Below are 114244 nucleotides of genomic sequence, written 5' to 3'. Positions count from 1 at the left end.
TGGCGGCGTCGGGCACGGAAGCCTCGAGCTGTTCCTTCAGGACATCGAGCGTCTTTCCCGCGTCGCGCTGTTCCTTCGTCTCGCCGATGCAGACGATGGCCGTGAGCCCCTCGGCCTGGGCCGCTTCGGCCTTCTTCCTGACAACGGCGCTGCTTTCGCCGTGGTCGGTCCGGCGTTCGGAATGGCCGACAATGACGTGGGACGCATTGGCGTTGCGCAGCATGGCCGCCGAAATGTCTCCCGTGTGGGCGCCCGAGGCGGCCCAGTGGCAATCCTGTCCGCCGATACCCAGTCCGGTGTCTTGGACGGCCGCCGCCGCCAGATAGACCAATGTTGACGGGGGACAGATCAGCGCGTCGATCTTATCGCGCAACGCTGCATCGATCCCGCCTGCAATAGCGGTGATTTCGCGCAGGGAATCCCGATCGCCGTTCATTTTCCAGTTGCCCGCAACAAGTGGTCTGATGCCAGGTGTCATGAAACTTCCCCTCGACGTCCATCGGTCAAACAAAAGGGACGTACCAAATCCGCCAGATAAATCAATCGCGCGAAGAAGGCGCACTTCAAAAAGAGTTGCGTGGCGGTCGGTAACGGTCTCTGCCATTCAGCCTTGCGGCGTCCGCATTCGATGCGTAAAACACGGACAAACATAGGATTTGTTCGAACGGACCCGCTGGCGGGTTCCAGGGAGACTTCATGCTCGACGCTCTTCGTAACAGTGCAAGATCCTGGGTCGTAAAGATCTTTCTTATGATCCTGGTCCTGTCTTTCGGTGTCTGGGGGATCAGCGGAACGATTTTTCAAGGGGTCGGCAGTTCCGTTGTTACCGTTGGCGACACGACCGTGACGCCCGGCGACTTCCGCCTCGCCTATGACCGGCAGATCGCGACGCTCTCGCGCCAGTTCGGGCAACGGCTGACCCGCGAGCAGGCGCGCGCCATGGGCATCGAGAACCAGGTGCTGGTGCAGGTTGCGATGAACGCCGCGCTCGACGAGCAGTCGCGGCGGATGAATCTCGGCCTGTCGGAGGACCGGCTCGCATCGCTTATCGCCGAGGACCCCGCGTTCCAGGGTGTGGGCGGTGGTTTCGACCGCACGACATTCGCGGCACTGCTGCGCAACGCCAACATGACGGAGGAAGATTATATCCTCAGTCAGCAGAACGCCGCCATACGCACGCAGATCGTCGAAGCGATCTCCGATGGCTACGAGGCGCCGGCCGCGCTCCTGAAGGCCGTCTACCAGTTCGACAACGAGGCCCGAACCGTGGACTACATCGTTCTCGACCGGGACATTATCGATCCAGTTGCCGATCCCTCGGACGAGGTGCTGAGGGCTTATTTCGACGAGCGTAAATCATCCTACAGGGCGCCGGAATACCGCAAGATCGCATACGTCACGCTGAGCGCCACCGACATCATGGACCCCTCCACGATCGCTGACGATGCGGTCCGTGCGGATTACGAGGCACGCATCGACCGCTACCGGACGCCCGAATCAAGGACCATCGAACAGCTGAGTTTCTCAGATGAAGCCGCCGCCAATGCCGCGGCCGACAAGCTGGCGGGCGGCGCGACATTCGACGAGATCGTGGCGTCCGAGGGAAAGACGCTGAACGACGTGGCGCTGGGCACCTTCGAACACGATTCCATGCCCGATCCGTCGATTGCGGACGCAGCTTTTGCAATTAGCGAGGAAGGGGGAACGAGCGGCGTCGTTGAGGGCGCATTCGGTCCGGTTATCCTTCGCGCCGCGAAAATCAGCCCGGAAACCACGGCGAGCTTCGAGGAAGTCAGCGACGAAATCCGTGACGAACTGGCACTGGCCGAGGCGGAGGCGATTCTGTTCGATGTCCACGACGCCTATGAGGACGCCCGCGCCGGCGGCGACACGCTCGAGGAAGCCGCCCGGAAACAGCGGCTGAACCCGGTCACCATCGACGCCGTCGACCGGTCCGCGCGTACGCCGGACGGCACGATCCTGCGCACCCTTCCCGAATCGCGGGATCTTTTGGCCGAGGCGTTCGACACCGATATTGCCGTCGAATCCGCGCCGCTGCATCTCGGCGGCGAAGGTTTCCTGTGGTTCGAGGTCAAGGACATCACGCCGGCGCGCGATCGGAGTTTTGACGAGGTTCGCGAGCGCGTGCTCGAGGACTGGAGGCGCCAGGAGGAATCCGAGGCGCTCGGCAAGCTTGCGACGGCGCTTCAGAAGCGCGTTCAGGACGGCGAGGAACTGACTGCGGTGGCCGCGGATGAAGGCCTGGTCACGCAGACAAAATACGACCTCAAGCGCCGCGATGAGGACGCCGTGATCGGATCGGCGGCCGTCGGTGCCGCATTTTCCGGTCCGGACGGCATTGTCGCCGTCGCCGACGACGCCAGCGGCACCGCCAAGATCCTGATGAAGGTCTCGCAGGTGACATCGCCGATCGCCTCCAGCGGGACCGGTCTCGCGCCGGGTGTCGATGCCGCCCTGTCGCAGCGCATGGGCGACGACATGCTCACTCAGGCCATCGGGATGATGCAGGAGGAATTCGGTGTCGCCTACAACCCGAGTGTCGCGGAACTCGCGCTGACCGACTATTAGAGCGAGCGGGAAGAAGCGATGTCCGAACTCAAAGACTACATCGCCATTGCGGCCAGCGGCAGGCATCTGACCCGCGAGGAAGCCCAGGAAGCCTTCGGCATCATGATGTCGGGCGAAGCGACGGCGGCGCAGATCGGCGGTTTCCTGATGGCGTTGCGCGTGCGTGGCGAGAGCGTCGCCGAGATCACCGGCGCCGTGGCCACCATGCGCGACAAGATGCTGCGGGTGGATGCGCCGGACCACGCTGTCGACATTGTCGGCACGGGTGGCGATGCGTCCGGATCCTACAATGTATCGACCTGTGCGGCCCTGGTCGCCGCCGGCGCCGGGCTCACCGTTGCCAAGCACGGCAACCGTGCCCTGACGTCGAAATCCGGTGCCGCCGATACGCTGACGGCGTTGGGCATCCACCTCGACCTCGAGCCCGGCGGCATAGAGGCCTGCATCCGCGAGGCCGGGATCGGGTTCATGTTCGCGCCCGGGCACCACTCGGCGATGCGCCACGTTGGTCCGGCGCGCGTCGAACTCGGAACCCGCACGATCTTCAACCTCCTCGGACCGCTTTCCAACCCGGCCAGCGTCAAGAAGCAGCTTCTCGGCGTGTTCGACGCGCGCTGGACCGAGCCGCTTGCGGAAGTGCTGCGGGACCTCGGATCGGAGACCGTCTGGGTCGTGCATGGCGACGGCCTCGACGAAATGACCACCACCGGCACGACCAACGTGGTTGCGCTGGAAAACGGCAAAATCCGCAAGTTCGAAATCACGCCGGACGAGTTCGGCCTGGAGCGTGTGACAATCGACCGCCTCAAGGGCGGCAACGCCGAGCACAACGCTGCAGCGCTCACCGATGTTCTTCAGGGAACCAAGGGCCCCTATCGTGACATCGTCCTGTTGAACACGGCCGCGTCGCTGGTCATCGGCGGCCTGGCCGAAGACATTCCGGAAGGGATCGTGAAAGCCGCCGCGGCGATTGACACAGGCGCTGCGAAAGCGGCACTCGACGCGCTGGTGAAGACGTCCAATGCGCACGCAAAAGCACCCGAAGAATGACCGACATCCTGCAGAAAATCGAGGCCTACAAGCGGGAGGAGATCGCCGCCGCCAAGCATGTGGCGCCGCTCGTCGAACTCAGGGATCGCATTGCAGATGTCGAACCGCCGCGCGGCTTCCTGAAAGCGCTGCAGCAAAAAGGCAACGCAAATGGCTACGGCCTTATCGCCGAAATCAAGAAGGCCAGCCCGTCAAAAGGTCTGATCCGCGCTGATTTCGATCCGCCCTCGCTGGCGCGGGCCTACGAGGCGGGCGGCGCGACGTGCCTTTCGGTCCTGACCGACAGCCCGTCCTTTCAGGGCGCGCCGGAGTTTCTGACGGACGCGCGGGGCGAGACGCACCTGCCTGCCCTGCGCAAGGATTTCATGTTCGAGCCCTACCAGGTCTTCGAAGCGCGGTCCTGGGGCGCCGACGCCATATTGATCATCATGGCGTCGCTCAGCGACGACGATGCGCGGGCGCTTGAGGATACCGCGTTCGAACTCGGCATGGATGCGCTGATCGAAGTGCATGACGAGGCCGAAATGGAACGGGCCCTGCGGCTGCAATCGCGGCTGCTTGGCGTCAACAACCGAAACCTGCGCACTTTCGAAGTCAGCCTGGAGACCAGCGAGCGGCTAGCCGGCATGGTGCCGGACGACCGGTTGCTGGTCGGCGAAAGCGGTATCTTCACGCATGAGGACTGCCAGCGGCTGGCACGTTCCGGCATCACCTCTTTCCTGGTCGGCGAGAGCCTGATGCGTCAGGACGATGTGGAAGTAGCGACGCGCCGGCTCCTCACCGGTGCGGGCTGAGGGCATTTGCGATGTCAAATGACGGCAAACTGACCCATATCGGCGAAGACGGCGCGGCCAACATGGTCGATGTCGGGGCCAAGGCCGACACCAAGCGCACAGCGGTGGCCGAGGGCTATGTGAGAATGGCACCGGAGACGCTCAAGCTGATCCGCGACGGCGACGCCAAGAAAGGCGACGTCATCGGCGTTGCAAGGCTCGCCGGCATCATGGGTGCCAAAAGGACGTCCGACCTTATCCCGCTGTGCCACCCGCTCATGCTCTCAAAGGTTTCGGTCGATATCTCCGAGGCCCCGGACCTTCCGGGCCTGCGGGTGGAAGCGACGGCGACGCTGTCGGGCAAGACCGGTGTCGAGATGGAAGCGTTGACGGCTGTTTCGGTCGCCTGCCTGACCGTCTACGACATGGCAAAGGCCGTCGACAAAGCCATGGAAATCACCGGCATCCGGCTGCTCTCCAAGACCGGCGGCAAATCCGGCACCTGGCGGCGCGGCGGGGACGACACCTGATGGAACTGCTGCCGGTCGACGAGGCACGCAAGCGCATCCTTGCCGAAGTCAGCGCGATCGACGACACGGAACAGGTGCCGCTCGGGGCGGCCATCGGCCGGCACCTTGCCGAGGACGTGGCGGCGATCCGGTCCCAGCCCCCCTTTCCCGCTTCCGCAATGGACGGCTATGCCGTCCGGTCCGCCGATACGGCTGCGCCGCCGGTCGAACTCGAGATCATTGGAGAGGCGCCGGCCGGGCACGGGTATTCCGGCAGGATCGGTGCCGGCCAGGCGGTCCGCATCTTCACCGGCGCACCCGTGCCGGAAGGCGCCGATGCGATCGTCATCCAGGAGGACACGGAGCGCCTCGACGACCGGACCGTCAGGATCGGTGCCGCGGTTCCGCCCGGAAATTACATCCGCCCCGAGGGGCTCGATTTCGCGCGCGGCGACACAGTGCTTTGCGCCGGCCAGTTGCTCGATGCCGGACGCATCACCGTTGCCGCCGCGATGAACTTACCCGAACTGCCGGTCAATCGGCGGCCGCACATCGCCATCCTCGCGACGGGCGACGAACTGGTCGCGCCGGGGGGCCGGCCGGGCATGGACCAGATCATCGCCTCGAACGGGTTTGGCGTCCGCGCCATTGCCGAGGCCGACGGTGCGACGGTCGTCGATCTCGGCATCGCCGAGGACCGTCAGGACGTGATCGAATCCGCGATCGAGCGCGCGATCGCCGAAAAAGCGGATGTGCTTGTCACACTCGGCGGTGCATCCGTCGGCAAGCACGACCTCGTCCAGGCGGCGCTGGTGGCGCGCGGCATGGAACTCGATTTCTGGCGCATTGCGATGCGGCCCGGCAAGCCGCTGATGTACGGAAAGCTCGGCGGCCTGCATGTGCTCGGCCTGCCCGGCAACCCGGTCTCGAGCCTGGTGTGCAGCCACCTGTTCCTTCGCCCGCTGATTGCACGGCTGTCCGGATTGACGGAAGCAGACCCGCACTGCGATGCGGTGCTTGGCCGCGACGTCGGCCCGAACGACCGGAGACAGGATTATCTGCGTGCCAGCCTCGAACGCCGCGGCGACGGAACGCTCGTCGCGACGCCCTTCGAGAAGCAGGATTCCTCCATGACCCGCATATTCGCCGAATCCGACTGCCTGGTCATTCGCGCGCCTCACGCAGCGGCGGCAAAGGCCGGAGACCCGTGCCGGATTTACGTGCTGCGCGAAACGGCGGTCAGCGCTGCCCCTTGAACCATGGCTGCAGCAGGGCACGCGGATAATCCGCGCCGCGGGCCGCGATGACCAGTGCGATAATCGACAGGATGTAGGGCATCATCAGGAAGACCTGCGACGGCACCAGCGCGCCCACCTCCGTCTGCAGACGGACCTGAAGCGCGTCGAACGCGCCGAACAACAGCGCCCCGATGAGCGCCTTGCCGGGACGCCAGTTGGCAAAGATCACCAGCGCGATGCAGATCCAGCCGCGCCCGTTGATCATGCCGAAGAAAAAGGCGTCGAATGCGGACATCGTCAGGAAGGCGCCGCCCAGTGCCATGAGCGCCGAGCCGGCGACGATCGCACCTATCCGCAGGCCGTAGACCGAGAGCCCCTGTGCATCGACGCTGCTCGGATTGTCGCCCACCGCCTTGATCGCAACGCCGAGCGGCGTGCGGTTGAGCACATACCACACGAGCACGACCATCAGCAGCGCAAGCCAGGTCAGCGCGGTCTGCTGGAACAGAACCGGCCCCAGGAACGGAAGATCCGACAGCACCGGGACATCCAGCGGACGAAACGGCTCGATGCGCGGCGGCGACGACACATTGGGCAGCGCCGTGCGGTAGGCAAAATAGCTGACGGAGGTCGCGAAGAGGGTCACGCCAAGCCCCGAGACATGCTGGGACAGCCCCAGGGGAACGGTCAATATGGCATGGACGAGGCCGAAGAGGCCGCCCGCTAGCGCCGCCACGAGCACTCCGCCCCAAAGCCCCGCACCAAGCCATACGGCCATCCAGCCGGACATCGCGCCGGCGACGAATATGCCCTCGATGCCGAGGTTGAGCACACCGGCCCGCTCGCAAATCAGGGCGCCGAGAACGCCGAATATCAGCGGCGTGGCGATGCGCAGGCTCGCCGCCCAGAAGGATTCGGTCAGCACGATCTGCAGAATATCCATCAGGCGCCTCCCGCTGCCGCACGCGTCCGCACGATGCGGAACCGCGCGAAGAACCCGCCGACGAGAACGCACAGCAGGGACATTGAAACGACCAGATCGGCCAGGTAGGACGAGACGCCCATGGCGCGGCTCATGCTGTCCGCGCCCACGAAGACCGACGCAATGAACAGTGCGGAGACGACAACACCGGCGGGCGACAGCCCGGCCAGCATGGCAACCACTATCCCGGTGTAACCGAAGCCGGGCGACAGATCCGCCGTAAGGTACCCCTTCAGCCCCGCGACTTCCCCGACACCGGCCAGGCCGGCGAGCGCACCGGAAACGATGGCGACGCTGAAAAGCAACCGGTTGACCCCGATGCCTGCGTGCCTTGCCGCGCTGGCATTCTCGCCGACCGCCCTAAGCCGGAAACCCCAGACGGACCGAACCAGCAGGAATTGCGCAATGATCGCGGCGACGATGGCGAGCACCAGTCCTGAATGCACGCGCATCCTGTCGATCAACGGCGGAAGCATGCCCTGATCGAGGATCGGCGGGCTCTGGGGCCAGCCGAGTCCCATCGGGTCCTTGATCGGCCCCTCCAGCATCATCTGCAGGAAAATCAGGATGATGAAGTTCAGCAGCAGCGTGGTGACAACCTCATCGGCACCGAAACGGGTTCTCAGAAAGGTCGGCACGGCCATGCCGGCGGCCCCGGCAGCGGCGCCGCAGATGATGATCAGCGGCAGCAGAATGAATCCGGGAACATCGAGGAAACCCGTCCCGACCGCGACGGCCGCCATCGCGCCGAGGTAAAGCTGTCCTTCCGCGCCGATGTTCCAGAGCCTGGCGCGAAAGGCGATGGCCGCGGCCAGCCCGGTGAAGATCAGCGGCGTTGCGCGCGTCAGCATTTCCGAGAACGCAAACACCGAACCGAAGACGCCGCTGAACATCTCGCGATAGGCTGTCGCGATATTGGCGCCCGCAAGCGCCAGCGGTATGGCCGCGAGGGCCAGCGCGACAATCGCCGAAACAACCGGAACGCCATATTTCAGGCAATGGCTGGTCGCCTGCCTGGGTTCGATGCGGATCATGCCATTTCCCCCGCCATCATCAGGCCGATCGTTTCGCGGTCCCGCGCATGGGCGGCGCCGAGCTTGCCGTCATGGATGACGAGGATGCGGTCGGCAAGGCCGAGAACCTCGTCCAGATCTTCCGAGATCAGGATGATCCCGGCGCCGCGCGAGCGGGCATCCAATAGCCTGCGGGCAACCTCCGCAGCGGCGCCCATGTCGAGCCCGCGCGTCGGCTGGTTGGCCAGTATCAGTTTCGGAGCCTCTTCGAAAACACGCGCGAGGATCAGTTTCTGGATGTTGCCGCCGGACAGAAGCCGCGCCGGCGCCTGGATACCCGGACCGCGCACATCGTAGGCTTCAGCGAGGCGCTCCGCATTGCGCGCGATGGCCTCGCGCCTCAGGAGGCCGTTCTTCTGCACCTCCTGATCGTCAAGCCGCTCGATGACCATGTTCTCGGCAACACTCATCGATCCGACGATGCCGTCGTGATGACGGTCCTCCGGAATGCGTCCGACACCCAGGTGAATCATGGTCGTGGGGCTGCATTCGCGCACCGCATCGCCGCCGATCGCAATCGTTCCCGACTGCGGCTGCACTGTTCCGGAGATCACGCCGGCAAGCGCCGCCTGCCCGTTGCCCGAGACACCGGCGATACCGACGATCTCGTGGCTGCGCACCTCCAGTTCGGGAATGTCCAGCGTATCGCGCTCAGACCGCCCCGGCACCCGGATATCGCGCAGCGACAGCACCGGCGCGCCCGGCTCCATGGCGCTGCGCTCCGCACGTTCGGTATCGGCGCCGACCATCATGCGCGCAATGGTGCGCTCGTCGGCATCGGCCGTCGCTATCTCGCCGACGTTGACGCCGTGCCGCAGAACCGCGATCCGGTGCGAAAATGCCAGGACCTCCCGCAGCTTGTGCGAAATGAAGATGACCGAAAGCCCATCGCGCGCCATGGCGCCGATGTTCTCGAACAGCGTGTCCGCCTCCTGCGGCGTCAGCACCGCGGTCGGCTCGTCCAGAACGAGGATGCGCACGTCGCGGTAAAGCGCCTTGAGGATCTCCACGCGCTGGCGTTCGCCGACCGACAGCCGGCCGACAGGCACATCCAGCGGGGCCGTGAGGCCGCTGCGCTTCATGATATCGCTGATCTTGCCGCGGGCGGCGGCGCGATTTCGCCGAAACGCCCTGAGGTCTTCGGAGCCCAAGACGATGTTGTCTAGCGCGTTCAGGTTCTCCGCCAGCGTGAAGTGCTGGTGCACCATGCCGACGCCGGCGGCGATCGCCGCCTGCGGCTGGCCGAGCGGCAAAGGCTGCAAAGTGCCGCCCTCGTCGGCCACCTCGACACTGCCTTCGTCCGGAAGGTAGTGGCCGAACAGCATGTTCATCAGGGTCGTTTTGCCGGCGCCGTTTTCGCCAAGCAGCGCCAGCACTTCGCCCCTGTGGAGGCTGAGGTTGACATCCTTGTTGGCGACAATCGAGCCGAACCGTTTGCTCAGCCCGTTCAGCGACAGGACTTTCTCGGAAGCCATGTTTGTCTATTTCTGCAAGAGAAACGGAACGGGCCGTGTCACATGCACGGCCCGAGGAACGGCCTAGTTGTCGGAGACGGGACGCGCGTCATTGACGTCGACGCGGAAGAGCCCGTCCATGATCTCGGCCTCCTTGGCCCGCGTGGCGGTCACGACTTCCGCCGGAACCAGCCCCTCGTCGAGCACCAGCGAGCCGCCACCGTGGCCCATAAAGCTGTACTGGCCGTAATCGGAAGCCTCGAAGTTGCCAGACTTCACATTGGCGATCGCCTTGTCGATGGTCGGCTCCATGTGCCAGAGCGCCGATGCCAGGATCGTGCCCGGATAGTCGCCTGACGTGTCGATCACGTTGCCGACCGCCTTGACCCCGCGCTCGACCGCCGCGTCCGACACGCCGAAGCGCTCGGCATACATGATGTCGGCCCCGGCATCCATCATCGCGAAGGCGCTTTCCTTGGCCTTCGGCGGGTCGTACCAGCTATCGATGAAATTGACGATGAACTTGACGTCCGGGTTGACCGCGCGCGCCCCGTCCATGAAGGCGTTCATCAACCGGTTCACTTCCGGGATGGCATAGCCGCCCACCATGCCGATGACATTCGATTCGGTCGCCGAGCCGGCGATCATGCCCGAAAGATAGGACGGTTCGTGGATCCAGTTGTCGAACACCGCGAAGTTCGGAGCCACCGGGCCGAAGGAGGATCCCATCAGAAACGCGGTATCGGGATAGTCCTTGGCGACCTTGCGTGCCGCGCGCTCGAGACCGAAGACCTCGCCGACGATCAGGTTCTGGCCCTGTTCGGCATATTCGCGCATCACGCGCTCATAGTCCGTGTTGGCGACGTTTTCGGAGAACACGTACTCGATGTCACCGCGCTCGGCTGCAGCGTTCAGCGCCTTGTGGATGCGGCTGATCCATTGCTGCTCCACCGGCAACGTATAGATCGCGGCCACTTTTATGTCCTGTGCGGCGGCAAATCCGGTGCTGAGAACCAGGGCCGCGAGCCCGACGAAATGCAGAACTGCTCTGCGCGTTACACTCAATGCTGATGTCATATTGTTTCCTCCCTGCCGTAAAAAGAGTTCCATAATTTTATCAAAAAGTCAAAAATTTGAATTCGATTGCCCACAGGCCACTGAATCGCCCGGTCCAGCAGTACGGATGCGCCATCAAATCGTGCGATTGCCACTTCAGGCGCTTGCGGCCCGGCGTTTTCGACTCAGCAGATAATGGACTGAAATTCCAAGGACATAACAAAACACGATCGCCAGCATCATTCCGCCATAGCCGCGCGAAACGAGAATGGCGAGCGTCACGGGCGTTCCGCACGTGTTGCCCAGGTTGCCCATCTGCGCCAAAGCACCATTGGCCATGGCCTGCGTGTCCGGTGTTCCGTTGAGTTGCGGAACGGCCGCGAAGCTGGCCCCTTGCACAAGACCCAGCGCAGCAAACAAAAGGACGCACAACGACACGCTCCCGGGATTGAGCCAAAGTCCGACCGCGATGACCAACGCCGCTGAAAATCCTGTGATGACGACATTGATTGCACTGGTGAAGCGCAGCAGCGCCATGCCGACGATCATCGAACTGACAATGCTGGCAAGCGGCATGGTCGCAGCGACAAAGGACCTGCTTTCGCTCGGGACCGTATCCGGCAGCAGGGTCAGAAGCGATACGAAACTGAACGTATAGAAAAGCCATCCAAGCGCCGGCGCAGACATGCTGGCGGATTTGTAAATCACGGCATGCTGCCGGAGCACCTGGACAATGCCCGGCAGTGTCCTGTCGGCATCGTCCGGCAGGACTGACGGAAGCAGAAAATAAAGCAGCACAAGAACAACGGCTGTTACGGCGGCATGGGCGATGAAGATCATGTGCAGTCCGTGGATCGAGACCAGCGGAATGCCCAGCCATGCGACCAGCGAAAAGGCGACGCCGAAAAAAGTGCCCCACAGGGTCAGCGTGTAGGGACGGTGCCTCACGGCACTGATCTGAGCGATCAAGGTCGGAGCCGCCACGACGATGATGAGATGGGATATGCCCTCGACGAACCGGCTGGCGAGCATCATCCAGAACGGCGGCAGCGTCGCCTGATAGGCGGACATGACTGCGCCGAGCAGGAGCGCCCATAAAAGCAGGCGCCTGAAACCGACGCGGGCAATGACCATGCCGGCCGACGTTCCAAGAAGGATCCCGATGAAGCTGATGACCGAGACAAGGAAGCCGATCTCGGTGCCGGCCCCGGGATACTGCGCCTGAAGTGTCGGAAAGACGACGGCAACCTTGGCGAACTGGGCCGCCGCGCACAGCCCGGCCGCCCAGAGCAGAAAAACCAGTCCGAATCGTGTGCTGTCTTGCCCGTTCATGCGCCAGCGTTTAGCGCGAACGGGGAGCGAACTGAATAGGTTTTGGTTTTTTGGTCCAGATGCGGCTGAATTCAGACCTCGTCGAAGTCGAGCACTACCTTGTCGGTCAGCGGGCGCGACTGGCAGGCGAGCACGAAGCCGGCTTCCAGTTCCCACGGTTCGAGCGAATAGTTGGCGGCCATCTCGACCTCGCCTTCCTTCAGCCGGCAGCGGCAGGTGCAGCACATGCCGCCCTTGCAGGAGAACGGCAGCTCGATGCCGTGCCGGTGGGCCGCATCGACGACATTGTCGTCCTGCGCGCCCATCACGAAGCCGCGCGAGGCGCCGTCGAGAACGGTCTCGATGGCAACGCCCTTCTCGGCGGCTTCCCGTGCCTTTTGCGATTTGGGTTTCGGCGGCGGGCTGCCCTCGGCCGGCGTGAACAGCTCGAAGCGGATCCGCTCGGCTGGAACGCCAAGCTTCTCCAGGCTTGCGCGGCTGGTCTCGATCATGTCGCCGGGGCCGCACAGGAAGAAATTGGCGACCGAGTCCACGTCGAACAGGCCGGTTTCCGCGAATTTCTCGATGCGTTCCGCATCCAGCCGGCCATGCAACAGGTCGACGTCCTGGCCCTCGCGACTCAGGATGTGGATCAGCGTGAAGCGCTCCAGGAACCGGTCCTTCAGGTCTTCGAGCTGCTCGCGGAAGATGACCGAGGCGCGGTCGCGATTGCCGTAGAACATGGTGAAGGTGCTGTTCGGCTCGCGCGTCAGGATCGTCTTGACGATCGAGAAGATCGGCGTCACTCCCGATCCGGCGGTAAAGGCGACATAGTGGTTGCGTGCACCGGCCGTCGGCTGCGCCGTGAAGCGGCCCTGCGGCCCCATGACGTCCACTTCCATCCCGGCTTCGAGATTGTCGTTGGCATAGTTGGAGAAGACGCCGTCCTCCACCCGCTTGATGGCGACGCGCAGTTCGCCCTCATCGAGGCCGCTGCAGATCGAATAGGTCCGCTGCACCGGTTCGCCGCCGACATCCGTCCGGAGCGTCAGATACTGCCCCGGAACGAACGCGAACGCATCTTTCGCATCCTCCGGCACATCAAAGGCGATCGACACGGCGTCCGGTGTCTCGCGGCGCACATCGGCGATCTTCAGTGAATGAAATCGGGCCATGTCTTATCCCTCAAAGGCATTTGAAATAGTCGAACGGTTCCTTGCACGCCTTGCACCGGTAAAGCGCCTTGCACGGCGTCGAGCCGAACTCGCTGACGCGCTCGGTCTCGGCGGAGCCGCATCGCGGGCAATTTACGACCGTCTCGCCGAACAGCGCCCGCTTGGAGTTGGAGGTCTTTTGCGGAGGGGCGATGCCGAACTGCCTCAGCTTCTCCCTGCCCTCATTGCTGATCCAGTCGGTGGTCCATGCAGGGCTGAGAACGGATTCGACGCGCACATCCCCGAAACCCGCATTTTGAAGCGCTTCCAGCACCATCTGCTCGATCATCCGGGTCGCCGGGCAGCCCGAATAAGTCGGCGTGACACGCGCGACGACGGCACCATCCGCGTCGATGTCGACCGACCGCAGGATTCCGAGATCGGCAACGGTGACGACCGGTATTTCCGGATCGGGAACGGCAGCCGCCGCTGCCCATGCCGCTTCGCGAACCTTGGTGTCGCTGCGTTTGCCTAGTTCGACGACCTCTGCCATCACACCGTCACCACGTCAGCCCGGGATAGGTGCGCTGCATATATTGCAGTTCGCTCAGGATATGACCGAGATGCTCGCTGTGGATGCCGTCGCGGCCGCCGGTCTGCATATAACCGACTTCCGGCAGCGCCAGCATCGCCTCGCCAAGCACCTGCTCGACCGTCTGCCGCCACTCGTCCTCGAGCGCGGAAACGTCGACGGCAAAGCCCGCCTCGATCGCCGCATCCGTCACCGGGTCCTTCTCGAAAAGCTCGCCGGTATACATGACCAGGTCTTCCAGAGCCTCGACCATGCGCGCATGGCTTTCATCGGTGCCGTCGCCGAGGCGCACCACCCATTCGGACGCGTGGCGAAGGTGATAGGCGACCTCCTTGCTGGCTTTCGCCGCGATGGCGGCCAGTTGATCGTCGCCGGATTTTTCCATCTCGCGCCAGAACGGAACCATGAAGGCTGCGATGAAGAACTGGCGCACGATCGTGTGGGCGAAGTCACCATTCGGCTGTTCGACGATCAGCGCGTTGACATAATCGCGCTCCGGTCGCGTGAAGGCGAGCTGGTCCTCGTCGCGCCCCTGCCCTTCGACGGCGCCGGCATAGCTGTAGAGCGAGCGCGCCTGCCCGATGAGGTCGAGCGCGATATTGGTCAGCGCCAGGTCCTCCTCGAGGGTCGGCGCATGCCCGGCCCATTCTCCGAGACGCTGGCTGAGGATCAGGTGGTCGTCCGCCAGCCGGAGCAGATAGGTAAAGAGTATGTTCCCCTTGGCCATTGTCGCCTCACATATTGCCCACGTCATCGGGGATCTCGTAGAAGGTCGGGTGCCGATAGATCTTGCTTGCCGTCGGCTCGAACATCATGTCCTTGTCAACCGGATCGGAGGCCACGATGTCGCTGGAACGCACCACCCACACGCTCTGTCCCTCGCCGCGCCGCGTGTAGACGTCGCGCGCTGCCTGCAGTGCAAGTTCCGCGTCGGCGGCATGGATGGAGCCGGCGTGCTTGTGGCTGAGGCCGTTGCGCGCCCGGATGAAAACCTCCCAAAGGGGAGTTGCTGTCTCGGTCATCGGAATTCCTTTCCGCAATACGGATAAGCGCTTGAATTGTTTGCCGGATTACTCGGCGGCAACCGGTGCGACCGCCTGCCGCTCGGCGCGTTTTTGCGCGTGTGCGAGCGCCGCCTCGCGGACCCAGGCACCTTCGCTTTCGACCCGCCGCCGCGTGCGCATGCGCTCCCGGTTGCATGGACCGTCGCCCTTGACGACACGCCAGAACTCGTCCCAGTCGATATCGCCGTGGTCGTAGCCCTGCTTTTCCTCGTTCCATTTGAGCTCGGGGTCGGGAACCTTGAGCCCGAGGAACTCGGCCTGCGGCACGGTCGCATTGATGAATTTGTCGCGCAGGTCGTCGTTGGAAAAGCGCTTGATCTTCCACAACATGGACTGCTGCGAGTGCACCGACTGGCCCTCGGAAGGACCGAACATCATCAGCGATGGCCACCAGAAACGGTTGAGCGCATCCTGGGCCAGCTCCTTCTGTTCATCCGAGCCGTTGCAAAGCGTGATCAGGATCTCGTAGCCCTGCCGCTGGTGGAAGCTCTCTTCCTTGCAGATGCGGATCATCGCCCGGGCGTACGGCCCGTAGGAACAGCGGCAGAGCGCGATCTGGTTCATGATCGCGGCGCCGTCGACCAGCCAGCCGATGGCCCCGATATCGGCCCAGGTCAGCGCCGGATAGTTGAAGATGGATGAATATTTGGCGGCGCCCGTCAGCAGCTGTTGGTACATCTCCTCGCGGCTGATGCCGAGCGTCTCGGCCGCCGAGTAGAGATAGAGTCCGTGGCCGCCCTCGTCCTGCACCTTTGCCATCAGTGCCGCCTTGCGGCGCAGCGTCGGCGCCCGGCTGATCCAGTTGCCCTCGGGCTGCATGCCGATGATCTCGGAATGCGCGTGCTGCGAGATCTGACGGATCAGAGTCTTGCGATAACCCTCCGGCATCGGATCGTTCGGTTCGATCTTCTGCTCGGCATCGATACGTTCCTGGAAGGCGGCAAGGAAGGCCTCGTCCTCATCGGTCTTGCCGTCGGCGCCAATCAGCCCCTGAGAATACATATCCCTGGTCCTTCTTTAGTTTAGAAGGATTATATGTTACGAAACACAAAATGTCAATTACATTATCGTAACATATTAAGCGATTCCGCGTCTATTTGGCGAACCGTTCGGCGATCTCGATTTCCGGCTTCCTGATCGGCTCATCATTGGAATCGGGACAGGCATCGAGCCAGGTCTCGCTTGCATCCGCGAGCTTGCGATAAATCCTCGCGACAAGCATCCGGGCCTCGTCGCCAAGCGAGTTTTCCGGTGTGAGTTCGGCAGGAAACGCCGGATCGCGCAGGGCAATCGGGCGGAAGTGATGGATGAGCAGGCTGCGCGCCGCCATCGCCGACAGCGGCTCGAGAAGCGCGCCCTTGCCAAGGGCACGTTCGAGCGGCGTAAACGTGTCGATGAATCTGCGATAGAGCTTTTCGACATCGTCGAGCCGCCAGGCCTGCGCAACCATGTGCCTGACCTCGGAGGCATGGTCCAGTGTCGAGTGAAACAGAACTTCACCGTTCTGCAGTTCCGGCGTCGTCGCGTTCTCCACCGTTTCGGGCCGCAGGAACACCGTCGGGCTCAGCGCCCCGAAACCGGCACTGCGCAACTGCCTGCGCCTGGCGTCCCTTCCCTCGCCCGTCTCCGTTGAGAGCGACAGAACGAGCCACTTGCCGGACCAGTCGCTGCGGTGCGGCCGATAGATGCGCCGCGCGGCCTCGGCGAATTCGGCTTCGCCGGCCTCCGCCAGCCGGTAGAAACTCTTGCGGCCGATGCGCAGCCGCGTCAGCCAACCGTCGGCCGTCAGGCGCGACATCGCGGCGCGAAGCGCGCTCGGTTCGATACGCAGCCGCTCCATCAGTTCAAGAAGCGAGCCGAGCCACAACTCGCCGCCGCGCGGAATGACGGCGTCGCCGAAAATGGTAATGACCAGCGACCAGACCCGTATGCGTTCGCGGGAGTGGAAGTCGTCGATGAGCGCTTCCAGCTCCCTGGATGCAGAATCAGACATGCCGCATTTATTGCCTGTCCGGACAGTCAGGGCAACTTGTGACAGCGAACGGACGGCTTCGGCCGGGCGTTTGGCTAGGAAAGACCACGGGCGCCGTCGATGATCAGCCGGCTGGCGATGCGTGCATATTCCTCGCGATCCACCTCGCCCTCCGGGCGGAACCACATATAGTGCCAGTTGAGCATGCCGAAGAGCGACATGGTGACCGGTTTGATCAGCCGTGCCTCGAGCCGCGGGTTGATGCCGGTCACGGCGGCGGCGAAGCGGGCGACGAGCCGCCGCTCCAGATCCTTCAGCGCTTCCTGCTCATCGCGCGGCAGGTGCTTCATCTCGTTGATCTGGACCTTGTGCTCGTGATCGGACTCGCGATAGGCCTCGAGCAGCGCGGCAATGAGCAGGTGCAATCGCTCCTCGGGCGGGGCGTCCGGCCGGTCCGCTGCTTCAACGGACAGGCAAAGTTCTTTCAGATGCGCGCCGATGACATCGTACAGGAGCGCGTCTTTGCCGGAATAATAGTGATAAAGCAACGCCTTGGAGACGCCGCAGACCTCGGCGAGCTGTGACATCGACGAGCGGTCATAGCCGACCTCTGCGAACAGCCTGGCGGCTTCCCTGAGGATGGCGCCCCGCTTGACCTCGTAGTCTAGGGCTTTGGTTCTGGCCAAGTTCGATTCCTGTCTTTGCGTTGGTTCTTAGTCGGTTTTGCGGCGATCGACAACGCGCCGCGCCTTGCCAGCCGAACGCTCGACCCCGCCGGGAACCTTGACCTCGACCCTGGCGGTGACGCCAAGCGAGCTCTTGACGTGTGCGGCCAGTTCCTTGCCGCTGTTTTCACGTACGGGCTCGTCCGCCGCGTCGGGCATCGATTCCACCATGATGGTCATCGTGTCCATGCGCCCTTCCCGCGTCAGCTCGATCTGGTAGTGCGGCGAAAGGCCGGCGCATTTCAGGAGCTGCTCCTCGATTTGCGTCGGGAAGATATTGACGCCGCGCACGATCATCATGTCGTCGGAGCGGCCGGTGACCTTTTCCATGCGCCGCATGGTCCGTGCCGTTCCGGGCAGCAGGCGCGTCAGGTCGCGCGTGCGGTACCTGATGATGGGAAAGGCCTCCTTGGTCAGCGAGGTGAAGACCAGTTCGCCCTTCTGGCCGTCCGGCAGTACCTCGCCGGTGTCCGGATCGATGACTTCGGGATAGAAGTGATCCTCCCAGATATGCAGGCCGTCTTTCGTCTCCACGCACTCGTTTGCGACGCCGGGACCCATGACTTCGGACAGGCCGTAAATGTCGACGGCATCCATGTTGAAGGATTCCTCGATCTCCTGGCGCATGGAGTTGGTCCACGGCTCGGCTCCGAATATGCCCACCTTCAGCGAGGATTCACGCGGATCGATGCCGGCCCGGCGGAACTCGTCGAGCACGGACAGCATGTAGGACGGCGTGATCATGATGATCTCGGGCTTGAAATCGTCGATCAGCGTGACCTGCCGCTCGGTCATTCCGCCGGAGACCGGTACGACCGTGCAGCCGAGCTTCTCGGCGCCGTAGTGTGCGCCGAGGCCGCCGGTGAAGAGCCCGTAGCCGTATGCGACATGCACCATCTCGCCCGGCCGGCCGCCGCTGGCGTAAATCGAGCGCGCCACGACCTGTGCCCACGTATCGATGTCCTTCAGCGTGTACCCGACCACAGTCGGCTTGCCCGTGGTGCCCGAAGACGCGTGGACGCGGGCAAGCTTTTCCTTCGGCACGCTGAACATGGAGAACGGATAGTTGTCGCGCAGGTCCTGCTTCACCGTGAACGGAAAGCGCGCCAGGTCCTCAAGCCCCTTCAGATCGTCCGGGTGAACGCCGTGCCTGTCGAAATGGGCGCGGTAGAAGGACGAGTTCTCGTAGGCGCGGCTCAGGCTTTCCTTCATGCGTTTCAACTGAAGCGATGAAATCTCGTCGCGGGATGCTGTTTCGATCGGCTCGAGGCCGCCGTCGCCGCCTGCCGCGATCGAGGCCGGTGCGCCAAGGTCGTTGTTTGATTGTGCCTGCATGTGCGTATCCTCCTGACGGCGGTCTTGTTCTTGTCATTCCTCGACGGGCAGATGCGTTCCCTTGACGGTGCGCGAGTGACCGCGAAATTCCGCCACCGTCTCGCCGTCGCCGCGTGTGACACGAATGTCGTAAATGCCGCTGCGGCCGGTCCGGTGTACCTCGCGCGCCACCGCCGTCAGCCTCTCGCCACTATGCACCGGCATCAGGAACGAGACGGCGCAGTGCTGCGCAACGGCGTTCTGGTTGTAACTGTTGCATGCGAAGGCAAAGGCGCTGTCGGCCAGCGTGAAGATGAACCCGCCATGGCAGATGTCGTGGCCGTTGGTCATGTGGTCCCGGACGGTCATCGACAGTGTCGCGGTCCCCGCCGATACCGCCTCGATCTCCATCCCGAGATGTCTTGAGGCGTTGTCGTTTTCCCACATGGATTTCGCGCAGGCCTTGGCCAGCTCATCCGGCGACATATCGGACGGATCGTGCGCTTCTGCGGACATCTTGCCTATCTCCGTCCGGTGAATACGGCGGGTCGCTTTTCAAGAAAGGCGCTCACGCCTTCCACGTAGTCCGGTGTGCGCCCGGCCTCGCGCTGCGTGTCGCGCTCGAGGTCGAGCTGCTTGTCGAGCGTGTTGGTGCCGGCCGCCTGCACCAGCATCTTGGTGAGTCCAAGCCCGACCGTTGCGCCTTTTGACAGGCTGCCCGCGAGGCTGTGTGCCTCATCCATCAGCTGTTCATCGTCGACCGCCTTCCAGATCATGCCCCACTGCTCGGCAATTTCCGCCGTCACCGGCGCGCCGGTCAGCATGACCGCTTTCGCGCGGGCTTCGCCGATCAGCCGCGTGACGGTCCATGTGCCGCCGCTGTCGGGCACCAGTCCGATCTTGGAGAACGCCTGGATGAATTTCGCCGACCTGGCCGCCAGAACGATGTCGCAGGCGAGCGCCACATTCGCTCCCGCGCCCGCGGCGACGCCGTTGACGGCACAGATCACCGGAAGCTGGATGGCGCGCAGTTTGCGGATCATCGGATTGAAATAGGTCTCGATGGTCTGGCCGAGATCGGGCGTTCCGTCCGCCGGGTCGCGCTCGCCAAGATCCTGGCCGGCGCAAAAACCGCGGCCGGCGCCGGTAATCACGACAGCTCGGCAGTCCGGATTCGCATCGGCGGTGTCCAACGCCTCCATCAAGCTGTTGTTTTGTATGGGTGTAAAGGCGTTCAGCTTGTCGGGGCGATTGAGCGTGATGACGACATAGCCGTCGCAGTTTTCCACCAGAACCCGGTCATCGCTCATTTGATTCTCCTCCCGAAATCACGGCTGCGCGCCTTCGTTTCGATAATTTATGTTGCATAAACCGACCGGTTGGTCAATGATTAAGAAACGTCGAAATCTCGATCGTCCGATCGGCAGGAGGAAAGAATGAGCGGTTTTTTTGATACGCACAAGGCAACCCTGGACCAGGCGCTGGAAGCAGCCCGGTCCCGCGATTACTGGTCACCCTATCCCGAGATTGCCAGCGGCAAGATTTACGGGGAAACAGCCAAGGAGGATGGTGCCAAAGCTTTCAAATCGGCCCTTGGCAAGGCATTTGAACTCAACGGTCACCCCGCCGACGGCGGCACCGTGGGGTCCGAACAGTCTCCTTACGGGCTCGAACTCGGCATCAAGTACCCCAAGGCATCCCCTGCTCTTCTGCTCGAGGCTTCACGAAGTGCCGCGACGGACTGGGCGAAAGCCTCCGTCGAGGATCGGGTCGGTGTGTGCCTCGAGATCCTCGACCGCCTGAACAAGCGCAGCTTCGAAATGGCCAATGCCGTCTCGCACACGACTGGCCAGGCATTCATGATGGCGTTCCAGGCCGGCGGACCGCACGCCCAGGACCGCGGTCTCGAGGCGGTGACCTACGCTTACGCGGAAATGTCCCGAACGCCGGCATCGGCTGTCTGGACGAAACCGCAGGGCAAGCACGATCCCCTGGTGCTTGAAAAGCGTTTCCGGGTTATACCGCGCGGCGTCGCCCTGGTCATCGGTTGCGCGACGTTCCCCACCTGGAATTCATACCCGGGGCTTTTCGCCAGCCTTGCCACCGGCAACACGGTGATCGTCAAGCCGCACCCGGGCGCCGTCCTGCCGCTTGCAATCACCGTCAGCATCGGCCGTGCGGTCCTTGCCGAAGCGGGCTTCGACCCGAACGTTCTGCTTCTTGCCGCCGACGAACCGGGTTCCGAGATCACCAAGGAACTGGTCGCCGATCCCGCCGTCCGCATCATCGACTTCACCGGCTCGAACGCCTTCGGAGACTGGGTGCGGGAGAATGCCGGCCGCGACACACAGGTCTATACCGAGGAAGCCGGCGTCAATTCGATCGTCGTCGCCTCTACGGACAATTTCCGCGGCATGTGCTCGAATATCGCCTTCTCGCTTTCGCTCTACAGCGGCCAGATGTGCACCGCGCCGCAGAACATCTACGTGCCGGAAGGCGGCATCGACACCGACGAAGGCCACAAGGACTTCGACGCGGTCGCAGAAGGGATCAAGGTCTCGGTCGACAAGCTGCTCGGCGATCCCGACCGGGCCGCGGGCGTGTGCGGCGCCATCGCCAGCGACGCGACCCTCGAGCGCGTCGAAGCGGCAGCCGGCCTCGGCACCGTTCTGCGGCCCTCTGCCTCGCTTGAGAATCTGGCCGATGCGCGCACGGCAACGCCGCTGATCCTCAAAGTGCGCGACAGCGAGGGCGATGCGCATCACCAGGAGCGGTTCGGGCCGATCAGTTTCATCATCGCCGTTTCCGACGCCGAAGAAGGCATCGCGCGGGCCGCGGCGCTCGCGTCCGAGAAAGGGGCGATCACGGCGTCGGTCTATGCAACCGACGACGCGACGCTTGATCGGGCCGCCGACGCCTTCGCCGATGCGGGCGTCAGCCTGTCGTGCAACCTGACGGGCGGGGTTTTCGTCAATCAGAGCGCCGCGTTCAGCGACTATCATGTGACCGGCGCCAACCCGGCCGGCAACGCAGCGCTGACGGACGCGGCGTTTGTCGCCAACCGGTTCCGGATTGCGGCGACGCGCCGGCACAAGGCGGCCTGACCCAAGAATTGCCAATGCGGCGCCGGCACGGCACCGCAGTGGCATTGAGCCGGTCGGCTTTTTCATCAAATACGACAAATTACGGGGATTCCGGGCCTTTTGAGGTTGTATGGGCGGGAAATCGGGATATCGTCCCGGCGGGGCGAATATCAGATGGGACATACCGATGCGCAAAACCGTTCTCGTGGCCGCCGCGGCCGCAATCCTTGCCTGGGCCACAAGCGCCAGTGCCGAAGACCTCACCTTCAAGCTGATCAACCAGTCACCGAGCCCGATCACTGCGTTCCATGTCTCTTCGGAAGACACAAGCTCGTGGCAGCGGAACCTTCTCGCCGGCGGTATTCTGGATGTGGACTACGAGGTCGACGTCATCATTGCCGACGGCCTGAACACGTGTATCTACGATATTCGGGCCGAGTTCGAGGACGGCGAGACGCTGGAAGACTACGGTCTCGATCTGTGTGACCTGGGCTCATATATTTTCGAATAGCTGACCGCCCGGCGGCCAGGCGGACCTGCTGACATGGCGAACCCGCGCCGTCGGTTACGACAGCGCGGCTTGGTCCGGCGTTAACGCCGGTCTTCGTCAGGAAACAGCGATCTCTATGTCGCTGTAGCCGAGGCCGTCGGCGCCGTCGCCGGCGTCAAGGACCCGTTTCAGGGACCACGTCCCGACGTCGATTTCCGCGACATTGCCGGTTGACTGCGCACCGACGAACAGCGCCGATCCGTCCGGGGCGAACAGCAACGATGCAGGTGTCTTCAGCCCACCTGCAGCGAGGTCGATTTCGGACACCATCTCGCGCGATGCGGCATCGTAGACCACCACACGGTCACCCTTCAGGTCGGCAACGGCGACGCTGCCGCCGTCGGGATGGAAGCGGACCCGGATCGGCAGGAAGCCGGCATCGATACGTGCGACCTGTTCCATTGACCCGGTGTCGAAAACGATGATGTCGCGGGACAGGTTGTTGCCCACCCAAAGATGCCTTCCGTCCGGACTGACATCCACGGCCTCGGGCCCCTGCCCGGCGGCGACCGTTTCCAAGAGCTCCATCAAGTCCACATCGATGACGCTGACCGTATCGGATCCGCGGCTGGTGACATAGGACGTGGAGAAATCAGGCGACAGGGCAAGGAGGTGCGATCCGATCTGGTCCGTCGTTGCAGAGGCACTGACACGGCCTTCTCCAAGATCGACCCTAATCACGTCCCGGGTCTCCTCCGTTGTGGCGATCACGCTGTTCGTGTTGCCGATCCAGCCGATGCCGTGCGGCGCCCGATGCGGCGCAATGGAAATCGTTTTCTGAAGGTTGCCAGTCGCGACATCGAAAAGATTCAGTTCCTCACCGACATAACCCTCCTCCTTGTAGGACACGACAACGGCTGTCTTTCCATCGGGCGAAATGGCCACTTCGTGGGGAGATCCACCGGCCGGTGAACGGGTGATTTCCTTGCCGCTGTCGAGATCGATGAAGCTGACGGTGCCGTCAAACTTGTTGCCGACAACGAGAGTGTTCGCGACCACCGGGACCGAAAGGGCGGCGAGCGAGCAGGCAGTCAACAGGATGGTTCGCATGGGATCTCCATGTTTGCGATGTACCCCGCCACGCATGGACCGGGCGGGGCCGGATGGCCACCTCCATTTCTTGTTCCGCATTTGACGGGAAGCGGCCGCTTGCTCCTGAGGTGGGGAAGCGTTTCGGGCTTTTTCTGGGCAAATCCGGATTGCCCCTCATACTTTAGTCGTCCCTGCCCTGCCCGACCGGCACACACGCATAGCCCCGGTCGCCCGTGTTTCAGGCCGCCGCCGGACCTGAAACAACTGAAACCTCCGGCAACAATTGAAACACGACGCCGCCCGGAAAGACACGCAACTGAAATCCCGCGCATCCAACTTCCGGCCAGATAAGCCGCGAGGCCTATCGCCAAGGACAGACACACTTGTTGAAATGAGGATGCTCCCATGACACAGGCCACAATGACCAAAACCAAAGTCGACAACGGCGTCAACGTCGAAGCACTGATCGGCGCCCGCGGCGCCCTCGAAGAAGCACCGGCGGCGGCACAATTCAAATGGCGCACAAGCTGCCATTGGGTGAACGGAACGCACAGCCGTTCGACCATCAGCGGCTTTTTCGGGCTCGGCGAGGAACAGTCGCGTCAGCGAACGTTTACCATCGACGCCGACCATCCCGAGGTCTTCGCCGCGGAAGATAACGCGCCGACGCCGGCCGAACTCGCATTGACCGGTCTCGCGAGCTGCCTGATGGGCGGCGTTGCCGCCGTCGCGCAGCACCGTGGAATCCAGCTCTACTCGGTCCATGCGACCGTTGAGGGCGATATGGATCTCCAGGGCATTCTCGGCATCGATGACGATGTCCGCAACGGCTTCGGAACCATCCGTGTGACGTTCGACGTGGACGCCGACGCATCCGCCGACGAGATCAGGGCGCTTGTTGCCCAGTCGCAGAAGCGCTCGGCCATCTTCGACTGCATCACCAACCCGACCAACGTCGTCGTCGACGTTGTCTGATCAGGCTCTCAACGAAAGGCGAGTGTCGTGAACAAGACTACGACCGTCATCATCGGCGCCGGCCAGTCCGGACTCGCCATGAGCCAGCAACTGACGCAGCGCTCCATCGACCACGTGTTGCTGGAGCGCGGCGACATTGCCAATTCGTGGCGCACGGAGCGTTGGGATTCGCTCCGGCTGCTGACCCCCAATTGGCAAAGCCGCCTCCCCGGTTTCCGCTACGACGGCCCGGATCCCGACGGATATATGGACATGCCGGAGGTCATCCGGTTTCTCGACGGCTATGGCCGCCACGTCCAGGCGCCCGTCGAAACGCACACGTCGGTCGAAGCGGTCCGGCGGACCGATTCCGGCTATCGCGTTGAGACCGATCGCGGCACCTGGCTGTGCCGGACGCTGGTCGCGGCGTCGGGCGCCTGCAACATCGCCGGCGTTCCGAAGATCGCGGATCAGGTCCCGCACGGGATCGATTGCATCACCCCGATGCAATACCGCAATCCCGGACAACTTGCGGACGGGCGCGTTCTTGTCGTCGGCGCTTCGGCGACCGGGATGCAGCTCGCCCGGGAAATCCGGCAGTCGGGTCGCGACGTAATCCTGGCCGCTGGCGAGCATGTCCGGGTTCCGAGGGTCTATCGTGGCCGTGACATCAAGTGGTGGATGGACCGATGCGGCCTTCTCGACCTGCGCTACGACGAGGTCGATGACATCAGGCGCGCGCGTCGCGTCCCCTCGCTGCAGCTTGCCGGTACGCACGACCGTGCCGACCTGGACATCAATGCCCTGGCGGAAACGGGCATCGAAGTCGTCGGGCGGCTCGCCGGCGCGCGCGACAATACCCTCCTGTTTTCCGGCGCCCTCGGCAACATTTGCGCGCTGGCGGATCTCAAGATGAACCGCCTCCTCGACACCATCGACGCGTGGATCGAAGACAACGGGATGACCGGTGAAGTCGACGCCAAGCACCGCTTCGATCCGACACGGATCGCAGCGTCGCCGCGTCTTGAGATCGATCTCGCTTCTTCAGGCATCAAATCCATAGTCTGGGCAACCGGGTATCGTCCCGACCATTCATGGCTCGACGTGCCGGTCTTCGACCGCAAGGGCAGGATCGTCCATGATGGCGGCGTTACCGGCTCTCCCGGCCTGTACGTGATGGGTCTGCCGTTCCTGCGCCGGCGCAAGTCGTCGCTGATCGACGGCGCCGCGGACGATGCGCGGGACCTCGCCGACCACCTGCAGGCATTCCTCGCCGACCGTTCCCTGGCCGCATAGACCTTCGAGGCCTTTGGCCACAGCCGAAATTCCGTCACCGGCCAACGGCGTGCCGTTTGCTCGGGGTGTTGCGCGCACGTGGCTCCCGGTTATCGGGCAGGATGGACGTGCACCTGAATCAAAAGGCGCCGTCACTCTTCAGTGACAGCGCCCTCGGGGAGGTTATCGGGAATTATCAGCGTTGCCCGGATCACCGGTCGACGTCGCGAAAGACGCCCCTGCCGCTTGAAATGCCGAACGCGACTTCGCCGCGCGTCATGCCGATGTCATGCAGTTCGTAACTCGACATGTCCATCAGCTGCTCGTGTTCGCGCCGTGTCCGGCGTTTCGCACGTGCACGCTCCGAAAACGGGTTCAACCAGTTCAGTGCGGCTGCGGTGATTGCCATGGTCCGTGTACCGGGCCGGTTGGCGCTGTGGTCTATGATTACAGTCATTTCCAGCTCCTGTATCTTCGTCTGTTTCGTTCATGCCCGGTTCGCTTCGAGCACCGCCTGTATGATCAGAATTTAGGAGCGCGCTGTTTCACTTGGATTTCCAAATGGCCGGCTGCGTGTTTCATTTGTTGTCGTCTAGCAACGACCAATGATTCGGAAGCCTCAGCGTTTTCAGCAATTTGCCACGGCAGCAGAAGCCTCCGACACCGCCGGTTGAAACAATTGACACATAAACGGCTCGATTCACGTGGGCATGTGGTGGGCCGAAGGATCTCTCAGCGGACAAATTTACCGGTTCCGGACACCTATTTACGAAATATAAACACTTGAAGAACACAACTGGAACATATAGTGTATGTTCCGTATTTGTTTCTCCGACTCGGGAGCCCAGCGATGCTGACGCGCAAACAACACGAACTCCTGCTGTTCATCCATGAGCGAATGAAAGAATCGGGCATCCCGCCATCCTTCGACGAAATGAAGGAAGCCCTCGACCTCGCGTCGAAATCGGGAATTCACCGCCTGATCACCGCTCTGGAGGAACGGGGTTTTATCCGCCGCCTGCCGAACCGTGCGAGGGCTTTGGAGGTGCTGAGATTGCCGGAGACCATGATTCCCGGCAGCCAGCCGCGCAAGGGCTTTTCGCCGAGTGTCATCGAAGGCAGCCTCGGCAAACCGGCGGCAGAGGACAAGGTCCAGCAGCTTCGTCACGACGACGATATGGAGCCGGCCGCCAGCGTTCCGGTCATGGGCCGCATTGCTGCCGGTGTCCCGATATCGGCAATCCAGAACATCACGCATACGATCAGCGTTCCCCCCGAAATGCTCTCAAGCGGCGAACACTATGCGCTCGAGGTCAAGGGTGATTCGATGATCGAAGCGGGAATCTTCGACGGCGACACGGTGGTGATCAAGAATACATCCACCGCCAATCCCGGTGAAATCGTCGTGGCGCTGGTCGACGAGGAAGAAGCGACACTCAAGCGCTTCCGCCGCAAGGGCGCGTCGATTGCGCTCGAGGCGGCGAATCCGGCCTATGAAACCCGGATATTCGGACCCGACCAGGTCAAGATCCAGGGCAAGCTCGTCGGGCTGATCCGCCGCTACCACTGACCGGGCGTTTCGGCCGTTAGTCGCCGGCCCCGGCCATCCATAGCGGTTTTCGTTTCTTGTATGAACGGCTGCGCCAGTCATAGAAGCGCTGCCGCGTCCACGGCCTGTCCGACAGTTCTATGGCGGAGACGATCTCCAGCGCGTCGCCCCGGTGCCGGACTTCAAGAGAACCGCTTTGCCTGAGCATGCGCCCGGTCACCAGCACGGCACCGGAGTAACACCGCCCGAGCGCGATGCGTTTTGCCGTGATGACCAGGTCGGCGACATCGCAGGCCGGCCCGAGGTAGCGCAGGTCCTCGATAACCGCGACGGACGCGCCGCTGCCGGTCGAACCGACACAAAATTCCTTTTGCGAACAGGCAAAGACCGGCGTGCCGGCGTTCTCCCGGAGGGCGTCGGACAGGATGGCGGAGAGATCACCTGCGCCATTGCCGACGGCGGCGGCAACGGGGCTGATTGTCTGCGGCCTGGCCAGCGCCCTCTGCCACTGCTCGAAGACAAACCTATTCGGGCGCCCGCGGTTGGTTGCCAGCCCGTCTTCCGACACAAGGGCGACCAGCCGGCCGTCTTCTGAAATCACCACCGCCGGATCGTCGCGTGCCATTGTGACCATCCCGACCGCCGCACAGACTGCAACTGCAAGGCCGAACAGCCTGAGCCGCGTTCTGCCGAGCACGAACAACAGGAAGCCGCCGGTCAGGACAAGCAGAAGGCCGGTATGGACCCGCCCGATGACGACGGCCCCACCAAGGTCCTCGACGGAGCGGGCAATCCACATGACAGTGTCGAGCCCGGCCCCCATGACAACAAGCGGCCAGTGTTCCAGCCCGAACGGCAGGGCCAGCATCGATACCAGCCCCATGGGCATGACGACGAAGGTCACCACCGGCATGGCGGCCAGGTTGGCCAGCAGGCCGTATGCGGCGACACGATGGAAACTGTAGACAGCATACGGACCCGTCGCGAGGCCGGCAACGATGGAGGTGACTCCAAGAGCCACAAAGAAGACAGCGACGGTCCGAAGCGGCCCGGGCCCGGCGTAGTCGGCTGCGCCGGGCCGGTTTTCCGAGTACTTTCGCCACAGACCATAGGTGGCAATCAGGGCCGCCGTTGCCGCGAACGACATCTGGAAGCCCGGCCCGAGGACCGCCGACGGTGTGATCATGATGATGACGATCGCCGCGAGGGCGACATTGCGCATGGTCAGTGCCGGTCGATCCACCAGCACGGCGACAAGGACAATGGCAAGCATGATCCAGGCACGCTGGGTCGACACGCTGGCGCCGGATATGACGAGGTAGAGTGACGCCACCACGAGCGCGCCGGCCGCGGCGATCTTCTTGACCGGCAGGGCCTGAACCGCGGTCGGAAACAGGCTGAACGCGGCGCGCACGAAAAAGAAAAACGTGCCGGCCACCAGGGCCATGTGCAGCCCGGAAATGGCAAGGACATGGGCAAGCCCGCTCGCCCGCAGCGCCTCAACCGTGTCGGGGCTCAATCCGCGCCGGTCCGCGACAGTCAACGCGCTGGCAAATCCTCCGGTATCGCCGGGCAAAACCGACCGGATGCGCGACGCGACGGCCGCACGCAGGCGTGAGACACCAAGACGGATTTCCTCAAGCGGTCCGCGATCATCGCCTGCCGCCGAGGTGACAGCTTCCGGCGCTCCGTAGAAGAACCCATAGGCGCCAAGCCCGTTGAAATAGGCATGGAATGAAAAGTCGTAACCGCCCGGCAGCGCCGGACCGGATGGTGGTTGCAGACGGGCGAGCCCGGCGACCGTGCCGCCGATTTCCACCGGCGCCTGGCCACCGCGCGCGACCAATCGCACCCGTCCCGGCGGCCGTCTGATTTCCGGTTCGCTTGTCCTTTCCACATCGATCGTGTAGCGCCAGCGGCTGGCATGGTCGACATCCCGGCTGACCACCCTGCCCTCGATGCGGGTCGTGACCTCGCCGTCGAGCAGGATCGTCTGGTGGCGCCGGGTCTCAATTTCGGAGGCAAGCATGCCGGCAAGGAAACCCGCTGCCAGAACAAGCGGGCCCCGCCACCGGCCCTCGCCTTTCAACAGCAGCCAGAGTGTCAGGACGGCGAACAGGATTGCGATCGGCGGCAGCGGCAGTCTTTCTGCACTGCCGAACCACACAATGGCACCGCCGGCCATGGCCACCGGCAACCACAGGATCGTCTGGCCGGTGCCCGTTTCTTCGCGGAAGGCCTGCGCCAAAGCGTTGAAGGCATTCGAGTTTTTTCGCTCGTGCCCGGAATCGGTACGGGCAGCGTCCGGTATTTGATCAATACCGCCTTCCCCGGGTCGGGACCGGCTCTCAACCGTGTCTGCCCTGTTCATGGAACCGATGCCTTACCCCTGCTCTGCCGCCTCGATCCTACACAGCAACGCTTCGCCGGCAAAGCCGCCCCCGGAGGCCTTGCACTCTGACCGGTGTGTGTTACATGAGCGCCGAGTTCCAGACAGTCTGCAACAAACAGGAAACCTCCATGTCCGGAGAAGTCATTACCCGTTTCGCACCCTCGCCGACCGGATTTCTGCATATCGGCGGCGCCCGGACCGCATTGTTCAACTGGCTTTATGCGAGAAACCGGGGCGGCAAGATGCTGCTGCGCATCGAGGACACCGATCGCAGCCGCTATTCCGAGGAGGCCGTCGCGGCGATCAAGGACGGCCTCGAATGGCTTGGCCTGTCCTGGGACGGCGACGCGATTTCCCAGTATGCGCGGGTCGAACGCCACCGCGAGGTGGTTGAACAACTGCTCGTGGCCGGCAAGGCCTACAGATGCTACGCGACGCCCCAGGAACTTGAGGAGATGCGCGACAAGGCACGCGCCGAAGGACGCCCGCCGCGCTACGACGGCCGATGGCGCGACCGCGATCCGTCCGAAGCCCCGGATGGTGCCGTTCCGGCCATCCGCATCAAGGCGCCGCGCCAGGGCGACACGACGGTTGCCGACAAGGTGCAGGGCGAAGTCTCGTTTCCCAATGCCGACCTCGACGACTTCATCATCCTGCGTTCGGACGGGAACCCGACCTACATGCTGGCCGTCGTGGTCGACGACCACGACATGGGCGTGACCGACATCATCCGCGGCGACGACCACCTGACCAATGCGGCCCGTCAGACGGTGATCTACGAGGCCATGGGCTGGCCGGTGCCCAATATGGCGCACATCCCGCTGATCCACGGCCCTGACGGTGCCAAACTCTCCAAGCGCCACGGCGCGCTCGGTGCGGAGGCCTACCGGGAGATGGGCTATCTTCCAGAGGCCCTGTGCAATTATCTCGTGCGGCTCGGCTGGAGCCATGGCGACGACGAGATCATTTCCATGAAGCAGATGATCGAGTGGTTCGACATCGCCCATGTCAACAAAGGCGCCGCGCGCTTCGACATCAAGAAGCTTGAAGCGATCAACGGCCACTATGTGCGCAATGGCGATGACGATGATCTCGTTGAAGCACTGCTCGGCTTCTTCCCCTACATGGAAAACGGAGCATACTTCGAAGAGCGTCTGACGCCTGAGACCGTCGCGCGGCTGAAAACGGCTATGCCGGGCCTCAAAGAGCGCGCCAGGACACTTGTCGATCTCGCCGACGGCGCCCGCTTCCTGTTCGCCGAACGTCCATTGCACAACGAGGAAAAGGCCGAGAAGATCCTTGCCGAAGGCGGGCGCGATGTGCTGCGGCAATTGTTTCCGATACTGGAAACTGTGGTCGACTGGCAGATCGAACCGCTGGAAACAGCGATCAGGGAATTCGCCGACGCGCATGAACTGAAGCTCGGCAAGGTGGCACAGCCCCTGCGCGCCGCGCTGACCGGCAGGACCACCTCGCCCGGCGTGTTCGACGTGATCGCCGTGCTCGGCCGCGACGAGGCGCTGGGCCGGATTAGCGACCAGTTGAACTGACTGGTTCCAAACACTGGATATTTACGGTGCAGTGCGGTATTTACCCACCAGCGGACGGCTTGCGGGTTTCACGATAACGTGCGGTTTCTGGCATTACCTGCGATGCGTCCCGCTCAATAATGGCCGTTGGCCGGTCAATTTAGCGTCCTGCTGCAACCGCTTGGCAGAGGCGCCTCGTGTGTGATCCATTGCTTCCCGGATCACGCTGCAGCGCACAATTACACCAATGCCTAGCTTGGCAGCGCGTGCGAAATCGGCTAGCAACGGCGCACGTTGTTTCGGTTTGATCCGCGGTAGCCGCCAAGGGTCGTGTTATGAATGATATTAAAAGGGGACCAATATGACGGAATCGAAGGCGAAGCTCTCTGTCGATGGCAATGACATCGAACTGCAGGTCCGCGGCGGATCGGTCGGTCCGGATGTCATTGATATCGCGAGCCTGTACAGGGAAACAGGCTCCTTTACCTACGACCCCGGATTTACGTCAACGGCCTCATGCGAATCCAAGATAACCTATATTGACGGCGAAGCCGGTGTGCTTTTACACCGCGGTTATCCGATCGACCAGCTGGCCGAGCACGGCGATTTCCTCGAAGTCTGCTACCTTCTTCTTTACGGCGAACTGCCGACCAAGGCGCAGAAGGCCGACTTCGACTACCGTGTCACCCGTCACACCATGATCCACGAACAGATGTCGCGCTTCTTCACCGGATTCCGTCGTGACGCGCATCCGATGGCCATCATGTGCGGCGTGGTCGGCGCGCTTTCGGCCTTCTACCATGACTCGACCGACATCACCGATCCGCACCAGCGCATGGTCGCGAGCCTGCGCATGATCGCGAAAATGCCGACCATTGCCGCAATGGCCTACAAGTACCATATCGGCCAGCCCTTTGTTTATCCGAAGAACGACCTCGATTATGCGTCCAATTTCCTGCACATGTGTTTCGCGGTCCCCTGCGAGGAATATGTCGTCAACCCGGTGCTTGCCCGCGCCATGGACCGGATTTTCATCCTGCATGCCGATCACGAGCAGAACGCATCCACATCAACGGTCCGGTTGGCCGGCTCGTCCGGCGCCAACCCGTTTGCCTGCATTGCCGCCGGCATTGCCTGCCTTTGGGGCCCGGCCCATGGTGGCGCCAACGAGGCCGCGCTGAACATGCTTTCCGAAATCGGATCGGTCGACAACATTCCCGAATTCATCGCCCGCGCCAAGGATCATGACGATCCCTTCCGCCTGATGGGCTTCGGCCACCGGGTCTACAAGAACTACGATCCGCGCGCCAAGATCATGCAGAAGACGACGCATGAGGTCCTGGCCGAGCTCGGCATCAAGGACGACCCGCTTCTGGATGTTGCGATCGAGCTGGAACGCATCGCGCTCACCGACGAGTACTTCATCGACAAGAAGCTCTATCCGAATATCGACTTCTATTCGGGCATCACCTTGAAAGCGCTCGGCTTCCCGACCACCATGTTCACGGTGCTGTTCGCCCTCGCCCGCACGGTCGGCTGGATCGCGCAGTGGAAGGAGATGATCGAGGATCCCCATCAGCGCATCGGTCGTCCCCGCCAGCTCTACACGGGCGAGACGAGCCGCGATTATGTTCCGATTTCCAGCCGCTCCTGACGGGCCTGCGCGTACTGGAAAAGCAGACCAGAGCGGGTGATCCGGGCGGTTGATGTCCGCCCGGGCCGCCATTTGGCCGGTTTCCGATGCGAAATCGACCCAGAAGGCCGCGTTTATGCGGTCCGGGCATGCCTATACGCTCGCAACGGGGACATGATTCTGGCAGACTCGGGCAGATGCGAATCATCGAAATTGTCCAGTCGGATACCCGGGTCGGGCAGTTTCGGTACGGAATGACGAGGGCCCGCCTGCTCAATGGACGATAACACCGATCTTTTCTCCGGCCTCAGCGCGTCGCAGGCGTCGGACGGCGCGACAAACGACAAGGAAATCGGCAAGTCCGGACCGCGATCCGGATCGAAGCGGAAACGCTCAAGCAAGGCAGCAGCGATGACAGACAATGCGGAAGCTGGTTACTCGGCCTCCGACATCGAGGTCCTTGAAGGCCTGGAACCGGTTCGGCGCAGGCCCGGCATGTATATTGGCGGAACCGACGCCAAGGCGCTGCACCACCTGTTTGCCGAGGTCATCGACAATGCCATGGACGAGGCCGTGGCCGGCCACGCCAAGGTGATCGAGGTCGAACTGGAAGCCGACGGTTTTCTGAACGTCACCGACAATGGGCGCGGCATACCCGTCGACCCGCATCCGAAATACAAGAACAAGTCGGCGCTTGAGGTCATCATGACCACGCTTCACGCCGGCGGAAAGTTCGATTCCAAGGTCTACGAGACCTCCGGCGGCCTCCATGGCGTCGGCGTCTCCGTCGTCAACGCGCTGTCCGATCATCTTGAAGTGGAAGTCGCGCGCAACCGGCGTCTCTACCGCCAGGATTTCTCGCGTGGCCTGGCAAAGGGAAAACTGCAGGACCTGGGCGAAGTCCACAACCGGCGCGGCACCAGGGTCCGTTTCCACCCTGACGCGGAGATTTTCGGCAAGAGTGCCCGTTTCGAACCGGCCAGGCTTTTCAAGATGGCGCGGTCCAAGGCCTATCTTTTCGGCGGGGTCGAGATCCGCTGGACATGCGATCCGTCGCTGCTGGACGAAAAGAGCGAGATACCGGCCAAGGCGAGTTTCCACTTCCCCGGCGGCCTCAAGGACTATCTCGATGCCAGCATCGGGCCGGAACACAAGGTCACCCGCGACATCTTCTTCGGCCGTTCGGAAAAGACCGGCGGCCACGGCACCGTCGAATGGGCGGTTACCTGGTACACGGGCGACGCGTTCATCAACTCCTACTGCAACACCGTACCCACCCCTGAAGGCGGCACCCATGAAGCCGGCTTCCGCCTGGCGCTGACCCGCGGTCTCAAGGCCTATGCGGAGCTCACCGGCAACAAGCGCGCCTCGATCATCACCACGGACGACGTGATGATCTCGCTGGCCGGCATGTTGTCGGTCTTCGTGCGCGAACCGGAATTCGTCGGCCAGACGAAGGACAAGCTGGCAACGGTCGAGGCGCAGCGCATTGTCGAAAACGCCGTGCGCGATCCCTTCGACCACTTTCTTGCCGACTCGCCGCAAGAGGCCGCCAAGCTGCTTGACTGGGTGATGGAGCGCGCGGATGAGCGCGTCCGCCGCCGCAAGGAAAAGGAAGTCAGCCGCAAGAGCGCGGTGCGCAAGCTGCGGCTTCCCGGTAAGCTTGCCGACTGTTCGCAAAACGCTGCGGCCGGGGCCGAGCTTTTCATTGTCGAGGGTGACTCGGCAGGCGGTTCGGCGAAGCAGGCCCGCAACCGGGCCAATCAGGCCATATTGCCCTTGCGCGGCAAGATCCTCAACGTGGCAAGCGCCGGCCGGGACAAGCTCGGCGCCAACCAGCAGATCGCCGATATCGTGCAGGCCCTCGGCTGCGGAACCCGGTCGAAATACCGCGAACAGGATCTGCGTTACGACCGGGTCATCATCATGACCGACGCCGATGTCGACGGCGCCCACATCGCCTCCCTGTTGATCACATTCTTCTACCAGGAGATGCCGGAACTGATCCGGGAAGGACATCTGTATCTGGCCGTGCCGCCGCTCTACCGCATCACCCAGGGCGGCAAGACCCTTTACGCCAGGGACGACCTCCACAGGGCGGAGCTTCTCGAGACCGAGTTCAAGGGCAAGGGCAAGATCGATATCGGCCGCTTCAAGGGCCTCGGCGAAATGCTGCCGGCGCAGCTGAAGGAAACGACCATGCATCCGGACAAGCGCACGCTTCTGCGGGTGGAGATCGATGAAGCGATCGCCGATGACACCCGCAAGACGGTCGACAATTTGATGGGAACGAAGGCGGATGCCCGGTTCCAGTTTATCCAGGAACGCGCCGAATTCGTCGACGACCTGGATATCTGATCGGAATTCGGCGCCGCTAAGCCGCCTCGTAAGTCATTGAAACCGCATAATCTTTCGCTGCCTGGCGCCGGAACTCCAGGTTCATGCGTTCGACCAACGAAAGCAGTTCGGCGACAGCGCCGCCCTCGCCTGCGCGCGCGTACTCTTCAACGAGCGATTCTGTGATCCGCAGGGCGCTGGGAGTTGTGTCGAGCCGGGTCGCACGGCGCCACAACAGTGTCGCGGAAACGAAGACCCCCGCAACCGTGCTGTCCAGGCCAGCGGACGTGTAAAGCGCGAGGATCGCATTGCGGCGGCCGTCGACGAGAATACTGCGGACCCGGTCGTCGCTGACGCCCGAGACACAGCCGATCGCTGCTGCAAAAAACTCGATATTGCCGATGCAGAGCGTGTGCATGAGGAATGCCGGGGTCAACCTGCCGGCAATGCGCAGATGCTCAACCAGGGCGGGAACCTCTTCGCCCGTGATGTTGCCGGCAAGCTGCAGCGTCGCCGACTGGCAGGCGTCGTCCATGATGCGCTCGACACGGTTGCGTCCGATCACGCCGGCAACGAAATTCGATTGCGCCAGCGCGTCGCCGACCTTCATGATCAGCGCGTGGCGGACATCGCAGGGAAGATCGCCACGCTCCAGCAAGCGGGCGCGCAGTTCGGCCTGCTCCCCGAAGCGCTCTGTGATCCGGCGCAAGGAGACTTTCGCGACGCGCGCCGTCAGATTGTCCAGCATCTCCGAGATGGGATGTCGGCCGGCGACTTCGGCCAGGGCGGCGCACACGGCCGGGCCGAGGTCCTGGCGGTTTGCGATCGCGCTTTGAATGCCGGGTCTGCCGTCCGCAGCGAGATCAACCAGATCCTGTTCCCTGAGTACCGGCGAGCAACAGACGACAACGCCGGCCACTTCGATCTGGTCCCTTGCAAGGCTGCATATCACGGAGCGCGGAGCCTTCTCGCTGCTGGCCAGCGCCTCGGCCATGGATTGACGCACCTTCGGGGACGGATCGTCGAGCAACAGCGCCATGGCCGCTTCCGCCGCCCGCGTCTCCTCGATGGACAATTCGCTCATGACAAAGGCGCGTGCGAGCGCACTTGCCGCGCGTGCCCTGTCCCTAGAACCCGCCGTTTCGGACCATTGCAAAAATTTTCGGACAATCATTCAGAAATTCCACGGTCGCTACCTCAGTAAAGCGGACCGTAGAAGCAAAAGGTTTACGATCGGTTCACTATATCCGTTAACCGCTTGCGGCCATTTCAGCCCTCGCCTATTTTGCCGGCCAAACGGAGGGCCCTTAATGCCAGGATTATATCTGCAGGAGTTTTCGCCGGGTCAGGTGATCCAGCACCAGTTGCGCAGAACCATCACCGAAAGCGACAATATGTTGTTTTCGAACATGACGCTGAACCCGCAGCCTTTGCACATCGATTTCGACTTCGCGGCAAAGACCGAATGGGGAAAACCACTTGTCAACTCTTTGTTTACATTGGGTTTATTGATCGGCATCTCCGTCAACGACACGACGATAGGAACAACGATCGGCAATCTCGGCATGACCGATGTGGTCTTCCCGCACCCGATGTTCCACGGCGACACGCTGCGCGTCGAGACGGAAATCATCTCCGTCCGCGAGTCGAAATCCAAGAACGACCGGGGCATCGTCGAGTTCGAGCACCGGGGCTACAATCAGAACGACGTGCTGGTGGCCAAGTGCCGGCGCCAGGCGATGATGCGTAAAAAGGCGGTGTAACGGTGCGCTCCTATCTTTTTGTTCCAGGCGATTCGCAACGAAAACTCGAAAAGTCGCTGACCAGCGGTGCCGATTGCCTGCTGATCGATCTCGAGGATTCCGTTTCCGCGTCCCAAAAGCCGGTTGCCCGGCAGATGGCGCGCGATTTTATTACCGACGCGCGCAAGAACGCAGCACCGGATACGCCGGGTCTCGTTGTTCGTGTCAATCCGCTAGGCTCCGGAATGGTCGAGGACGATCTTGCCGCGATCGTCGCGGCGCGGCCCGACGGCGTGCTGTTGCCGAAATGCGAACATGGCGCCGACGTGCAGAACCTGTCCGCACTGATTGCCGTCCATGAGGCGGAAGCCGGCATGGCGGAGGGGCAGACCGATATCCACGCGCTCGTGACGGAAACCGCGAAGGGTACGCTCAACGCCGGCACCTACGCTTCCGTCTCGGACCGTCTGAAGACATTGTCGTGGGGCGGAGAGGATCTGTCGGCCGATATCGGTGTCGAAACCAACCGCGACGAGAACGGGCACTATACGGACCTGTTCCGCTACGCCCGGACCGTGACCCTGGTCGGCGCGGCCGCCGCCGGTGTCGAGGCGGTCGACACCGTCTTCGTCGACTTCAGGAACCAGGACGGCCTTGAGAGCGAGTGCCGTGACGCCGTCCGGGACGGCTTTTCAGGAAAGATGGCGATCCATCCGTCGCAGGTCGAGGTCATCAACCGCATCTTCACCCCGTCGGACGCCGCCGTGGAAAAAGCCCGGCGCATTGTGGAACTGTTCGAACAGGCCGGAGAAGACGCCGGCGTGCTCAGTCTCGACGGCCAGATGATCGACCGGCCGCACCTGAAGCAGTCGCTGAAGATCCTCGAGCGGGCACGGATGGCGGGGATCGTTTAGAGCGCTCTTAGCCGTCCTCGTCCCAGGTCGGCCTGATCATCTCGAAGGTCTGCGCGCCGTCGCTGTAGTCGCGATACCCCAGCCTTGCCAGCGGCGCGGCCTTCGTCATATCGATCTTGCCGTCGGTGATGATCGACTCGTCGATATGGATGCCGACCACCTGTCCGATTACGAGGATGTACTCGGAAACGCCGCCCGACAGGGTTCTGGGGCGGAATATGTCCACTACCCTGCACTCCAGTGCCGCGAATGCTTCGCGCACATGGGGCGCTTCCACCATTCTGCCCGGAGCGGCCGTCAGGCCGGCATACTGGAACTCGTCGACATGGGCCGGCGCGTTGACGGAACTCGCATTGACCTTCTCAGCATGCACCCGGCTGGCAAGGCTGGCGGAGAACTCGCCGGTGGCCTCTGCGTTGGAGACCGTGTCCTTGCGCCCGTCCGACGCGAACATGACCATCTTGGGTCCGTCGCCGATGGCGTTGAAATAGGAATAGGGCGCCAGATTGGGCGTCCCGTCAGCGCTCAACGTGCCGATCCAGCCGATCGGGCGCGGCGACACCAGCGCCTTGAACGGGTCATGCCGCAGCCCATGATCGTTTTCATGTGCCTCGTAGAACATTGGGTGGCTGCTCCCCTCGATTTCGGCGTCCCGTGCAACTTGCATATATGCGCGAGCTGTGCGGGTTCAACAACGCCGGTTCATTCAACCCAGGTTGTCAGCGCGGCGACATCGGGGCGCGGCCTTTCAGTTGGGGGGATATCGGGGGTTCCGACATGCAGCATGCCGGCGATCCGCTCGCCGGGTCCGACACCGAGGATTTCGAGCCCTTCCTGGTCATAGCTGAACCACTCCGTCAGCCAGTTGGCCGCAAATCCCATGGCATTGGCCGCCATGAACAGATTGAGGCACACGGCGCCTGCCGAAAGGACCTGTTCCCATTCCGGAATCTTCGGATGATCGCCCGCGGTGCTGACGACGGCAATCACCACGGGAGCGCGCGTCATGCGCGTCTCTTCCTGTTCGCGCCGTTCTGCCGGCATTTCGGGCTCCCGGCGCAACGCGGTTTCAGCCAGCCTGGCGCCGATTCTCTCCCGTCCGCCGCCGCGGAAAACGATGAACCGCCAAGGTGCCAGTTTACCATGATCCGGAACGCGCGTGGCAAGGGTCAGCATCTCTTGTATGGTGTCCCGGTCGGGGCCGGGTTCCTTCATCATATTGGCGGGGATCGATCGCCTTGTCTCGAGATAGGTCTTTAATGCGTCATTCATGGACATGCCCTTGTCACACCGGCACAATTGCCTTGAATTTGCCATTTGCATGGGTTTCAAACGACTGACAAGCAGTATCAGGACTCGGATGGGACATTTCTTCAGGATTCGAACAAAAATCTCCCCTGTGGCCCTGCTGCTGGGCGCGATGACGTTCGGTGCATCGGCACAGGAGACTCAGGCGCCCGCCGGCGACACGACGCAGCTCAATCTGCCCGGCCTGACCGAGTTCGCCCCGTCCGGAGAAGTTCCCGATATCCGCATTCCATCGGACGAGTTGCGCAACGTCGATCTCGACGCACGCCTTGTCGAGGGCGGCGCGCCGCTTGAGCACGGCCTGATCTGGCGGGTTTATCACCCGGTTCCGGACCGCGAGGGCAAACTGCCCATCCTGGCCACCTCGGAAGGTGGTTCGGCGCTCATCTCCATGGAGCCCGGAGAGTATTTCGTCCATGTCTCGTTCGGCCTTGCTGGCGTCACACGCAAGCTGGTGATTCCGACAAGCGGCCCCGTTGACACTCAGGATTTCATCCTCAACGCGGGCGGTCTCGTCCTCAATGCCGTTTCCGGCAACGATGTGCGCATACCCCCGGCCAAGCTGAAATTCTCGATCTACTCCGAGGAGCGCGACGCCAACGGCCAGCGGCAGCTCATCATCGCCGACGTGCAACCGAGCAAGATCATACGGCTCAACGACGGCATCTATCACGTCGTGTCTGAATATGGCGAGGTCAACGCGGTCATCCGCTCCGATATCAGCGTTGCCGCCGGCAAGATGACCGAAGCGACCATCCAGCACAGGGCCGCGCAGATCACATTGAAGCTCGTTGCCGACGAAGGCGGCGAGGCTATCGCCGACACGGCATGGTCGATCACCAACTCAGCGGGCGACCTGATCAGCGAGAGCGTCGGGGCCTTCCCGTCACTGGTTCTCGCGGAGGGCGACTACACGGCCATTGCCCGCCACAAGGAGAAGCTCTATCGGCGGGACTTCAAGGTAGCGGCCGGATTCAACTACGATGTCGAGGTCCTGCTCCAGTAGTGTAGTCTGTGCCTCGCATCGCAACAGGGGCTGGAATGAACAATCGCGACCGCAAGAAATCGTCCACCGTCCGGCGTATCGTCAAGGCAATCATCCTGTCGGTCGTGGCAGTGCTCGGGCTGCTGGCCGCCTATCTCACCGCCGCTGTCGCCGGCACGCTGTGGACCGCGCCACGGCTGGAACTGCCGGACACGCATCCGTCCAACACGATTTACGTCCTGTCGAACGGGTTCCACAGCGACATCGCGCTGCCCGTGAAAGACGGCCGGTCTCCCGTCGGCACCCTCGTTCGCAACGCGGACTTTCCCTACGGCATCGAGGAGGCGCGCTACCTGATCATCGGCTGGGGGTCGCAGACCGCCTACACCAGTCTGCTGGCATTGTCCGACCTCACCCTCGACATCGTCGTCCGCTCCCTGGCATTCGACCAAACGGTCATGCACGTGCTTCCGACAAGAGGCGCGCCGCACGGCACCGGCGTATACCGGGTGGAACTTAACGATGCGCAATATGAGCGGCTGGTGCACTTTATCGCCGCCTCGTTCAGGACCGGACCGGACGGCAGCGCCGAGTTGATCCCCGGAGTCACCCAGGGCTTCGGTGACGTGTTCTATCGCGCCAACGGCCGCTTCAGCCCGTTTTACGGCTGCAATGCGTGGACCGGACATGCGCTGCGTCAGGCAGGTGTCCCGGTTGGCTATTGGACACCCTTCGCCCAGTCCATCGAGTGGAATATGAGCCGGCTTTGAAAGTCGCTCCGGGAAGTCAGCCGGACGACCCGCAAGCGCGGGTCCGGTAACATTTGCATCACTGTGACATAAATCTTGATGATCCGGGGCCCAGAATGCGGCGGCAACGCGGTGCATTCGCCATAGTTTGGGCCGAAATTCGTTCTCCACTTAATTCGGGCCGGCACCTGTCGGGCTGATTTGGGCGGAATGGTGTTTTGGGAGCGACCCGCAACGCCGAATGAGCGACCCCTGCGAAGACTGCCGGATTCACCGGCGGTGACGTCAGGGCACGCTGTCTATTTCCTCAAATTCCAAATCTGTCCGATCGGGATCCGACCTCTCGATTTTAGTATTTTTCGGCTTTCCCAAGAAAGAAAGTTAGAAAGTTTATGTATAAAGTACGCGACCCTAGGGGAATCTCCGCCACCGGCCTAAAGCAAAAAGCATCGACGCGGCCACCGCTCAACAACATCAGGCTGGTACATCCAAAAAGCAAACAGCAAACCGGAAAGGCGTTTGCGCCGAAATTCAAGTGGGAAGACGACACCGACGCTGCGCTTGATATACCGGATTTCCTGCTGAAGGACCCGAATGCCGCAGGCGAAGGCGAGAACAAGAGCCGAAGACTGAAGCAGGCGCTTCTCGTCGCCGCTGCTGTCTTGCTGCTGTCGATCAGCGGCTTGGGGATCTTCACGGACTACCTGACCGCCGATGTCGGGCTGATGTCCCGTGACACGCTGGCGCAACAGGCGGCGCCGTCGCAATCGGCGGAGGCGCAGCCGGCCGAGACCAGGACTCCGTCCATCTTTGACGAGGTTCGGGTAAGCCGCGCGCAGATAGGCGCGGCCGAACCGGATCCCGCACCATCGGCCCGGCCTTCGGCGGAACCGGAAGACATTGGGGCGGCGTCAACGGCGGTCGCCCCGCCGGCCGAGGCGATCATGCCGACCATGATCACCATCGAGCGGGGGCAGTATCTCATCCCGAAAGCAGAAGTCGACCGGGGCAAACTCCAGCTTCAAAACGTTTCGCTCGACCGTTTCCAGATCGCGACCAGCGAAGTCACGCGAAAGCAGTGGCAGGCCTGTGCCGCCGAGAACGGCTGTTCCGTGGAAGGGTTTCCGGACCAGTATTTCAATTCAAGCAAGCTGGCACTGCCGATCACCGCGATCACGACCGATCAAATGATGAGCTTCATCGACTGGATCAACACCAAGCGCAATCCCGACGAACCGCCCTTCCGGTTGCCGAGCGACGAGGAGTGGATCGTCGCGGCCCGCGGCGGCGAAACCGGGCATCGCAATTTTGCCTGGGGCCAGGACTTCGACCCGGCGAAAATCCGCGCCACCGACATGTTGATCCCGGTTGACCATGGCGAACCGGTGAACGGCCTCTACGGCATGTCTGACAACGCGGCCGAGCGTGTGACCGGCTGCTGGATCAAGGAACTCGCCGGCGGCCGGTGCTTCCGCAATCTCGGAACCGTTCTGGGTCCGATCCCCGGCAAGATCGACAACCAGACCGCCAGCCTCAACCATCGCATCGGCCGCTCCAACAACACGCCGTATCAGAACATCGGATTTCGACTAGCACAATAACCACGCCCAGGAGCCCTCAGTGAACAATATTGCCCGTTGTCTACCCGGCCTTGCAGCAGCGATGTTCCTTGCCATCCCGGCGGCATTGAACATCGCCACGCCGGCCTCCGCCGCAGCCACCGCATGCAACAACACCGTCCAGCAGTATTTCGTCAGTTCAGGCGACACGTTGTCGAAAATCGCGGAGGCCGCGTTCGGCGATCCGCGCCAATGGCCCCGCATATTCGAATATCCCGGCAATACCGAAGCGATCGGCCGCAACCCCAATCTTCTGAACATCGGTGTGCGGCTCCAGATTCCACCCTGCCCTGGCGCTGTCCGGAGCATCCCGCAGGAAGTCGTCGCGCCGGCCAGCACGGCGCCTGCCTCCAAGAACACCGGCAGCACCACAACCAGCCTGCCGATCAAGCTCTACGTGGTCACGGGCGACGACTGGCCGCCTTACGTTTCAACCGACTGGCCCAAGGGCGGCATGGCCGTCGTCATCGTGGAAGCCGCGTTCGAGGCGGCCGGGATGGGCGACAATGTCGAAATCCACTACGTGAACGACTGGACCGCCCAGCTTGAGACGCTGACCAAGACGAACCGCTATCAGCTGACCTTCCCCTGGTACTACCCGAAAATGGAATTCTGGCAGTCCTGCGACCGTCTGCCGAAGCCCATGCAGATCCGCTGCGAATACGACCACTCTAATCCGATCGCCAACGTGACCCTCGCCTTCTTCAAGGAAGCGGGGCGCGCGGACCTGGCCCAGGACACGCTGGAGGGGATCAAATCGAAGCGCCTTTGCCGCCCGAAGGGCTATTCGACGTTCGAACTCGTCGAAAACGGCCTTTCCGTCGACAACCTGCATATCGAACTCTCACCGACCGACTGCTTCCTGCGGCTTTTGGAGGGCCGCGTCGACTACGTGCTGCTCAACCGGTTCACCGGCCTTGCCGTGGCCGCCGAGATGGGCATCGGCGACAATGTCGAGATGGCCGAGATTACCATCGCCAGCCCCATCCACATCCTGGCTTACCGCAACAACCCGATGGACACGGTCCAGTATCTCGATGAATTCAACAAGGGTCTCCAGACGATCATAGACAATGGTGTGTACGGACAGATCATATCGTTCTTCAACGACGAGTTCACCCGGCGCCTGACCCAGTAGGCTGACCGGGCCCTCGTCACACAAATGCTGTCCCGCAGGACGGGGCAGCCGGCATCATTACCGACAATGAACTGATGCCCGCCGGAGATTTGAACAGGAAGCGTGCCGTCCCCAGGTCGGCGCGATGGTCAAACGCGTGCCTCGACAAGGCGGCGAGGAGCGCGTGTCAACGAAACACAATTCACCGCGCAACGGCGGCAGGAGAAGAAAGACCATGTAGAGCACCGAACATCCCCTGACCCACCAACCCCACGATTAGGAGTATCCCGTGAAAACCCCACTTCCCCGCATGTCCGGCCTGGCCGTGGCGCTGTTCGCCGCGATCCAGTTCTCCGGCACCATTGCAACGCCGGCAACCGCTGCACCCGGTGTCTGCACAAACACCGTGCAGGACTACAGCGTCGCTTCCGGTGACACGCTGTCGAAAATCGCCCGCGCGTCCCTCGGCGACTCGCTCATGTGGCCGCGCATCTACGAATATCCCGGAAATGCCGATGTCATCGGCACCAATCCCGATCTGCTGCTGATCGGAATGCCGCTTCGCATCCCGCCCTGCCCGGGTTCGGTCGAGAGCCTTCCGAAAACCGCCTCGGTCCAGACGGAAAGCAAGACGACGGCCGCCGGCCTCAAGCCCCTGACGATCTACGTTGTCACCGGCGACAACTGGCCGCCTTTCACCGACACCAAGTGGCCGAACGATGGCATGGCGACGGAGATCATCCGGGCCGCCTTCGATGCCTCCGACATCGGCGCCAATGTCGAGATCGACATCATTGACGACTGGAACGCGCAGGTCACGAGCCTGGTGAAGAAAGACCGCTACCAGATGACGTTCCCGTGGGCCATGCCGAACATGGACTTCTGGCAAAGCTGCGACCGTCTTCCCGAACCCATGCAGATCCGTTGCGAATACAGCAAGTCCAAGCCGATCGTGAACACCACGCAGGTGTTCTTCCAGGAAGTGGGTCGTTCCGATCTCAACGACACATCCCTTGAAGACGTCAAGAAACGCCGGATCTGCCGGCCGAAGGGCTATTCGACATTCGACATGGTCGAGGCCGGATTCTCCATCGAGCACCTGGTGGTCGGCAGTTCGCCACAGGACTGCTTCCAGCGCCTCCTGGAAGGCCGTGCTGACTATGTCGCCCTCAACCGCTTCGTCGGCCTGGCCGTCTCCTATGACATGGGCATCAGCGACAGCATCGAAATGTCGAACTTCTCGGTCCCCGGCACGCTCCATCTTCTCGCCTACGCGACCAATGATGAGTCGAACCGGTATCTCGATGAGTTCAATATCGGCCTGGACCGGATCATCGCCAACGGCGTCTACAGCCAGATCGTCTCGTTCTTCAACGACGAGTTCAGCCGGCGGCTGGTCGAGAAATAGGACGCAGCAAAGAAACAAGGCGGGCCAGGGCCCGCCTTGTAAATGCATGCAGATTTTTCGAACTCAATCGGTCCGCAGATCCGGCGGCGTCGCCTCATCGACGAGCGCGTCGATCGCGTCATCGAGCGGCATCGAGGTCTGGTCCCGGCTCCCGAGCCGTCGCATGTTGACGCTGCGCTCCTCTGCCTCGCGCTTGCCGCAGACGAGAATGACCGGCACCTTGGCCATGGAGTGCTCGCGGACCTTGTAGTTGATCTTCTCGTTGCGGAGGTCGGTCTCAACGTCGAGCCCCGCCTTCTTGAGTTCCGCAGCGACCTCGAGCGCATAGTCGTCCGCATCGGAGGTGATCGTCGCGACAACCGCCTGCACCGGGGCGAACCAGAGCGGCATGTTGCCCGCATGGTTCTCGATAAGAATGCCGAGGAAGCGCTCCATGGAACCGCAGATCGCCCGGTGCACCATGACCGGCTGCTTCTTTTCCGAGTCCTTGTCGATATAGAACGCACCGAAACGCTCAGGCAGGGCGAAATCCACCTGCGTCGTTCCGCATTGCCATTCCCGGCCGATGGCATCGCGCAGCACATATTCGAACTTTGGTCCGTAGAAGGTCCCCTCGCCTTCATTGACGCCCGTCTTGATGCGGCCGCCCGATTCCCGCTCGATCTCCACCAGGATCTCACTGAGAACGGCCTCCGCATGATCCCACATCGCGTCGGTTCCGACGCGTTTTTCCGGGCGGGTCGCGAGCTTGACGGTGATCTCGTCGAAACCGAAATCGCTATAGGTCGTCAGGATCAGATCGTTGATGCGCAGGCATTCCGACCGAAGCTGCTCTTCCGTGCAGAAGACGTGCGCATCGTCCTGGGTGAAGGCCCTCACGCGCATCAGACCGTGCAAGGCACCGGACGGTTCGTAGCGGTGGACTGCGCCGAATTCTGCAAGTTTTATAGGCAGTTCCCGATAACTTTTGAGACCGTGCTTGAATATCTGAACATGACCCGGGCAGTTCATCGGCTTGAGCGCGAAGACCCGTTCGTCCTCCGTCTGGGTGACGAACATGTTTTCCCGGTACCAGTCCCAGTGGCCCGAGGTCTCCCACAGCGCCTTGTCGAGGACCTGCGGGGCGTTGACCTCCTGGTAGCCGTGCTCGGCGATCCTGCGGCGCATGTAGTTGACCAGGTTCTGGAACATCTTCCAGCCCTTGGCGTGCCAGAAGACGACGCCGGGGCCCTCTTCCTGGAAGTGGAACAGGTCCATCTCCCGGCCGAGGCGCCGGTGGTCGCGCTTCTCGGCCTCCTCGAGCATATGAAGATAGGCATCGAGCTGCTTCTGGTCCGCCCATGCGGTGCCGTAGATGCGCGTCAGCATCGGATTGTTCGCATCGCCGCGCCAGTAGGCGCCGGCCACGTTCATCAGCTTGAACGCATTGCCGATCTGGCCGGTCGAGGCCATGTGCGGGCCGCGGCAAAGATCGAACCAGTCGCCCTGGCGGTAGATCTTGACGTCCTCGCCTTCCGGGATCGCGTCGACGAGCTCCACCTTGTACGCCTCGCCCATATCGGAAAAGACCTTTTTGGCCTCGTCACGCGACCAGACCTCCTTGGTGAAAGGCCGGTTGCGGGCTATGATTTCCCGCATCTTCTTCTCGATCTTCGGCAGATCTTCCGGCGTAAACGGCTCGTTGCGCGCGAAGTCGTAATAAAAGCCGTTCTCGATAACCGGGCCGATCGTCACCTGCGTGCCCGGATAGAGTTCCTGCACCGCCTCGGCCATCACGTGGGCGGCATCGTGGCGGATCAGTTCGAGCGCCCGCGGATCCTCGCGGGTGATAATCTGCACATCCCCGTCGGTGACCGGGTCGGCAAGGTCGCGGATCTCGCCGTTTATGGCGACGGCAACAGCCTTCTTGGCAAGCGACTTGGCAATGCTTTCCGCGACGCCGCGACCGCTGGTGCCCGTGTCGTACTGACGCTCGGAACCATCGGGAAATTTAAGGGAAACGGATTCGGCAGGCGATTGTGTATCAGCCATCAGTCTAACTCCTATCCAGTCCCGCCAACGAATGCGGGTGGTTAAATGGGCCGGGCGGCTGACCCGGCGCCGGCCTTTTAGCCCGGCTTAGCTGCTATTGCAACGCGAAACCGCTGTTGCTTCGCCATCGCCTCAGTCCGGGTGGGGAATGATGTAACGCCATGGCACATACCACCTGGCGCCCTTAGGCGGCACGTCCGGCACTGGATGGTAGCCGTGGGTTCCGCCCGGACCGCAGCGGATGACGCGGAAAAACGTCATCCAGCCGCCCGCCCACAGACCGTGACGCGCGATCGCCTCATAGCCGAACTCGGAACACGTCGGCAGGTGGCGACAGGTGTTGCCGACAAAGCCGGACAGGGTGAGTTGATAGAGCCGGATCAGACCCATGCCGAACAACCGGCCCGGGGTCTTTCTGTAGGGTCCGTCGTAGTTGCGGCCGCGCGCGCCGGTTTCGGCGCCGTGCCGGTCCGGATGGCCCTGCGGACACATATTGGCTTCAGGCGGCGGCGCCTGCCGCGCGCCGTTCCTCTATCTGGTTGATCGCGTCGACGACCGCATCGAAGGTCAGCAGCGTTGATGCATGCCGCGCTTTGTAGTCGCGAACGGGCTCCAGGAATTTCAGATCCGAAAACCGGCCTGTCGGCGGCGGACCGTTTTTCTTCAGCATGGCGATCATCTGGTCCCTTACCGTGCGCAACTCGGCGGTCGATGCACCGATGATATTATTGGCCATGATCGACGAGGACGCCTGACCGAGCGCGCAGGCCTTGACCTCGTGCGCAAAATCGCTCACTTCGTCGCCGTCGAGCTTCAGCCAGACCTTGACGGTCGAGCCGCACAGCTTGGAGTGGGCCCGCGCGCAGGCGTCGGCATCCTCCAGCGATCCGATTCGCGGAATATTTCCCGCGAATTCAAGGATTTTGGAGTTGTACACTTCATCGATCATGCAGTGCGGTCCCGGTCAAGATACGTTTCCATCGGCGTCAACCATCCAATTCCGACGCGATAACGTCGTCATTCTGTTGGCTTTTGCGCGTTCTATACCCTATTTTGGGAACTGGCGACACCATTGCAAGTGGTCAATCGCTTGAGATAAGGAAACCGTGCTCTCATTAAGAGCCCCGGAACCTTGCCAAAGTTCCCGTACCCGGCTAAGTCCGAGTTCCGGCCAGAGGCGGATGGTCCGAATTAGCTTGGCTGCAATGGCAGCCGCGGAGATGAATGTGACAATGGACGCCGTTATCAAGAATTTTCCCAAGGGCTTGGGCGAAGACGCGACCGCGGAAGAAAGCACGGTCGAAAGACCGACGGAAGAGCAAGCCCAGGCCGCCGTCGAGGTCCTTTTGCGCTGGATCGGTGAGGATCCGCAGCGCGAGGGCCTGCGCGACACGCCGAAGCGGGTCGCCAAGGCCTATCAGGAACTGTTTTCGGGCTACGGTCATTCCGCCCGGGAAATCCTCGGCCGCACCTTCGAGGAGGTTTCCGGCTATGACGAGCTGGTGCTCGTCAAGGACATCCCGTTCTTCTCCCATTGCGAGCACCACATGGTGCCGATCATCGGCAAGGCGCATGTCGGCTACCTGCCGGACGGCCGCGTGCTCGGGCTCTCCAAGATCGCCCGTGTCGTCGACACGTTCGCACGCCGCCTGCAGACGCAGGAAGCGATGACCGCCCAGGTCGCCGACGCCATCGACACGACGCTCAAGCCGCGCGGTGTCGCGGTGATGATCGAGGCCGAGCACATGTGCATGGTCATGCGTGGCGTCCAGAAACTCGGATCGACGACGCTGACGTCGACATTCACCGGAATTTTCAAGACCGAGCCGCAGGAGCAGGCACGCTTCATGTCGATGCTGCGCGGCAGAGACTGAGCGCCATGCCCGACACAACCGACGCCGCAACGCCCTTTCCGCCGGCGCCTGACGACAAGGCTGCGCTGGAAGAGGGTGAAGAGCTTACGCCCCGATTTGATGCCAACGGTCTGGTCACCGTCGTCGTGACCGACGCCTCCGATGGCGCTGTCCTCATGCTTGCGCACATGAACGCCGAGGCATTATCGCTGACACTGTCGACCGGCATCGCCCACTATTACAGCCGCTCGCGCGCCGCGCTCTGGAAAAAGGGCGAAAGCTCGGGAAATCTCCAGACCGTGCATGAGATCCGCACCGACTGCGATCAGGACGCCATTTGGCTGAAGGTCAGCGTGGCGGGCCATGGTGCGACCTGTCATACGGGGCGAAAGAGCTGCTTTTACCGCCGGGTCGAGACAGGCACCGGTAAGGCGCGTCTGGCAGCTGATCAGGGTGATACGCCGCGTTTCGACCCCAATAAGGTGTACTGATTGGCGCAAAAGCGATGCCATCGGGCATCACCGACATTCAATTCGGACTGAGAAATCGTCGATTCACCGTGATCGTCATGGTCTGGCAACTTCATCAATCTTAAATATTATGGGCGTTGAATAGACGTCAGCGGAGAAGTTCGGCGGGTTTCCCGGCAATGCTGCAGGCATCCGGCGGGCTTCCAGACTGCACAGGTCCAGGAGTAACTCGTCGTGCTGCAACAGGCACCGGAAACAACCATAGCCCTGGCGCTCGGCGGCGGCGCGGCGCGCGGCTGGTCGCATATCGGCGTGCTTCGGGCGCTCGACGAGGCCGGCATCAAGGTCGGCATGGTCGCCGGGACGTCCATCGGCGCGCTCGTGGGCGGCTGCTATCTTGCCGGCAAGCTCGACGAACTGGAGGAATTCGCCCGCAGCCTGACAATGCGCAGGATTGTGGCGCTGCTGGACTTCGCGATCGGCGGCAGCGGTCTTCTTGGCGGCATGCGGCTGAGCAAGCGCATGCGTGAGCACCTGGCCGATATCGATATCGAGGACCTTGACCGGCCCTTCACCGCCGTTGCGACCGAGATATCCACCGGCCATGAAATCTGGATCCACAGCGGCTCGCTGACGACCGCCATTCACGCCTCCTACGCACTGCCCGGCATTTTCGAGCCGGTCGTCTGCAATGGCCGTACGCTTGTCGACGGCGCGCTCGTCAATCCGGTACCGGTTTCCGTTTGCCGCGCCCAGGAGGAACGGCTCGTCGTCGCGGTCAATCTGCACTACGACCTCTACGGCCGCTCGGCCGTTGTCAAGCACGCGGCCTCGGCGACGCAGATCGCGGCCGAACCGGCGGGCACGCCGGCGCGCCGCAAGAAGTCGGACCGCATCGGCATGACCAACGTGATGGTCGAAGCCTACAATATCATCCAGGATCGCATCTCCCGCGCCCGCCTCGCCGGCGATCCGCCGGACATGCTGCTGATGCCGCGCCTCTCCGACATCGGTCTTTCCGAGTTTCACCGTGCCTCCGAGGCGATCGATCGCGGCTACGAGGAAACAAAGGCCAAGATTGAGGACATCAAGCGGCTGGGCGAAGTTCTCGTCTGACCGTCACGCCATCAGGAATATGCCGGCAAGCAGAACGGCCTCCGCGGTCAGGATTCCGGCAAAGATGTTCTGGCGGGCACCGAGAAACACCAAAAATCCGACAGCCACGGCTGCGACCCGCAGCGTGACGGGCGTCGCCTCAAGCGTGCCCGCGGGATAGAGGATCAGCCGAGCCACGACGGCCGCGACGAGCGCCGTCGCCACCGAACGGACCCAGATCAGCGCGGCAGAGCCTTCCGAGATACGGCTGCCGAGAAGAACGCCGAGCCAGCGCCAGATATCCGTCGCCAGCCAGCCGGCCACAGCGATGAAGACATAGGGCCACAGAAGCTCCGTCCAGCTACCGGGAGGCATTCTTGCGCCTCCGGTGCCCGCTCACCAGCCGCTCCAGCAGGAAGGCCAATGTGCCGCCGATCACGCCTGCATAGAGAATGCCAAGCTCCGGATCCGCCGTGTGAAACAGCGGCCCGAGAAACAGTCCGGCCAGCATCGCGAAATAAACCTCGATACCGCGGGCAGAAGCCCAGATGGACGTGATGAAATAGACCGGCGTCAGGAAGAAAAGCGCGCCGCCGATCATCGCCGGCAAATGGCTGATGACGCCATAGAGGATCGCGACGATCAGCAGATTGGTGGTCGTTATCGCCACGCCGAAGCCGGCGAAGAAAGCGACACGGCCCTCCCGCGGAACGAGATGGACGCGCTCCATGGTGAATACCCATGCCGTCACCGCGACGAAATGGGAAATGAGCAGCAGGACCCAGGTTGGCGTGTCCCTGGATTTGATTTCCGGAACCAGTGAGGCGACCATCGGCATCAGGCGCATGGACGACAAAGCCACCGCCAACGCCGCCGTCGGCAGGGATGCACCGGCGATGATCGCGCCGATCAGCACGAATTGTCCCGGAAGCGCCCAGACCATCCCCGACATGAAGAGCGCCTGGCCGACGGGAATGCCGGCCTCGTAGGCAAAACCGCAAAACCCGACAAACGCGCTCATCAGGACGAGCGCCGGGCCGGAGAATATGCCGCGCATGCCGGAGAGGAACCAGGGCAGTTTTCTGAAGCTCGTCGGTGTGCTCATGCGATCTTGTTAGATCGCCGCGAGCCGATTGGAAACCCCGGATATTAGGCCGGAAGGTACTTTTGGAGGCGCCGCGCACGAGCAGCGAGCGCCTTGCGGTGAGAACCCAGCGCCGCGTTCAGCGCCGCTTGCGCCCTGCCCCGGTCCACGCGTCCGTCGCGGGCAAGATCTACGATCCCCTGCAGCGAACAGGCGGCGACGATGTTGGAGCGATCCTGTATGTTGGCGCAGAGTATATCGTAGAGCCTTTCCGCCTGATTGTCGGTCAGCGGCAGGCAGACCAGGATCTTGGGAAGCTGTTCGCCGATTTCCCATTGCCGCAACGCTTCCAGCCGGTCGAGAAGCGTATCGGCGAACGGATCGAACAGCGCCGGTTCATCCTGCGCGATCTGCATCATTGCGTGCGCCGTGTGGGCCACCACCGCCGTATCGTCATCGTCGACCAGGCCAATCAGTTCCGCGATCCGGTCCGGGTTGCGCCGCACCGTATCCGCGACGGCGCCGGCGGCGCCGATGACGCGGCGATCGCCCTCCTCAAGGCGATCGCGCAGTCTGTCCATTGTCACCTATTTCTTCCGCGGGACCTTGGGAACGGTCCCGCCGCGCGGCTTCTGCGGGCCGGTCTTGCTTTCAACCGCCACGCTGCCGGATTTCTTCGGCTCGCTTGCTGCTTCCGGGCCGGCATCGCTGTCCTTGGCCTTCGCGGCGGCGGACTTGCGCTTGGCAGGGGTCTCCTTGCGCGGCTTTGCCGGCGTCTTGTCCGGGATCGCCTCGAGCTTGAGGCCGGGCTTGCCGTCCCCGTCAGGCGCGACGGTCACCTTCACGGTGCCGCCTTTCTTGAGCTTGCCGAACAGCACCTCGTCGGCCAACTGCTTCTTGACGTGCTCCTGTATGACCCGCGCAAGCGGCCGGGCGCCCATGCGCTCGTCGTAGCCCTTGTCGGCAAGCCACGCGACAGCCTCCTTCGAGAGATCGAAGGTCACGCCACGCTCGGCGAGTTGCGCCTCGAGCTGCATGACGAATTTCTGGACGACCTGGTGCACCACCGGTGTCGGCAGCGACCCGAACGGGATGATCGCGTCGAGCCGGTTGCGGAACTCCGGTGAGAACATCCGGTTGATCGCTTCCACATCGTCGCCCTCGCGCTTCGACGAGCCGAAGCCGATGGCGGGCTTCGCAAGGTCGGCGGCGCCGGCATTGGTCGTCATGATCAATATGACGTTGCGGAAATCGATCTGCTTGCCGTTGTGGTCGGTCAGCTTGCCGTGGTCCATGACCTGCAACAGGATGTTGAACAGGTCCGGATGCGCCTTCTCGATCTCGTCAAGCAGCAGCACGCAGTGCGGATGCTGGTCGACGCCGTCCGTCAGGAGACCGCCCTGGTCGAATCCGACATATCCGGGCGGTGCGCCAAGCAGCCGCGAAACCGTGTGGCGTTCCATGTATTCCGACATGTCGAAACGCAGCAGTTCGACACCGAGCGAGCTGGCCAGCTGCCGCGCGACTTCCGTCTTGCCGACGCCGGTCGGTCCGGAGAACAGGTAGCTGCCGATCGGCTTGTCCGGCTCGCGCAAGCCGGCGCGCGCCAGCTTGATGGCCGAGGCGAGCGCTTCAATCGCCTTGTCCTGTCCGTAGACCACGCGGCGCAGTTCCTTGTCGAGATTGGCAAGCACCAGCTTGTCGTCCTTGGAGACGGACTTCGGCGGAATGCGCGCCATCGTGGCGACGGTCTCTTCGATCTCCTTTTCGGTGATCGTCTTGCGGCGCTTGCTCTCCTCGACAAGCATCTGCGACGCACCGGTCTCGTCGATCACGTCGATCGCCTTGTCCGGCAGTTTGCGGTCGTTGATGTAACGGGCCGACAGCTCGACGGCCGAGGTGATCGCCTCGTTGCTGTATTTGACCTTGTGGTAGTCCTCGTAATAGGGCTTCAGGCCCTTCAGGATTTCAACGGCATCGTCGATGGTCGGCTCGTTGATGTCGATCTTCTGGAAACGGCGCACCAGCGCCCTGTCCTTCTCGAAGAACTGCCTGAATTCCTTGTAGGTTGTCGAGCCGATGCAGCGGATCGTGCCGGACGACAGCGCCGGCTTCAAAAGGTTCGAGGCGTCCATCGCACCGCCGGACGTCGCACCGGCGCCGATGACGGTGTGAATCTCGTCGATGAAAAGCACCGCGCCTTCCATCTCCTCGAGTTCCTTGACCACCTGCTTGAGGCGCTCCTCGAAATCGCCGCGATAACGGGTTCCGGCGAGCAGCGCCCCCATGTCGAGCGCGTAGATCGTTGAATCGAGCAGAACCTCCGGCACGTCGCCATTGATGATGCGGCGCGCCAGCCCTTCCGCGATGGCGGTTTTGCCGACACCGGGATCGCCCACATAGAGCGGGTTGTTCTTCGAACGCCGGCACAGGACCTGGATCGTGCGGTTCACCTCCTGCGCGCGGCCGATGAGCGGATCGACCTTGCCGTCCGCGGCCTTCTGGTTGAGGTTCACGCAATAGGCGCTGAGTGCGTCCTGGTTCTTGGGCTTGCCGCCGTCCTCGCTCTCGCTCGGCGCCGAGGGGCTGTCCGAATCGGAATCCTCCGCGCCGCGGACCGGCCTGCTTTCCGAAACGCCCGGCCGCTTGGCGATGCCGTGGGAAATGAAGTTGACCGCGTCATAGCGTGTCATTTCCTGTTCCTGCAGGAAATAGGCGGCATGGCTCTCGCGCTCGGCGAAGATCGCCACCAGCACGTTGGCGCCCGTGACCTCGTCGCGGCCCGAGGACTGGACGTGGATGACCGCGCGCTGGATGACGCGCTGGAAACCGGAGGTCGGTTTTGAATCCTCGTCGTAACCGGTGACGAGATTGTGCAGTTCGTTGTCGATGTACTCCGTCACGGTCGAACGCAGCGCGTCGAGGTCGACGCCGCAGGCACGCATGACGGCCGCCGCATCGGAATCGTCCATCAGCGCCAGCAGCAGGTGCTCCAGCGTCGCATATTCGTGATGGCGGTCATTGGCAAAGGTCAGTGCCTGATGCAGCGCTTTTTCGAGGCTGTTGGAGAATGTCGGCACGGCTATATCCTCATTTCTTTTCCATCACGCATTGAAGCGGGTGCTGGTTCTGTCGCGAGAAGTCCATCACCTGTGTGACTTTGGTTTCCGCGACCTCATAAGTAAAGACTCCGCACTCGCCCACACCGTGATTGTGAACATGCAGCATTATTCGCGTGGCAGCCTCCCGGTCCTTCTGGAAGAAACGCTCAAGCACGTGGACAACAAATTCCATCGGGGTGTAGTCGTCGTTCAGGAGCAGCACACGGTAAAGGCTCGGCTTTTTTAGCTTCTTTTGCGTGCGCGTAATAACGGAGACACCGTTTCCGGTTCCCTTGCCGTCGCCGTCATTGTCATCGTCGCCGCTCATCGTTGCCCAGAAAGGCTTCAATGCCATTTTATCCTTGTCCTGACTCACCCTTGTTTCGCACTGATTTTGATACAGTCACGATCCGTTTTCCAGTGTACTCTAATCTATATCGAATTTGTGCAATTTTAAGCCCCGGACGGCGGCTCGTTTCGGCAGGTTGCCACCTGTACTACATAGGCATGAAATTACGTCTGCACAGAGGGGCCGAGCGCAAAAATTCTCGCATATCCGTGACCTTACGGCTCGAACCGCACAAAAAACCCGGCAGCCGATGGCCGCCGGGTCGGGAATTCCTGCAACTGGTGCAATCCAGCAGTCGCTGATTTACGAGCCCTTCTTGGCAGCCGGTGCCGGTGCCGGAGCAGCCGCGGCGGCTTCGTAGGGCTTGTAAGCCTTGCGGGCGGTGTCGGCGTAGATTTCGCCCATCTTGGTTGCCTGGGCGACGAAACCCTCGTAGCTGGTCTTGGCAAATTCGCTCTGGATTTCGAATGCCTTTTCGAACGTCTTGGCATTGAAGAGCTGTTCGATTGCCGCAGCATTGTCCTCGTAGGACTTTTTCGAATAGTCGGTTGCCTCGGTCGTCAGGGTCTGCATGCCCTGGGCGACAGCGGAATAGCTCTTGAGCATGTTGTCCATGGCGTCCTTGCCGTACTTGCTCGCATCATCAAAGGAGAACATCTGGATATCCTGTCATTCGGTGGGGATCTGAACGCGTATGCGAAATGGGGACCGGCCCCGATTTACATCCGGACACTATGTGCACTGCAGCAGAAAGTCAATGATTTTTGTGCGGCGCAACAAGGCAAGTTGCGACCACCCTCCCAGGAAAGATTTTGGCAACCATAAACGGATTGGTAACGCAGTCTGCCTAGACTTCTCCAAAATTCGGGGTCAGGTGATCCCTCATTTGTGCTTGCGTAATTGATGGGACTGTAAAGTGTTCAAAGCTTCCTTCGGCAGCTACGGCTCCACCCGGACCAGGATCGGCCTTACCAAATTTTTCAGACTGATTGCCGCGGCAGTCTTCATCACTGTTGCAAGCGCCGGTGGCGCAGCGGCCAATCCCAAATATGCCGGGTTCGTGATCGATGCGAAGACCGGCAAGACGCTCTACGCCTCCAATGCCGATTCCCTGCGTTATCCGGCATCGCTGACCAAGATGATGACGCTCTATCTCGTGTTCGAGGCTCTCGACAGCGGACGCATCTCCAAGAAGACCCGCATCAAGGTTTCAAAGAACGCCGCTGCGGAACAGCCGTCCAAGCTCGGCCTCAAGGCGGGCCAGTCGATTTCGGTGCAGCAGGCCATCTATGCTCTGGTCACCAAATCGGCAAACGACGCCTCGACGGCCGTCGCCGAGCATCTCGGCGGATCGGAGAGCGGGTTCGCAAAGAAAATGACCGCCAAGGCGCGAGCCCTCGGCATGAAGAGGACGACATTCAAAAACGCGCACGGCCTGCCCAATTCCGGTCAAAAGACGACCGCGCGCGACATGGCCCGACTGGGCCTTGCCCTCAGGGAGCATTTCCCGCACCACTACCACTATTTTTCGACGCGCTCCTTCAAATACGGCAAGAGCCGCTTCGGCAACCACAACAGGCTGCTGGGCACGGTGTCCGGCGTTGACGGCATCAAGACCGGCTATACGCGCGCCTCGGGCTTCAATCTCGTCAGTTCGGTCCGCAAGGACGGCCGCAGCATCGTCGCGGTCGTGATGGGCGGCAAGAGCGGCGCCAGCCGCAACAAGCACATGAAAAGCCTGATTTCGCGCTACCTGAAAAAGGCCTCGCGCAAGGGCGGCGGAAACCTGATCGCGAACGCACCGTCCGCGACACGCATAGCCCTGCCGAAGACTGGTCCCGTTCCGAAATTCCGTGACGTCACCGAGGTCCGCGTCGCCATGGCCTATGCCAAGCCGCAAAAGTCTTCCAGCTTCCCCATTCCGCTCGACCGGCCTGTTGTCGGAAAGGACGCGCTGATCGACAGCCTCAACAAGCAGCGCGCCGTCGTCGCGCCGGTTCCCCGGCCGAGGGACTCCGAAGTCGCCACCGCGCAGGGCAGCGCAGTCCAAACATCCGCCGTCGATCGGGTAACGACGTCCAGCACCGGAATGCCATCCGGCTGGGTCGTGCAGATCGGCGCTACACCGACGCGCCAGGCCGCCGAGCAGCTTCTGGCGGAGGCCAAGGCCAAGACCGGGGGCATGATCAGCAACGCCCAGCCCTTCACGATTGTAACGCACAGAGACGGCGAACAACTCCACCGCGCGCGGTTTGCGGGTTTCGACGGCAAGTCGCATGCATGGAAAGCCTGCAAGGCACTGAAGAAAAAAGGATATGGCTGCTGGGCTACGCAGCAGTGACCGACAGGGAACGGTGCGCTACCGGCGCATCCTCGAGAGTGTATCGAGTATTGAGGACGATCTAATGTCGACGCAGCAGCACATCTTTAGCCTCGTTAATGCGGGCCGCCAGAAAAACCGAACCTCCGGTATCGGGATGCACGCGCTTCATCAGGCGGCGATGCGCCTCGCGGATCTCCGCCTCGGAGGCACCAGCCGCAAGACCAAGGATCTCGTAAGCCTCCTCCTCAGTCATGGAGCCAGAAGCTGGCGCGGCGCCCAGCCCCTCGTCCGCATCCGCCTCAAAGCCGTCACGCCAGGCGGGAGTCCGGCGGTCAAGATACGCTTCTAGAACCTGAACACTTTCCGGATCTCCGCGCAGTTCCGTGTGGAGCGACATCAGTTCTGACTCGCTGAGCGCATCGAGCTCGCGCCCCTCGAATTGACCTGCCAGCACAAGACCGTTCATCGCGCCGCTGTCGAGATCCAGCTCCATTTCAAGCGCCGCGGTTCTGACACGCGACGTCTGCCGGGCGCTGCGCGTGCCGCGTGCCCTGGCCCGCGCCCGCCCGAACAGTGCTGCCGCGAGGCCGAACAGGCCCAACGAAATGCTGGTGCGGCCGAGCAGTATGAACACCACGCCGAATACGGTCAAAAGCACCGGCAGGAAGTAACGCAGGACTACCGCCAGCCGCTTGGGATCCATCCGCAGGAACAGCACTGAGAGACCCGCAAGCAGCAGCCCTGCCAGAACGATGTAGAAAAGGATAAACACCTATTTGCCGCCCTTCCCTCCGGAAAGCTGTTCAAGCAGCAGGCGCGACTCGCGGCTTTTGGCGTTCTGTAGAGCCTTCATACCTCCCGAGGCGTAGACGGCAACGGCCTTGAGCAGGTTGAGCAGCGCATTGGCAGCGCTTCCGTCAAACCTCAGATAGGCGCCACCGGACAGGCGGGCAATTTCGCGAAATGCCGTCTGGGCGGCGGCATCGCCTCCCTCCTGGAACATGAAACACGGCACCTTCCGCATCCCCAACTCACCAGCGAGTTGGCACAGTTTGTCGATGTTCTCCTCCATCGCGTCGCCGATGAAAACAAGGGCACTGACCGGTTTTCGAACCGTTTCGTCGCGCGCATGTTTCAGCACCTTGGCAATCTGCGTGTGCCCGCCGCGGCAGTCGATGCGCACCATGAGATCGCGCAACTGGGCCGTGTCGGCGACCCATTTGGATGCCCGGCATTCGCCGAAGCCGCGAAAATAGACCAGTTGGACATTCAGTCCCCCGGCGCGCCCGACCGCATTGAACATTTCGCCTTGCAGCATACACGCCGCGTCCCAGGTCGGCTGCCGGCTCATGGTCGCATCGAGCGCGAAAATCAGCCGGCCGCTGCCGCCGTCGGCAGGTGTGGTGATGGATCGTGCCGCGTCCAGGAAATCGGCGATGTCCCGTTTCGACGATTGCTCATCGCTCTCCGGCACGACCGGATTTTCACCGCCCTTGTCCGTTATATCGCGACCTGGCATCGCGTTACTCCCTGAAACCAGTATCGCGGTGCGCCGCAATACTTTCGCTTACACAAATCTAGAGCGAGATGTGTTCAAATTGAAGCACTTGATGGACAAAAGCTGGCTGGCCGGAGGCCGTTCGCCGTCAACAATGCCTGTCGAACACGCTACCGCTACAGCAGGCCGAGATCGGCAAGTTCCCTGCGAAGTTCCGCCGGCAGAGCCAAAATGCCGGCATTGTTTGCGGCAAGATCGGCGGGCGCGTCCTTGGCGCTCAGATAGCGCCAGCCCTGGAATGCCCTGCGCGGCTGCCAAACCGTCGGGATGAGCCGAGGCTCGAACACGATGCGGCAGCGCGATATGCCGGCCGTGTCGGTGAAGGGCCGGATTTCCCGGATGTACTGCCGTACCTGTATGTTGCCTTTAATGACCCAGTAGAGAGAGCCGCCGTCCAGCAACTCATCGGACCGTTTCGGAACCATGCGGGTGGTGTGAAACTGGATTTCCTCGACACCGCGGGCCTTCTTGTCCGCAAGGCCGAAATCGACTGAGGCCTGCAGGTCCTCGATACTGTCGACGCCGACGCACAGTTTCACGAGATTGAGGGTCATGTCACTGAGGTATAGGTCTGGCGCGTTGCGTCAAGCCCTTGCGGGCGATGTCCACAAATCCGGTTGCCGCTCTGCTAACATTCCACGACGTTGACCGCCAGCCCGCCCTCGCTGGTTTCCTTGTAGCGCTCGTTCATGTCGAGGCCGGTCTGGCGCATGGTCTCCACGCAGGCATCGAGCGGCACAAAATGCTGCCCGTCGCCCTTCAGGGCCAACGACGCCGCAGTCACCGCCTTGACGGCACCGAGCGCATTGCGCTCGATGCACGGAACCTGCACGAGCCCGGCAACCGGGTCGCAGGTCATGCCAAGATGGTGCTCGAGCGCGATTTCCGCCGCGTTCTCGATCTGCTCGGGTGTGCCCCCCATAACGGCCGCCAGCCCTGCCGCCGCCATAGCCGAAGCCGAGCCGACCTCGCCCTGGCAGCCGACCTCGGCTCCGGATATCGATGCATTGTGCTTGATGATGCCGCCGATCGCAGCAGCGGTAAGCAGAAAGTCGCGGATACCGGCGGCGTCCGCACCGTCATGGAACTGCGTGAAATACTGGACCGTGGCCGGGATCACACCGGCGGCACCGTTGGTGGGCGCCGTGACGATCCGCCCGCCGGCTGCGTTCTCCTCATTGACCGCCATGGCATAGACGCTCAGCCAGTCGTTGGCCTGCAGCGGGTTGGCCTTGTTCTGCTTCCACTCGTCCTGCAGCTTGTGGTGGATGTCCTTGGCCCGGCGGCGGACCTTGAGGCCGCCGGGCATGACGCCGTCCTTCTGCAGACCGCGCTCGATGCAGCCGGACATTGCCGACCAGATCGCGTCGAGCCCGTCATCGAGCGCGTCGCGCGATCGGTGGGTCTCCTCGTTGGCGCGCTTCATCTCCGCGATCGACAGTCCGGATTCCCGCGCCATGACCAGCATCTCGGCCGCATTGTGGAATGGATACGGCACACCGTGTTCCACCGGCGTTTCCGGCGCGTTCTTCATGGCTTCGAGTTCCAGGTCGGTGACAACGAAGCCGCCACCGATGGAATAGTAGATACGCCGCAGCAGCAGACGGTCGTCCGCGTCATAGGCGCTGAAGGTCATGCCGTTGGCGTGTCCGGGAAGCGGCGATTTGCGATCGAAGATCAGGTCTTGCTCGGGGTCGAAATCATAGCCCGGGTGCCCCGGCGGCGTGACCTTCCGCCCCTTCTCGACACTTGCGATGATGTCATCCATCGCGTCCGGATCGACGGTGTCGGGCTGATGCCCCATCAGGCCGAGTATGACGGCACGGCCGGTCCCATGACCGATCCCGGTGAAGGCGAGCGAGCCGTGCAGGCTGACCGCAACGCGTTGCACGCTGTAGCCCGTCGGCCGCGGCCAGTCGCCGTTCAAAAGGTCATCAAGAAAACGGCCGGCCGCAACCATAGGACCCATGGTATGGGAACTCGATGGGCCGATGCCGATCTTGAAAACGTCGAAGACAGAAAGAAACATGCCCGGCGCGTCCACTGGTTCTTACCCGATCACCATAATCTATGCTGGCCGGCTGTCACGTGTGCACCTGGACGCCGACATCAATTTGATCGCCCGCGACACATTAGGCAAATTTGCGCAAAACAAAACAGCGCGGGCAACCCGCGCTGTTTTTCGAAATTCCTGGTGTGTATTTCCGGCTCAGATACCACCGAAAAGGTAGATCAATGCCAGCAAGCCCACAAACCCTATCACTGCACGGGCAGTAACACCCCAGCAGGACTTTTGGACTGTCTCTTCCATGTTGGCTCCGAGTAGATGCCTCATCAGATCCACCGGCCTTGTTTCCGACCGTGTGGTGGGGAGGTCTTCTAGAGGAACGAATTCATGTTCGCAACTGCAAAAATGGCGGCTTCGTGGCAGATTTTCTGCAGTTGATTCAGACTTTGTTAAACAAATCAGCTATTTCAACCGCTTAGGAAAAAGGCATGCATGTCGGATTTTTGTGCAGTTTGTGGCGAAAACTACAGTGGCGGGAACGAATTCATGCAGAGCCCTTTGTCAATTCGACGACTCATGACACATCTTGGGCATGAGCGAGCTGGACATCATAGCCGCACTGATCTGTTTTCTCGCGTGGGCCGTGTTCTCCTGGGCGACCGACCGCGAGCACGGGTTCCTGCCCGCCAGCCTCACGCTGGTGATGAATGTTCACCGCGCGGCCTGGATGGAAAACTGCCTGCGGCGTGATCTCAAGATGATCGACACGAGCATCATGGCCGGCCTGCAGCAGGGAACGGGCTTCTTCGCCTCGACGGCTTTACTGGCCATCGGCGGCTGCTTTGCCCTGCTCGGGGCAACCGATCAGGTGCTCGGCGTGCTCTCCGACATCCCGCTCGGCGTTGCCGCCGACCGCCAGGCATTCGAGCTCAAGGTTGCCGGTCTGATCGTCATATTCTGCTACTCGTTCTTCAAGTTCGGTTGGTCCTACCGCCTGTTCAACTACTGCCAGATCCTCGTCGGCGCCATCCCGATGGTGGAGGATGCCGAGGGCGACCGCGACCGGGCGGATCAATGCGTGAAGAGGGCCGCCGCCATCAACATACTTGCCGGCAAGCACTTTAACGCCGGCTTTCGGGCGATCTTCATCTCGCTCGGCTATATCGGCTGGTTCATCGGCCCGGTCGTCTTCCTGTTCACGACGCTGCTGGTCATGCTGGTCCTCATTCGGCGCCAGTATTTCTCCGCCGCCCGCAGGGCGCTGACGTCCGGCGTTGACATCTGAACCCGTACGCTCCAGTTTTCGTCGGTCAACCTCCCTATTCGACATGGCATCGGCTCCGTTGCGGGGATACCGCGCGCCGAACGCGCCATTGCGTCGGAGCATGAAACACCGAAAGGAAGACCTTGGAAAGGATCGAACGCGCCACCCTCGCCGATCTTGTGCTGATCGGTCTGACAGCCCTGATCTGGGCTTCGGCGTTCACCGCAATCAAGGTCGCCGTGCCCGAAACGGGCGCCTATTGGCTGGCGGCCATCCGGGTTCTCCTGGGCTTCCTCGTCCTGCTGCCCTATGCGCTCTGGAAGGGCTTCATCTTTCCCCATGACAGCCGGACCTGGTGGCTGCTGATCGGCATGTCGCTGCTGAACGTCGTCTTCCCCTTCCTCCTCATCTCCTGGGCCGAACTGTCCATCGATGCCGGCGTGACGGCGCTCCTGATGGGCACGGGACCGTTTTTCGCGCTGGTCGGCAGCCACATCTTCACCGACGACGACAAGTTGACCGCGACAAAGCTCATCGGCGTCGCCTTCGGGTTCAGCGGCGTTCTGGTCATCGTTGGTTACGACGCGTTGGCCGGGCTGGGCCGTTCCAACCTGCTCGCGCAACTGGCCTGTTTTCTGGGCTCGATGTGCTACGTTACAGCCGGTTTGCTGATCCGCCGGATCGATATCCCGCCGGGCCGGCTTGCATGCCTGGCGCTCGGCGTTTCCAGCATCGTACTGGTGGCGCTGGCCTTCGTGGCCGATGGCGCGCCATCGACGGATCTGTCGGCGACGGCCGCCTTCGCGCTGGTGTATCTCGGTCTGCTGCCTACGGGATTGGCCTATATCGTGCGCTTTTACCTTATACGAAAAATCGGCTACTCCACCTTCGCAATGGGTCTTAATCTGATCCCGGTTTTTGGTGTATTCCTCGGTATCTGGTTGCTTGGCGAACCGCTGTCGGCGCGCATCATTCTCGCCCTCGCCCTTGTCGTTTGCGGACTGTTCGTCGCCAGGATCGAGCCGAGAAAACGAACGCCGGAGCCTGCGGCCCATGACTGACGCCACGGTGGGGATTTCCGCGAAACAGCGTCTGACGCTGATCGATGCGGCCAGGGGAACCGCGCTCCTGGCCATGGCGATCTATCATTTCACCTGGGATCTTGAGTTTTTCGGATACGTTTCGCCCGGCCTGACGACCGAAGGCGGCTGGAAGCTGTTCGCCCGGCTGATTGCCGGCAGTTTCCTGTTCCTTGTCGGTGTCAGCCTGGTGCTCGCGCATCGCAACGGTATCCGGTGGCCGTCCTTTGCCAAGCGCCTCCTGATGATCGTCGCGGCCGCGCTGGCGATTACCGTCGCCACCCGCTTCGCCACGCCGGACCGGTACATCTTCTTCGGAATCCTGCACTGTATCGCGGTGTCCAGCATAATCGGACTGGCCTTCCTGCCGCTGCCGCCGGCGGTGACCGCGGTTGCGGGCGTCGCTGCAATACTGGCGCCGCACTATCTTGCGTCGCCTTTCTTCAGTCAGGACTGGCTGTTGTGGCTCGGCCTTTCTTCCGATCCCGTCAGATCGAACGATTATGTTCCGATCCTGCCCTGGTTCGGGCCGGTGCTGCTTGGCATGGCCATGGCCAAAGCGGGAGAGGCACGCGGCCTGTTTGCATGGATTGCGTCAATTGACCGCAGGGAATCGGCTGTTGAAAAGCCGTTGGCCTTTGCCGGCCGCCACAGTCTTGCCGTCTACCTCATCCACCAACCCGTCCTGATCGGCCTGGTCTATCTCGCCAGTCTCGTGATTCCCGCACCGGCGGCGGATCCTGCAGCAGGTTTCCTCTCCAGCTGCAACGCCACCTGCACCCCGGATAACTCGGCCGAATTCTGCAGTCGGTTCTGCGACTGCACGCTCAGCGAACTCCGTAACGCGGGCTTGCTGGAAAAACTGCTCGTTGCCGAATCCGAGTTGGGGCTGGCACCGGAAGTATCGGAGATCGTCAACGCATGTACAGCATCTGTGCTGGAAGGAAACCAAACGGAATGAACGCTTACCGGGCGAAACCAAGCAACGTTCCCTGGCCGCCGATCCTCGCGGCCGTCGCACTCCTGCTGGCCGTTCTGGCCGGCAAGCTTATCGCCGTACCCCTGCCTGACGCCGCCGTCTTGCGCATGATCGGCGTCCTGCTGTTGCTGTCGGCCGTCGGCCTGGATATCTGGTCGATCACGACCTTGCACTCGGCCCAGACCACCATACTGCCGACGCGAAAATCATCGCACCTCGTTATGAACGGACCGTACCGTTTCAGCCGCAACCCGATCTATTGCGGCTACATCATGTTCCTGCTTGCCCTCGGGCTGATCCTCGCCAATGCATGGTTTGTCGCCTTTGCCGCCGCGGCGGCCTACGGCATCCAGAGGTTTGCGGTCGAACGCGAGGAGTTGCACCTGCTCGCCGTATTCGGAGCCGAATACGAATCCTATTGCCGCCGTGTTCGGCGGTGGGTTTAACGAGGAATACCAGCGTTACGTCTGATCAGGTCCCGACGCGCAGTTCGGCGAGCCGCGCCAGGCAGGCCTCGTCGACGCTGTCGAGTTCGGCGAGCGTTTCCTCTATGTCCTGGCGCTTCTGGTTGAGCTGCTCGCGTTTCTGCGCGACCCGCTTCATCATCAGCTCAAGCTGACCGAGTTCGCCGGGAGGGCCCTTGTAGATTTCGATGATCTCGCGGATTTCCGCAATGGTGAATCCAAGCCGCCGTCCGCGCAGGATCTCCTTGATCAGGTGCCGGTCTGCCGCCCGGAACAGCCGGGTGCGTCCGCGCCGGTCCGGCTGGATCAGCCCCTCGTCCTCGTAGAAGCGCAACGTCCGCGTTGACACGCCGAATTCACGCGTCAACTCGGTTATGGTATAATATTTGCGCACTTTGATTCCTGTAATTTCTTGCCTTTAGGAATTTTGTCTTTCTTTTACGTAAAAGTCAATTATACCACAGCGGTGCCGCTGTGTGCGCCGGCGCGCCGTGAACGGAGAGGCTAAATGAGGCCGAACCACCAGCCGGCAAGGCCGAGAAAGGCAAAGAAACCGACCACGTCGGTGACGGTCGTCACGAACACGGCAGAGGCAATCGCCGGGTCGACATTGATCTTGTCCAGGAGCAAGGGCAACAGGATCCCAGCGAGACCCGCGGCAAGCATGTTGATGACCATCGCGGCGGCGATGACCAGACCGAGCTGGCCGTTGCCGAACCAGGCATAGGCCAGCAGCCCGACCACGAATGCGAACAGAACGCCATTGATGAATCCGACCATGAATTCACGGCGAATGATGCGCGCAGCGTTGTAGATATCGAGGTCGCGCGTCGCCAGCGCCCGCACCGTCACCGTCAGCGTCTGTGTGCCTGCATTTCCGCCCATGGAGGCGACAATGGGCATCAGCACCGCCAGCGCCACCATCTGCTGGATCGTCGCGTCGAAAAGGCCGATGACCATGGACGCAAGCACCGCGGTCCCGAGATTGACCATCAGCCAGGGAAAACGCGAGCGCACCGTTGAAGCGACATCGTCCGACAGCTCCTCGTCGCCGACACCGCCGAGCCGCATGATGTCCTCTTCCGCCTCTTCCTGGATCATGTCGACCACATCGTCAATGGTCAGGACCCCGACAAGCCGGTCGTTCTGATCGACGACCGCGGCCGACAAAAGGTCATACTGTTCAACGAGTTGTGCCGCTTCCTCCTGATCCATCTCGGCCGGAATCGGATGGCTGGTCTCATGCATGATCGTCTCGATCTTGATCTCGCGCTTGCTGCGCAGGATGCGGTCGAGGTCGACGGCACCGAGAAGGCGAAAGGTCGGATCGATCACGAAAATCTGGGCGAAGGAATCGGGAAGATTATCCTCCTCGCGCATATAGTCGATTGTCTGCCCGACACTCCAGAACGGCGGCACGGCGACGAACTCCGTCTGCATGCGCCTTCCGGCCGTATCCTCCGGATAATCGAGCGAGCGCCGCAACCGGATGCGTTCGGTGAACGGCAGCTTCGCCAGGATGTCCTCCTGGTCCTGCTCGTCCAGGTCCTCCAGGATGTAGACGGCATCGTCGGAATCGAGTTCCTCGAGGCCCTCGGCGACCTTCTCGTTCGGCAGATCGTCGACGATCTCGCGGCGGATGGCCTCGTCGACCTCGGTCAGCGCGGCATAGTCGAAATCTTCGCCGAGCAGTCGAACGAGGACATGACGCTGTTCGGGCTGCAGCGACTCGATCAGATCGCCGAGTTCCGATTCATGCAGGCTGGCGACGTGTTCCTTCAGATACAGCGTATCGCGGTCGGCGATGGCCGCACCGATGCGCGCGACGTAGTCAGCGCGGATGACGCCGTCCTCGTCGTAGATCTCGTGGCGGTCCGGTGACTGCTCCCCGGCCGCGGAATGGACGCCTTGCTCGTTCATGGGAGCGGGATCCGAATCTGAAGCGCTGCTTGTCGGTTGGGGCGACCTTAGAGCATGTCAGGGTAGGCTTGAAGCACCTGATTGAGCACATTGCGTGTGCCGGCTTCAAATTTCCGCAGCGGCAACGAGATAATAGTTTCTGGCAGTTGCGTTGATTTCCTCATCCGCGCGCGCCCGCAGGCACGCGGCCTTGAGCAGCCGGTACTCGGTGTTCTCCGCGTCAACGCACAAAAGCCTGTCGAGCAGCTCCAGCGACCACTGATGGTCGCCCGTCCGATGGGCGGTCAGCGCCGTGTCGAACAGGGCTGCCTCGCCGCCGGCTAGCGCGATCATCCGTCCGGCTTCCTGCCTGGGCGACAGCCGGTCGAGGTTCGTCGGATTGCCGTCGAACCAGCCGAGCGTGCCGGCGCAGTACGCGCGCACGGACCACGATATCTTGCCGTAGAACTCCTGCAGGTGCGGCTTGTCCGCCAGCGAAGCGGGCAGCGCGATCTTGTCGGCAAGTTCGTCCGGCCCCTCGCCCCGGTCGAGCCCGGCCACGGTCTCGGCGACAACATGCCGTATCGCGTCGCGATAGTCCGTCAAAACGCCCCGCACCTTGTCGGCGCCGACCACCGGCCGACTGTGACCAGGTGCCAGGATCTCGGCATCGAACGAGAGCAGCAGATCAAGTGAATCTGCCCAGGCGTCGTAGTCCCGGTAACGCGTGCCGCGGATCGCGTAGAGATTGGGAAACGATTTGTAGAAATTGTCGCCGCAGATCAGTATCCCGTTCCCGTCATCCCAGACCACCAGGTGATCGGGTGTTTCCCCGGGCGCGTGAACGAGCTCAAGTTCGACACCGCAGACATTCCGATTGATCCGATCCTCGTGAACCCGGGTCGTCGGCGGCATGAATCCGGCGCCCAGACCCTCGAGCGGGCGGTCTCCGGGACCGCATCCGAGATTGACCCGCTCATCCGGAAAGGCGAGCCCGATGCCGAACTGGCGCCTGGTCCGGTCCGCCAGCGCCTTGTTCGGAAGCGGTTTTTTGCTGTCCACTGCCACCAGGTCGGAGGCAAACCTGTGGCTCGCGATGATCTCCGGATCGCCGGAACCCGCAAAGATCTCAGCGCCGCTGATATGGTCGCGGTGCGAGTGCGTATAGATGATCGAGCGGACGGGTAGCGCTGTGATTTTGCGGAACGCAGCCAGGACGTTTTCGGCCGCCTTTGTCGATTCGGTCGTGTCGACGATGATGACGCCGCCGTCGGCGATGATCATATAGACATTGGAAGCCGCGAAGCCGACGGCGCCGTAGACATTCGATGCCAGCCCTATGATCTCCTTGCGAAACTCGTTCGAATGGTTCCTCAGGCGCTCCAGCGGTGTCATGCCTTACCTCCAGTTTCGCGCCTAGCCGGCGTCCTCCTCGATTCCGGTGTACCGGTCGCGGGCCCTGCCCCGATAGCCATCCGTCAGTTCCGGACTGATCTCGGACCCGTCATACAGCCCGAGCAATACGCCGGTCCGGCTGGAACTGCCGCGATAACGTATGATCGTGTCGTCGGAGATGGTCGTGCGCTGGGAAACACGGCGCGCCCACTGCGCCAGCCGCTCGTACATGACATCGACAATGTCGGAATATTCCGGGTCATCGCCAAGGTCGGCAAACTCCTGTGGGTCGTTGGCGAGATCGAAGAGCATCGGTCGGAAACCGCCCTCCGCGTGCATGAGTTTCCATTGCCTGTCGGCGACCATGAACAGCCGGGCCTGCTTCGGCGCGAGGCCGAGTGCGGCTGCCTGCGAGGTCGCCGAATAGTCGAATTCGCTGATGACAAATTCCCGCCAGTCGTCGACCGGCTCACCGCGCAGGAACGGCATCAGCGAACGGCCTTCGATGATGTGGTCGGGGACCCTGCCGCCCTCGGCTTCGACGAATGTCGCCGCGAGATCGATGCTTTCAACCAGAGCATCGCAGACCGTTCCGCGCGCACCGTCCGCCTCAGGCGAAGGATCGTAGATGATCATCGGCACCTTGACCGACTGCTCGTGAAACAGGTCCTTTTCACCCAGCCAGTGGTCGCCGAGATAGTCGCCGTGGTCGGACGTGATCACGATCATGGTGTCGTCGATGCGCCCGGATCGTTCCATATAGGCCAGCAGGCGGCCGATCTGGTCGTCGCACTGCTTGATGAGCCCCATATAGGCGGGAATGACCTTCTCGCGCACCTCGTCGCGGGAAAAGGCCTTGCCGATAGCATTGTCCATATAGGCGGCATAGACAGGATGCGGGTTGGCCCGCTCTCTTTCGCTTCGCACGACCGGCTGTATCTGGTTGTGGCCGTACATGGCGTGATACGGCTCTGGCACGATGTAGGGCCAATGCGGCTTGATATAGGACAGGTGGCACAGCCAGGGACCGCGCTCCTCGGCTTCCATTTTTTCCATGAATTCAATGGCCCGCCCGGTCATGTAGGGCGTCTCGGAATCCTCCTCGCGGATGTTTGCCGGCTTGTCCGCGTGCTGCATGAACCAGCCGGACGCGATGCTGCCGTCGTCGTCGACACCGGAATTGGCGTAATCGTGCCACGGATTGTCCGAAGCGTAGCCCTTGGACTTGAGATACTCGTTGTATGGCGAGCGTCGCGTGTCGTAGAACCCGTCCGGCCCTTGTGCCCAAAGCCCGTCGTCGCGTTCGAAGACGTCGAACCCGCATTCGGAGACACGGGCGCCGATAATCGAATCCGACGCGATGCCGAGCCGGTCCAGTCCCTTCTGATCGACCTTCATGTGCGTCTTGCCGACCAGCCAGGTTTCCACCCCGATCTCGCGCAGATGATCGCCCAGCGTCAGTTCGCCCACCTTGAGCGGAAAGTTGTTCCAGGCCGCACCGTGGCTTTGCACGTAGCGACCGGTATAGAAGGACATGCGCGAGGCGCCGCAGATCGGCGACTGCACATAGGCCTTGGAGAAGCGCACGCCCATCGCCGCGATGCGGTCTATGTTGGGCGTCTCGAGCGTCGCGTGTCCGGCACAACTCAGATAGTCGTAGCGCAACTGGTCGAACATGATGAACAGGATATTTTTGATCGCCCGGGGCATTTTGTTCCTTTGCTGATCGTAATTGCGGCGGGCCGAAGGATGCGGCCCGCCGTACTTGCTTGTTACTGGGCCTTTGACCCCTCGGGAATGTCCAGTCCGATCTCCTCGTAGTAGCGTTGGGCGCCTGGATGGAGGCGCACGCCGCCTTCCTGCACCGCGTAGTCGAGGGTCACGCGGTCGAGCCACGGCGCGTCGGCGCGCATCTTTTCCGCGCCTTCCCAGAACGCCTTGGTGATCTCGTAGACCGTGTCGTCGTCAAGGTCGGCGCGCGAAACGACACCGACAACGGCGCCGAGCGAGTAGACGTCTTCCGTATTGCTCACGCCATCGCCGTAGATACCTGCCGGGATGACATCGAGAAAGCGGCCGAGCGCCTTGGTCGGTTTCAGTTGCGCTTCGGTCTGCTTGTCCACCTCGTCCTTGCTCGGCCCCAGGATGGTCAGCTTGTTTGTCGCCGCAAGCTGCTCGACCTGCGGGAACGGGGCAATGCCGCCATTGATATAGACATCGACCTGCTTGTCCTGGAAAGCCTGGAAGGCCGACGACCATGATCCCTTGAAGTTTTCGTAGTCCTCGCCGACCTTGTAGCCGGTCTGGGCCTCGATCCACTGGTTGGCGGCGTTCCAGGCACCGCCTCCGGGCGGTCCGAGGAACACTTTCTTGCCCTTGATGTCCTTGAGGTCGGTCATGCCGTCATCGGCGTAGGTCAGCACGTGATAGGCGCCGTAGGGATACCAGAAGACCAGACGCACATTCTCCGACAGTTCCGGCGCCTTCTTGATCTTCTGATACATCGCCTTGCCGTTCTTCATCAGGAAGTAGACAGTGGGCGAGGTCATCACCATGTCGAGTTCGCCTTCGGCCATGTCGATGATATGCTTTGTCGCTGCACCCGTTGCATCAACCTGGATTTCGTAGTTGTCCTGCCCCTGGTTGACGATGCTCGCCATTGTCGACTGCGTCAGATAGGCGGATGTACCGGGCGCGATCGTCGCCATCTTGATGACCTCAGCGGCCTGGAGCGATCCTCCGAGCACCAGGACCGCGGCACCGGCGAGCGCCCATTTCTTGAATGCATTCATGCGTTTTCTCCCTGTTTGGTGGTTTTTGACGGTGCGTCCCTCGAGGACGCCATTTTGTGTTCGAACAATAAAAGCAGGCCGCCCGCCGCGCCGGCCAGGCTGAAGACCGAATCCGGCACCAGAAGTGCCACAGCACAGGCAAGCCGCGCGATGCTTTGCCATGGCGGCAGAGCCAGGCGTTCGAACCGCGCCATGGCGCTTGCGATCAGCCAGGTGGCCAGCAAAAAGGCGCCGATGGCCCAGGCCAGTCCCGTCACGGTGAACCCGTCGATAATGAGAATGTCCGTGTGGTAGACGAAAATGAACGGGATGATGAAACCGGCGATCGATATGCGCAACGCCTCGAAGCCGGTCGCCATCGGCTTGGCGCCAGCAAGCGGCGCCGCAGCGAAGGCGGCAAGGGCCACGGGCGGGGTCACGACCGAGAGCACGCCGAAATAGACCATGAAGAGATGCGCCGAAATGGTGGTGACGCCGAGCTTTCCAAGGGCCGGTCCCATGACGACGGCGATGATCAGATAGGCCGGAACCGAAGGCACGCCCATCCCCATGATGAGGCAGCCGATCATCACCAGAACCAGGCTGAAAAAGAGGCTCGAGCCGGAGACGGACAAGATGAGCTGGGCCATCTTCAGGCCGACGCCGGTCATGTTGATGACGCCGATGACGAAGCCGACCGCGGCGACGATGACCAGCAATGTCGCCGCTGTCTTGCCGGCCGAAACGAGCGCGCGCCACCATTCCGCCGGATGGCGGAACTTCGGGAACAGGATCAGCGACAGGACCGTCGCTGCGATCAACGCGTAGAATCCGGCGAACTGAACCGTGCGTCCCATGGCAAGAAGCACGACAAGCAGCGCCAGCGGCAGGAAGAAAGACGTGCTCTCGAGCCAGTCCTTCGGTGTCATGACTTCGCGTTCCGACGGGGGAACCGCGCCGATGCCGAGCTTGCGCGACTCGATCAGCACCACTGTAAAGAGGCTGATGTAGTAGAAAACGGCGGGAATAAGCGCTGCCAGAACGATGTTCACATAGGCGATGCCGGTAACATCGGCCATCATGAAGGCAACGACGCCCATGACGGGCGGCATGATCTGTCCGCCGGTGGAAGCCGCGGCTTCGACGCCGCCGGCGAATTTCGGCTTGAACCCGGCCTTCTTGATGATCGGGATCGTGAACACACCGGTGGAAACCACATTGGCGACGGCGGCGCCCGACATGGTTCCGAACAGAGCCGATCCGACGATCGATGCATGGGCTGCGCCGCCGGCGAACCGGCCGGTCGCCGCAAACGCCATTTTCAGAAGCACGCCGCCGGCGCCGGAGGTCTGCAGGACCGCGCCGAAGACAATGAACACCAGCACAGTGCGGCCCACGACCTCGACCGGGCGCCCAAAGACACCGTCACTGGAGTACCAGAGATTTTCCGCAACCCGCGTCCAGTCTTCACCGGCACCGAAAAACCGTGAGGGCAAAAGCACATAGATCGCAACCAGCGCGAAGACGACGAGCATCGGCAGGCCGAAAATCCGCCAGGTCGCATAGGCAACGACGGCAAAGGCAACCCATGCCAGGACCAGTTGCCACTGTTCGGCATCGAGCAGAAATTCCTCCTGCTCCAGCATGAAGCCGATCCACACCCAGCTGATATAGATGAACAGCACCGCCAGCGCGGCATGAAACACGAAGCGGAGCGGATTGCCCCCATCCGCATCCCAGCTCAGGATTGCGATGGTCATCGCAATGGCAACGATGCTTCCGTAGTAGATGACATTGTCGAATACGCCGAAACCGGCGGTGTAAATGGCGCCAATGGCCAGGACGACCGCCAGGACATCGGCCACGACGCGGCCTGTCGCGCGTAAGGCGTTCAAACCGTCTCCTCCCGCAGACTATCCCTGGACCGGAACTTCGTTCCTTGTTTTCAGGAACACTGAGGCAATCGCCCCGGACCGGCAATTCTTATTCGCATATCGTGCCACTCTATGGCACGCACTGGCATTCCTGCTTTTCGGCGGGCATAATGGCGGCCGGAGACACTAATGGACGTCATTCGAAACCGATCCCTTGATCGCGGCATAACGCTGCTTGACGCACTCGCCCGTTACGGCGCGTGCTCCCTCGGGGATCTGCACAAGAAGACGGGCATCGCCAAATCGACGATACGCCGCCTGCTGGCGACGATGATCGACCGCCAGATCGTTCGGCGCAGCCTGTCGGACGGCAAATACCGTACCAATGTGTCCATGCCGTCGGGCCATATCGAAGCCCCGACATTCGAGCAGATGCTGACGATCGACATCGCCATGCCCTATCTGATGGAGCTGACGAAATCGGTCGAATGGCCGTCGGACCTCCATCTTCTCGAGGACGACTGGATGCGGATCGTCGACTCGACCCGGCCGCTGAGCCCGTTTCATCTCTACCGTGGACAGATAGACCGCAAGATCAACCAGTTCGGCGCGGCGGGCGGCATCGCCTGCCTGTCAGCCATGAAAGACCGCGAGATCGAGCAACGCATCGAACGCCTCGGCAGTCACCGCATCTGGGGACTGGCGCGCTTCGGCATGCCGCCCGGCCAGTTCTGGCAGGAGATCGAGAAGGCACGTTCACGGGGATACGGCGAGCGTTTGCACGATTATCTCGGCGACACGATCATCGACGACAGCCTGTCGGCGATCGCCGTTCCGATCATATGGCGGGACCGGCCGGTCGGGGCGACCACAATGTTGTGGCCGCGCACCTACCTTTCCGCGGAGGAGTTCGCGGCCTCGTTTCTTCAGCCCCTGGACGAGACCGCCGCGGCGATCATGCGCGAGCTCGAGGCCCACGACCGCAAATCCGCCTAGCTGCCGTGGAATCAGCCGGCCTGCACCGTATCGAGGCCGCCGGCCCGTGCGAGATAACCGGCGTAGGCCTGCCGGTCGACATTTCCGCCCGAAAGGACGACGACGACTGACCTGCCGGCAAAACGCGCCCGCTGCTGGACAAGCGCGGCAAAACCGGCCGCGCCTCCCGGCTCCACGACCAGTTTCAAGCGGTCGAACAGGACTGCCAGCGCATCTGCCACCTCCGCGTCCGACACCGCAAATCCGCCCGACACGTGCCGTTTCATGATCTCGAAAGTAATGCTGCCCGGTTGCGGGGTCACGATCGCATCGCAGATCGACGCGGCGCCGACCTCGGCAGAGACACGCCTGCCGGCGGCAAGCGAACGGATTACGTCGTCATATCCGACGGGTTCCGCGCACCAGATGTTGGCCTTGGGCAGTTTTGCCGCCATCGCGGTGGCAATGCCCGACAGCAACCCGCCGCCGCCGACCGGGCAGAGGACGTCATCGACGTCGAAATTCATGTCGCCGGCCTGTTGTGCAATCTCCAGTCCGACGGTGCCCTGTCCGGAAATGATGTCGATATCGTCGAATGGCGGAACGATGATCGAGCCGTTTCGATCCGCCACTTCCTCGGCGATGGCACGCCGGTCTTCCGCGTGACGCTCATAGAGCACGATTTCCGCGCCGTAGCCGCGGGTGTTGTCGATCTTGATGCGCGGGGCGTCGCTTGGCATGACGATTGTCGCGTGCATGCCGAGCAAACCAGCCGCCGCGGCCACGCCCTGGGCGTGATTGCCCGATGAGTAGGCGACGACGCCGCGTTCGCATTGATCCGGCGCCAGCCGCGACAGTTTCGTATAGGCGCCTCGAAACTTGAATGAGCCGGTGCGTTGCAGGCATTCCGGCTTGAAAAGGAGCCGCATCCCAAACGCGTCGTTGAGCTGGGCCGATTCGAGCAAGGGTGTCTGCACCGCGAGGCCGTTCAGCCGCTCCGCGGCATCTTCGATGCGCTCAAGCGTGACCGTACGCTCTCCATGATCGGGATTCGGCATGGGCTCAGCGCGCCGGTTTGCCGGCAAGATAATCGAGTACCGCATCCGCCGTCGACGGGCTGCACGCCATCGGCAGATCGTAGACGATCGCCAGGCGCGTGAGCGCCTTCACGTCGACATCGTGGGGCATTGGCGACATCGGGTCGACGAAAAACACAAGCCCGTCGATCGCTTCCTCGGCAATCAGCGCCCCGATCTGCTGGTCGCCGCCGAGCGGTCCGCTCTTCAGCCGCGTCATCGTGATTTCGGGATGCGCCTCCGCAATGCGTCCACCGGTCGTGCCCGTTGCTACGATGGACATGTGTTGGAGGCGATCCCAGTGTTTTCCCACCCACGCGACCATCATGTCCTTGCAGGCGTCATGCGCGACCAGCGCGATCTTCGTGGCGCTCATTGGTAGGCGGCCTTCCCGTTTGAATCTTCAGATTTATGCGTCAACAATGCCGGCGAAATCCTTACGCATCGTGACCTTCTCGATATCCTGCTGCAGGCTCGATGAATATCTGACCGAAAATGAAGTCACGCGGTAGCCGAAATGCTCGTAAAAAGCGATCGCCCCGGTGTTGCGGGCATGCGTTTCCAGTTCGGAGAATTCGTAACCCGCCGTTGCTACGCCGCGCTCCAGGGCATTCAGCAAGGCGGTCCCGACACCTTTGCGGTGGTGCTGCGGATCGATCCACAGGTCTGAAATCCGGTGGTCCAGGTTCTCGCGCGCGCCCCAGCCCAGGACTGCGCCGCGAAACTGCGCCAGCAGGATCCGGTCCCAGTAGTTGATGGTGAAGTCACGGTAGGCCGCGTGGGCGTTGTCACGTATCTTCGCGGCGTTTTCACCCCATGACGTGATCGCCGCTTCCCATGAGCGGATACCGATGAGCGCGAGTTGCCGGGCGTCCTGCGCCAGGGCGTCTCGTATCTCGATCATGCCGCCTCCTTGCCGGGAAGGTCCCCTGCCCTTCGTGCCTCCGGTTTCGCCCGCCGCACCGGCTGAACCGAAACCGGCAGCCAATCGGGCGCAACATGTAATGGAAACTGGCATATCGGCACGGGCGAATGCAATATGCGCGCCTTGTCCCGGTAATCTCTTGATCCGACTGATCGCCGCACGTTGGTTCGCTCAGTGGGACAAAGACCTGTCGGATATCAAGCGGCATGTCTAGCCACGCCAAATCCCGCCTGGCGCGCCAGCCTCAGGGAAAGAGGCGCATCGAAGAAACCCGCCGGACTCTGGACAGCAAGCCATCAAATTGTCGCGCTCGCGTGCAACCATTCCGCTAGTGGCGGATTCCCCGCCCGATGGAGATGGCGACAATGAACATTGAAATTCAGCAACCACAACCCTTCGACCTCGTCGGACAGGAAATCCTGATCGCCGGCAATGCAGTCGGCTTCGAATCGCACCTTACCGTCACCGTCAGCGAAGGCCATGACGAGGTTGTCGGAGCGGCGACCGCCGGCTCCACCTCGATCCGGCAGTTTCAGGCAAGCATCTTCATCCCCGACAATGTCGGCTTTACGCTCAACCGTCTGTTCGTCACTGTTGCCGACGACAGCGCCGGTGGCGAGGGCGGCATCCCGACGGTCACCGTGCCGGTGCTGTACGGGCCGATGATCCTTCCCGGATACACAGGTTACTTCCAGCACGAGGTGGCCGCCGGGGACACGCTGACCGCAATCGCCCAGCACTACTACGAGGGCAGCTCGGACTGGCAGCCGATCATGCAGGCAAACCAGCACATCATCGCCAACCCCGATCTGATCTTTCCCGGGCAAGTCCTGCGCATCCCGCGCAATGTCTGACCCCGACCGGTCACGCGCATTTGATTGACAGGGCCGCTACATTACACCGATGTAATGCGGCGGACAGGCAAACGTCACATTCGATTCCGACATTCAGCTTACCGAAAGGGGGTGAATGTGATGGAACATAAGAACGCACGTTATTCCCATTCTTCGACCGTGGGTTTTGACAACATCAACGACCACATTCCGCCGAGGCGGACGAAGAACGGCTGGTGGCAGAGCACATACAAGAGGCTTGTCCGGGCCATCTCCGGCTCCAGGTAAGGCCAGCTCGAATTGCCAGCCACAAATAAAAACCCCGCGACCAGGTCGCGGGGTTTTTCGATTATCCAATAGGCTTGCCGCAGGCTTTGCTCAACTGTCGGCGCGCACCACCGCGTCACCCTTGTCGGCGAGCGCCTTGAGGTCGGCGGGCTTGAGTTCGACGGACTCGCCGCATCCGCACGCCGAGGTCTGGTTCGGATTGTTGAACACGAAGCCGGACCGCAGTTTGGTCGTCTCGAAATCCATTTCTGTTCCAAGCAGGAACAGCACCGCTTCGGGCGCCACATAGACTCGCGCGCCGTCCTTTTCGACCACGTCGTCCTTGTCATTGTGCGCGGCGGCGAGGTCGACCGTATATTCCATGCCCGCACAGCCGCCCTTCTTGATGCCGATGCGCAGACCGACGGCCGGCTCCTCGGACGCCGACACAAGGTTTTTGACCCTTTCGGCTGCCCGGTCGGTCATTGTCATGACTTCAAATCGACCCATCGTTCATCTCCAAGCCCGCGGCGTTCCTCGGTGCGGGATGTCTTTTTCAAAAGGATAGCGCCCGCGGGTAAACAATCAATCAGTACCAGCCCACGGCAATCTGCGCTTCTTCCGACATGCGGTCCGGTGTCCAGGGCGGATCGAATGTCATGTTGACTTCGACGCCCGACACGCCCTCGACGGAACTCACCGCATTCTCGACCCATCCCGGCATCTCGCCGGCCACGGGACATCCCGGTGCCGTCAGCGTCATGTCGATCTTGACCATGCGGTCGTCCTCGATATCGATCCGGTAGATCAGGCCGAGCTCGTAGATATCGGCCGGGATTTCCGGATCGTAGACCGTCTTCACGGCCGCAATGATGTCGTCCGTCAACCGGGCGAGCTCTTCGCGCGGTATGGCCGATGCGGTGAAGGTCCCGCCCTCGCCGTTTCCGCTCATCTGTACATCGTCACTCATCGATCCTGTCCCGGTTCTGCATCAGGCGAAAAAGTCGCGTGCCTTGAGCAGCGCATCGTAAAGCGCATCCACCTCGGCGCGCGTATTGTACATGCCGAACGAGGCGCGACATGTCGAGGTCACGCCGAAGCGCCTCAGCAGCGGTTGCGCGCAGTGGGTTCCAGCCCGCACCGCGACGCCGGCCCGGTCGATCACCATCGAGATATCGTGCGCATGAATGCCTTCCATCTCGAACGAAACGATCGAACCCTTATCCGGCGCTTCGCCAAATATACGCAATGAATTGATCTTACTCAATTTTTCATGTGCGTAGCTTCGCAAATCGGCTTCGTGAGCTGCGATCCGCTCGCGGCCGACACCTTCCATATAGTCGAGCGCAACGCCCAGTCCAATAGCCTGCACGATCGGCGGCGTGCCGGCTTCGAAGCGGTGCGGCGGATCGTTATAGGTGATCACCTCTTCGCTGACGTCGAAGATCATCTCCCCGCCGCCCTGGAAGGGACGCATCCGTTCCAGCATCTGCTTCTTGCCGTAGAGCACGCCGATCCCGGACGGACCGTAGACCTTGTGGCCGGTAAAGACGTACCAGTCGCAATCGATGTCGCGCACATCCACCGGCATGTGTACGGCGGCCTGGCTGCCGTCGACGAGCACCGGAATGCCGCGCTCACGGGCAATGCGGCAGACTTCCTTGATAGGCACCACGGTGCCAAGGACGTTGGACATGTGCGTGATGGCGATCATCTTGGTGCGATCGCTCAACTGCGCCTCGAAATCATCGAGATGGAACTGGCCCTTATCGTCGACCGGCACCCATTTGATGACGGCGCCCTGGCGCTCGCGGATGAAATGCCAAGGAACGATATTGGAATGGTGCTCCATGATGGTGAGGACGATCTCGTCGCCCTCGCCGATCTCCGGCATGCCATAGCCGTATGCGACGGTATTGATCGCTTCGGTCGTCGACTTGGTGAAGACGATTTCCTCGGCCGATTCCGCGTTGAGGAAGCGTCGGGCCTTCTCCCGCGCTGCCTCGTAGGCGTCCGTGGCGGCATTCGAAAGAAAATGCAGGCCGCGGTGCACATTGGCATATTCATGCGAATAGGTTTCCGACACCGCATCGATGACGACCTGCGGCTTCTGCGCCGACGCGCCGTTGTCGAGATAGACGAGCGGCTTGCCGTAGACCTCGCGCGACAGGATCGGGAAATCCTTCCGGATGGCCTCGACGTCGTAGTCGCCGGTCTTGCCGATAACGGTCTGCGAAAGCTCAGCCATGATTGTCCAGCCAGTGTTCAAAACGGGCTTCGAGCGCATCGATCAGCGCCTCGTCTTCGAGCTCCTCGACGATTTCGGCGATGAACGCCTTGACCAGCATGGCCCGGGCCTTCTTTTCGTCAATGCCGCGGGTCTTCATGTAGAACAGGTGGTTCTCGTCGATATCGGTGACCGTCGCGCCGTGCGCGCACTGGACGTCGTCGGCGAAGATCTCCAGCTCCGGCTTTGACGAGAATTCGCCGTGATCCGACAAAAGCAGCGTGTTGCAAGCCATGCGCGCGTCGGTCTTCTGGGCGATCTGCGCCACCCGGATCTGCCCCTGGAAGACACCGCGTGCCCGGTCGAAGACCACGTTGCGGAATGTCTCGGTGGAGACGCAGTCGGGCACCAGGTGATCGAGCGTCATCGTCACGTCAGTATGGCTTTCGCCGCCGAGCAGGTTGACGCCGCGCAACTGGAGATCGGACCCCTCGCCACGCGCCTGGATGTGGATTTCCTGGCGCACCAGCGCGCCGCCGGAATTGGCGACGAAGAGCGTCAGCTTGGCGCCCGCACCCAAATCGATGTTGATCTGGCCGAAATGGGTATCGGACAGCCCGCGCTCCTGGGCGATGATCCAGACGATCTCGGCGTTGTCTCCAACCCTCAGGTCGGTGATGGAGGAAACAAGCGCGCCGTCATCAGAGGTCGAGACATGCCGTTCGACAAAGGTCCCTTTTGCGCCTTCACCGATCGTGACGGGAAACCGGGCATGTGCCTGACCGCCGCCCTGTACCATCTGGATCTCCAGCGGATTGGCAAGTTCAGTGCCGGCGGCAATGTCGAGGCAAAGGCCGTCGCGCGCCATCGCGCCGTTGAGCCGGCCGATCACGTCGTCGGCGCTCTGCAGGGCCATGCGCGGCGCGGCGCTGCCGTTGCTCAAGGCTTCGCTGTAGTGACTGACGGCAACGCCGTCGGGCGCGGCGGTCGCGTCGGCCACGGCCAATACGGTCGAGCCGTCAAACAGCGGTTCCGCCGGCTTGACGGCGGCGCCGTCGTCTTGCGGAACGGATTTCAGCAGGCTGCGTAGGTCCGTATAGTGCCAGGCCTCGACACGGCGTGTCGGCAGCCCATCCCGCTTGATGTCCTCGATATAGCCGTCGCGGATCGCCGTGATCGCCTGGTCGCCCGGCAATGTGCCGAGCCGGTTGACGAAACTGTCGACAAGTGCCTGTTCCGCGGCTGTGATCGGTCTCTTGCTTTGCATGTTCATTACAGAACCTTCTCAACCAGCCGGGATCAGGCCGCTTCCTCGATGATATTGGCGTAGCCGTTGGTCTCCAGCTCCAGCGCCAGCGCCTTGTCGCCGGACTTGATGACCTGGCCCCTGTAGAGAACGTGCACCGTGTCGGGCACGATGTGCTCGAGCAGGCGCTGATAGTGGGTGATCACGACGATTGCCCGGTCCGGCGAACGCAGCGCGTTGACGCCGTCCGACACGATCTTGAGCGCGTCGATGTCGAGCCCGGAATCGGTCTCGTCGAGAACGCAGAGCCTCGGCTGCAGAAGCGACATCTGCAGAATTTCGGCACGTTTCTTCTCGCCGCCGGAAAAGCCGACATTGAGCGGCCGCTTGAGCATGTCCATGTCGATCTTCAGCTCGCCGGCGGCTTCGCGGACACGACGGATGAATTCCGGCGTTGTCAGTTCCTCTTCGCCATGCGCCTTGCGCTGCTCGTTCATCGCGACCTTCAGGAACTGCATCGTCGCGACGCCGGGAATTTCAACCGGATACTGGAAAGCCAGGAAGATCCCGGCTGCCGCACGTTCGGCCGTGTCCATGTTGAGGATGCTCTCGCCCTCGTAAAGGATGTCGCCCTCGGTGACCTCGTAGTCTTCGCGCCCTGCCAGCACATAGGAGAGAGTCGATTTGCCGGACCCGTTGGGTCCCATGATCGCGGCGACTTCGCCCTTTTTGACCGTCAGGTTGAGGCCGCGGATGATTTCCGTTCCGTCTTCCGCAATGCGTGCGTGCAGGTTTTTGATTTCAAGCATTCTTCTTCGTCCAAATGTTGTGATGATCGGCTCAACGGCCGGTTCATTCCCGTCGCGGTTCCGCGCTCCGGATGTCGATCAGCCGACGCTGCCTTCCAGGCTGATGCCGATGAGCTTTTGCGCCTCGACCGCAAATTCCATCGGCAGTTCCTGGATCACTTCCTTGACAAAACCGTTGACGATCAGGGCGATGGCCTCTTCCTCCGGAATGCCGCGCTGCATGCAGTAAAACAGTTGGTCCTCGGAGATCTTCGACGTTGTTGCCTCGTGCTCGAACTGTGCCGTGGCGTTCTTGGCCTCGATATACGGCACTGTGTGCGCTCCGCAATTGTTTCCGATCAGGAGCGAATCGCACTGTGTGAAGTTGCGCGCATTGGCGGCGCGGCGATGCGCCGAAACCTGGCCGCGATAGGTGTTGTTGGAACGTCCCGCCGAGATGCCCTTCGAAATGATGCGGCTCGACGTATTCTTGCCCAGATGGATCATCTTGGTGCCGCTGTCGATCTGCTGGCGGCCGTTGGAGACCGCGATCGAATAGAATTCGCCGCGCGAATTGTCGCCGCGCAGGATGCAGGACGGGTACTTCCAGGTGATCGCAGAACCGGTTTCCACCTGGGTCCAGGAGATCTTGGAATTGGCGCCGCGGCAATCGCCGCGCTTGGTGACGAAATTGTAGATGCCGCCCTTGCCGTCGCTGTCGCCCGGATACCAGTTCTGAACGGTCGAATACTTGATTTCGGCGTCGTCCAGCGCGATCAATTCGACCACGGCCGCGTGCAGCTGGTTTTCATCGCGCTGAGGGGCTGTGCATCCCTCAAGGTAGGAGACGTAGGCGCCCTCCTCGCAGATGATCAGCGTGCGTTCGAACTGGCCCGTGTTCTTCTCGTTGATACGGAAATAGGTGGACAGTTCCATCGGGCAGCGGACGCCTTTCGGAACGAACACGAAGGATCCGTCGGTGAAGACGGCGGAGTTCAGCGTCGCATAATAGTTGTCGCTGACCGGAACGACGGAACCCAGATACTTGCGCACGAGATCCGGGTGCTCGCGGATAGCCTCGGAGATCGACATGAAGATCACGCCCGCCTTGGCCAGTTCCTCCTTGAAGGTGGTGACGACAGAAACCGAATCGAACACCGCGTCGACGGCGACCTTCGATTGCTGGACGCCCGCCAGGATTTCCTGCTCGCGCAGCGGAATGCCGAGTTTCTCGTAGGTCGCCAGCAGTTCCGGATCGACTTCGTCGATCGTCTTCGGTCCGGTCTGGTTCTTCGGCGCCGCGTAATAGTAGATGTCGTTGAAGTCGATTTCCGGATATTCGACCCGCGCCCATGTGGGCTCTTCCATCGTCAGCCAGCGGCGATAGGCGTCCAGGCGCCATTCGAGCATCCACTCCGGTTCATCCTTCTTTGCCGAGATGAATCGGATGATGTCTTCGTTCAGCCCCTTCGGGGCCTTGTCCATTTCAATGAGTGTTTCGAAACCGTATTTATACTGGTCCACGTCGATCTGGCGGACCTGATCGATCGTCTCCTGCACAGCAGGCATTGGCGCTCTCCAATCTCGCCGGGGTCAAGGTCCGGCAGTTGTCAACGTCATATATGGTCAGCTCGGCTCCGGCGCCTCGCTAGTCCGAATTTAGTGTGCCGGAAATAATATTTCCATCACCTGCGCCAGCTTGTAAGCCGTATTTTGTAACTTTTCTAGACTAGGGCTTCGTTTTCTTTCGTATTTTTCTCACGTTTCGCGTTGATTTTGTCGAATACGCTCAGGAATCGGTCAATATGCTCATGCGTCGTTTCGACGCCGATACTGACGCGAATCCCCCCGAGACCGGCGTCCTCACCCATCGCCTGAAGCACGTGGCTGGGGCCGACCTTGCCGGACGAGCAGGCCGAACCGGCCGAGACAGCGGCACCCTCGAGATCAAAGGCGATCTGGGCCGTTTCCGCTCTCAGGCCCGGAAGCGCAAAGAAGGTCGTATTGACGAGTCGCGGCGATTCGGCGCTGTATATGATGCAGTCGGCAGCGCGCGTCCGGACACCGGCTTCCAGCATGTCGCGCAGTTCGGCGAGTTGCACGGCCCTTTCTTCAAGGCCTGCTAGTGCGAACTCAGCGGCGGCGCCGAAGCCGGCGATGGCCGCCGGGTTCTCAGTGCCGGAGCGATGGCCTTTTTCCTGCCCACCGCCCGGGATCAGCGGTGATGGCATCATGATCTCTCCGGCGCAAACCAGGGCGCCCGCCCCTTTCGGGCCGCCGATCTTGTGCGATGACAAAAGCAGGAAGTCCGCACCAAGCGCTTCGATGTCGATCGGCATGCGGCCGGCGGCCTGAACGGCATCGACAACCAGAACCGCGCCGTGCTCCCGGGCGATCGCCGAGGCCCGCTTGACCGGCTGCAGCACGCCGGTTTCGTTGTTGGCCAGCTGGATCGCCACCATGGCAAGCCCGGCGGATTTGTCATGGGCCTGCAGATGCGCGGCAAGACCGTCCAGGTCGACGACGCCCTGCCCGTCAACGTCAAGCCGGGTCACCCTGTCCGGCGCAAACCGCCCGCCGCAAAGCATGCACGGATGTTCAACGGACAGAACATAAAGATACGCGATGCGCAGGTCCGACCGACCCATCTTGAAATGCGGGGTCAGCACCGTGGCCGCGGCTTCCGTCGCGCCGCTGGTGAAAATGACCCCGGCGCTGCCGGCTCCGGCCAGCGCGGCCACCTGTCGGCGCGCCCGGTCGATCAGCGCCCGGACCGCACGGCCTTCCGCATGAACCGAGGAGGGATTTCCCACCAGGTCGAGGGCGGCCGACATGGCATCGCGCGCGGCGGGCAGCAGCGGCGCCGTGGCGTTGTAGTCCAGATATATGCGCGACTTGCTCATCGAACCGCCGTTCAGCGTTGGCTCATTTTTCTTGAAATTCCGGATACCGATGCCTTATGACACGACGTTATATCCGGAAGGATAATGAAAAACCAATTCGAACCTTTCTAAATAGAGTTGGTGGAACCGCCTGCAAAGCCCGCATCGCGCCACGTTCCGCCGCCACTCGATGTTGAGCCGGAGACGCAATGCCCGAAGTCATATTCAATGGTCCCGCAGGACGGCTGGAAGGCCGCTACCAGCCTGGCAAGGAAAAGAACGCGCCCATCGCCATCGTGCTGCATCCGCATCCGCAATTCGGCGGCACGATGAACAACCAAATCGTCTACCAGCTCTTCTACATGTTTCAGCAGCGCGGTTTCACGACGCTGCGTTTCAACTTCCGCTCCATCGGCCGCAGTCAGGGCGCCTTCGATCACGGCACCGGCGAACTCTCCGATGCCGCCGCCGCGCTCGACTGGATCCAGAGCCTGCATCCCGACAGCAAGAGCTGCTGGGTCGCCGGCTATTCATTCGGCGCCTGGATCGGCATGCAGCTTTTGATGCGGCGGCCTGAAATCGAGGGCTTCATGTCGATCGCCCCACAGCCGAACATCTACGATTTTGCGTTCCTGGCCCCCTGCCCGTCTTCCGGCCTCATCATCCATGGCGACGCCGACCGGGTCGCCCCGGAAAAGGATGTGCAGGGCCTCGTCGAGAAGCTGAAGACGCAGAAGGGCATCTTGGTCACGCAGAAGATCATGCCGGGCGCCAATCACTTCTTCAACGGCATGGTCGACGAACTGGTCGATGAATGCGCCGATTATCTGGACCGCCGGCTGAACGGGGAACTGGTCCCCGAACCGGCGCCGAAACGCATACGCTGACAAGCGGGAGCCAGTCATGAACACCAGAGCGCGGTTCGGACACATAAGGTCAGCCGCGCTCTTTTGGCTTCTCGCCGTGTCGTTGGTTGTCGCGCCGGCAGGTTCAGCGAACGCATTCAACGCGCCCGATTCCGTCACGATACCGGCTGGCCCCTTCATCATGGGATCCGACGCCGAGGAACGCGAGACCGCCTACCGGCTCGACGAGGCGGCCTACGGTCACAGTGTCACACGCGAGCGCGGATGGTACGATCATGAACGCCAGCGAAGCGTCGATCTCCAAACCTATCGGATATTCAGCACGCCGGTCACCAACGCCGACTATTCGCTGTTCCTGAAGGAGACCGGTCACCCGCCGCCGTCCGTCGGGCGCGAGGAATGGGACGGCTACGGCCTGATCCACCCCTATGAGCGGGCCCGGCCCTATATCTGGAAATCGGCGGAGCCGCCCACCGGCAGGGAAGATCACCCGGTGGTCATGGTCAGCTACGACGACACCCTGGCTTATGCCTTTTGGCTGAACGGCAAGACGGGCGCAAACTGGCGGCTTCCGACCGAGGCCGAATGGGAAAAGGCCGCGCGTGGTCCGGATGGAGCCTATTTCCCTTGGGGCAACGACTTCGATCCCGCCCTGCTCAACAGCCACGATGCCGGCCCGTTCGCGACGATGCCGGTCGGCCGTTTCCCGGACGGCGCCAGCCCGTACGGGCTGCTCGATGCCGCCGGGCAGGTCTTCGAATGGACCGCGACACCGGCCGGCGAAGGCCGCCACATCGTCAAGGGCGGCTCGTGGGATGACAAGGGATGCGGCGTGTGCCGGCCGGCGGCCCGACACAGCCGCCCGGATTCGATCAAACACATCCTCGTTGGTTTCCGCCTCGTCAGCGACTAGTCGCTCGCTTCTGCCCGGGCAACGCCGTGATGCCGCCGGTCACCGGCTTCCTGCACCCGGTGGTGGTCGGCCAGCTCAACGCAAGACCGTAGTGCGACCGGATCGCGAGATAGGCCCAGGCCTCGGCTTCGATCGCGTCGCCGTTCAGACCGATCTCCTCCGCGATGAGTACCGTGCCGCCGTCCGGCGCGACCAAGTCCGAGAGGTCGCTCATGATCATCCGGTTGCACCGCCCGCCGCCGCATACGATCCACGTTTTCGGCGCCTCCTTGAGCGGCTTGACGGATTTGAGGATCGCCTCAGCGGTCAGCCGCGCCAGGCTTCGCGCGCCGTCTTCCAGGGTTGCCGCGGCGGGGTCCGGCGGCAGGAAATCGTTGCGGTCGAGCGACCGCCGCGAACCGTCGTTGAAGAACTCGTTCTGCAGGTAAGGCTCGACAAGCCGGCGCAGGACCTGCCCTTCGCTGGCGATTGCGCCGCCCTGGTCGAACGGTATGCCCGCCTTGGTCTCGACCCATTGATCGATGAGCGCATTGCCGGGCCCGGTATCGAAGGCATGCAGGGTTCCGTCCCCACCGACCAGCGTGACGTTCGAAATGCCCCCGATATTGACGAAGGCGACCGGACCGGGCCGGTCAATCGATGCGGCCAGGGCGCCGTGATAGGCCGGTGCGAGCGGTGCGCCCTCGCCGCCGCTTTCCATATCTGCGGCCCGCATGTCGCAGACCACTGGCGTCTTCAACTCGGCGGCGAGCACTTCCCCGTCGCCGATCTGAACGGTAAGACCTCTTTCGGGACGGTGAAGAACGGTCTGGCCGTGGAAGCCGACGAGATCGATCGAATCCATAGCGATATCGAACTGCAGCGAATAGGAAGCGACCGCCTCCGCATGGAGCGCAGTGAGCTCCGCCTCGAGGTCGGCCAACGCGCCGGGCCGCTCGTCGCGCCGAACGATTTCCTTTGCCGTTTCAAGCCCGTCCGCAAGCCGGCGCCTGAACGCGGGACTGTAAGGTACGGTCAGAAACGGCCCGCGTTCGGCGATGGCCACGCCATCGCTCCTGATCAGCGCCACATCGATGCCGTCCATGGACGTGCCGCTCATCAATCCGATGGCGGTCAGCACTCCGGAACCTCTCTCCAAATCCGTCATCAGCGCTTCCGATCGCTTCCATTCAAACAAATGGCGTGAAATCTCTGATAAAGGATGATAAACGCGCCGCCGAACAGACAGCAAATACGCGTCCGCTCGCCGGATGCCGAGGGAAAGAAAACATGTCCGCCTTCAAGTCCGATTTCCTTCACACGCTCAGTGAGCGCGGCTTCATCCACCAGACGTCGGATGACAGCGGCCTCGACGCCCTTTTGCGGAAGGAATCGGTGACGGCCTATATCGGTTTCGACCCGACTGCATCGAGCCTGCATGCCGGCTCGCTCATCCAGATCATGATGCTGCACTGGTTCCAGAAGACCGGTCACCGGCCGATCGCGCTTATGGGCGGCGGCACCGGCATGATCGGCGATCCGAGCTTCAAGGACGAGGCCAGGCAGTTGATGACCCCGCAGAAGATCGACGAGAATCTCGCCGGTATTCGCAGGAATTTCTCCAACTACCTGAATTTCGGCGACGGCCCGACGGACGCCATGATGGTCAACAATGCCGACTGGCTGATGGACATCAACTATGTCGAGTTCCTGCGCGACGTTGGCCGGCATTTCTCCGTCAATCGCATGCTGACATTCGATTCCGTCAAGTTGCGTCTCGACCGGGAGCAGTCGCTGTCTTTCCTCGAATTCAACTACATGATCCTGCAGGCCTACGATTTCGTCGAACTGAACAAGCGCTACGAATGCCGGCTGCAGATGGGCGGTTCCGACCAGTGGGGCAACATCGTCAACGGCATCGATCTCGGCCACCGCATGGGAACACCGCAGCTCTACGCGGTGACTTCGCCGCTGCTGACGACGTCCTCCGGCGCGAAGATGGGCAAATCGGCGAGCGGCGCGGTCTGGCTCAGCGCCGACCTGCTCAGCGTCTACGATTTCTGGCAGTACTGGCGCAACACCGAAGACGCCGATGTCGGGCGCTTCCTGAAGCTTTACACGGTCCTGCCGATGGATGAGATCAAGCGCCTCGAGGCGCTCGGCGGCACCGAGATCAACGAGGTCAAGAAGGTCCTCGCAACCGAGGTGACGGCGATCCTGCACGGTCGCGCAGCGGCCGAGGAAGCTGCCGATACGGCCCGCAAGACGTTCGAGGAAGGAACGCTGGCCGAAAACCTGCCCGCCGTCGAAGTGCCTGCTGCGGAACTCGGCAACGGCATCGGCCTTCTCAGCCTGTTCGTCACCGCGGGACTTGCCGGGTCCAACGGAGAGGCGCGGCGTCACGTCAAGGGCGGCGCGGTGCGCATCAACGACGCTCCGGTGTCCGACGAACGGCGCGTCGTCGGCGAAGCGGACCTGACCGATGACGGGGTCGTCAAACTGTCGCTGGGCAAGAAGAAGCACATGCTGGTGCGCCCGGTCTGACGGTCGCTACCGGTCCGCATCTAGTCTGAACTAGCGGGTTTCCGTCCGGAAATTATATTTGCCTTCAGCCCCCGGGCCGGCGCCGTCGCTCCGGAACTGGAAGATCTGCCGGAAGATGCCTGGCGCGATGATCGAGATCGGATTGATGGTCAGGATCGGATCGTCCAGGCTTCCGGTCAGCCGGAAGGTAATGCCGATCAGCCCCCTGTCGCGGCCGTTGCCGAGGATGATGCCCAGCACCGGGATCTCGCCGAAGATCCGGTTGAGCCCGTAGGCCGGCATGAATGTCCCGGCAATGTCCATGCCGGTCCTGGAATCGTAGACGGCACCCTGGAACGCGAAGCCGACCTCCGGTCCGCGGGCGATGCCGTCGCCGAGGCGCAGGTAGCCACGGCCCATGTCGACCCGGGCAAAGGCGTGATGGAAATGCGCGCGGCTGACATCGATTTCGCGGCGGACTGCCTGGTTGAGGCTCTCTCCGCCCTGCGGACTGGACGAAACCAGCTTTTTCAGGTGCTCGTCATCGACCACGCTGAAGTCGTTGACGTCCACCGTCCCGATATAGGGACCGTTTCCGGCCTTGGTGAGCTGTATGTCGAGGGCACCGCCCTCGATCTTGTCGTAGATATCCGCAAAGCGTGCGACGGCTCCCGCGTCGTCACTCGTAACCGTGAGGATCAGGCCTGAACCGTCATGCTTGCCGACGGCCGCGATCGATCTGCCCCCGGCGGTCGTCGCCTTCAGGTCGAGACCCAGGATCGTGTTTCCCTTGCCGGTATAGTCGAACCTGAAGTTCTGCAGGGCCTCGCCTCCGAAGCCGTTGGCCCGGTCGGCCCTGACCCTGAGATCGACCTTGTGCGTGGCCGCGGGTTCCTCCTCACCTTCGGTTTCTGCGATGAGGTGCTTGATCGAGGATCTGAGATCGACGGCCTTGCCCGCGATATCGACATGATAGGTCCCGTCCTTCAGATCGATATTGACGGCAAAGCTGTCGTCGCGGCTCAGCGACGCCCTGGAAACAACCGCGCTGATGAGTTCGCCCTTCGAGAATTTGAAGTCGCCGAGCAGTGAGAACCCCTCGCCCTTGATATCGAAATTCCTGATGTCGAAGGCTTCCGGAACGCCAAGCCCGCGAACCTCATCCGTATCCGGCTCCGGCTCGGCCTCCGCCTGCTCCTGTCCCGTTTCGACCGGTATCATCTCGAACGTGGCCGTCGCCTTGATGCCCTTTCCCTTGGACCATCCGATCCACGGCAGGATCAGTTTCGACTCCGTGAAATCGGCATCGACGATCTGGCGCCCGTCCCCTTTGAGCTTCGCTGTGAGGAAGACCGTGCCTTTCACCATCTCGTTCAACTGCGGCGCAAAGGTCGCCCTGTCGGCTTCGGTCACCTGCATTTTCACGACACGGTCGGATTCCACACCGTCCTGTGGATCCAGCGGCTCCGTGAACTCAAGATGCGATCGCAGGCCGTTCAGATCGGCATCCGCGTCGATCTTCATCGTCGTCGTGTCGACATGCATCTTTCCGGTCGCGTTGGTGACTTTGACACCGTCCACCTTCGGCCCGATGCTGACATTGTCGAGATCGAGCTCGACGTTCCAGTCCGGGTCGGGCGGGTTCTGATCCTGTATGAGACCGAATGCGACCTTTACATTCGAGGTCACCATGCCCTCGAAATCCTCCGGCTTGTACGGAGTGCGCTGCAGCGCATTGATCGGCCGGTAGGAAATCAGTTCGGCAACAGCCGCTGCCTCACCGGCAACGTGGATGTCGAGACTGGCCATCAAGGGATGCGCGTCCGTGTGATCGATCACAAAAAGCCCGTCCGACACGTTCACGCTTCTTCCCGACGGGAAATACGAGGCTCCCTTGTCGATCTTCAGCTCGAGATGTTGGCCCCGGAGCGTCAGCAGGCCGTTCGCGTTGCGAACCGGCGGAATATCGCCGGCCACGTCGAAGCGCGCATTTTCGATGTTGAAATCGATCTGCAGCTGATCCCCGCTCAGGTTGAGCGGATTGGGCAGCACCTCGGCCATGCGGCCTTCGGGAATGAAGACCCGGATCGCGCCGTCGCTCACGGTTCCGCCGAATAGGTTCTCGAGCACCCAGTTGCGCGCTTTCTTCGCGATCCAGTACGGCCAGAGCTGCTTGACGGATGTCGTATCCATCTTTTCGATATTGGCGACGAAACTGATTTCCGGACTTGTATCGGAGAAGCGCACGCTGGCCGAGGAGAACATCGAGCCGGTCCTGCCCGAAACGATGAAATCGTCGACATAAAGGCGCCGTTCGGAGCGCACGAAGCGGGCAAAGGCCTTCATGGCGACGTGGACCGCCGGCTCGCTTGAATCGGTGGGCGCAACCACGGCATCATCGACCAGAAGGTCTATGGCAAAGCCCCGTTCGCTTTGTCCCGGCAGGTTTTGCAGATCGATGATGCCGCCGTTGAAACTGTAGGAGGAGGTGCCGATATCAAGCCGCGAGGGCTCGATTTCCAGCTTCTTGTGCGCCGCGTCCAGCGCCAGGTTGATATAGCTCGGATCGAGCACCGCCGCGACACCGTCCATGAAGAGCTCGCCGGCCGACAGCTTCAACTGCGCCTTGGCCTCCAGTTCGTTTTCCGCGTCGCCTTCCAGCGCCGAGAAATCGATCTCGACGGCGCTTTCCATCCGAAACTTCTGACGCGGGTTTCCGGAAAGGCCCCTGACCAGTTTGCCCAGGTGCACGCCGTTGATCTCAGCGCCAAGCTGCATGCGTCCCCCGGCGTCGATTTCTGGCGCGGCGCGCGCCTCGACGCTGATATCCTGACCGGCATGGGCGAGCTCGGCGCTGATATCGAGGCCGTCATCGTCCGTCCCGGTCATCTCGGCGGAAACGATTGTTATCGGAACGCCCGCGTTCCCGACGCCGGCTACCGTGGTATCCGACAGGAATATCCGACGCGTGCCCAAACGCCGGAGAGCATCGGAGGACAATCTAATGAACGCCAGTCCGCGCGCGGTCATCGGCTCGAGATCGGCGATCTCGAAAGGCTCGGACCGCTCCGTCCTCGCATCGGCACCCGACGAAACCAACGGCGCATTGACGAAGCCGCCGTCGACCGCGACATGGGATATCGAGAATTCGCCCGACAGCAGCGGCATGACCTTGAGCGCGATGCGCACCTTTTCGGCGCGCACGACCTCGCCGCCGCCCTGTGTCAGTTGCAGTCCCGCCTCGCGCGCTTCAAGCGCGATCATTCCGTGTTTCGCCAGTCGGACCCGGGTGCTTTCGACGCTTGCCTTATATCTGTCGCCGACAGCCTCCTGCAGCAACATCTGCGCGCGACTGTTCAGCGGGCCGTCGAAGGCACCGACCTCCAGCAGGAGAAATGCGCCCAGAACCAGCAAGACGACCAGTCCGGAGGCGATCGCGACGCTGCGGACACAAAGCCGCAGCAGCCCCATCGGACGTCGAGCCTGCACTGCTACGTGGCTTTCGACATGCTCAGGCGGCACGTCATCCGGCAGAAAAGTTTCATGCCGATCCCGATTACCGTGTCCGCCATCATTTTCCGTCATGGAATGCGGTTCCGTTGCCACGCTCGCTTGCCGCCCGTCTCGCGCGATCATTGCGACGGAACTGGACGACTCTTGTCCCAACTATATATAGCACGGCGACCGTATCAACAGCTTCGGATTCTCAGAAAGGACCTTACCCATGACAGCACCCGCCGAGGGCATGAAAGCGCCGCAATTCTCACTGCCAGCCGATGGCGGCAACAAGGTGGCGTTGTCGGATTTTGCCGGACGCAAACTGGTGCTGTTCTTCTATCCGAAAGACGACACCAGCGGGTGCACCGCAGAGGCAATCGCATTTTCCCAACTGCAGGAACAATTCAACGCGGCCGGTGCTGCGATTTTGGGGATGTCTCCGGACAGCCCAAAGAAGCACGACAAGTTCATAGCCAAGCACGAACTGACGGTGCAATTGGCCTCCGACGAGGAAAAGGCGACACTGGAAGCCTACGGCGTGTGGGTCGAAAAGAGCATGTATGGGCGCAAATACATGGGAGTCGAACGCTCCACCTTTCTGATCGGCGAAAAGGGCGATATTGAAAAGGTGTGGCGCAAGGTCAAGGTGCCCGGACACGCCGAGGCCGTTCTCGAAGCGGTCGCCGGCTGAGACGGCGCCAGGCTTTGCAGGTCTGACGACGGATTTCTGACTGTTGGTTCCATGAGCGGACAATCGCTAACGGATTTCGATACGCTTCGGCAGGGAGCCAATCTTGCGATCGCCTCGGCCGACCTCGACAAAAAGACGGCCATCACCCGTTCGGCGGCCCAGCGCTGGTTCTCACGCACCCTGTCGCTGCGCTCGCCGATGGACGGCGGCGTGTCGGAAAGACCCGGCCGGCCGGACCGGCCCGAGCTTCTGCCCCCACGACTTGTCAAAAAGCGGAACCTGAACACGCAGGCGGGCAGGATCGCGCTGCTGCACGCGATCGCGCATATAGAGCTCAACGCGATCGACCTGGCGCTCGACATCGTCGCCCGGTTCGCCAGCGAATCGGTACCGCTATCCTTCTTCGACGGCTGGATGCAGGTGGCGTTCGAGGAGGCAAAGCACTTCAACCTGATCCGCGACCGGCTGGTGGAGCTTGGCGCGGATTACGGCGATCTGCCGGCCCATGACGGATTGTGGCAGGCGGCGCACGACACCCGCAACGATCTGACGGCGCGCCTTGCCGTCGTGCCGCTGATCCTCGAGGCGCGCGGCCTCGATGTCACCCCGTCCCTGCAGGCCAGGATGGTCGAGACCGGCGACACGAAAAGTGCCGCGATCCTCCAGATCATCTACGATGACGAGAAAAAACACGTGGCCATCGGCGCGAAGTGGTTCCGGTTTCTTTGCCACCGCCAGCGCAAAAACCCCGAAGAAACGTTCCGACAACTGGTGCGCGCCAATTTCCGCGGCCAGCTCAAGGCGCCGTTCAACGATATTGCCCGCGCCGAGGCCGGTCTGACCCCTTCTTTCTACCGCAGCCTTTCTTCCGTGAACGCCTCCTAAATCAGGTATCGCCAAAGCATTTGTTAACCTTAACAGAGTCTAATGGGGCCGATACGGTTTTCAGGCATTAGGGGGTTATAGTGCCGCACAGTTCCGTAAGCCGCGTATTCGGCAAGCGTTCCAAGCAACACACCATCATCCTGGCCAGCGGCGACGAGATTCGGCATTGGACGATAAGGCCGTGGATGCTCGGCCTTGCGGCGAGTTTCCTGGCGGTGACCGCGATCGGCTATCTGCTGGGTACGACCTATCTGGTCTTGCGCGACGACCTGATCGGCGCGTCAATGGCGCGCCAGGCCCGCATGCAGCACGCCTATGAGGACCGGATCGCTTCGCTTCGCTCCCAGGTCGACAGGATCACCAGCCGGCAATTGCTCGATCAGCAATTGATGGATGACAAGATGACCCGTCTGATGGAACAGCAGGCGATGCTGAGCACCCGGCACGGACGCCTCGACATGTTGCTGAAACGGGCCGATGTCGTCGAGTTTGTTCCGGCGCAAGTCCCGGTTCCGACGGCGCGCCCCGAAAACACCGGGAACGCCGATGTGAAAGATCAGGCCGCTGTCCGGCAAAGCGGCAAGAAGCGCCGGCTCGCTGCGGCACCCGACGACTTGAGCCTGCGCGCCGGCAGCCAGTTGTCATACGCTGAAGTGCCCGAACGACCCGCGCGGCAGGCGGACGAGATCTTCAACAATGTCCTGTTTTCATTGCAGTCGATGGAACAGGACCAGCTCAAGAAGGTGCGCACTCTCACCTCAAACGCCTATCAGACAGCCGAGACCATTCACTCCATCCTGGGCGGCACGGGAGTTTCCACCGATGCGGATGCCGGTGTTGGCGGCCCGTTCATCGGATCGGACAAGCCAGCGGCGTTTGACGCGACCCTGAACGATCTTGGCGCGGCGCTCGACACGCTCGAGCAGGCCAAGCAGCTTGCCCGCAAGATACCGGTCGGCAACCCGGTTCCCAACCACCCGATCAGCAGCCGCTTCGGCCAACGTCGGGATCCGTTTTTGAAGCGGCTGGCGCACCATGCGGGCGTCGACTTCAAGACAGCCTACGGACAGGCCGTGTTGTCCACCGGAGCCGGCAAGGTCGTCAAGGCGGGCCGCAAGGGCGGTTACGGAAAGATGGTCGAGATCGACCACGGCAATGGCGTCACCACCCGCTACGCGCATCTTTCGCGGATATTGGTGAAGGTCGGCGACGCCGTCGACGTCGGCGCGAAGATCGGCGCGACAGGCAGTACCGGCCGGTCCACGGGCCCGCATCTACACTACGAAGTGCGCATCAATGACAATGCCGTGAACCCGCAGCGTTTCCTGACCGCCGGCAAGCAGCTTCAGTCCTATCTGTAGTTTCGCCGCCGCTTGAGAAAAAGCTGCGGAAACTTGTAAACAATGCTACAGAATTAACGTTCTTTGCCACAAATCCCCCATAATTTTTATGGATCGGGTATAAATTCCGTGATTTCCTTGACTTACAGGATTGATAGGAATAGTGGGGCGCATGTTGGGGCGGGGCATACCGGCGCCGCGACCATTGAAACGCTCTTACAACGGAAACGACATTTCCTTTGGCAACATTCTCAGAACTTGGCTTAAGTCAAAAGGTGCTATCAGCTGTCGAGGACGCTGGCTACACCATACCGACACCGATACAGGCTGATGCTATCCCGCCTGCCCTGGAAGGCCGCGACCTGCTCGGGATCGCGCAAACCGGTACCGGAAAGACTGCCTCTTTCGTATTGCCAATGCTGACACGGCTGGAGAAGGGCCGCGCCCGAGCCCGCATGCCAAGGACCTTGATTCTCGAGCCGACACGGGAACTCGCAGCCCAGGTCGAAGAGAATTTCGTCAGATACGGCAAGTATCACAAGCTCAACATCGCGCTGCTGATCGGCGGTGTCTCCTTCGAGGACCAGGACCGGAAACTGGAGCGTGGCGCCGATGTGCTGATCGCGACACCCGGCCGGCTGCTCGACCATTTCGAGCGCGGCAAGCTGCTGCTGACCGGTGTCGAGATTTTCGTCATCGACGAGGCCGACCGCATGCTCGATATGGGTTTCATCCCCGATATCGAGCGCATAGCCAAACTCATTCCGTTCACCCGCCAGACACTGTTCTTCTCGGCGACGATGCCGCCCGAGATCCAGACGCTTGCGGACCGTTTCCTGCAGAATCCGGAAGAAGTGAAAGTCGCGCCGCCTGCGACCGCCGCCAAAACGGTGGTCCAGCGTCTTATCGCGTCCGGCTCGAAGGATTTCGAGAAACGCGCGGTTCTGCGCGACCTCATTCGCGAGCAGGATGAGCTGAAGAACGCGATCATCTTCTGCAACCGCAAGCGCGATGTGTCCGACCTCTTCCGCTCGCTTGAAAGGCACGATTTCAATGTCGGCGCGCTTCATGGCGACATGGACCAACGCGCCCGGATGACGATGCTGCACAACTTCAAGGAAGGAAACCTGCAGCTACTCGTCGCCTCCGACGTTGCCGCGCGCGGCCTGGACATCCCCGATGTCAGCCACGTCTTCAATTTCGACGTTCCGATCCATGCCGAGGACTATGTTCACCGCATCGGCAGGACCGGCAGAGCCGGCAGGTCCGGTGCGTCATTCACACTCGTAACCAAGCGCGACGGCCGTCACCTGGACGCGATCGAAAAGCTGATCGGCCAGACCATCGAGTGGCACAACGGCGACCTGTCGTCGCTGTCGGCCGATGCGAGCGACGCCGACAAGCCAAAGGCGAAACCCAGGCGCGGATCGAAAAGCGCATCCGCCGACGCGGCGACCGGCGCCCGGTCCGCTAAGGCGGCAGCCGGCGAATCGGGCAAATCCGAGCCGAAGAAAAAGAAAGCCGCCAACAACAACGAAAACAAGCGCGGCAGGCGACGGGAAACCGAGGATTTGCCGACCCCAGTCGGCTTCGGCGACGATATTCCGGCTTTCATGATGATCGGCGCCAAGCGCTGATCAATCCAAAATGCTCTACGGCACAAAATCCGAGGCTGCGCCCTCGGCGACCTCGTAGTCCGCACCCTCTTTGCTGAGCAAACGGCCGCTCGACCAGGGACTGTGAATCCTGTCGACATCGGGCGGATCGCCGAAGAAGGCCGAGTACGTGACCTTCAGCGACCACTTGCCGCCCTCCAGCACCAGGTCGCCGGTTTCCGCGTCGATCGATGCATCCAGATCCAGCCAGCCCGGCGGGTTCCAACCGTTGTCGATCAGTTGCTTCTTGATCCGGTCCGGCAGCCGTTCATTGGTCAGGTCCATGAGGTCGGTGTATGTCCGTTTGGCGGCGATCCGCCGCCCGTCGAACAGGGCTTCGTCATAGGTGTAGCTGTATCCGTCCGGCCGGGTCACCGTCACCTTGATCGGCCGTCCATCCCCGGAGGCCAAAAACTCCTCGAAACCGACGGGATCGTGCTTGTCCCTCGGCAGGAGGTTGCCGCCGTCGCGCTCCTTCTCGAGTGCGGCGATCTCGCCTTCCAGCGCGGCCATCTTTTCTTCCGCATCCTCCAGTGCGTATTCCTCGCCGACAAACTCGTAAGGTTCCTTCAACCGGCGATACGTTTCCTGCTTGACGACCTCGCCGGTCTTCGGGTTTTCCCACTGGAAGACCTTGGCACTGCGAATGGATTTGATCCTGTCCTTGATCTGCGCGATGCGGTCGTCGAAAACCTCGCCCGGAGGCAGGACTTCGCCGATCTTTTGATCCGAGGCCTCGAAGACGTAGATCTCGCCGGTTCTCTTCTCTGTCCACTCGCCGAGAATATTGCCGCGCAGGAATTCGATGTCTTCCTGCGTGATCGCCTGCAGTGGCTGGCGGGAAGGTTGCACGCCCAGCGTCACATCTTGGCCGTTTTCGCTGACCGTCTCATCGACATCGCCGGAGAACGTCGCGGCAAATTCCTCGGAATCGCCTGCGCCGTCGTCGACAACCTTCATCGCGAATTTGCCGGTTCCCGGCTTCCACTGCATGCGCACCGCTCGGCCGTCATCGCGCGTGCTCACATAGTCTGTTGAAAAATCCTTGCGCGCCTCGCCGATCGCCTCATCGATCTCGACCGCCTTTTGATAGCGTTCTTCCTCGGAGATGGGCCGGTTCGTTTGGATTTCGAGGGCCTGCAGTGCCGCCTCGGTTCCGTTGACGCTGCGGCCGGACATGAATGTCTCGAGTGTTTCCCGATCCCGGGCCGTGGCCGGATCAAGGCCCAGCTTCCCTGCGACAGCGGGCAATGCGCTGTCAATTTTCGCGGACCGGGACGACCAGCGGTGTACGCCCATCTGCCGCAGGGTCCGGTCGGCCTCCTCGAGAATACGCCGGCGTTCCGGACTGACATTCGGGTTTTGCAGTTCCGCCTCAACGCCCTTGTAGAGCTGCGCCGCCATGGCGGCCAGGTGCGGCGGAATCTGCTCGGCCAGCGCGTTAAGCGGTGCAGCGGCCAGAAGAAAAGCGAAAAGGATCCGGCAAAACATTCGCATCGATCTAGCCTTCGCGCGACGGGTAGGTCCGCCATTCCGGCGGGCCGGGCTGGGAGACATCGAGATACTCAAGGTGCTCTCTGGGCACATAGGTCCTGTGCCGACCGATACCGGTTCCATCAGGATTCAGCCCTTCCGGATAATAGAGCGGATTGAGACCGCGCCCCTGCCGGTCCTTGACCCACACAATGTGGTCTCTGGCGAAATCCTCGTTGATGCGCAGCACAACGTCGCTCTCGGAATTGCCATAAACAGTGCCCAACCCCTCTTTGCTGAAAGCCGCACCGCCGCGGGCCGGTTGCAACCATGGCGCACCGTTCATCAGGTCGTCATGAACATCCGTCTGCACCACATTGAGCGGCGGCGCCTTTTTCTTGTCGGGATAGAAGTGGTCCACCGCTTCGTCGACCGTCATCCTCGCCGGCGGCAGATCGTCGAATTCATCAACTTCGATCGGCGTCGGATCGAATTCCTCCACCTTGATCTTCTTCTTCCCGCCCGATCCGGGTGCAGACGCCTGCCCGGCATCGGCCATTTGATCTCCCGGCAAATCTGCCGGCCTGAATTTCTTCGTCTGAAAAATGCTCTTTGGCTTGGGTGTGAAATACAGGGTTGTGTTGCCGTAGCTGCCGTGTTTGGCCAGCCGTCGGTTGAACCGGCAGGCCTCCATTTCGACGATCCTGCCTATGGCCGGATCGAAAAACTGGACATGCGTGATGACGTCGTCGGCCCCGCGCTTCACCTTGTGGATGACCACGGCGTGGTACACGATCTTGTCACCGGACTTACGGGCCGCCTCGACCCGATCCATGGGTCCCGTGGCCAGCACCACCTTCACATCGTCTGCGCCGACGACCTTTTTCATGTTGTCGATTTCGTGAATGCCCATCGCCCTGTTGGCGGTGGCGGGTATCTCGATCACCTCGACATTGTTGAGATTGTTGAATTCGCGCGAAAGCTCGTTTGGAACGCCTTCCTGCAAGACGTTCTTGCCGTCATGCAGGCCGTGCTCATCGAGCAGGTCCGCCCGTTTCATCTGGACGAAAGCCTCAACGTCGGACTTCGGGCCCATTCCGTTTTTCTCGTGAACATACGTATCGGCCCGCAAATTGCAGGTCTCGAAGCACTGCGGTTTCGCCACCCGGTCATCGAGAGCGTCGACGATATCGCCGTCGCCGCCATAGAACGCATCGACGGTCTCGACATCCTGGATGAAACGGTCGACGGCCGGATCGTATTTTTTCCTGGCACCTCCGGAGCCGGGCGCCGCTGCGACTTGCGCGACGGCGGACTGTTTTTGCGGCGCCGTCAACTTGACCTGACCCAATTGCGTCGGCTTGAGACTCAATGGATGTTCATAGGGCTTAGTCTCGCCGCGGAAGACACGCTTGGATTTGGACGGCGCTCCCAGCCGGTTCATGCGGAACTTGACCGGAAAACCCTTGCCACCGAATTGCACGCCGATGTTTCGGTCCGAGAACCGACTCCAGGCCGTGCCGCCGCCATAATGCAGGATAAGGCCCGATCCGAGGCCGGTCGCCGCCATCGCCACGTCAAGGGAACTGGCCTTCTTGCCAAAATGATCGCGGGCGCCGTCCCCCAATACCTCGATTCCGAACGCGTCGCCGACGGCGCCAAGGGAAGCCGTTCCGATCAGATAGACCTGACCGGCGCCGGAGGTCATGACCACGCCGTCGTAAAGTCCGAAGACCAGTGCTGTCGCCAATTCGTCGACCGCCTGATCCTTGATGCTGCTTGTCGCGTCCCGAAGGGCTTCCTTGGCAAAGAACGCCTCGCCTTCAGATACCCAGTCGATGTTCTCATAGGCCTTGGGGATCTTGGATGACAGGTCCGCGCCGGTCAGCCCCTCGCCGAAACCCTTCAGCATATCGGAGCCGAGAGTGGTGCCTGGCCTCTGTTTCTCGCCGTACCAGATTGACTGGATGGTTTCCTGGTGAACGTCATCCAACGCCTTTGGCGTGGAGAAGACCAGGCCGCTTCCCTTGGCGATATAGCGCTTGAAGAGTTCGTGCTTGTGAATGTCGGTCAGATGGTCCGATGTCACCATGGATCTCAGGTTTTCGAGCATCTGCAGGCGGGCCTTCGTGGTGCGGGGATCCGGCTTTTTTCTTTCCTGCCCGGCCATTTTGCGCACGATCTGCAAGCCGATACGCCCCACGTCCTCACCGACGCCGGTTATGTGCTGTCCGGTTTCGAGCATGAACTTAAGACGCTCGGCCGCCGCCGCGTAGCGTGCGTTCGAACGCTGCACCCAGGAATCATGCACCGGGATGACTTCGAAGACGTCGCCAAAGCGAAATTCCACGAATTCATTGTTCGGCACGTCCAGATCGAGCCGCGCGCCCGCTGTCACGTTGCCGGTTTGCCAGTCCCAGCCATCGCCGGTAACGAGCGACCAGAACGCAACGCCGAAGGCCCAGGTTCTGTCGGTCAGCCAGGACCAGGACAGAAACTTCAATCGGCGGTCCTGCTCGCGCATGTCATTGGAATCGGCAATGGTCGCCGGCTGTGTGTGCGTATAATTGACGCCTGCCTTGGCGCTGCTCGCGCCGCCGGCGGTCAGTGTTATCGTATCCTCCTCACCGCTCGAAAGACCCCGCACCGACACTTCGATTGAATCGCCCATCTCTTCGGCCATGGCTTTCGGCAGGGACACGCGAACGAAGAACCGCTGACGTTTGGTAAGGCCCTCGATTGGCTGCAGGAACGGATCGTGGTTGCCGCCGATCGTCACGACCAGTGAAGGGCGCCCCACCATGTCGAGCTCAAAATCGTAGATGCGCTCGAGCGTTATCGGACGCGGTTCGCCGCGCCCGGTGATCCTGACAGGCGCACCCGTGTTCTCGGTGTTCCATTTCACCTCGCCCGGATACAGTGAACCGCTGAGATACTGGAAGGTGCAGTGTCCGGCGTCATCGAGTTCGATTTCCCATTCCAGGGCGCCTTCCACCTTTTTGCGCGCCCAGTCCGGAATGTCCGGGTTCATCTCATCGGCACCGGGTGAATATTTCAGCACGACGCGCGCGTCCTGCATCCGCCGGGCATCGGCTTCCTTGAAGGGCGTGTAGGTGCCCTTCCAGATGCGCGAACCCGTGTGGGCTTCCAGGCGGTAGCCGTGGATTTCCGATCCGGGCTCCTCCTGGACGATCACGAAGTTGCTGTCGGTTTCCTCGATCCGCCATGTGCCGATCGTTTTTTCGAGCGAAATAGGCTCTAGATCCGCCTGATCGCCGGCATCATCCTGCTGCGGCACCTGTTGCGCGTTTTCGGCGGGTGCCGGCCGCTCGAGGTTCTTGAGGGCTTCAACCAGCCGGGCTTCCGACCGGGCGGCCGCGGCCTCCGCCTTGTCTGCGTCGATATCGGCGGCCGCAGCACGCTCTTCGTAGAGCCGGGCATCATCAAGCCAGCCCTCCCGGTCGCGCCTGTGCGTGGCTTCCTCGGCTTCCCTGCGCGCCTTATCGGCCTTCTCTTCCCAGCTGTCGGCGACGGCGCGCCGTTTCTCGGCAAACGCCCGGGCACTTTCCGCTTCGGTGCGCAAGGCCTCGATATTGCTGTTTTGGGCATGGGCCGACGGCGGCTCGAACGCAACGGCCACCAGTCCCGCAACGGCCAGAGAAAACAGCCAGGTTTTAAGGTGCGCGAGCATCACTCATTCGCCGCAGGCTGGCGCTCCCTAGAGCAATTCTGAGTTGGATTGGATCATTTGACCGCGGCGATTTTGGTTTCTGGCTAGGCGGGTTGCGCACCGTGGTGCTACCCCACCACAAGCGCAAGCCAACAACGCCAGGGAGCAAAATCGCCCGGCCCATTCAACGTTGTGTTCCAATAGCTTCTTCCTTTCGAGGGTGGGGAAAATCGGCCCATCGGACGTTGTTGCGCCGCTTGCCCGATGCGCCACATCGCGCTGCGCGACGCGCCTAGCCGAATGGACCGATTTTCAGCCATCAAATGTTCCAATCCAACTCAGAATTGCTCTAGGGTTTCGCCAAGGTCTCGATCTTGATCTCGTCAACGAGGATGCTGGATTCGCCGGCATGGTCCCTGTGATCGCTGAACTTGTAGACGCCGAAGGTCAGGTTGCCCTTCTGGCGCAGCAGTTTCAGGTCAGGCAGTTCGATCCATTGCGGATCATCGACACCCTCGAACCGGATCGCGCCGGCATAATTCCGGCCCTTCTTCTCGATCCGCATCAAAATCGGCTGAACGACGGACAGCGTTGCGTTCATAGTACCCTGTTTGACCTTCCCGCTGTACCAGACATTGTCGTTGCTGTTGGTCTTTTCCCCCTTCAGCATCTTGGTTCGGGCAACCCTCAGATACCAGCGGCTTCCATTGCCGTTCCAGACCGGGAACAATTCGCTGACCAGGAAGTTCTCTGGGTCGTCGTAAAGACCGAAGAAGATACTCTCCTTGCCGGTCTGGAAATCCATGCTGAACTTCAAAGTGGCGCGCCAATCGCCTTTCGGCAGGTCCTTGGTGAGACGGAAGAGGTTCTTGACGTTGTCCCCGGCCAGGCTGGCGTTCTTTCCGGTAATGGCCAGCAGCTCGCCGTCCTCGACAATATAGTAGTCGGGGTCGGGATGAATGATCTCCCAATGCTCGGCAAGATCCTCGCCGTCGAAATTGTCCTCCAGCCACAGTTCCGGCTCCGGCTCGGCGGGCGGTTGCTGCGTGGTATCGGCCTGCGCGATCTGCGTGACTTCCTCGATCGCCTCGTTGAAGGCGGCCGTGTTCGCAACGTCGAAATAGCGACCGCCGGTGTTTTCGGCAATGCATGTGAGCTGCTTGCCCTCTTCCCTGCTGACGCCGAAACCGACGACATGGGCGCTGACGTTCAGCCCCGCTTCACGCAGCGACTTGGCGACATCGCACGGGTTCCCGTCGCAGCTCTCGATTCCGTCCGAGACCAGCAGCACGTGATTGTTCTGCCCCTCCCGGCCACTGAAGGCGTCCCTGGCACGGACCAGCGCGGTCGCAATCGGCGTTTTGCCGCGCGGCTGTATGGAGCCGATCAGTGTCCTGATCCTCTCTGGCGCGTCCGTCCCCAGCGCGCTCATGAGCTCGACATCCTCGCAATCGCCCTCACGCCGGTGCCCGTAGGCCATCAGCCCGAGGTCGGCTCCGCTCGGCAGATCGGTGATCAGCTTGCTCAGCGTATCCCGCGCGGTTTCCATTTTCGCGATGTTGTCGATCTGCCCCCACATCGAGTTGGAGCCGTCGACAACCAGCAAAATATTGGTTTTGGCTTGTACCGGTGCGATAGCAACGAAGGCCGCGGCCGCAATGCTTGCGCAGCCTGTGAATGCCTTCAAGAGAGCGCTCATGTCGCCTCCCCTTTCTTGGTGGAATTACCAATAATAACAATAATATACAGGCATTTCAGAGCTAATATTATAGACTTTGCGGGATATATTACAAGAAACGCGCCGTATATGCGCCGGCGCCGCCCGCATTTGATGCGGCCGGGAAAGCGGTGGCAGATCTACCTGGCCCGCCGCGCCGCGTCCCAGGCCAGCAGCACCCATTTCTTCAATTCGTCCGGGTCGTCCAGGGCCTCATCCGGGATCGACCAGTAGGGCATTTTCGCCGGCTTGTTCTTACCCTCGTAGACCCATTGCCGGGATCCCGCGGCTTCGAATGCACCGGAACTTTCGGCATCCGCCTTGAGCAGAATTTCCCCATCGACCTCGAGCGCCAGGATGCGCCCCTGGTGGTAGATGCCCTTGCCGCCGAACATCCGCTTGATCGTCACCGGTCCGAGGCCGTCGAACATGTCATGAATGGCATCGTTGTCCATCGTGCAGCCCATTGTCTGTTTGAACGCCTGAATTGATCCCGTCGGATCGCGGCATCCGTTTGAAACGCCCGTTGCAGCGACATATCTTACGTGCACAAGCGTCAAACGTTCAAACGCGACTCGGAAAAATTCAAATGCTTTGGATTGCTGCCTTCATCGTCATGATGGGCCTGGCCTTCGGACCGACGGTCTGGGTGCGCCGGGTGATGCAGTCCCATGCCGCGGACCGTGAGGATTACCCCGGAACCGGCGGCGAATTCGCGCGCCACCTGCTCGATCATCACGGGCTTGATTCGGTCAAGGTGGAAATCTCGAAACAGGGCGATCACTACGATCCCAAGGCCAAGGCCGTGCGCCTGTCGCCGCAGTTGCACGACGGCCGGTCGGTCACGGCGGTCGCCGTCGCCGCCCACGAGGTCGGCCACGCCCTGCAGGATCACGAAGGCTACAAGCCGCTCGCCTGGTGCCAGCGCCTGATCACGACCGCGAATGTTACCGACCGCATCGGATCGCTCCTGATCATGGTACTGTCGGGGATCGGCGCGGCCGCCCTTTCGCCGCGGGTCCTGCTGTTCGGCATCCTTGCCGTCCTGCTGATCGGGCTTGTCCGCGTCGCGGCCCACATCGTCATGCTGCCGGTCGAGCACGACGCGAGTTTCAGGCGCGCCCTGCCGATCGTCGAAAATGGCCGTTACCTGCCCGAAGAAGACCTGCCGGCCGTGCGCTCCGTGCTGAAAGCCGCCGCATATACCTATGTCGCGGCATCGCTGATGCAGGTGCTGAACCTGTTCCGCATCCTGCGCGCTTTCCGCTGAGCCTTGAATTGTCGTTTGAGAGTTGGCGACCCCGGCAGGACTCGAACCTGCAACCTATTGATTAGAAGTCAATTGCTCTACGGAAGCTGTGGAAAATTCACCGTCAGAGAAGATTTAGGATGACCTGAAGCAGCGCGTGACAGAAGCCAAGCTCAGTGTCCGGCGCACCACTAACGAACCTGAATACCGCAGCTTCGGAACATAAGTAAGAAAGGCCCATAACCGGCGCGGAAAATTTCAGGCACGGCCCAAACTTCGACCGGTTGGTCATCCTCAACAAGGCCGATAAACTAGTCTTGCTGTTTGACAACGAACTCAGGATAAGTGAGCTTCTAGCTTTGCGCAAAAGAAATTGGGTTTGCCGATGACAGTGGTCGGAGCAATTGAAACGCTCATAGAGTCTTTGCTCGAATACACCCAAGACTCACCGCGGTCAGGTTCCGGGCTTGATCGGGATCTAAAAGGAATACTAAAGCGCTGGCCGCCAGGTGCTGACAAGTATGCCGCAACGCTTGCTTACGAGCGTCTGGGGCTTGATAGGCCAACGATCATTGATTTTGGTTGTGGTAAAGGTCATCATCAAAAGCTACTTGAAGAAGCAGGCTTTGAATGGAAGGGGCTCGACTATTCAGACTCCCTCGATCCAGATGCAATGTGGCGAAGCGCCAATCACTCTGGCTCCAAAATTACGCTTTATAGCGGAAAGGCGATACCTTACGCCGATGCTTCCGTCGATGCTTTCTGGAGCTGGCAGAGTTTAGAGCATGTACATTTCCCAGAGACTACGTTCAAAGAATTTGCAAGGTGCCTCCGCAGAGGCGGAATACTAGTTGGGTCTGTTCCATTCTTTGTGCCCTACCACGCTCAGAGCACCGTCAACTATTCTCCGTATGGGTTTTATGTTTTAGCAGAAAATGCTGGAATGACCGTAACTGATATTGTGCCGGGAGATGACGGTCTTAGCATTCTTCTGGTGCGATACTTGCGACTTTTGGGCGTACCCGAAGAGGCTATTCCAAGGAGAGAAATCCTCAATCAGGGCGGGCTCTTTATGAAGGCACTGGCAAAGAAGTATGAGAGTGTAGGATTAAGTGAAGACAACTTGAACTCCGCACTTGCTCAATTTTGTGGCCATTTCAGATTTTTCGCAGTCAAACGATAGTGGTCCGCCATGCGCTTCTGTTCTGAAAGTGATGGCGACCCCGGTAGGACTTGAACCCACAACCTAGCGCTTAGAAGGCGCTCGCTCTATCCAGTTGAGCTACGGGGCCTTGTTGATTCCGTTTGCCCGCGCCGATCGAACGCTCAATGCGTCCAGGGCTGGCGGCGGTCGAAGCGGAAATTGTCCGCGTAGGCGACTCGTCTGCGCTTCGGATCATGCGGTTCGACCACCCGAAAGGCAATGCCGTTGCGTTCCGCGTAGCTGACCGCTTCCTCGCGTGTCTCGAAGCTCAGCCTGATCTGCTGTTTCATGTCGCTCGACGAGGTGTAGCCCATGATCGGATCGATCGTGCGGGCAACCTCGGGATCGTATTCCAGCACCCACAGGTGCGTCTTCGCCTTGCCCGACTGCATGGCCGTCTTCGCCGGGCGATAGATTTTTGCGGACATGCCGACAACTCCCGTCCTGACCCCCGCGGCGCCCCGATGGGCATCCGCCATGTCATGGTCGGAGCGGCAGGATTCGAACCTGCGACCCTCTGGTCCCAAACCAGATGCGCTACCAGGCTGCGCTACGCTCCGTTCACAACGGGTCGGGAGATACACGCTTCGCCGCCGCCCTGCAACATCCTTTTTGATCGGAAAGAAACCCGGCTCAGGTGTCGTTCATGCGGGTTATGCGCCAGTTCAGCAGGCCGGCGAAACTGACCCACAGCAAATAGGGCAGGAACAGGAGCGCGGCGGCCTGCGAGACCGGCCAGCTCAGCATGATGAAGGCCATGATCGCGAGCCACAGAAGCACGATGTCCGCCAGGGCCACATGGATCAGGCGGCGCCCGAAGAAGAGCCACGACCACGCTGCGTTGAAGACCAGCTGCAGCGCCCAGAACAAGAGCGCCGCTGTCCACCCGCCGGCACCCCACACGAGCCACCCGGAGATCGCCATCATCAGGTAGAGCACGCTCCAGGCAATCGGAAACAGCCAGTTGGGCGGCGTCCATGCGGGCTTTTGAAGCTGTTCGTACCATGCGCCCGGCTTGTAGCGCGAGCCGGTCCAGGCTGCCGCGGCGACAAGGACGAGAAAGACGATGAGGCTCATGGCCGCGTTCCGTTTTTTGCCTTAATCAATCGAACCGGCAGGCCGCGTCCGTCACCGGCGCATCCGAGACCTGAACGAGCAGAAGCACCGCCGGTTCATCGCCGACGACGCCCGACAGATGCCCCTCGCGGCCGTTCGGGTCCGGCCTTGCCTGCTGGTCCTCGCCGAAGGAGGCTTCTCCGGGACCCATCTCGACGCGGGTGCCGTCCATGCTCTCGACGAACCAGGTGCCCGACAGCGGGATGATCCACTGCGGTTCCGGGTTGCGGTGCCAATCGCCGACCCAGCCGGCTTCCAACACGAGGATGGTGATGTCCTTTGGGCTCGCCGCCAGCCGCTTCACCCACAGATTGGGCGACGGCGGCGCGAAGGCCTGAAGGTCGAACGTCCGGAAACGGCACTGGCTTTGATGGGTGACCCCTTCGGAATCGGTCCAAAGGTGCCAGTAGGCAATGGACGGTGCCTGTTCCTCTGCCATGGTCTCAGTCCCCTCTTTCGACCCGGTGTGACCACCGGTCAGCCCGTTACTGTGCCTTGATAATCGGATGTGCAATCCTGTCGCCGGGCTTCAGGCCCATCCTGTCCGCATCGCCGGCATTCAATTCGAGCACGAACAGGACCGGCTCGGCCGAACGGATGATGCGTTCCGACAGCGGCTCCGCATTGCGGTGGACATTGGCCACCGTGCCGTCCGGCCGGATGAAGATCATGTCGAGCGGGATCAGCGTGTTGCGCATCCACATGGAGACAGGCTGCACCGTATCGAAGCGGAACAGCATGCCGGCGTCCGGCGCCATCCATTGGCGATGCATCAGCCCGACAGCGCGCTCGCCATTCGTCAGCGCCAGCTCGACCGTATAGTCATAGGTGCCCGTTTCCGTCGTCACCTGCAGCCGGTCATTGGCAACGGATGCACCACTTGCGAGAACGAGATACAGCAGCGCGATGACCAGGGCGCGCGCGGTCAAAACCGGATTTGGGTATGAAACGGATATCGTCATGGGCGCACGGTGCAACAGCGCGGCAACGCGCGCAACATGCAATCGAACACATCGCTGTGTTTGCTGCGATTTCGCTAGTGCGATTTGGGGAATGTGCTGTCGATATCCGGATGGATCTCGGCGGCCATCAGGCCCTTCTCGCCCTCGCCGAAGCGCACCAGCACCACCTGCCCCGGCCGCAGCTCGGTCAGGCCGTAGCGGCGCAGCGTCTCCATATGGATGAAGATGTCTTCCGTGCCCTCGCCGCGGGTCAGGAAGCCAAAGCCCTTGGAGCGGTTGAACCACTTCACCAGCGCCCGCTCGAGCCCGCTGGTGGGGGTCACCTGCACATGGGTGCGCACCGGTGGAAGTTGCGAGGGATGCACCGCGGTAGAGGAATCCATCGACAGAATTCGGAAGGCCTGGTAGCCGCGGTCGCGTTTCTGGATTTCACAGACCACGCGCGTTCCTTCGAGCGCCGTCTGGTACCCGTCCCTACGCAGGCAGGTCACGTGCAGGAGTACATCGGGCATGCCGTTGTCGGGGACGATGAAGCCGAAACCCTTGGCGACATCAAACCATTTGATGACACCGGATATCTCGATCAGGTCTACGGCCTCGCCGGACACTGCAGCCTGGGCGGCCTCACCCTTGCGCGGAGATTTGTCCCCCATTCACCCCAGCCTCTCGTATACGCAAACCCAAAATCAATGACTGATTCTTTACACAAGGATAACATTGGTAACGTAAGGTGATGCAAGCCTTAGTTTGACCCCATCTGAAAATCTGCGCTCCCTTGTTTCCGCCATCTCGTGCCCTATTCTAGCGACGGATTGAAAACCACGGGAAGATCAATGCGTTATCTACACACAATGGTTCGCGTGCGCGACGTCGACGAATCTCTGGACTTCTATTGCAACAAACTCGGGCTTGTGGAAATCCGCAGAATCGATAGCGAGGCGGGCCGCTTCACACTCATTTTCCTGGCCGCGACCGAGGACACCGAGGCCGGCGAGAAGGTCAGCGCGCCGCTTCTTGAACTGACCCACAACTGGGATACGGAAGAGTATGAGGGCGGCCGGAATTTCGGCCACCTGGCGTTCGAGGTCGAGGACATTTACGGCCTGTGCCAGTCCCTCATGGACAAGGGCGTCACCATCAACCGGCCGCCGCGCGACGGCCGCATGGCTTTCATCCGCTCGCCGGACGGCGTGCCGATCGAGCTGTTGCAGCGTGACGGGGCACTTCCCTCGCAAGAGCCCTGGGCATCGATGGAAAACACCGGCAGTTGGTAACGCTGTCTCCCCGAATTCGCAAGGTTGAGGCAAGTGTTGTGGCGGATGATGTGTCCGCCGCAATTGCCGTGCCGGCATCGCAAGCGGGTTCCGGCGAACCCGACTGGTCACTGCGTTCTTGCGGCGTATCAGCCGTTTCGACGGTCAGTCGTTCTGAACGTGTGGGGACATCGGCGCCGTGGGGGCAATCCGGTCACGCAATCTGAATATCCTGCCGGCGGTCGTCGCCGCGATATCGGCGCTCGCTTTATCGGGCTGCGTCTCTTCGTTGACCGAGGCCGCTTACGGTATCGCGGCCGACGACGGGAGCCTCGACGCACCGGCGATTTCATTTGCCGGCAACACAATACATGCGGATGCGATGCCCGAGGACGGATCGCGGGTCCGCTTGCCCGCACAAAACACGCCCTGGGAGACCCTGTTGGTCGAGGCCGATACCGGTTCGCCGGCCGACACGCCGGATAACGCGCTAGGCGGCCGGAACGAAATCGTCGTGCACGCCTTTGCGGCGCCGGCGCGAAAGACGGGCAACCTGACGCGGCTGTATTCGACCGGCAAGGCCCGACCGCCGAAACCCATCGTCGATTTGGGCGGCCCGGGACAGACCGAACTTGGAAGTGGCGCGGTCGCCAACAAACGGGCGCCCGCGGCGCGCAGGTCGACGGATGATGCGGAACCTCCAGGTGCGCTGCTCGGTTCGCTCATTGGCGGCAAGGCAGCGGATGCCAGGCAGTCGAGGAAGGTTCACCTTGCCTCCGCAGCCGGCCTCGCGCGCCTCGTGCCGAACGGACTGCGGGTGCAGCATGAAGGCGTCGTGACCGCGTGCCTCAAGCCGGGCCTGTTGAGATTGCTGGCCGACGTGCGGCGCCATTACGGCCGCGAGGTCGTGATCACCTCCGGCTACCGCTCCGCAGAGCATCAGCGCCGCATCGGCGGCGTGCCCGGCTCCAGGCACATTACATGCGAAGCCGCCGACATCCAGGTGCCCGGTGTCACCAAGTGGGAACTGGCTCGCTACCTGCGCGCCCTGCCGGATCGCGGCGGTGTCGGAACCTACTGCCATACCAAGTCCGTGCACATCGATATCGGCAGCAAACGGGACTGGAACTGGGGCTGTAACCGACGCTGACAACAGCAGAAATCGGCATTGGAAAACAGCGTCACATTTTTTTCGAAAATGCAAAATTCCCGCTTGCGGGAATCCGACGACCTGACTATATAACCCCCACCGCGCGCCCTTCGTCTATCGGCTAGGACGCCAGATTTTCATTCTGGAAAGAGGGGTTCGATTCCCCTAGGGCGTGCCAGCTTCCCTTCATGTTATTGAGCTGCCAGGCGCATTGTTTTCGTCCGGCACTTGCCGGCGACGCTCAAGCCTGCGGCACCGCCGCATCGATCACCCGCAACTGCACGCGCCGGCTGCCCTGCCAGTGATTGACCGAGAGCGTGCCGGCGAAGTGGAAGCGCCGCCCCCTTCCCTCCATCAGCGCCCTTCCGAGATCGCTGTCGGCCGTGCGAAAGGCAATCGCGTCCAGCGCCTTGCCGGTCGTGTCGGCGAGCCGCAATTTGACATGATCCGCACCGACGATGCGCGCATCGGTCAGCTGGTGTTCCGGCAGCGCGAAGACCGGCTGCGGATGGCCGGCGCCGTAAGGGCCTGCATGGTCGAGCTGATCCAGAAGTTCCATGGTCGCCCCCGAGGCTGCAAGCGCCCCGTCGATCTTGACCGTCTGACCGGCGCGAAGCGCGCCGACGGTCGCTGCGGCGCACTCTTCGAAATAGGACCGCAGGGCGCCCAGCCGTTCGCGCTCGACGCTCAGCCCGGCGGCCATCTCGTGACCGCCGCCCTTGGTCGCAAGACCCTTTTCGACGGCATCGCGGACCATGCGCCCGAGATCGAATCCGGCGATGGACCGGCCCGATCCGGTGCCGTTGCCGGACGGATCGAACGCTATGGCAAAGGCCGGACGGCGGAACTCTTCCTTGAGCCGCGCGGCAACGATGCCGACAATGCCCGGGTGCCAGCCCTCGGATTCGGTCACGATAACCGATGGGCCGTCGCTGGTGCCGATTTCCGCCAGCGCTTCAGCCTTGGCTTCCTCGAGCATCGACTGCTCCATCGCCTGGCGTTCCTGGTTCAGGCGGTTGAGCGTCTCGGCAACCTGTTGCGCCTCCGCCGGATCGGAAAGCGTCAGAAGCCTGCTTCCCAATGCCGCGTCGCCGATGCGCCCTCCGGCATTGATGCGTGGACCGATCAGAAAACCGAGATGATAAGGCGTCACCGGCCCGTCAACACCGGCCACCCGCATCAGGGCAGCAAGTCCTGGATTGCCCATATGGCGCGCAGACAGCAGCCCCTTGACCACGTAGGCGCGGTTGAGGCCCCTGAGCGGAACCACGTCGCAAACGGTCGCCAGGGCGACAAGATCCAGCATGGTCAGAAGATCGAGTGACGACGCCCTGCCGTCGCCGCGCTTGCGCAGCTCGCGCAGCGTTGCGACCAGGAACAGAAAGACAAGGCCGGCCGCGCACAGGTGCCCCTGGCCGGACAGGTCGTCGTCCCGGTTCGGATTGACGAGCGCCGCACAGGGCGGCCGGTCCGGGCCGATCTGATGATGGTCGATCACCACCACGTCGATGCCGCGCTCATGCGCGCGTTCCAGCGCCGCGTGGCTGGTCGAGCCGCAATCGACGGTCAGGATCAGGCCGGCGCCCCGCTCGATCAGTTCGTCCATGGCGGCGGGATTGGGGCCATACCCTTCGAACACCCGGTCCGGAATATAGATCTCGCTGTCGGTGCCGAAATGGTCGAGAAACCGCTTGGTGAGAGAAGACGCAGCCGCGCCGTCGACGTCATAGTCGCCGAAAATCGCCACCCGTTCACCGAACGAAACCGCGTCGGCCAGCCGCGCGGCGGCCGCCTCCATGTCCTGGAGGCGCGAGGGATCCGGCATCAGGTCGCGCAACGCCGGTGTCAGGAACGTGGCGGCCTCCTCGTTGCTCACGCCGCGCCCGGCAAGGACCCTGGAAACGAGGTCGGGCATGCCGTGGGTCTGCGCGATCGCCAGCGCGCGGTTGATGCCGGCCGGGTCGAGACGCTGCACCCACCGCTGTCCCGACAACGATGCCTCGACATCCAGAAAGGCCGGTTGCCGGCCGGCTGCGGTGACCTCCAAGGCTCTTCTCCGATTCGACCACAAAGAGTACGGCAAACGGCCGATTGAGGTAAATCCGGCGGCCGGCGGAACAAAGCCGCCGGCGGATCAGTCAAATTTGCCGAGATCCTGGTGGCGCGCCTTGATCTCGCGGACCGTGCGCGATGACGAGCGCATGACGATGGTGTGGGTGACAATCGCGTCGCGGGCAAAGCGAACACCGCTCAGCATATTGCCGTCGGTGACGCCGGTCGCCGCGAACACGACATCGCCGCTCGCCATTTCCTCCAGGCCGTAGACTTTCAGCGGATCCTCGATGCCCATCGTCCTGGCCCGGGTGATCTTCTCTTCCGTGTTGAGCTGCAGGCGTCCCTGCATCTGGCCGCCGATGCAGCGCAGCGCAGCAGCCGCCAGCACACCCTCCGGCGCGCCGCCGATACCCATATAGATGTCGATACCGGTCTCGTCTGGATCGGTCGTGTGGATGACGCCGGCGACGTCACCGTCGCCGATCAGCCGGATCGCCGCCCCGGTCGCCCGAACCTCCTCGATCATGCGCGCATGGCGCGGACGGTCGAGAATGCAGGCCGTGACTTCCGCGACACTCACGCCCCTGGCCTTGGCGACGGCATTGATGTTTTCCGTCGGACTGGCATCGAGCGCCACCGTGCCCTCGGGAAAACCCGGCCCGATGGCAACCTTCTCCATATAAACATCCGGCGCGTAAAGCAGGCTGTCCTTCTCGGCAACCGCGATCACCGCCAAGGAGTTGGGCAGGTTCTTGGCGCAGATCGTCGTGCCTTCGAGCGGGTCCAGCGCGATATCGACCTCGGGCCCGTTGCCGGTGCCGACTTCCTCGCCGATATACAGCATCGGCGCCTCGTCGCGCTCGCCTTCGCCGATGACCACCCGTCCGTTTATCGGCAGCCGGTTCAACTCCTGGCGCATGGCGTCGACCGCAACCTGGTCCGCCTCCTTTTCATCGCCGCGTCCGCGGAGCCTGGCAGCCGCCACCGCGGCCCTTTCCGTGACACGCACGATCTCCAGTGTCAGGATACGATCAAGACTGCTTTCCCCGCCGGACTTACTCGCCATTTATCATGACCTCATTGTTTCGATTGCGGTTCTGATAGCCCGTTGCGCGATCAATTTGCAACGCCGGTTGACGGAATATGAAGGCAAAATCGCGCTTCTGGCGGGTTTGCTCACCGCTAAATCGATTAGTGCCGGATCGAGGTAAATAAAGGTGCCGAACCGTGGGGTGGAAAAAGGCCGCGAAGCGGCCCCCGGCGCACAAAAAAGCAGGCTGCCGAAGCAGCCTGCCCGGTCTCAGCGCTCCTTGAGACCGTTTGGTCCTAGAATTCGTCCCAACTGTCTTCGTCGACCGCCGCATTGCCGTGAAAGGCATGCACCCTGGCCGGCGCAACCTTGCCGCCTCGCCCGGCCGTCGGATGATCAACAGGACGCGGATCGGCGGCGCCGGCCGAGAGCCTGAATTGCCGAAGCAGGTCGTTCAGCGCCGCGGCCTCTGCCTCCAGCGTGTGGCTGGTGGCGGTTGCCTCCTCAACCATGGTGGCGTTGTGCTGCGTGCCCTGGTCGATCGTATTGACGGCCTGGTTGATTTCCTGCAGCCCGTTGGACTGTTCGTGCGAGGCCTGCACGATCGCCGACACGTGGTCGGTGACTTCGACGATTGCGCCGACAATTGACTTCAGCGCCTGCCCGGTTTCCGCCACGAGGTCGACCCCCGACTGCACCTGGCTCCCGGACGTGGTGATCAGGTCCTTGATCTCCTTCGCCGCGCTTGCCGAGCGCTGGGCAAGTTCCCTGACTTCCTGCGCGACGACGGCAAAGCCCTTGCCGGCCTCACCCGCCCGGGCGGCCTCAACCCCGGCATTGAGTGCCAGGAGGTTGGTCTGGAACGCGATGTCGTCGATCACGCCGATAATATTGGCGATCTGGTCGGAAGACTTCTTGATGTCGTCCATGGCGGATACGGCATTGTCCACCACAGCACCCGACTTTTCGGCCTCGGCTTGCGTGGACTGCGCCAACTTGCCGACCTCCTGGGCCCGTTCCGCCGTGGTCTTCACGGTCGACGTGATCTCCTCGACGGCGGCGGCCGTCTCTTCGACGGATGCGGCCTGTTGCTCGGTTCGCTTGGAAAGTTCATCGGAAGCGGCCTTGATCTCGGACGCGCCGCCCTTGATGGCCACGGCATTTGAG

Annotated in this window: 106 protein-coding genes and 3 tRNA genes (2 of these 109 only partly in view); 42 read left to right on the top strand and 67 right to left on the bottom strand. The window is 61.9% G+C overall.

Features of this window, described 5'->3' with window-relative positions; all coding sequences use genetic code 11:
* Window positions 1–478 carry the 5' portion of a triose-phosphate isomerase gene (gene tpiA / locus E4M07_RS05720; RefSeq protein WP_136657294.1) on the bottom strand. 281 nt of this gene lie to the left of the window's left edge, so the window shows 478 of its 759 coding nt (coding positions 1–478); the start codon lies at window positions 476–478; its stop codon lies off the left edge, out of view.
* A gap of 218 nt (window positions 479–696) precedes the next feature.
* Here tpiA and E4M07_RS05715 point away from each other — a divergent pair, with 218 nt between their 5' ends.
* The 5 genes from E4M07_RS05715 to glp are packed head-to-tail and all read left to right on the top strand — an operon-like array spanning window position 697 to window position 6177.
* Window positions 697–2589, top strand: a complete 1893-nt coding sequence (locus E4M07_RS05715) for a SurA N-terminal domain-containing protein (protein ID WP_136657293.1) — start codon at window positions 697–699, stop codon at window positions 2587–2589.
* Between the two features lie 18 nt (window positions 2590–2607).
* A complete protein-coding gene (gene trpD / locus E4M07_RS05710) occupies window positions 2608–3639 on the top strand; it encodes an anthranilate phosphoribosyltransferase (RefSeq protein ID WP_136657292.1) in 1032 nt (343 codons plus the stop codon).
* On the top strand, window positions 3636–4433 hold the full coding sequence (trpC, locus tag E4M07_RS05705) for an indole-3-glycerol phosphate synthase TrpC (RefSeq protein ID WP_136657291.1): 798 nt from the start codon (window positions 3636–3638) through the stop codon (window positions 4431–4433). The genes trpD and trpC overlap by 4 nt, the downstream gene beginning before the upstream one ends.
* An 11-nt stretch (window positions 4434–4444) precedes the next feature.
* On the top strand, window positions 4445–4942 hold the full coding sequence (gene moaC, locus E4M07_RS05700; protein WP_136657290.1) for a cyclic pyranopterin monophosphate synthase MoaC: 498 nt from the start codon (window positions 4445–4447) through the stop codon (window positions 4940–4942).
* A complete protein-coding gene (glp, locus tag E4M07_RS05695) occupies window positions 4942–6177 on the top strand; it encodes a gephyrin-like molybdotransferase Glp (protein WP_136657289.1) in 1236 nt (411 codons plus the stop codon). The genes moaC and glp overlap by 1 nt, the downstream gene beginning before the upstream one ends.
* Here the strand turns inward: glp and E4M07_RS05690 are convergent.
* The 15 genes from E4M07_RS05690 to paaG all read right to left on the bottom strand — a co-directional run bounded on the left by E4M07_RS05690 (window position 6161) and on the right by paaG (window position 20166).
* Window positions 6161–7102: an ABC transporter permease gene (locus E4M07_RS05690; RefSeq protein WP_136657288.1), complete on the bottom strand. Its 942-nt coding sequence runs from the start codon at window positions 7100–7102 to the stop codon at window positions 6161–6163. The two genes, glp and E4M07_RS05690, sit on opposite strands and share 17 nt — an antisense overlap.
* Window positions 7102–8175, bottom strand: a complete 1074-nt coding sequence (locus E4M07_RS05685) for an ABC transporter permease (protein ID WP_136657287.1) — start codon at window positions 8173–8175, stop codon at window positions 7102–7104. The genes E4M07_RS05690 and E4M07_RS05685 overlap by 1 nt, the downstream gene beginning before the upstream one ends.
* Window positions 8172–9689, bottom strand: coding sequence for an ABC transporter ATP-binding protein (locus E4M07_RS05680; protein ID WP_136657286.1), 1518 nt, complete (start codon window positions 9687–9689; stop codon window positions 8172–8174). Before E4M07_RS05680 ends, E4M07_RS05685 begins: the two co-directional genes overlap by 4 nt.
* A 63-nt stretch (window positions 9690–9752) precedes the next feature.
* Window positions 9753–10745: a BMP family protein gene (locus tag E4M07_RS05675; protein ID WP_206057175.1), complete on the bottom strand. Its 993-nt coding sequence runs from the start codon at window positions 10743–10745 to the stop codon at window positions 9753–9755.
* Window positions 10746–10880: 135 nt separating this feature from the next.
* Window positions 10881–12056 carry an MFS transporter gene (locus E4M07_RS05670; protein ID WP_136657284.1) on the bottom strand — a complete coding sequence of 392 codons (1176 nt, stop codon included), beginning with the start codon at window positions 12054–12056 and terminating at the stop codon, window positions 10881–10883.
* Between the two features lie 71 nt (window positions 12057–12127).
* Entirely contained in the window at window positions 12128–13210 is a 1083-nt protein-coding gene (gene paaE, locus E4M07_RS05665) for a 1,2-phenylacetyl-CoA epoxidase subunit PaaE (RefSeq protein ID WP_136657283.1), read from the bottom strand.
* 10 nt (window positions 13211–13220) lie between these two features.
* The gene (paaD, locus tag E4M07_RS05660) at window positions 13221–13742 is read right to left on the bottom strand and encodes a 1,2-phenylacetyl-CoA epoxidase subunit PaaD (protein WP_136657282.1); all 522 of its coding nucleotides are present in this window, start codon (window positions 13740–13742) and stop codon (window positions 13221–13223) included.
* Window positions 13743–13749: 7 nt separating this feature from the next.
* A complete protein-coding gene (gene paaC / locus E4M07_RS05655) occupies window positions 13750–14508 on the bottom strand; it encodes a 1,2-phenylacetyl-CoA epoxidase subunit PaaC (protein ID WP_136657281.1) in 759 nt (252 codons plus the stop codon).
* Between the two features lie 7 nt (window positions 14509–14515).
* On the bottom strand, window positions 14516–14803 hold the full coding sequence (gene paaB, locus E4M07_RS05650) for a 1,2-phenylacetyl-CoA epoxidase subunit PaaB (RefSeq protein ID WP_136657280.1): 288 nt from the start codon (window positions 14801–14803) through the stop codon (window positions 14516–14518).
* Between the two features lie 48 nt (window positions 14804–14851).
* The gene (paaA, locus tag E4M07_RS05645; protein WP_136657279.1) at window positions 14852–15847 is read right to left on the bottom strand and encodes a 1,2-phenylacetyl-CoA epoxidase subunit PaaA; all 996 of its coding nucleotides are present in this window, start codon (window positions 15845–15847) and stop codon (window positions 14852–14854) included.
* A 91-nt stretch (window positions 15848–15938) separates the two neighbouring features.
* Entirely contained in the window at window positions 15939–16838 is a 900-nt protein-coding gene (gene paaX, locus E4M07_RS05640; protein WP_136657278.1) for a phenylacetic acid degradation operon negative regulatory protein PaaX, read from the bottom strand.
* A gap of 74 nt (window positions 16839–16912) precedes the next feature.
* Complete coding sequence (locus E4M07_RS05635; protein WP_136657277.1) at window positions 16913–17503, bottom strand: TetR/AcrR family transcriptional regulator; 591 nt, start codon at window positions 17501–17503, stop codon at window positions 16913–16915.
* A gap of 27 nt (window positions 17504–17530) precedes the next feature.
* Window positions 17531–18877: a phenylacetate--CoA ligase PaaK gene (gene paaK / locus E4M07_RS05630; protein ID WP_136657276.1), complete on the bottom strand. Its 1347-nt coding sequence runs from the start codon at window positions 18875–18877 to the stop codon at window positions 17531–17533.
* A 33-nt stretch (window positions 18878–18910) separates the two neighbouring features.
* Complete coding sequence (gene paaI, locus E4M07_RS05625) at window positions 18911–19372, bottom strand: hydroxyphenylacetyl-CoA thioesterase PaaI (RefSeq protein ID WP_136657275.1); 462 nt, start codon at window positions 19370–19372, stop codon at window positions 18911–18913.
* 5 nt (window positions 19373–19377) lie between these two features.
* Window positions 19378–20166: a 2-(1,2-epoxy-1,2-dihydrophenyl)acetyl-CoA isomerase PaaG gene (paaG, locus tag E4M07_RS05620; RefSeq protein WP_136657274.1), complete on the bottom strand. Its 789-nt coding sequence runs from the start codon at window positions 20164–20166 to the stop codon at window positions 19378–19380.
* A gap of 126 nt (window positions 20167–20292) precedes the next feature.
* On the opposite strand from paaG, the gene paaN reads away from it, so the two are divergent.
* Both paaN and E4M07_RS05610 read left to right on the top strand, forming a co-directional pair.
* Window positions 20293–21960 (top strand): phenylacetic acid degradation protein PaaN, encoded by a 1668-nt coding sequence (paaN, locus tag E4M07_RS05615; protein ID WP_136657273.1) that lies wholly within the window; start codon window positions 20293–20295, stop codon window positions 21958–21960.
* 166 nt (window positions 21961–22126) lie between these two features.
* Window positions 22127–22450 (top strand): hypothetical protein, encoded by a 324-nt coding sequence (locus tag E4M07_RS05610; RefSeq protein ID WP_136657272.1) that lies wholly within the window; start codon window positions 22127–22129, stop codon window positions 22448–22450.
* Window positions 22451–22546: 96 nt separating this feature from the next.
* Here the strand turns inward: E4M07_RS05610 and E4M07_RS05605 are convergent, their stop codons facing one another.
* Window positions 22547–23539, bottom strand: coding sequence for a beta-propeller fold lactonase family protein (locus E4M07_RS05605; RefSeq protein ID WP_169054099.1), 993 nt, complete (start codon window positions 23537–23539; stop codon window positions 22547–22549).
* A gap of 387 nt (window positions 23540–23926) precedes the next feature.
* Between E4M07_RS05605 and E4M07_RS05600 the strand changes: the two genes are divergently transcribed.
* The gene (locus E4M07_RS05600; RefSeq protein ID WP_206057174.1) at window positions 23927–24496 is read left to right on the top strand and encodes an OsmC family protein; all 570 of its coding nucleotides are present in this window, start codon (window positions 23927–23929) and stop codon (window positions 24494–24496) included.
* 27 nt (window positions 24497–24523) lie between these two features.
* Window positions 24524–25771 (top strand): NAD(P)-binding domain-containing protein, encoded by a 1248-nt coding sequence (locus E4M07_RS05595; protein ID WP_136657270.1) that lies wholly within the window; start codon window positions 24524–24526, stop codon window positions 25769–25771.
* A 190-nt stretch (window positions 25772–25961) separates the two neighbouring features.
* Here E4M07_RS05595 and E4M07_RS05590 read toward each other — a convergent pair whose 3' ends face one another.
* Entirely contained in the window at window positions 25962–26207 is a 246-nt protein-coding gene (locus E4M07_RS05590) for a DUF1127 domain-containing protein (protein ID WP_136657269.1), read from the bottom strand.
* 393 nt (window positions 26208–26600) lie between these two features.
* On the opposite strand from E4M07_RS05590, the gene lexA reads away from it, so the two are divergent.
* Window positions 26601–27320 (top strand): transcriptional repressor LexA, encoded by a 720-nt coding sequence (gene lexA / locus E4M07_RS05585; protein ID WP_136657268.1) that lies wholly within the window; start codon window positions 26601–26603, stop codon window positions 27318–27320.
* A gap of 16 nt (window positions 27321–27336) precedes the next feature.
* On the opposite strand, the gene E4M07_RS05580 is transcribed toward lexA, so the two are convergent.
* The gene (locus tag E4M07_RS05580) at window positions 27337–29670 is read right to left on the bottom strand and encodes a ComEC/Rec2 family competence protein (protein ID WP_136657267.1); all 2334 of its coding nucleotides are present in this window, start codon (window positions 29668–29670) and stop codon (window positions 27337–27339) included.
* Between the two features lie 149 nt (window positions 29671–29819).
* Between E4M07_RS05580 and gltX the strand changes: the two genes are divergently transcribed.
* The 3 genes from gltX to parE all read left to right on the top strand — a co-directional run bounded on the left by gltX (window position 29820) and on the right by parE (window position 35211).
* Window positions 29820–31241 carry a glutamate--tRNA ligase gene (gltX, locus tag E4M07_RS05575; RefSeq protein ID WP_136657266.1) on the top strand — a complete coding sequence of 474 codons (1422 nt, stop codon included), beginning with the start codon at window positions 29820–29822 and terminating at the stop codon, window positions 31239–31241.
* 340 nt (window positions 31242–31581) lie between these two features.
* Window positions 31582–32874, top strand: a complete 1293-nt coding sequence (gene gltA / locus E4M07_RS05570) for a citrate synthase (RefSeq protein ID WP_136657265.1) — start codon at window positions 31582–31584, stop codon at window positions 32872–32874.
* A gap of 255 nt (window positions 32875–33129) precedes the next feature.
* Entirely contained in the window at window positions 33130–35211 is a 2082-nt protein-coding gene (gene parE, locus E4M07_RS05565) for a DNA topoisomerase IV subunit B (protein ID WP_136657264.1), read from the top strand.
* Window positions 35212–35227: 16 nt separating this feature from the next.
* On the opposite strand, the gene E4M07_RS05560 is transcribed toward parE, so the two are convergent.
* On the bottom strand, window positions 35228–36274 hold the full coding sequence (locus E4M07_RS05560) for a DUF2336 domain-containing protein (protein WP_169054098.1): 1047 nt from the start codon (window positions 36272–36274) through the stop codon (window positions 35228–35230).
* A 226-nt stretch (window positions 36275–36500) separates the two neighbouring features.
* On the opposite strand from E4M07_RS05560, the gene E4M07_RS05555 reads away from it, so the two are divergent.
* Together E4M07_RS05555 and E4M07_RS05550 are read left to right on the top strand one after the other, a co-directional pair.
* Window positions 36501–36953, top strand: coding sequence for a MaoC family dehydratase (locus E4M07_RS05555; protein ID WP_136657262.1), 453 nt, complete (start codon window positions 36501–36503; stop codon window positions 36951–36953).
* Between the two features lie 2 nt (window positions 36954–36955).
* Window positions 36956–37846 carry a CoA ester lyase gene (locus E4M07_RS05550; RefSeq protein ID WP_136657261.1) on the top strand — a complete coding sequence of 297 codons (891 nt, stop codon included), beginning with the start codon at window positions 36956–36958 and terminating at the stop codon, window positions 37844–37846.
* 7 nt (window positions 37847–37853) lie between these two features.
* On the opposite strand, the gene E4M07_RS05545 is transcribed toward E4M07_RS05550, so the two are convergent.
* Together E4M07_RS05545 and E4M07_RS05540 are read right to left on the bottom strand one after the other, a co-directional pair.
* Window positions 37854–38468 (bottom strand): flavin reductase family protein, encoded by a 615-nt coding sequence (locus E4M07_RS05545; protein ID WP_136657260.1) that lies wholly within the window; start codon window positions 38466–38468, stop codon window positions 37854–37856.
* Window positions 38469–38548: 80 nt separating this feature from the next.
* Window positions 38549–39118: a nitroreductase gene (locus E4M07_RS05540; protein WP_246660366.1), complete on the bottom strand. Its 570-nt coding sequence runs from the start codon at window positions 39116–39118 to the stop codon at window positions 38549–38551.
* A 127-nt stretch (window positions 39119–39245) separates the two neighbouring features.
* Between E4M07_RS05540 and E4M07_RS05535 the strand changes: the two genes are divergently transcribed.
* The 5 genes from E4M07_RS05535 (at window position 39246) to E4M07_RS05515 (ending at window position 45032) form a co-directional block, all read left to right on the top strand.
* A complete protein-coding gene (locus E4M07_RS05535) occupies window positions 39246–40160 on the top strand; it encodes a hypothetical protein (RefSeq protein ID WP_246660365.1) in 915 nt (304 codons plus the stop codon).
* 35 nt (window positions 40161–40195) lie between these two features.
* Entirely contained in the window at window positions 40196–40909 is a 714-nt protein-coding gene (locus E4M07_RS05530; protein WP_136657258.1) for a TIGR02117 family protein, read from the top strand.
* A 371-nt stretch (window positions 40910–41280) separates the two neighbouring features.
* A complete protein-coding gene (locus E4M07_RS05525) occupies window positions 41281–42489 on the top strand; it encodes an SUMF1/EgtB/PvdO family nonheme iron enzyme (protein ID WP_136657257.1) in 1209 nt (402 codons plus the stop codon).
* 19 nt (window positions 42490–42508) lie between these two features.
* Entirely contained in the window at window positions 42509–43645 is a 1137-nt protein-coding gene (locus tag E4M07_RS05520) for a transporter substrate-binding domain-containing protein (RefSeq protein WP_136657256.1), read from the top strand.
* A gap of 268 nt (window positions 43646–43913) precedes the next feature.
* Window positions 43914–45032: a transporter substrate-binding domain-containing protein gene (locus tag E4M07_RS05515; protein WP_136657255.1), complete on the top strand. Its 1119-nt coding sequence runs from the start codon at window positions 43914–43916 to the stop codon at window positions 45030–45032.
* A 63-nt stretch (window positions 45033–45095) separates the two neighbouring features.
* On the opposite strand, the gene thrS is transcribed toward E4M07_RS05515, so the two are convergent.
* The 3 genes from thrS to E4M07_RS05500 all read right to left on the bottom strand — a co-directional run bounded on the left by thrS (window position 45096) and on the right by E4M07_RS05500 (window position 48012).
* Window positions 45096–47063: a threonine--tRNA ligase gene (gene thrS / locus E4M07_RS05510; RefSeq protein WP_136657254.1), complete on the bottom strand. Its 1968-nt coding sequence runs from the start codon at window positions 47061–47063 to the stop codon at window positions 45096–45098.
* 132 nt (window positions 47064–47195) lie between these two features.
* Window positions 47196–47555: a membrane protein insertion efficiency factor YidD gene (gene yidD, locus E4M07_RS05505; RefSeq protein WP_136657253.1), complete on the bottom strand. Its 360-nt coding sequence runs from the start codon at window positions 47553–47555 to the stop codon at window positions 47196–47198.
* Between the two features lie 7 nt (window positions 47556–47562).
* Window positions 47563–48012 carry an iron-sulfur cluster assembly scaffold protein gene (locus E4M07_RS05500; RefSeq protein ID WP_136657252.1) on the bottom strand — a complete coding sequence of 150 codons (450 nt, stop codon included), beginning with the start codon at window positions 48010–48012 and terminating at the stop codon, window positions 47563–47565.
* Window positions 48013–48295: 283 nt separating this feature from the next.
* On the opposite strand from E4M07_RS05500, the gene folE reads away from it, so the two are divergent.
* The 3 genes from folE to E4M07_RS05485 all read left to right on the top strand — a co-directional run bounded on the left by folE (window position 48296) and on the right by E4M07_RS05485 (window position 50502).
* The gene (gene folE, locus E4M07_RS05495) at window positions 48296–48937 is read left to right on the top strand and encodes a GTP cyclohydrolase I FolE (protein ID WP_136657251.1); all 642 of its coding nucleotides are present in this window, start codon (window positions 48296–48298) and stop codon (window positions 48935–48937) included.
* A 5-nt stretch (window positions 48938–48942) separates the two neighbouring features.
* Window positions 48943–49407, top strand: a complete 465-nt coding sequence (gene hisI, locus E4M07_RS05490; RefSeq protein WP_136657250.1) for a phosphoribosyl-AMP cyclohydrolase — start codon at window positions 48943–48945, stop codon at window positions 49405–49407.
* 213 nt (window positions 49408–49620) lie between these two features.
* Complete coding sequence (locus E4M07_RS05485; protein WP_136657249.1) at window positions 49621–50502, top strand: patatin-like phospholipase family protein; 882 nt, start codon at window positions 49621–49623, stop codon at window positions 50500–50502.
* Window positions 50503–50505: 3 nt separating this feature from the next.
* On the opposite strand, the gene E4M07_RS05480 is transcribed toward E4M07_RS05485, so the two are convergent.
* The 6 genes from E4M07_RS05480 to E4M07_RS05455 form a co-directional block, all read right to left on the bottom strand.
* Window positions 50506–50856 carry an AzlD domain-containing protein gene (locus tag E4M07_RS05480; RefSeq protein WP_136657248.1) on the bottom strand — a complete coding sequence of 117 codons (351 nt, stop codon included), beginning with the start codon at window positions 50854–50856 and terminating at the stop codon, window positions 50506–50508.
* Window positions 50843–51586, bottom strand: coding sequence for an AzlC family ABC transporter permease (locus E4M07_RS05475; protein WP_136657247.1), 744 nt, complete (start codon window positions 51584–51586; stop codon window positions 50843–50845). The genes E4M07_RS05480 and E4M07_RS05475 overlap by 14 nt, the downstream gene beginning before the upstream one ends.
* A 44-nt stretch (window positions 51587–51630) precedes the next feature.
* Window positions 51631–52152: a hypothetical protein gene (locus tag E4M07_RS05470; RefSeq protein WP_136657246.1), complete on the bottom strand. Its 522-nt coding sequence runs from the start codon at window positions 52150–52152 to the stop codon at window positions 51631–51633.
* Complete coding sequence (clpA, locus tag E4M07_RS05465) at window positions 52153–54645, bottom strand: ATP-dependent Clp protease ATP-binding subunit ClpA (protein WP_136657245.1); 2493 nt, start codon at window positions 54643–54645, stop codon at window positions 52153–52155.
* A gap of 10 nt (window positions 54646–54655) precedes the next feature.
* A complete protein-coding gene (clpS, locus tag E4M07_RS05460) occupies window positions 54656–54994 on the bottom strand; it encodes an ATP-dependent Clp protease adapter ClpS (RefSeq protein WP_136657510.1) in 339 nt (112 codons plus the stop codon).
* 324 nt (window positions 54995–55318) lie between these two features.
* Window positions 55319–55672 (bottom strand): phasin family protein, encoded by a 354-nt coding sequence (locus E4M07_RS05455; protein WP_136657244.1) that lies wholly within the window; start codon window positions 55670–55672, stop codon window positions 55319–55321.
* 259 nt (window positions 55673–55931) lie between these two features.
* On the opposite strand from E4M07_RS05455, the gene E4M07_RS05450 reads away from it, so the two are divergent.
* Window positions 55932–57356, top strand: coding sequence for a D-alanyl-D-alanine carboxypeptidase (locus tag E4M07_RS05450; protein ID WP_136657243.1), 1425 nt, complete (start codon window positions 55932–55934; stop codon window positions 57354–57356).
* A 61-nt stretch (window positions 57357–57417) separates the two neighbouring features.
* On the opposite strand, the gene E4M07_RS05445 is transcribed toward E4M07_RS05450, so the two are convergent.
* The 4 genes from E4M07_RS05445 to E4M07_RS05430 all read right to left on the bottom strand — a co-directional run bounded on the left by E4M07_RS05445 (window position 57418) and on the right by E4M07_RS05430 (window position 60925).
* A complete protein-coding gene (locus E4M07_RS05445) occupies window positions 57418–58110 on the bottom strand; it encodes a DnaJ domain-containing protein (protein ID WP_246660364.1) in 693 nt (230 codons plus the stop codon).
* Window positions 58111–58857: a VWA domain-containing protein gene (locus E4M07_RS05440; RefSeq protein ID WP_136657242.1), complete on the bottom strand. Its 747-nt coding sequence runs from the start codon at window positions 58855–58857 to the stop codon at window positions 58111–58113.
* A 155-nt stretch (window positions 58858–59012) separates the two neighbouring features.
* Window positions 59013–59450, bottom strand: a complete 438-nt coding sequence (locus tag E4M07_RS05435) for a DUF1489 family protein (RefSeq protein WP_136657241.1) — start codon at window positions 59448–59450, stop codon at window positions 59013–59015.
* A gap of 74 nt (window positions 59451–59524) precedes the next feature.
* Window positions 59525–60925, bottom strand: a complete 1401-nt coding sequence (locus tag E4M07_RS05430) for an L-serine ammonia-lyase (protein WP_136657240.1) — start codon at window positions 60923–60925, stop codon at window positions 59525–59527.
* Window positions 60926–61496: 571 nt separating this feature from the next.
* Here E4M07_RS05430 and E4M07_RS05425 point away from each other — a divergent pair.
* The 4 genes from E4M07_RS05425 to E4M07_RS05410 all read left to right on the top strand — a co-directional run bounded on the left by E4M07_RS05425 (window position 61497) and on the right by E4M07_RS05410 (window position 64672).
* Entirely contained in the window at window positions 61497–62189 is a 693-nt protein-coding gene (locus E4M07_RS05425; RefSeq protein ID WP_136657239.1) for a DUF599 family protein, read from the top strand.
* Window positions 62190–62311: 122 nt separating this feature from the next.
* Window positions 62312–63229, top strand: a complete 918-nt coding sequence (locus tag E4M07_RS05420; RefSeq protein WP_136657238.1) for a DMT family transporter — start codon at window positions 62312–62314, stop codon at window positions 63227–63229.
* Window positions 63222–64208 carry a heparan-alpha-glucosaminide N-acetyltransferase gene (locus E4M07_RS05415; RefSeq protein ID WP_136657237.1) on the top strand — a complete coding sequence of 329 codons (987 nt, stop codon included), beginning with the start codon at window positions 63222–63224 and terminating at the stop codon, window positions 64206–64208. The genes E4M07_RS05420 and E4M07_RS05415 overlap by 8 nt, the downstream gene beginning before the upstream one ends.
* Window positions 64205–64672 (top strand): isoprenylcysteine carboxylmethyltransferase family protein, encoded by a 468-nt coding sequence (locus E4M07_RS05410; protein ID WP_169054097.1) that lies wholly within the window; start codon window positions 64205–64207, stop codon window positions 64670–64672. The genes E4M07_RS05415 and E4M07_RS05410 overlap by 4 nt, the downstream gene beginning before the upstream one ends.
* Window positions 64673–64697: 25 nt before the next feature.
* Here the strand turns inward: E4M07_RS05410 and E4M07_RS05405 are convergent, their stop codons facing one another.
* The 6 genes from E4M07_RS05405 to E4M07_RS05380 all read right to left on the bottom strand — a co-directional run bounded on the left by E4M07_RS05405 (window position 64698) and on the right by E4M07_RS05380 (window position 72650).
* A complete protein-coding gene (locus tag E4M07_RS05405; protein WP_136657235.1) occupies window positions 64698–65084 on the bottom strand; it encodes a MerR family DNA-binding transcriptional regulator in 387 nt (128 codons plus the stop codon).
* A 110-nt stretch (window positions 65085–65194) separates the two neighbouring features.
* Window positions 65195–66610, bottom strand: a complete 1416-nt coding sequence (mgtE, locus tag E4M07_RS05400; RefSeq protein ID WP_136657234.1) for a magnesium transporter — start codon at window positions 66608–66610, stop codon at window positions 65195–65197.
* Window positions 66611–66715: 105 nt separating this feature from the next.
* Complete coding sequence (locus E4M07_RS05395) at window positions 66716–67984, bottom strand: alkyl/aryl-sulfatase (protein WP_136657233.1); 1269 nt, start codon at window positions 67982–67984, stop codon at window positions 66716–66718.
* A 21-nt stretch (window positions 67985–68005) separates the two neighbouring features.
* Window positions 68006–69694, bottom strand: coding sequence for a sulfatase-like hydrolase/transferase (locus E4M07_RS05390; protein WP_136657232.1), 1689 nt, complete (start codon window positions 69692–69694; stop codon window positions 68006–68008).
* A 62-nt stretch (window positions 69695–69756) separates the two neighbouring features.
* Window positions 69757–70776 (bottom strand): TAXI family TRAP transporter solute-binding subunit, encoded by a 1020-nt coding sequence (locus tag E4M07_RS05385; protein ID WP_169054096.1) that lies wholly within the window; start codon window positions 70774–70776, stop codon window positions 69757–69759.
* Complete coding sequence (locus tag E4M07_RS05380) at window positions 70773–72650, bottom strand: TRAP transporter fused permease subunit (RefSeq protein WP_136657230.1); 1878 nt, start codon at window positions 72648–72650, stop codon at window positions 70773–70775. The genes E4M07_RS05385 and E4M07_RS05380 overlap by 4 nt, the downstream gene beginning before the upstream one ends.
* Before the next feature lie 168 nt (window positions 72651–72818).
* Here E4M07_RS05380 and E4M07_RS05375 point away from each other — a divergent pair, with 168 nt between their 5' ends.
* On the top strand, window positions 72819–73625 hold the full coding sequence (locus tag E4M07_RS05375; RefSeq protein ID WP_136657229.1) for a helix-turn-helix domain-containing protein: 807 nt from the start codon (window positions 72819–72821) through the stop codon (window positions 73623–73625).
* Window positions 73626–73636: 11 nt separating this feature from the next.
* Here E4M07_RS05375 and E4M07_RS05370 read toward each other — a convergent pair whose 3' ends face one another.
* The 3 genes from E4M07_RS05370 to E4M07_RS05360 are packed head-to-tail and all read right to left on the bottom strand — an operon-like array spanning window position 73637 to window position 75584.
* Window positions 73637–74662, bottom strand: a complete 1026-nt coding sequence (locus tag E4M07_RS05370; RefSeq protein WP_136657228.1) for a threonine/serine dehydratase — start codon at window positions 74660–74662, stop codon at window positions 73637–73639.
* A 4-nt stretch (window positions 74663–74666) separates the two neighbouring features.
* Window positions 74667–75056 carry a methylglyoxal synthase gene (locus E4M07_RS05365; RefSeq protein ID WP_136657227.1) on the bottom strand — a complete coding sequence of 130 codons (390 nt, stop codon included), beginning with the start codon at window positions 75054–75056 and terminating at the stop codon, window positions 74667–74669.
* A 33-nt stretch (window positions 75057–75089) separates the two neighbouring features.
* Window positions 75090–75584 (bottom strand): GNAT family N-acetyltransferase, encoded by a 495-nt coding sequence (locus tag E4M07_RS05360; protein ID WP_169054095.1) that lies wholly within the window; start codon window positions 75582–75584, stop codon window positions 75090–75092.
* Between the two features lie 386 nt (window positions 75585–75970).
* On the opposite strand from E4M07_RS05360, the gene E4M07_RS05355 reads away from it, so the two are divergent.
* Window positions 75971–76459, top strand: coding sequence for a LysM peptidoglycan-binding domain-containing protein (locus tag E4M07_RS05355; protein ID WP_136657225.1), 489 nt, complete (start codon window positions 75971–75973; stop codon window positions 76457–76459).
* A gap of 357 nt (window positions 76460–76816) precedes the next feature.
* On the opposite strand, the gene sufA is transcribed toward E4M07_RS05355, so the two are convergent.
* The 7 genes from sufA to E4M07_RS05320 form a co-directional block, all read right to left on the bottom strand.
* Window positions 76817–77215: a Fe-S cluster assembly scaffold SufA gene (gene sufA / locus E4M07_RS05350; protein ID WP_136657224.1), complete on the bottom strand. Its 399-nt coding sequence runs from the start codon at window positions 77213–77215 to the stop codon at window positions 76817–76819.
* 79 nt (window positions 77216–77294) lie between these two features.
* Window positions 77295–77675, bottom strand: a complete 381-nt coding sequence (locus E4M07_RS05345; RefSeq protein WP_136657223.1) for an SUF system Fe-S cluster assembly protein — start codon at window positions 77673–77675, stop codon at window positions 77295–77297.
* 21 nt (window positions 77676–77696) lie between these two features.
* Window positions 77697–78953, bottom strand: coding sequence for a cysteine desulfurase (locus E4M07_RS05340; protein ID WP_136657222.1), 1257 nt, complete (start codon window positions 78951–78953; stop codon window positions 77697–77699).
* Window positions 78946–80205 (bottom strand): Fe-S cluster assembly protein SufD, encoded by a 1260-nt coding sequence (gene sufD, locus E4M07_RS05335; RefSeq protein WP_136657221.1) that lies wholly within the window; start codon window positions 80203–80205, stop codon window positions 78946–78948. The genes E4M07_RS05340 and sufD overlap by 8 nt, the downstream gene beginning before the upstream one ends.
* Before the next feature lie 26 nt (window positions 80206–80231).
* Window positions 80232–80987 carry a Fe-S cluster assembly ATPase SufC gene (gene sufC, locus E4M07_RS05330; protein ID WP_136657220.1) on the bottom strand — a complete coding sequence of 252 codons (756 nt, stop codon included), beginning with the start codon at window positions 80985–80987 and terminating at the stop codon, window positions 80232–80234.
* A 78-nt stretch (window positions 80988–81065) separates the two neighbouring features.
* Entirely contained in the window at window positions 81066–82535 is a 1470-nt protein-coding gene (gene sufB / locus E4M07_RS05325; protein WP_136657219.1) for a Fe-S cluster assembly protein SufB, read from the bottom strand.
* Window positions 82536–82690: 155 nt separating this feature from the next.
* On the bottom strand, window positions 82691–83869 hold the full coding sequence (locus E4M07_RS05320; protein ID WP_136657218.1) for a cysteine desulfurase family protein: 1179 nt from the start codon (window positions 83867–83869) through the stop codon (window positions 82691–82693).
* A gap of 188 nt (window positions 83870–84057) precedes the next feature.
* On the opposite strand from E4M07_RS05320, the gene E4M07_RS05315 reads away from it, so the two are divergent.
* Together E4M07_RS05315 and E4M07_RS05310 are read left to right on the top strand one after the other, a co-directional pair.
* A complete protein-coding gene (locus E4M07_RS05315) occupies window positions 84058–84735 on the top strand; it encodes an alpha/beta hydrolase (protein WP_136657217.1) in 678 nt (225 codons plus the stop codon).
* Window positions 84736–84751: 16 nt separating this feature from the next.
* The gene (locus E4M07_RS05310) at window positions 84752–85627 is read left to right on the top strand and encodes an SUMF1/EgtB/PvdO family nonheme iron enzyme (protein ID WP_136657216.1); all 876 of its coding nucleotides are present in this window, start codon (window positions 84752–84754) and stop codon (window positions 85625–85627) included.
* Here the strand turns inward: E4M07_RS05310 and E4M07_RS05305 are convergent.
* Window positions 85617–86774, bottom strand: coding sequence for an anhydro-N-acetylmuramic acid kinase (locus E4M07_RS05305; protein WP_136657215.1), 1158 nt, complete (start codon window positions 86772–86774; stop codon window positions 85617–85619). The two genes, E4M07_RS05310 and E4M07_RS05305, sit on opposite strands and share 11 nt — an antisense overlap.
* Window positions 86775–86896: 122 nt before the next feature.
* Here E4M07_RS05305 and tyrS point away from each other — a divergent pair, with 122 nt between their 5' ends.
* The gene (gene tyrS, locus E4M07_RS05300; protein ID WP_136657214.1) at window positions 86897–88150 is read left to right on the top strand and encodes a tyrosine--tRNA ligase; all 1254 of its coding nucleotides are present in this window, start codon (window positions 86897–86899) and stop codon (window positions 88148–88150) included.
* Window positions 88151–88180: 30 nt separating this feature from the next.
* Here the strand turns inward: tyrS and E4M07_RS05295 are convergent, their stop codons facing one another.
* A complete protein-coding gene (locus E4M07_RS05295; RefSeq protein WP_169054094.1) occupies window positions 88181–91714 on the bottom strand; it encodes a DUF3971 domain-containing protein in 3534 nt (1177 codons plus the stop codon).
* Window positions 91715–91853: 139 nt separating this feature from the next.
* Here E4M07_RS05295 and bcp point away from each other — a divergent pair, with 139 nt between their 5' ends.
* The 4 genes from bcp (at window position 91854) to E4M07_RS05275 (ending at window position 96180) form a co-directional block, all read left to right on the top strand.
* The gene (gene bcp / locus E4M07_RS05290) at window positions 91854–92318 is read left to right on the top strand and encodes a thioredoxin-dependent thiol peroxidase (RefSeq protein ID WP_136657212.1); all 465 of its coding nucleotides are present in this window, start codon (window positions 91854–91856) and stop codon (window positions 92316–92318) included.
* A gap of 51 nt (window positions 92319–92369) precedes the next feature.
* Window positions 92370–93203, top strand: coding sequence for a ferritin-like domain-containing protein (locus E4M07_RS05285; RefSeq protein WP_136657211.1), 834 nt, complete (start codon window positions 92370–92372; stop codon window positions 93201–93203).
* Between the two features lie 80 nt (window positions 93204–93283).
* The gene (locus E4M07_RS05280) at window positions 93284–94564 is read left to right on the top strand and encodes a M23 family metallopeptidase (protein WP_246660363.1); all 1281 of its coding nucleotides are present in this window, start codon (window positions 93284–93286) and stop codon (window positions 94562–94564) included.
* Window positions 94565–94782: 218 nt separating this feature from the next.
* Window positions 94783–96180, top strand: a complete 1398-nt coding sequence (locus E4M07_RS05275) for a DEAD/DEAH box helicase (RefSeq protein WP_169054093.1) — start codon at window positions 94783–94785, stop codon at window positions 96178–96180.
* Window positions 96181–96195: 15 nt separating this feature from the next.
* On the opposite strand, the gene E4M07_RS05270 is transcribed toward E4M07_RS05275, so the two are convergent.
* The 4 genes from E4M07_RS05270 to E4M07_RS05255 all read right to left on the bottom strand — a co-directional run bounded on the left by E4M07_RS05270 (window position 96196) and on the right by E4M07_RS05255 (window position 103513).
* Entirely contained in the window at window positions 96196–97695 is a 1500-nt protein-coding gene (locus tag E4M07_RS05270) for a hypothetical protein (protein ID WP_136657210.1), read from the bottom strand.
* A gap of 4 nt (window positions 97696–97699) precedes the next feature.
* Window positions 97700–101362, bottom strand: a complete 3663-nt coding sequence (locus E4M07_RS05265; RefSeq protein WP_136657209.1) for a hypothetical protein — start codon at window positions 101360–101362, stop codon at window positions 97700–97702.
* Between the two features lie 328 nt (window positions 101363–101690).
* The gene (locus E4M07_RS05260) at window positions 101691–103040 is read right to left on the bottom strand and encodes a VWA domain-containing protein (RefSeq protein WP_136657208.1); all 1350 of its coding nucleotides are present in this window, start codon (window positions 103038–103040) and stop codon (window positions 101691–101693) included.
* A 158-nt stretch (window positions 103041–103198) separates the two neighbouring features.
* Window positions 103199–103513, bottom strand: coding sequence for a TfoX/Sxy family protein (locus E4M07_RS05255; protein WP_136657207.1), 315 nt, complete (start codon window positions 103511–103513; stop codon window positions 103199–103201).
* 134 nt (window positions 103514–103647) lie between these two features.
* Here E4M07_RS05255 and E4M07_RS05250 point away from each other — a divergent pair, with 134 nt between their 5' ends.
* Both E4M07_RS05250 and E4M07_RS05240 read left to right on the top strand, forming a co-directional pair.
* A complete protein-coding gene (locus tag E4M07_RS05250; RefSeq protein WP_136657206.1) occupies window positions 103648–104328 on the top strand; it encodes a zinc metallopeptidase in 681 nt (226 codons plus the stop codon).
* A gap of 364 nt (window positions 104329–104692) precedes the next feature.
* Window positions 104693–105490: a class I SAM-dependent methyltransferase gene (locus tag E4M07_RS05240; protein WP_136657205.1), complete on the top strand. Its 798-nt coding sequence runs from the start codon at window positions 104693–104695 to the stop codon at window positions 105488–105490.
* A gap of 32 nt (window positions 105491–105522) precedes the next feature.
* On the opposite strand, the gene E4M07_RS05235 is transcribed toward E4M07_RS05240, so the two are convergent.
* From E4M07_RS05235 to E4M07_RS05205, 7 genes are all read right to left on the bottom strand, one after another.
* Window positions 105523–105599 (bottom strand) — tRNA-Arg (locus E4M07_RS05235).
* A 34-nt stretch (window positions 105600–105633) separates the two neighbouring features.
* Window positions 105634–105939 carry an ETC complex I subunit gene (locus E4M07_RS05230; RefSeq protein WP_169054092.1) on the bottom strand — a complete coding sequence of 102 codons (306 nt, stop codon included), beginning with the start codon at window positions 105937–105939 and terminating at the stop codon, window positions 105634–105636.
* Between the two features lie 55 nt (window positions 105940–105994).
* A tRNA-Pro gene (locus E4M07_RS05225) sits at window positions 105995–106071 on the bottom strand.
* A gap of 73 nt (window positions 106072–106144) precedes the next feature.
* Window positions 106145–106588 carry a TspO/MBR family protein gene (locus tag E4M07_RS05220; RefSeq protein WP_136657203.1) on the bottom strand — a complete coding sequence of 148 codons (444 nt, stop codon included), beginning with the start codon at window positions 106586–106588 and terminating at the stop codon, window positions 106145–106147.
* A 25-nt stretch (window positions 106589–106613) separates the two neighbouring features.
* Window positions 106614–107066, bottom strand: coding sequence for a cupin domain-containing protein (locus E4M07_RS05215; RefSeq protein ID WP_136657202.1), 453 nt, complete (start codon window positions 107064–107066; stop codon window positions 106614–106616).
* 46 nt (window positions 107067–107112) lie between these two features.
* Window positions 107113–107589, bottom strand: a complete 477-nt coding sequence (locus E4M07_RS05210; protein ID WP_136657201.1) for a DUF192 domain-containing protein — start codon at window positions 107587–107589, stop codon at window positions 107113–107115.
* A gap of 74 nt (window positions 107590–107663) precedes the next feature.
* Window positions 107664–108242, bottom strand: a complete 579-nt coding sequence (locus E4M07_RS05205) for a cold-shock protein (RefSeq protein ID WP_136657200.1) — start codon at window positions 108240–108242, stop codon at window positions 107664–107666.
* 180 nt (window positions 108243–108422) lie between these two features.
* Here E4M07_RS05205 and gloA point away from each other — a divergent pair, with 180 nt between their 5' ends.
* The 3 genes from gloA to E4M07_RS05190 all read left to right on the top strand — a co-directional run bounded on the left by gloA (window position 108423) and on the right by E4M07_RS05190 (window position 110170).
* Entirely contained in the window at window positions 108423–108863 is a 441-nt protein-coding gene (gene gloA, locus E4M07_RS05200; RefSeq protein WP_136657199.1) for a lactoylglutathione lyase, read from the top strand.
* Window positions 108864–109041: 178 nt separating this feature from the next.
* Window positions 109042–109992: a D-Ala-D-Ala carboxypeptidase family metallohydrolase gene (locus E4M07_RS05195; protein ID WP_246660362.1), complete on the top strand. Its 951-nt coding sequence runs from the start codon at window positions 109042–109044 to the stop codon at window positions 109990–109992.
* A gap of 103 nt (window positions 109993–110095) precedes the next feature.
* Window positions 110096–110170: transfer RNA gene (locus E4M07_RS05190), tRNA-Glu, on the top strand.
* A gap of 63 nt (window positions 110171–110233) precedes the next feature.
* Here the strand turns inward: E4M07_RS05190 and recJ are convergent.
* The 3 genes from recJ to E4M07_RS05175 all read right to left on the bottom strand — a co-directional run.
* A complete protein-coding gene (gene recJ / locus E4M07_RS05185) occupies window positions 110234–112039 on the bottom strand; it encodes a single-stranded-DNA-specific exonuclease RecJ (protein ID WP_136657198.1) in 1806 nt (601 codons plus the stop codon).
* Between the two features lie 87 nt (window positions 112040–112126).
* A complete protein-coding gene (gene glpX, locus E4M07_RS05180) occupies window positions 112127–113113 on the bottom strand; it encodes a class II fructose-bisphosphatase (RefSeq protein WP_136657197.1) in 987 nt (328 codons plus the stop codon).
* 260 nt (window positions 113114–113373) lie between these two features.
* Window positions 113374–114244 carry the 3' end of a methyl-accepting chemotaxis protein gene (locus tag E4M07_RS05175; protein ID WP_136657196.1) on the bottom strand. It continues 908 nt past the right edge of the window, so the window shows 871 of its 1779 coding nt (coding positions 909–1779); its start codon lies off the right edge, out of view; the stop codon is at window positions 113374–113376.

It is taken from the genome of Nitratireductor sp. XY-223, from assembly GCF_004959855.1.
In the GTDB taxonomy this organism is placed as follows: Bacteria; Pseudomonadota; Alphaproteobacteria; order Rhizobiales; family Rhizobiaceae; genus Hoeflea_A.
The sequence above is the reverse complement of the archived record's forward strand: the minus strand, read 5'-3'. Positions and strand labels throughout refer to the sequence as shown.

Excerpts from the sequence above, each read along its gene's own strand:
- E4M07_RS05545 (WP_136657260.1), bottom strand. The coding sequence starts at position 38,468 with ATGTTCTACGAGGCACATGAAAACGATCATGGGCTGCGGCATGACCCG.
- trpD (WP_136657292.1), top strand. The coding sequence starts at position 2,608 with ATGTCCGAACTCAAAGACTACATCGCCATTGCGGCCAGCGGCAGGCAT.
- E4M07_RS05385 (WP_169054096.1), bottom strand. The coding sequence starts at position 70,776 with ATGAATGCATTCAAGAAATGGGCGCTCGCCGGTGCCGCGGTCCTGGTG.
- E4M07_RS05690 (WP_136657288.1), bottom strand. The coding sequence starts at position 7,102 with ATGGATATTCTGCAGATCGTGCTGACCGAATCCTTCTGGGCGGCGAGC.
- E4M07_RS05210 (WP_136657201.1), bottom strand. The coding sequence starts at position 107,589 with ATGACGATATCCGTTTCATACCCAAATCCGGTTTTGACCGCGCGCGCC.
- E4M07_RS05430 (WP_136657240.1), bottom strand. The coding sequence starts at position 60,925 with ATGTTTCTTTCTGTCTTCGACGTTTTCAAGATCGGCATCGGCCCATCG.
- hisI (WP_136657250.1), top strand. The coding sequence starts at position 48,943 with ATGCCCGACACAACCGACGCCGCAACGCCCTTTCCGCCGGCGCCTGAC.
- folE (WP_136657251.1), top strand. The coding sequence starts at position 48,296 with ATGGACGCCGTTATCAAGAATTTTCCCAAGGGCTTGGGCGAAGACGCG.
- E4M07_RS05590 (WP_136657269.1), bottom strand. The coding sequence starts at position 26,207 with ATGACTGTAATCATAGACCACAGCGCCAACCGGCCCGGTACACGGACC.
- E4M07_RS05525 (WP_136657257.1), top strand. The coding sequence starts at position 41,281 with ATGTATAAAGTACGCGACCCTAGGGGAATCTCCGCCACCGGCCTAAAG.
- E4M07_RS05255 (WP_136657207.1), bottom strand. The coding sequence starts at position 103,513 with ATGGACAACGATGCCATTCATGACATGTTCGACGGCCTCGGACCGGTG.
- glpX (WP_136657197.1), bottom strand. The coding sequence starts at position 113,113 with ATGGCGAGTAAGTCCGGCGGGGAAAGCAGTCTTGATCGTATCCTGACA.
- paaK (WP_136657276.1), bottom strand. The coding sequence starts at position 18,877 with ATGCAGGCACAATCAAACAACGACCTTGGCGCACCGGCCTCGATCGCG.
- E4M07_RS05265 (WP_136657209.1), bottom strand. The coding sequence starts at position 101,362 with ATGCTCGCGCACCTTAAAACCTGGCTGTTTTCTCTGGCCGTTGCGGGA.
- E4M07_RS05530 (WP_136657258.1), top strand. The coding sequence starts at position 40,196 with ATGAACAATCGCGACCGCAAGAAATCGTCCACCGTCCGGCGTATCGTC.
- E4M07_RS05240 (WP_136657205.1), top strand. The coding sequence starts at position 104,693 with ATGACAGTGGTCGGAGCAATTGAAACGCTCATAGAGTCTTTGCTCGAA.
- E4M07_RS05220 (WP_136657203.1), bottom strand. The coding sequence starts at position 106,588 with ATGAGCCTCATCGTCTTTCTCGTCCTTGTCGCCGCGGCAGCCTGGACC.
- E4M07_RS05365 (WP_136657227.1), bottom strand. The coding sequence starts at position 75,056 with ATGAGCGCCACGAAGATCGCGCTGGTCGCGCATGACGCCTGCAAGGAC.
- E4M07_RS05395 (WP_136657233.1), bottom strand. The coding sequence starts at position 67,984 with ATGACACCGCTGGAGCGCCTGAGGAACCATTCGAACGAGTTTCGCAAG.
- gloA (WP_136657199.1), top strand. The coding sequence starts at position 108,423 with ATGCGTTATCTACACACAATGGTTCGCGTGCGCGACGTCGACGAATCT.
- sufD (WP_136657221.1), bottom strand. The coding sequence starts at position 80,205 with ATGAACATGCAAAGCAAGAGACCGATCACAGCCGCGGAACAGGCACTT.
- mgtE (WP_136657234.1), bottom strand. The coding sequence starts at position 66,610 with ATGAACGAGCAAGGCGTCCATTCCGCGGCCGGGGAGCAGTCACCGGAC.
- sufB (WP_136657219.1), bottom strand. The coding sequence starts at position 82,535 with ATGCCTGCTGTGCAGGAGACGATCGATCAGGTCCGCCAGATCGACGTG.
- E4M07_RS05455 (WP_136657244.1), bottom strand. The coding sequence starts at position 55,672 with ATGTTCTCCTTTGATGATGCGAGCAAGTACGGCAAGGACGCCATGGAC.
- paaX (WP_136657278.1), bottom strand. The coding sequence starts at position 16,838 with ATGTCTGATTCTGCATCCAGGGAGCTGGAAGCGCTCATCGACGACTTC.
- gltA (WP_136657265.1), top strand. The coding sequence starts at position 31,582 with ATGACGGAATCGAAGGCGAAGCTCTCTGTCGATGGCAATGACATCGAA.
- E4M07_RS05675 (WP_206057175.1), bottom strand. The coding sequence starts at position 10,745 with ATGACATCAGCATTGAGTGTAACGCGCAGAGCAGTTCTGCATTTCGTC.
- E4M07_RS05270 (WP_136657210.1), bottom strand. The coding sequence starts at position 97,695 with ATGCGAATGTTTTGCCGGATCCTTTTCGCTTTTCTTCTGGCCGCTGCA.
- E4M07_RS05370 (WP_136657228.1), bottom strand. The coding sequence starts at position 74,662 with ATGCCGAATCCCGATCATGGAGAGCGTACGGTCACGCTTGAGCGCATC.
- bcp (WP_136657212.1), top strand. The coding sequence starts at position 91,854 with ATGACAGCACCCGCCGAGGGCATGAAAGCGCCGCAATTCTCACTGCCA.
- E4M07_RS05415 (WP_136657237.1), top strand. The coding sequence starts at position 63,222 with ATGACTGACGCCACGGTGGGGATTTCCGCGAAACAGCGTCTGACGCTG.
- paaG (WP_136657274.1), bottom strand. The coding sequence starts at position 20,166 with ATGAGCGATGACCGGGTTCTGGTGGAAAACTGCGACGGCTATGTCGTC.
- E4M07_RS05600 (WP_206057174.1), top strand. The coding sequence starts at position 23,927 with ATGACACAGGCCACAATGACCAAAACCAAAGTCGACAACGGCGTCAAC.
- tyrS (WP_136657214.1), top strand. The coding sequence starts at position 86,897 with ATGTCCGCCTTCAAGTCCGATTTCCTTCACACGCTCAGTGAGCGCGGC.
- E4M07_RS05355 (WP_136657225.1), top strand. The coding sequence starts at position 75,971 with ATGAACATTGAAATTCAGCAACCACAACCCTTCGACCTCGTCGGACAG.
- E4M07_RS05260 (WP_136657208.1), bottom strand. The coding sequence starts at position 103,040 with ATGAGCGCTCTCTTGAAGGCATTCACAGGCTGCGCAAGCATTGCGGCC.
- E4M07_RS05340 (WP_136657222.1), bottom strand. The coding sequence starts at position 78,953 with ATGGCTGAGCTTTCGCAGACCGTTATCGGCAAGACCGGCGACTACGAC.
- E4M07_RS05680 (WP_136657286.1), bottom strand. The coding sequence starts at position 9,689 with ATGGCTTCCGAGAAAGTCCTGTCGCTGAACGGGCTGAGCAAACGGTTC.
- E4M07_RS05610 (WP_136657272.1), top strand. The coding sequence starts at position 22,127 with ATGCGCAAAACCGTTCTCGTGGCCGCCGCGGCCGCAATCCTTGCCTGG.
- E4M07_RS05475 (WP_136657247.1), bottom strand. The coding sequence starts at position 51,586 with ATGAGCACACCGACGAGCTTCAGAAAACTGCCCTGGTTCCTCTCCGGC.
- E4M07_RS05345 (WP_136657223.1), bottom strand. The coding sequence starts at position 77,675 with ATGAGTGACGATGTACAGATGAGCGGAAACGGCGAGGGCGGGACCTTC.
- E4M07_RS05685 (WP_136657287.1), bottom strand. The coding sequence starts at position 8,175 with ATGATCCGCATCGAACCCAGGCAGGCGACCAGCCATTGCCTGAAATAT.
- parE (WP_136657264.1), top strand. The coding sequence starts at position 33,130 with ATGGACGATAACACCGATCTTTTCTCCGGCCTCAGCGCGTCGCAGGCG.
- paaB (WP_136657280.1), bottom strand. The coding sequence starts at position 14,803 with ATGACCGAGACAGCAACTCCCCTTTGGGAGGTTTTCATCCGGGCGCGC.
- E4M07_RS05315 (WP_136657217.1), top strand. The coding sequence starts at position 84,058 with ATGCCCGAAGTCATATTCAATGGTCCCGCAGGACGGCTGGAAGGCCGC.
- E4M07_RS05440 (WP_136657242.1), bottom strand. The coding sequence starts at position 58,857 with ATGCCAGGTCGCGATATAACGGACAAGGGCGGTGAAAATCCGGTCGTG.
- paaD (WP_136657282.1), bottom strand. The coding sequence starts at position 13,742 with ATGGCAGAGGTCGTCGAACTAGGCAAACGCAGCGACACCAAGGTTCGC.
- paaE (WP_136657283.1), bottom strand. The coding sequence starts at position 13,210 with ATGGCCCGATTTCATTCACTGAAGATCGCCGATGTGCGCCGCGAGACA.
- E4M07_RS05670 (WP_136657284.1), bottom strand. The coding sequence starts at position 12,056 with ATGAACGGGCAAGACAGCACACGATTCGGACTGGTTTTTCTGCTCTGG.
- E4M07_RS05360 (WP_169054095.1), bottom strand. The coding sequence starts at position 75,584 with ATGATCGAGATACGAGACGCCCTGGCGCAGGACGCCCGGCAACTCGCG.
- E4M07_RS05205 (WP_136657200.1), bottom strand. The coding sequence starts at position 108,242 with ATGGGGGACAAATCTCCGCGCAAGGGTGAGGCCGCCCAGGCTGCAGTG.
- trpC (WP_136657291.1), top strand. The coding sequence starts at position 3,636 with ATGACCGACATCCTGCAGAAAATCGAGGCCTACAAGCGGGAGGAGATC.
- paaA (WP_136657279.1), bottom strand. The coding sequence starts at position 15,847 with ATGTATTCTCAGGGGCTGATTGGCGCCGACGGCAAGACCGATGAGGAC.
- E4M07_RS05215 (WP_136657202.1), bottom strand. The coding sequence starts at position 107,066 with ATGGCAGAGGAACAGGCACCGTCCATTGCCTACTGGCACCTTTGGACC.
- glp (WP_136657289.1), top strand. The coding sequence starts at position 4,942 with ATGGAACTGCTGCCGGTCGACGAGGCACGCAAGCGCATCCTTGCCGAA.
- paaC (WP_136657281.1), bottom strand. The coding sequence starts at position 14,508 with ATGGCCAAGGGGAACATACTCTTTACCTATCTGCTCCGGCTGGCGGAC.
- paaI (WP_136657275.1), bottom strand. The coding sequence starts at position 19,372 with ATGTCCGCAGAAGCGCACGATCCGTCCGATATGTCGCCGGATGAGCTG.
- E4M07_RS05310 (WP_136657216.1), top strand. The coding sequence starts at position 84,752 with ATGAACACCAGAGCGCGGTTCGGACACATAAGGTCAGCCGCGCTCTTT.
- E4M07_RS05480 (WP_136657248.1), bottom strand. The coding sequence starts at position 50,856 with ATGCCTCCCGGTAGCTGGACGGAGCTTCTGTGGCCCTATGTCTTCATC.
- paaN (WP_136657273.1), top strand. The coding sequence starts at position 20,293 with ATGAGCGGTTTTTTTGATACGCACAAGGCAACCCTGGACCAGGCGCTG.
- E4M07_RS05715 (WP_136657293.1), top strand. The coding sequence starts at position 697 with ATGCTCGACGCTCTTCGTAACAGTGCAAGATCCTGGGTCGTAAAGATC.
- clpS (WP_136657510.1), bottom strand. The coding sequence starts at position 54,994 with ATGAGCGGCGACGATGACAATGACGGCGACGGCAAGGGAACCGGAAAC.
- E4M07_RS05390 (WP_136657232.1), bottom strand. The coding sequence starts at position 69,694 with ATGCCCCGGGCGATCAAAAATATCCTGTTCATCATGTTCGACCAGTTG.
- E4M07_RS05540 (WP_246660366.1), bottom strand. The coding sequence starts at position 39,118 with ATGAATGACGCATTAAAGACCTATCTCGAGACAAGGCGATCGATCCCC.
- sufC (WP_136657220.1), bottom strand. The coding sequence starts at position 80,987 with ATGCTTGAAATCAAAAACCTGCACGCACGCATTGCGGAAGACGGAACG.
- gltX (WP_136657266.1), top strand. The coding sequence starts at position 29,820 with ATGTCCGGAGAAGTCATTACCCGTTTCGCACCCTCGCCGACCGGATTT.
- thrS (WP_136657254.1), bottom strand. The coding sequence starts at position 47,063 with ATGGCTGATACACAATCGCCTGCCGAATCCGTTTCCCTTAAATTTCCC.
- E4M07_RS05410 (WP_169054097.1), top strand. The coding sequence starts at position 64,205 with ATGAACGCTTACCGGGCGAAACCAAGCAACGTTCCCTGGCCGCCGATC.
- E4M07_RS05425 (WP_136657239.1), top strand. The coding sequence starts at position 61,497 with ATGAGCGAGCTGGACATCATAGCCGCACTGATCTGTTTTCTCGCGTGG.
- lexA (WP_136657268.1), top strand. The coding sequence starts at position 26,601 with ATGCTGACGCGCAAACAACACGAACTCCTGCTGTTCATCCATGAGCGA.
- E4M07_RS05285 (WP_136657211.1), top strand. The coding sequence starts at position 92,370 with ATGAGCGGACAATCGCTAACGGATTTCGATACGCTTCGGCAGGGAGCC.
- E4M07_RS05435 (WP_136657241.1), bottom strand. The coding sequence starts at position 59,450 with ATGACCCTCAATCTCGTGAAACTGTGCGTCGGCGTCGACAGTATCGAG.
- moaC (WP_136657290.1), top strand. The coding sequence starts at position 4,445 with ATGTCAAATGACGGCAAACTGACCCATATCGGCGAAGACGGCGCGGCC.
- E4M07_RS05375 (WP_136657229.1), top strand. The coding sequence starts at position 72,819 with ATGGACGTCATTCGAAACCGATCCCTTGATCGCGGCATAACGCTGCTT.
- E4M07_RS05580 (WP_136657267.1), bottom strand. The coding sequence starts at position 29,670 with ATGAACAGGGCAGACACGGTTGAGAGCCGGTCCCGACCCGGGGAAGGC.
- E4M07_RS05230 (WP_169054092.1), bottom strand. The coding sequence starts at position 105,939 with ATGTCCGCAAAAATCTATCGCCCGGCGAAGACGGCCATGCAGTCGGGC.
- E4M07_RS05320 (WP_136657218.1), bottom strand. The coding sequence starts at position 83,869 with ATGAGCAAGTCGCGCATATATCTGGACTACAACGCCACGGCGCCGCTG.
- yidD (WP_136657253.1), bottom strand. The coding sequence starts at position 47,555 with ATGTGTCCGCAGGGCCATCCGGACCGGCACGGCGCCGAAACCGGCGCG.
- E4M07_RS05250 (WP_136657206.1), top strand. The coding sequence starts at position 103,648 with ATGCTTTGGATTGCTGCCTTCATCGTCATGATGGGCCTGGCCTTCGGA.
- E4M07_RS05305 (WP_136657215.1), bottom strand. The coding sequence starts at position 86,774 with ATGACGGATTTGGAGAGAGGTTCCGGAGTGCTGACCGCCATCGGATTG.
- E4M07_RS05555 (WP_136657262.1), top strand. The coding sequence starts at position 36,501 with ATGCCAGGATTATATCTGCAGGAGTTTTCGCCGGGTCAGGTGATCCAG.
- sufA (WP_136657224.1), bottom strand. The coding sequence starts at position 77,215 with ATGGGTCGATTTGAAGTCATGACAATGACCGACCGGGCAGCCGAAAGG.
- E4M07_RS05295 (WP_169054094.1), bottom strand. The coding sequence starts at position 91,714 with ATGACGGAAAATGATGGCGGACACGGTAATCGGGATCGGCATGAAACT.
- E4M07_RS05560 (WP_169054098.1), bottom strand. The coding sequence starts at position 36,274 with ATGAGCGAATTGTCCATCGAGGAGACGCGGGCGGCGGAAGCGGCCATG.
- E4M07_RS05605 (WP_169054099.1), bottom strand. The coding sequence starts at position 23,539 with ATGCGAACCATCCTGTTGACTGCCTGCTCGCTCGCCGCCCTTTCGGTC.
- E4M07_RS05500 (WP_136657252.1), bottom strand. The coding sequence starts at position 48,012 with ATGATCGATGAAGTGTACAACTCCAAAATCCTTGAATTCGCGGGAAAT.